General features: G+C 48.9%; 76 protein-coding genes and 4 pseudogenes. 38 read left to right on the top strand and 42 right to left on the bottom strand.

What is annotated here, in order from left to right; translation table 11 throughout:
• A pseudogene (locus FC652_RS14685) lies at positions 1–129 on the top strand (DUF3265 domain-containing protein); the annotation flags it as partial.
• Between the two features lie 236 nt (positions 130–365).
• Here the strand turns inward: FC652_RS14685 and FC652_RS14680 are convergent.
• Positions 366–1,286, bottom strand: coding sequence for an IS5 family transposase (locus FC652_RS14680; RefSeq protein WP_176299184.1), 921 nt, complete (start codon positions 1,284–1,286; stop codon positions 366–368).
• 78 nt (positions 1,287–1,364) lie between these two features.
• Between FC652_RS14680 and FC652_RS14675 the strand changes: the two are divergent.
• Positions 1,365–1,832 (top strand): annotated as a pseudogene (locus tag FC652_RS14675) (TonB-dependent receptor); the annotation flags it as partial.
• A gap of 297 nt (positions 1,833–2,129) precedes the next feature.
• On the opposite strand, the gene manA reads toward FC652_RS14675, so the two are convergent.
• From manA to mngA, 4 genes are all read right to left on the bottom strand, one after another.
• Entirely contained in the window at positions 2,130–3,323 is a 1,194-nt protein-coding gene (gene manA, locus FC652_RS14670; protein WP_176299183.1) for a mannose-6-phosphate isomerase, class I, read from the bottom strand.
• Positions 3,316–4,476, bottom strand: coding sequence for a glycerate kinase (locus FC652_RS14665; RefSeq protein WP_176299182.1), 1,161 nt, complete (start codon positions 4,474–4,476; stop codon positions 3,316–3,318). Before FC652_RS14665 ends, manA begins: the two co-directional genes overlap by 8 nt.
• Positions 4,477–4,546: 70 nt before the next feature.
• Complete coding sequence (gene mngB, locus FC652_RS14660; protein ID WP_176299181.1) at positions 4,547–7,201, bottom strand: mannosylglycerate hydrolase; 2,655 nt, start codon at positions 7,199–7,201, stop codon at positions 4,547–4,549.
• Positions 7,202–7,327: 126 nt separating this feature from the next.
• The gene (gene mngA / locus FC652_RS14655; protein ID WP_176299180.1) at positions 7,328–9,268 is read right to left on the bottom strand and encodes a PTS 2-O-a-mannosyl-D-glycerate transporter subunit IIABC; all 1,941 of its coding nucleotides are present in this window, start codon (positions 9,266–9,268) and stop codon (positions 7,328–7,330) included.
• 259 nt (positions 9,269–9,527) lie between these two features.
• Here mngA and FC652_RS14650 point away from each other — a divergent pair, with 259 nt between their 5' ends.
• The gene (locus FC652_RS14650) at positions 9,528–10,247 is read left to right on the top strand and encodes a GntR family transcriptional regulator (protein ID WP_165387740.1); all 720 of its coding nucleotides are present in this window, start codon (positions 9,528–9,530) and stop codon (positions 10,245–10,247) included.
• Positions 10,248–10,392: 145 nt separating this feature from the next.
• On the opposite strand, the gene FC652_RS14645 is transcribed toward FC652_RS14650, so the two are convergent.
• Positions 10,393–12,009, bottom strand: coding sequence for an NAD(P)/FAD-dependent oxidoreductase (locus FC652_RS14645; RefSeq protein WP_047111547.1), 1,617 nt, complete (start codon positions 12,007–12,009; stop codon positions 10,393–10,395).
• 288 nt (positions 12,010–12,297) lie between these two features.
• Between FC652_RS14645 and fdxA the strand changes: the two genes are divergently transcribed.
• Complete coding sequence (fdxA, locus tag FC652_RS14640) at positions 12,298–12,621, top strand: ferredoxin FdxA (protein ID WP_176299179.1); 324 nt, start codon at positions 12,298–12,300, stop codon at positions 12,619–12,621.
• Between the two features lie 115 nt (positions 12,622–12,736).
• Here fdxA and FC652_RS14635 read toward each other — a convergent pair whose 3' ends face one another.
• The 3 genes from FC652_RS14635 to FC652_RS14625 all read right to left on the bottom strand — a co-directional run bounded on the left by FC652_RS14635 (position 12,737) and on the right by FC652_RS14625 (position 17,452).
• A complete protein-coding gene (locus tag FC652_RS14635; RefSeq protein WP_011151593.1) occupies positions 12,737–13,471 on the bottom strand; it encodes an RNA methyltransferase in 735 nt (244 codons plus the stop codon).
• A 127-nt stretch (positions 13,472–13,598) separates the two neighbouring features.
• Positions 13,599–14,972, bottom strand: coding sequence for a melibiose:sodium transporter MelB (melB, locus tag FC652_RS14630; protein WP_176299178.1), 1,374 nt, complete (start codon positions 14,970–14,972; stop codon positions 13,599–13,601).
• Positions 14,973–15,334: 362 nt separating this feature from the next.
• Positions 15,335–17,452, bottom strand: a complete 2,118-nt coding sequence (locus tag FC652_RS14625; protein ID WP_176299177.1) for an alpha-galactosidase — start codon at positions 17,450–17,452, stop codon at positions 15,335–15,337.
• A gap of 836 nt (positions 17,453–18,288) precedes the next feature.
• On the opposite strand from FC652_RS14625, the gene FC652_RS14620 reads away from it, so the two are divergent.
• The 12 genes from FC652_RS14620 (at position 18,289) to FC652_RS14565 (ending at position 36,897) form a co-directional block, all read left to right on the top strand.
• Positions 18,289–19,530: a carbohydrate porin gene (locus tag FC652_RS14620; protein WP_176299176.1), complete on the top strand. Its 1,242-nt coding sequence runs from the start codon at positions 18,289–18,291 to the stop codon at positions 19,528–19,530.
• A 69-nt stretch (positions 19,531–19,599) separates the two neighbouring features.
• Positions 19,600–20,475 (top strand): MalM family protein, encoded by an 876-nt coding sequence (locus tag FC652_RS14615; RefSeq protein WP_176299175.1) that lies wholly within the window; start codon positions 19,600–19,602, stop codon positions 20,473–20,475.
• A gap of 90 nt (positions 20,476–20,565) precedes the next feature.
• Positions 20,566–23,661: a beta-galactosidase gene (locus FC652_RS14610; RefSeq protein ID WP_176299174.1), complete on the top strand. Its 3,096-nt coding sequence runs from the start codon at positions 20,566–20,568 to the stop codon at positions 23,659–23,661.
• A 369-nt stretch (positions 23,662–24,030) separates the two neighbouring features.
• A complete protein-coding gene (gene mglB / locus FC652_RS14605) occupies positions 24,031–25,005 on the top strand; it encodes a galactose/glucose ABC transporter substrate-binding protein MglB (protein WP_011082209.1) in 975 nt (324 codons plus the stop codon).
• Between the two features lie 105 nt (positions 25,006–25,110).
• Positions 25,111–26,619: a galactose/methyl galactoside ABC transporter ATP-binding protein MglA gene (mglA, locus tag FC652_RS14600; protein ID WP_065090901.1), complete on the top strand. Its 1,509-nt coding sequence runs from the start codon at positions 25,111–25,113 to the stop codon at positions 26,617–26,619.
• A gap of 10 nt (positions 26,620–26,629) precedes the next feature.
• The gene (gene mglC / locus FC652_RS14595) at positions 26,630–27,637 is read left to right on the top strand and encodes a galactose/methyl galactoside ABC transporter permease MglC (protein ID WP_011082207.1); all 1,008 of its coding nucleotides are present in this window, start codon (positions 26,630–26,632) and stop codon (positions 27,635–27,637) included.
• 181 nt (positions 27,638–27,818) lie between these two features.
• Entirely contained in the window at positions 27,819–28,826 is a 1,008-nt protein-coding gene (locus tag FC652_RS14590; protein WP_011151585.1) for a substrate-binding domain-containing protein, read from the top strand.
• 123 nt (positions 28,827–28,949) lie between these two features.
• Entirely contained in the window at positions 28,950–29,606 is a 657-nt protein-coding gene (locus FC652_RS14585) for a TetR/AcrR family transcriptional regulator (RefSeq protein ID WP_011082205.1), read from the top strand.
• Positions 29,593–30,915, top strand: a complete 1,323-nt coding sequence (locus FC652_RS14580; protein WP_176299173.1) for an efflux RND transporter periplasmic adaptor subunit — start codon at positions 29,593–29,595, stop codon at positions 30,913–30,915. The genes FC652_RS14585 and FC652_RS14580 overlap by 14 nt, the downstream gene beginning before the upstream one ends.
• The gene (locus FC652_RS14575; protein ID WP_176299172.1) at positions 30,912–34,013 is read left to right on the top strand and encodes an efflux RND transporter permease subunit; all 3,102 of its coding nucleotides are present in this window, start codon (positions 30,912–30,914) and stop codon (positions 34,011–34,013) included. The genes FC652_RS14580 and FC652_RS14575 overlap by 4 nt, the downstream gene beginning before the upstream one ends.
• 132 nt (positions 34,014–34,145) lie before the next feature.
• Positions 34,146–35,114: a sensor domain-containing diguanylate cyclase gene (locus FC652_RS14570; protein ID WP_176299188.1), complete on the top strand. Its 969-nt coding sequence runs from the start codon at positions 34,146–34,148 to the stop codon at positions 35,112–35,114.
• Positions 35,115–35,199: 85 nt separating this feature from the next.
• Positions 35,200–36,897 carry an RluA family pseudouridine synthase gene (locus FC652_RS14565; RefSeq protein ID WP_176299171.1) on the top strand — a complete coding sequence of 566 codons (1,698 nt, stop codon included), beginning with the start codon at positions 35,200–35,202 and terminating at the stop codon, positions 36,895–36,897.
• Between the two features lie 154 nt (positions 36,898–37,051).
• Here the strand turns inward: FC652_RS14565 and FC652_RS14560 are convergent, their stop codons facing one another.
• The 3 genes from FC652_RS14560 to FC652_RS14550 form a co-directional block, all read right to left on the bottom strand.
• Positions 37,052–37,969 (bottom strand): hypothetical protein, encoded by a 918-nt coding sequence (locus FC652_RS14560; RefSeq protein WP_176299170.1) that lies wholly within the window; start codon positions 37,967–37,969, stop codon positions 37,052–37,054.
• 316 nt (positions 37,970–38,285) lie between these two features.
• Positions 38,286–39,158 (bottom strand): RelA/SpoT family protein, encoded by an 873-nt coding sequence (locus FC652_RS14555; RefSeq protein ID WP_176299169.1) that lies wholly within the window; start codon positions 39,156–39,158, stop codon positions 38,286–38,288.
• Positions 39,158–41,281, bottom strand: a complete 2,124-nt coding sequence (locus FC652_RS14550; RefSeq protein ID WP_038939187.1) for an NACHT domain-containing NTPase — start codon at positions 41,279–41,281, stop codon at positions 39,158–39,160. Before FC652_RS14550 ends, FC652_RS14555 begins: the two co-directional genes overlap by 1 nt.
• A 362-nt stretch (positions 41,282–41,643) precedes the next feature.
• Between FC652_RS14550 and FC652_RS14545 the strand changes: the two genes are divergently transcribed.
• Complete coding sequence (locus tag FC652_RS14545; protein WP_255199172.1) at positions 41,644–42,168, top strand: hypothetical protein; 525 nt, start codon at positions 41,644–41,646, stop codon at positions 42,166–42,168.
• Between the two features lie 131 nt (positions 42,169–42,299).
• On the opposite strand, the gene FC652_RS14540 is transcribed toward FC652_RS14545, so the two are convergent.
• The 5 genes from FC652_RS14540 to FC652_RS14520 form a co-directional block, all read right to left on the bottom strand.
• Positions 42,300–43,310, bottom strand: coding sequence for a DUF2955 domain-containing protein (locus FC652_RS14540; protein WP_176299168.1), 1,011 nt, complete (start codon positions 43,308–43,310; stop codon positions 42,300–42,302).
• Positions 43,300–44,406 (bottom strand): HlyD family secretion protein, encoded by a 1,107-nt coding sequence (locus tag FC652_RS14535; RefSeq protein WP_176299167.1) that lies wholly within the window; start codon positions 44,404–44,406, stop codon positions 43,300–43,302. Before FC652_RS14535 ends, FC652_RS14540 begins: the two co-directional genes overlap by 11 nt.
• A 13-nt stretch (positions 44,407–44,419) precedes the next feature.
• Positions 44,420–44,917 (bottom strand): permease, encoded by a 498-nt coding sequence (locus FC652_RS14530; RefSeq protein WP_176299166.1) that lies wholly within the window; start codon positions 44,915–44,917, stop codon positions 44,420–44,422.
• A 153-nt stretch (positions 44,918–45,070) separates the two neighbouring features.
• A complete protein-coding gene (locus tag FC652_RS14525; RefSeq protein WP_176299165.1) occupies positions 45,071–46,411 on the bottom strand; it encodes an MATE family efflux transporter in 1,341 nt (446 codons plus the stop codon).
• A gap of 171 nt (positions 46,412–46,582) precedes the next feature.
• Positions 46,583–49,399: a glycoside hydrolase family 3 C-terminal domain-containing protein gene (locus tag FC652_RS14520; RefSeq protein WP_176299164.1), complete on the bottom strand. Its 2,817-nt coding sequence runs from the start codon at positions 49,397–49,399 to the stop codon at positions 46,583–46,585.
• A 134-nt stretch (positions 49,400–49,533) separates the two neighbouring features.
• Here FC652_RS14520 and FC652_RS14515 point away from each other — a divergent pair, with 134 nt between their 5' ends.
• Entirely contained in the window at positions 49,534–50,403 is an 870-nt protein-coding gene (locus tag FC652_RS14515) for an AraC family transcriptional regulator (protein ID WP_108653443.1), read from the top strand.
• A gap of 167 nt (positions 50,404–50,570) precedes the next feature.
• On the opposite strand, the gene FC652_RS14510 is transcribed toward FC652_RS14515, so the two are convergent.
• From FC652_RS14510 to FC652_RS14500, 3 genes are all read right to left on the bottom strand, one after another.
• The gene (locus tag FC652_RS14510; RefSeq protein ID WP_176299163.1) at positions 50,571–51,854 is read right to left on the bottom strand and encodes a carbohydrate porin; all 1,284 of its coding nucleotides are present in this window, start codon (positions 51,852–51,854) and stop codon (positions 50,571–50,573) included.
• A gap of 398 nt (positions 51,855–52,252) precedes the next feature.
• The gene (locus FC652_RS14505; RefSeq protein ID WP_176299162.1) at positions 52,253–53,854 is read right to left on the bottom strand and encodes a glycoside hydrolase family 16 protein; all 1,602 of its coding nucleotides are present in this window, start codon (positions 53,852–53,854) and stop codon (positions 52,253–52,255) included.
• 104 nt (positions 53,855–53,958) lie between these two features.
• Complete coding sequence (locus FC652_RS14500; RefSeq protein WP_176299161.1) at positions 53,959–55,806, bottom strand: hypothetical protein; 1,848 nt, start codon at positions 55,804–55,806, stop codon at positions 53,959–53,961.
• Between the two features lie 412 nt (positions 55,807–56,218).
• On the opposite strand from FC652_RS14500, the gene FC652_RS14495 reads away from it, so the two are divergent.
• A complete protein-coding gene (locus FC652_RS14495) occupies positions 56,219–57,229 on the top strand; it encodes a LacI family DNA-binding transcriptional regulator (protein WP_015727421.1) in 1,011 nt (336 codons plus the stop codon).
• Positions 57,230–57,472: 243 nt separating this feature from the next.
• Here FC652_RS14495 and FC652_RS14490 read toward each other — a convergent pair whose 3' ends face one another.
• The 6 genes from FC652_RS14490 to FC652_RS14465 form a co-directional block, all read right to left on the bottom strand.
• Positions 57,473–60,922, bottom strand: a complete 3,450-nt coding sequence (locus FC652_RS14490; protein ID WP_176299160.1) for a hypothetical protein — start codon at positions 60,920–60,922, stop codon at positions 57,473–57,475.
• Between the two features lie 63 nt (positions 60,923–60,985).
• Positions 60,986–61,972, bottom strand: coding sequence for an ABC transporter ATP-binding protein (locus FC652_RS14485; protein WP_043877424.1), 987 nt, complete (start codon positions 61,970–61,972; stop codon positions 60,986–60,988).
• A gap of 11 nt (positions 61,973–61,983) precedes the next feature.
• Positions 61,984–62,937: an ABC transporter ATP-binding protein gene (locus tag FC652_RS14480; protein ID WP_176299159.1), complete on the bottom strand. Its 954-nt coding sequence runs from the start codon at positions 62,935–62,937 to the stop codon at positions 61,984–61,986.
• Positions 62,934–63,926, bottom strand: coding sequence for an ABC transporter permease (locus tag FC652_RS14475; protein WP_176299158.1), 993 nt, complete (start codon positions 63,924–63,926; stop codon positions 62,934–62,936). Before FC652_RS14475 ends, FC652_RS14480 begins: the two co-directional genes overlap by 4 nt.
• An 8-nt stretch (positions 63,927–63,934) precedes the next feature.
• Positions 63,935–64,909 carry an ABC transporter permease gene (locus FC652_RS14470; protein ID WP_176299157.1) on the bottom strand — a complete coding sequence of 325 codons (975 nt, stop codon included), beginning with the start codon at positions 64,907–64,909 and terminating at the stop codon, positions 63,935–63,937.
• 67 nt (positions 64,910–64,976) lie between these two features.
• Positions 64,977–66,614: an ABC transporter substrate-binding protein gene (locus FC652_RS14465; RefSeq protein WP_176299156.1), complete on the bottom strand. Its 1,638-nt coding sequence runs from the start codon at positions 66,612–66,614 to the stop codon at positions 64,977–64,979.
• A 478-nt stretch (positions 66,615–67,092) separates the two neighbouring features.
• On the opposite strand from FC652_RS14465, the gene FC652_RS14460 reads away from it, so the two are divergent.
• Positions 67,093–67,872, top strand: a complete 780-nt coding sequence (locus FC652_RS14460) for a transporter substrate-binding domain-containing protein (protein WP_176299155.1) — start codon at positions 67,093–67,095, stop codon at positions 67,870–67,872.
• A 17-nt stretch (positions 67,873–67,889) separates the two neighbouring features.
• Here the strand turns inward: FC652_RS14460 and FC652_RS14455 are convergent, their stop codons facing one another.
• The 8 genes from FC652_RS14455 to FC652_RS14420 all read right to left on the bottom strand — a co-directional run bounded on the left by FC652_RS14455 (position 67,890) and on the right by FC652_RS14420 (position 77,401).
• Positions 67,890–68,912: a LacI family DNA-binding transcriptional regulator gene (locus FC652_RS14455; protein WP_176299154.1), complete on the bottom strand. Its 1,023-nt coding sequence runs from the start codon at positions 68,910–68,912 to the stop codon at positions 67,890–67,892.
• Positions 68,913–69,078: 166 nt separating this feature from the next.
• Entirely contained in the window at positions 69,079–70,176 is a 1,098-nt protein-coding gene (locus FC652_RS14450) for an ABC transporter ATP-binding protein (RefSeq protein WP_045618954.1), read from the bottom strand.
• Entirely contained in the window at positions 70,176–71,525 is a 1,350-nt protein-coding gene (locus FC652_RS14445) for a GH1 family beta-glucosidase (protein WP_176299153.1), read from the bottom strand. Before FC652_RS14445 ends, FC652_RS14450 begins: the two co-directional genes overlap by 1 nt.
• A 31-nt stretch (positions 71,526–71,556) precedes the next feature.
• Entirely contained in the window at positions 71,557–72,438 is an 882-nt protein-coding gene (locus FC652_RS14440; protein WP_011082173.1) for a carbohydrate ABC transporter permease, read from the bottom strand.
• 1 nt (position 72,439) lies between these two features.
• Positions 72,440–73,429 carry a carbohydrate ABC transporter permease gene (locus FC652_RS14435; protein WP_043921272.1) on the bottom strand — a complete coding sequence of 330 codons (990 nt, stop codon included), beginning with the start codon at positions 73,427–73,429 and terminating at the stop codon, positions 72,440–72,442.
• Positions 73,430–73,518: 89 nt separating this feature from the next.
• Positions 73,519–74,763 (bottom strand): extracellular solute-binding protein, encoded by a 1,245-nt coding sequence (locus FC652_RS14430; RefSeq protein ID WP_176299152.1) that lies wholly within the window; start codon positions 74,761–74,763, stop codon positions 73,519–73,521.
• 20 nt (positions 74,764–74,783) lie between these two features.
• Positions 74,784–75,788 (bottom strand): LacI family DNA-binding transcriptional regulator, encoded by a 1,005-nt coding sequence (locus FC652_RS14425; RefSeq protein WP_040110424.1) that lies wholly within the window; start codon positions 75,786–75,788, stop codon positions 74,784–74,786.
• Between the two features lie 332 nt (positions 75,789–76,120).
• Positions 76,121–77,401 carry a carbohydrate porin gene (locus FC652_RS14420; protein WP_176299151.1) on the bottom strand — a complete coding sequence of 427 codons (1,281 nt, stop codon included), beginning with the start codon at positions 77,399–77,401 and terminating at the stop codon, positions 76,121–76,123.
• Between the two features lie 522 nt (positions 77,402–77,923).
• Between FC652_RS14420 and FC652_RS14415 the strand changes: the two genes are divergently transcribed.
• From FC652_RS14415 to FC652_RS14380, 9 genes and pseudogenes are all read left to right on the top strand, one after another.
• Positions 77,924–78,385, top strand: coding sequence for an oxidoreductase (locus FC652_RS14415; RefSeq protein WP_176299150.1), 462 nt, complete (start codon positions 77,924–77,926; stop codon positions 78,383–78,385).
• Positions 78,385–79,476, top strand: a complete 1,092-nt coding sequence (locus tag FC652_RS14410) for a GGDEF domain-containing protein (protein WP_176299187.1) — start codon at positions 78,385–78,387, stop codon at positions 79,474–79,476. The genes FC652_RS14415 and FC652_RS14410 overlap by 1 nt, the downstream gene beginning before the upstream one ends.
• A gap of 162 nt (positions 79,477–79,638) precedes the next feature.
• The gene (locus FC652_RS14405) at positions 79,639–80,298 is read left to right on the top strand and encodes a thermostable hemolysin (protein ID WP_255199170.1); all 660 of its coding nucleotides are present in this window, start codon (positions 79,639–79,641) and stop codon (positions 80,296–80,298) included.
• 9 nt (positions 80,299–80,307) lie between these two features.
• Positions 80,308–81,303 (top strand): annotated as a pseudogene (locus tag FC652_RS20580) (AMP-binding protein); the annotation flags it as partial.
• Positions 81,304–81,816: 513 nt separating this feature from the next.
• Positions 81,817–82,500 carry a TenA family transcriptional regulator gene (locus FC652_RS20575; protein WP_224638775.1) on the top strand — a complete coding sequence of 228 codons (684 nt, stop codon included), beginning with the start codon at positions 81,817–81,819 and terminating at the stop codon, positions 82,498–82,500.
• A 9-nt stretch (positions 82,501–82,509) separates the two neighbouring features.
• A complete protein-coding gene (locus FC652_RS14395; RefSeq protein ID WP_176299148.1) occupies positions 82,510–83,316 on the top strand; it encodes an SDR family oxidoreductase in 807 nt (268 codons plus the stop codon).
• A 55-nt stretch (positions 83,317–83,371) separates the two neighbouring features.
• Positions 83,372–83,959 (top strand): hypothetical protein, encoded by a 588-nt coding sequence (locus FC652_RS14390; RefSeq protein ID WP_225454017.1) that lies wholly within the window; start codon positions 83,372–83,374, stop codon positions 83,957–83,959.
• A gap of 3 nt (positions 83,960–83,962) precedes the next feature.
• Positions 83,963–84,619, top strand: coding sequence for a response regulator (locus FC652_RS14385; protein WP_176299147.1), 657 nt, complete (start codon positions 83,963–83,965; stop codon positions 84,617–84,619).
• Positions 84,609–86,027, top strand: coding sequence for an ATP-binding protein (locus FC652_RS14380; protein ID WP_045618961.1), 1,419 nt, complete (start codon positions 84,609–84,611; stop codon positions 86,025–86,027). The genes FC652_RS14385 and FC652_RS14380 overlap by 11 nt, the downstream gene beginning before the upstream one ends.
• A gap of 86 nt (positions 86,028–86,113) precedes the next feature.
• Here FC652_RS14380 and FC652_RS14375 read toward each other — a convergent pair whose 3' ends face one another.
• Entirely contained in the window at positions 86,114–86,926 is an 813-nt protein-coding gene (locus FC652_RS14375; protein ID WP_176299146.1) for an ABC transporter substrate-binding protein, read from the bottom strand.
• A gap of 348 nt (positions 86,927–87,274) precedes the next feature.
• On the opposite strand from FC652_RS14375, the gene FC652_RS14370 reads away from it, so the two are divergent.
• The 3 genes from FC652_RS14370 to FC652_RS14355 all read left to right on the top strand — a co-directional run bounded on the left by FC652_RS14370 (position 87,275) and on the right by FC652_RS14355 (position 90,329).
• On the top strand, positions 87,275–87,898 hold the full coding sequence (locus FC652_RS14370) for a DedA family protein (protein WP_176299145.1): 624 nt from the start codon (positions 87,275–87,277) through the stop codon (positions 87,896–87,898).
• A gap of 33 nt (positions 87,899–87,931) precedes the next feature.
• The gene (locus FC652_RS14365) at positions 87,932–89,017 is read left to right on the top strand and encodes a calcium:proton antiporter (RefSeq protein WP_176299144.1); all 1,086 of its coding nucleotides are present in this window, start codon (positions 87,932–87,934) and stop codon (positions 89,015–89,017) included.
• A 370-nt stretch (positions 89,018–89,387) separates the two neighbouring features.
• Entirely contained in the window at positions 89,388–90,329 is a 942-nt protein-coding gene (locus FC652_RS14355) for a LysR family transcriptional regulator (RefSeq protein ID WP_131070539.1), read from the top strand.
• Positions 90,330–90,357: 28 nt separating this feature from the next.
• On the opposite strand, the gene FC652_RS14350 is transcribed toward FC652_RS14355, so the two are convergent.
• Positions 90,358–91,233 (bottom strand): LysR family transcriptional regulator, encoded by an 876-nt coding sequence (locus FC652_RS14350; RefSeq protein WP_176299143.1) that lies wholly within the window; start codon positions 91,231–91,233, stop codon positions 90,358–90,360.
• Positions 91,234–91,420: 187 nt separating this feature from the next.
• On the opposite strand from FC652_RS14350, the gene FC652_RS14345 reads away from it, so the two are divergent.
• The gene (locus tag FC652_RS14345) at positions 91,421–91,906 is read left to right on the top strand and encodes a VOC family protein (RefSeq protein ID WP_176299142.1); all 486 of its coding nucleotides are present in this window, start codon (positions 91,421–91,423) and stop codon (positions 91,904–91,906) included.
• Positions 91,907–92,014: 108 nt separating this feature from the next.
• On the opposite strand, the gene FC652_RS14340 is transcribed toward FC652_RS14345, so the two are convergent.
• A complete protein-coding gene (locus tag FC652_RS14340; RefSeq protein ID WP_176299141.1) occupies positions 92,015–94,765 on the bottom strand; it encodes a pitrilysin family protein in 2,751 nt (916 codons plus the stop codon).
• A 189-nt stretch (positions 94,766–94,954) separates the two neighbouring features.
• On the opposite strand from FC652_RS14340, the gene FC652_RS14335 reads away from it, so the two are divergent.
• Together FC652_RS14335 and FC652_RS14330 are read left to right on the top strand one after the other, a co-directional pair.
• Positions 94,955–96,763, top strand: coding sequence for a Na/Pi cotransporter family protein (locus FC652_RS14335; RefSeq protein ID WP_176299140.1), 1,809 nt, complete (start codon positions 94,955–94,957; stop codon positions 96,761–96,763).
• 116 nt (positions 96,764–96,879) lie between these two features.
• Positions 96,880–98,226, top strand: a complete 1,347-nt coding sequence (locus tag FC652_RS14330) for an HD-GYP domain-containing protein (protein ID WP_176299139.1) — start codon at positions 96,880–96,882, stop codon at positions 98,224–98,226.
• A gap of 72 nt (positions 98,227–98,298) precedes the next feature.
• Here FC652_RS14330 and yghU read toward each other — a convergent pair whose 3' ends face one another.
• Positions 98,299–99,156, bottom strand: a complete 858-nt coding sequence (gene yghU / locus FC652_RS14325; protein WP_176299138.1) for a glutathione-dependent disulfide-bond oxidoreductase — start codon at positions 99,154–99,156, stop codon at positions 98,299–98,301.
• A 153-nt stretch (positions 99,157–99,309) separates the two neighbouring features.
• The gene (locus FC652_RS14320) at positions 99,310–100,737 is read right to left on the bottom strand and encodes an NAD-dependent succinate-semialdehyde dehydrogenase (protein WP_176299137.1); all 1,428 of its coding nucleotides are present in this window, start codon (positions 100,735–100,737) and stop codon (positions 99,310–99,312) included.
• Positions 100,738–100,955: 218 nt separating this feature from the next.
• On the opposite strand from FC652_RS14320, the gene FC652_RS14315 reads away from it, so the two are divergent.
• Positions 100,956–101,735, top strand: coding sequence for an EAL domain-containing protein (locus FC652_RS14315; RefSeq protein ID WP_108653424.1), 780 nt, complete (start codon positions 100,956–100,958; stop codon positions 101,733–101,735).
• A 118-nt stretch (positions 101,736–101,853) separates the two neighbouring features.
• Positions 101,854–102,399, top strand: a complete 546-nt coding sequence (locus FC652_RS14310; RefSeq protein ID WP_176299136.1) for a hypothetical protein — start codon at positions 101,854–101,856, stop codon at positions 102,397–102,399.
• A 68-nt stretch (positions 102,400–102,467) separates the two neighbouring features.
• On the opposite strand, the gene FC652_RS14305 is transcribed toward FC652_RS14310, so the two are convergent.
• Complete coding sequence (locus FC652_RS14305) at positions 102,468–104,090, bottom strand: methyl-accepting chemotaxis protein (RefSeq protein WP_176299135.1); 1,623 nt, start codon at positions 104,088–104,090, stop codon at positions 102,468–102,470.
• A gap of 214 nt (positions 104,091–104,304) precedes the next feature.
• On the opposite strand from FC652_RS14305, the gene FC652_RS14300 reads away from it, so the two are divergent.
• Positions 104,305–104,907, top strand: coding sequence for an HAD family hydrolase (locus tag FC652_RS14300; RefSeq protein ID WP_176299186.1), 603 nt, complete (start codon positions 104,305–104,307; stop codon positions 104,905–104,907).
• A 121-nt stretch (positions 104,908–105,028) separates the two neighbouring features.
• Here the strand turns inward: FC652_RS14300 and FC652_RS14295 are convergent, their stop codons facing one another.
• Both FC652_RS14295 and FC652_RS14290 read right to left on the bottom strand, forming a co-directional pair.
• Positions 105,029–107,809, bottom strand: a complete 2,781-nt coding sequence (locus FC652_RS14295; RefSeq protein ID WP_176299134.1) for a hypothetical protein — start codon at positions 107,807–107,809, stop codon at positions 105,029–105,031.
• Between the two features lie 437 nt (positions 107,810–108,246).
• A pseudogene (locus FC652_RS14290) lies at positions 108,247–108,362 on the bottom strand (IS5/IS1182 family transposase); the annotation flags it as partial.

Here is a 108,362-nt window from a genome sequence, read left to right as displayed (position 1 = left end):
ATAACAAGGCGTTCAAGAGGGATTCATGCCGCGTGGCATTTTTGGTATGCGGTGAGTTTTAGTGGTGAAAATGGTCTGCGAAAGGTTGGTTTAGGCGGCATTCACCCCTTAACGCAGCGTTATGCTTAATCACGTAAAATCAGTGGTTTATTGTTTTTCTATGCTCCCTCGGCTGGTTGGTTTCGAGTTTGTCGGCAAGTTGGCTTCATTGGACGCTGTTTTCGGGACACTTATTCTTTGGTGCTGGAAATTCAGGGAATTGCCTCAGTCAATTTTCGGGTAGGCATAAGGTTAGGGTTGCTGGTTCTATCGGCTTTGTTTCCTAATTCGATTTCAGTTAAAAACACGCCTAACATGACTAATTGTTAGGCGATCACCATCGTTTCGGGCATACCTAGCCCTGTGAGCTTGTTTAACGCTTTTATCATGGCGTAAGTTTCACCAACCTGAGCATTGTAGGTTCTCAGGCTTAATCGCCCACCGAACAACTGCTTCACTCGATACATTGCTGTCTCTGATAGTGAGCGTTTATGGTAGCCGTACCGCTTTTTCCACTTATTGTTGGAGCCGTAGAGCTTCTGGCAACCTACCGCTAAATTCCTAGGGTGGCCACTCTCCCAGAAGGCAGCCCCTTCTCTAGGAGGGATGAGTGGTACAGCTCGCTTGAACCGTATGGCTTCGTAGCAATCCCTTGTGTCATAAGCACCATCACCAGATATCTCGATAATTCTTCGGCGTGTTTGCTTGAGCAAGTTAGGAAGGACTTCTGCATCGGTAACATTAGATAAACTCAGTTCTGCCGCGACGATTTCGTGAGTGCTGGTGTCTACCGCTAAATGCAACTTTCTCCAGACTCTACGCTTCCCGTCAGTACCATGCTTCTTGACCTTCCATTCACCTTCGCCATAAACCTTGAGACCTGTTGCATCAATGGCTAGATGCTGTATTGCACCTCTAGTCTTTGGTTTAAATGAAACCTCGACTTGCTTAGCTCTTCGACTGATACAACTGTAATGTGGGCAGACTATAGGGACGTTAGCCAATGAAAAAACAGAATCGATAAACCCTTGCAATGCTCTCAACGGCATTGAGAAAACTCGTTTCACCATAAGCGCAGTAGTAATGGCTAAGTCGCTGAACTGGCGAGGTCTACCACGTTTATCTTGTTTGCTCTGCTTCCACTGGCGAATGGCTTCTTCATCAATCCAGAAAGTGAGTGAACCACGGTTGATTAAGGTTTTGTTGTACTGTTTCCAGTTCGTTGTTTTGTAGCGAGGTTTCGGCATGAGACTAGGGGAATTAACTTACTTAACCGATCAGATCGTAACCTTCTGATTTAGTTCCCTCGAATTACGCAACAAAGCCAAGTAACATCTCAAGGTGTCGAGCTTGAAGGGCAAGCCTATCTGGCTGACAACTGGGAGGCGTTGGCCTCTTACACCTACCTTGATATGGAAGTGAAAAAAGCCACCGATGCCACGCTTGTCGGGACGACACCGATTTATGTGCCAAAACACAGCGCAAATCTTTGGACGAACTACTACCTCACTTCCGGTGCTTTAAGTGGTGCTCGTATTGGTGGTGGTGTGCGTTATGTGGGCGAAATGGAAATGGATGCTACCAACACCCAAGGCAAGGTGCCATCGTACACGGTCGCTGACCTCTCGCTTGGTTACGACCTGGGCAGCGCGAGTGATTCACTCAATGGCGCGCAAGTTAACTTGGTGGTGAACAACCTGTTCAATGAGCAATATTACTCATGCTACAACCAGACCAACTGCTGGTTTGGCGCGGAGCAAACCGTCGAGCTCAACGTGAATTACGGCTTCTAACCAAATAGAATCGACAACAAGTAGGGTGAGGCATTGGCCACCTCACCCATCTATACAGAGCAACATGTGCTAATTTTTATACTGTTAATGCGCTTTCCATTCCACATGGCGGCGAGCATATGCTCTCCTGCCACCAAGTAACATTCTCACTCTTTCCGTTAGATTTCTGCCTGACTGGCTTGTCAGCTTTGCTGCAAAAAAAAGCCGCATTGTTACAGCGACTGGTCAAAAAAGGAGCATAACTTAAAGACCGAAAATAATCTGAACCGTAGATAGCAGTATTAGTTCAGACAGGGTTTAGTTAAAAGCCCGAGCAAGTCTACCTTCACCAAAGTATTCGTAAACTTTTGTAGAATTACAGACAAAAACTGATTCTCCGGCAGCAACAGTAACGACATCGGAACCATGACGAATCGCACAGTTGCCTTCAATGCAAAAAAGAATTTCAGCACTCCGCACATATTGCCGACGTTCAGTCGCTTCTACGTTGACGATCTCAAAGCTGAAATCTTCGACTGGGATAGGATACGCAGTTTTGTTTTCAATATTGAAAGGCTTGAGTATTAGCTCATCGCGGTCTGTCGAAATAAAGTTGGTATTGGCAATCAGTTCAGCGATATCCATATGTTTTGGCGTTAAACCCGCTCGCAGCACATTGTCAGAATTGGCCATAATTTCTAAGCCCGTTCCTTTGACATACGCGTGAGGTGTTTCTGCATGCAGAAACATCGCATCGCCAGGTTCAAGCTCAACAATGTTGAGCAACAATGGAGAGAACAAACCAATGTCATCTCGATAATCTTGGCGAAATTCTTTTATCAGCTCAAACGCTTCACGTGCTTTCGCTGTTTTTGCTGGTTGATCAACCGCTTGTAACAACTCAGCAAGAGCGCGTTGTTTACGCTCAGCAGAGAGATTCATCACAACATCAAAGAAGGCTTTCAACCCCGTTGAGGTAGGCTGAAGAATGAGCTTTTCAAGGTCTAAACGGAGTGTTTCAATCTTAGCTTGGTCAAATAGGCTCACGATTTCTTCTATGGTACGAAAGCCGTTCATCGCTTTGTAGAAGGTCAGCGCATAAACCAGTTCTGGTTTATGGTTGTCATCTTTGTAGTTACGACTGCTGTCGGTTAGTTGGAGGCCTTGCAAATTCTCTTTCTGATAACCCTCTATCGCTTTTTCTCTACTAGGATGAACTTGAATAGAAAGTGGCTTTTCGGCTGACAGCACTTTAAAGAGAAATGGCAAGTCCCCAAATCGTTCAACGGTGTAATCACCAAGCACGTTCGCGGGATCAGATTGGATGAAATCGGACAACAGCATACCTGTATGAGCCAACTTTGAGCATCCATTTGGATGTGTGCCCATCCAAATTTCAGCTTGAGGTACTTGCTCTGGGTTATCGATGCCAAAAAGTTCAGTGATGGCGGTTTGGCTACCCCAAACATAATTCTGAATGACATTTTCAAGTTTAAAGATAGAGTTATTCATTTGACACTTCCACACTGGCAAAACACATCCCCAAACGAATCGCTGAGGCGATATTTCTTGAGGTTCTGGTTACATTTTTCTCAGCTTCTTCTAAAACGTTTTCTAGCGTTTGAGGCGCGCGAACTGTCCCAAATAGCGGATCGATTCGGCTGTAAAGTTCGTCCACTTCTTGACCGAGAGATCCCGCCACACCAATGACAGGAATGCCTCTCGCGTGTGCACGTTTTGCAATGCCAAATGGCGTTTTACCTTGCAAGGTTTGGTTGTCCATTTGTCCTTCGCCAGTGATGATCAGATCGGCATCTTTGATGAGTTCATCGGCATTAAGTGTATCGAGTACCATTTCAATACCCGATTTCATTTCCATATTGAACAACAGAGAGAGCCCTAATGGTGTTCCTCCCGCAGCGCCAAAACCAGGTTGAGATATGGGATCTGCGCTCTGATACGAGGAAGAAACACTAGCGAAATTTTCCAATGCTTTATCGAGACTGACGATCATTTCGTCACTTGCCCCTTTCTGCGGACCGTAGACATGGCTAGCGCCAGCTTTACCACATAAAGGGTTGCTCACATCACAAGCGACAATAAGTTGTACCGATTTGCATCTCGGATGGATTTTTTCAAGATTGATCGACGCCAGATGTTCTAACGCGGCGCCTCCTTTTTCGAGTTCATCTCCATTGCTATCGAGTAACATTCCGCCAAGCGCTTGCACTATCCCTGCACCGCCATCGTTGGTTGCACTGCCCCCTAAACCAAGAAGAATTTTATCAACACCGGCATCCAGTGCGAGCCTCAACAACTCTCCGGTTCCGTAGGTTGACGTTATCATTGGGTTTCGTTCGCTTGGCAGCAGCAAATCCAACCCTGATGCGGCGGCTACCTCAATAAGTGCTGTTTTTCCTTCATCCAAGAGCGACCACTTGGCATAGGTTTTTACTCCAGTTGGCCCATCGACTAGGGATACTTTCCATGAACCGTTGAGGCCAAGCGTCAAAACATCCACCGTCCCTTCGCCACCATCGGCTAACGGCAAATGCTCGTAGCTGGCCATCGGAAAAATATCGCGAAAACCCCGTTCAATCGCGACGCACACTTGCTTCGCTGTAAGCGATTCTTTAAACGAGTCGGGAGCAATAACAATTTTCATGTGATTAACCTTAATACGAGACAGAGAGGTCAGGTCAAACACCCCATATTTTTATGAGGTGGAGACTGCTCTAGAACTTCACTTGGAAAGATTTAACCTGACACGGTTTCAGCATGCCAAACGATGCCGTTTCTACCTCATTTGGTAGTACTTTCTCGTCTAGCTGTGTTTCTTTCCATGACGTTACTTCTGAAGTAAACATCACTGCATCGGTAATCACTTCGCTCTCTGATGGGTTGTAGACGCGCAGGATGAGTGCATCCTCGTCTTCCGCTTTCTTCAGTACGCTCAGTACCGCGCCTTCAAGCGATTTGTTTAGCAAGCTGTGCGTTAGTGGTAGGTTTTGCTCGCCTACGTTCAGCTTCATCGCGTTGTAAGGGATCTTGTTGTAGCACTGGATTGGAGTCACGTTGTCACGAGCCGCTGCCATTATGTTTGCTTCGATGTGGTTGCCCGCGAAACCGAATAGCGCAAACTCACAAACGATCTTGCCGCGCACTTGAGAATCTGGCGTCGGGATCTTGATACCAGATGGACGACCTGGACGAAGCATCAACTCTTCTTTACCCAGTACGCCGATACCACGTAGAAGGGTTAGGGCGAATGTGTCACGCTCTTCATTGCCTTGGCTTGAAATCACTTCAAATTCACGCAGACCGTTGCTCATCAGTGCCATACCACCTTGTGCGTTTTCAACCGCGGCAAAGTTCATTAACTGGTAAACCGGCACCGGTGCTTCTTTCCAGCCGTCTGCTTCCCAGTTCGCCATTTCTGGATCGTTCGTTGGACGAGTGATCAAACCGAACTGGTTGTCTGCTACTACGGTTTCAGACACAAACGGTGTTGGTACTAATACGCGAACGCGGTGGTCGTCAGCTTGGTTATCCAGCTCCATGCGAACTTCAATACGGCGTGTACCTTGTTTTAGAACCACTTGACAGTTCACGTCTAGGTAACCGTTTTGACCTGTGCGCTCTTCACGTTGTTGTAGGTTCTCAGGCAAGTTCATGCGCAGCTTGATGGTTGCGACAGATTGGAAACCTTCGTGCTTCACATTCACTTCTGCATCGAATGCGTCTGAGTACAGTAGCCACTCTTTACGAGAAGGTGAGTAATCGTATTCGTCGCCATCGTCAGAGCCGTCTTCAATGCGCAGCACTTGTTGGTAAAGGTGCTCTGTCTCTTTGTCGAAGATGTTCAGAGTGCCGTTTGCGTTGACGTTGATGCGGTAGAATTCGTTCTCCAGCAGGCTATTTTCATATGAGAAAGCTTTCTGCTCAGCCACTTTTTGCGTGCCTTTCTCATTCGCTTGAATGTGTAGGGTAGTGAAGCCCATCGCTGGCACAGTGTGCTTGATTTGAATGTCGTATTCGATGAACGGGTCGTAGTTACCGTAGTGAACGATTTGACGGTCAATCTTACCTGGATCGATTACGCGTTGATCTTGGATGAAGTACTCAACTGGCGTGCCGTTTTCATCAAACAGGTTGAACTGTTCTGCACGGATAGTGATGGTGGTGTTTACCACTTCTTCACGAGCGTATGGCGATAGGTTGAATAGTGCTAGCTTGTCGCAACCTTCGCGCGCTGGCATGTGGTCAACAATCTTACGTTTGTAGAAGTTGATCAGGTTGGTCGCCATGTCGTCCGCAAGGATGTAACGGTTCAAGATCTCTGCGTGTACTTTGTCTGAGCAGCAGCAGCCAATCGAGTCGTGAGCATGGTTCTTCATGCTCTCTTTCCACATCTTCTCGATTAGACCGTGGTGGTATTCAAAGCCCAGTGTCCATGCGATAGACGCTAATGGCTCAAGGATATTGACGATCTTATTTTCTACTTCGGCGTGGATCAGTTTAATGTCCATACGCGTTGAAGAAATAGTACGGTGAACACGCATGTATTTACCGTCGTTGAACTCGCCTTTGATGGTATCAAGCTGATCGCGCTCGGCTTCAATACGCTCAAACACTTCTTCAAAGCGGCTCATTTTGAATTCTTTGTCTGGGTAGATTTCACGTAGCTTATCCATCACCTCGAAGATGTCTTTTTGGATAGGCATTTGGTCGTGACCGTTTGGTAGCAGGATGTCTTTGGTTACCGACGGTTTTTCTAGCACTGGGAAGTACTTATCTAGACGTGCGCACAGACCTTCTTCGTCTTGCGGTAGGTATTTACCAATCGCGTAGCCCAGTGGCAATACTTGCGCAGAGACTTCGCTGCCATCGTTTGATTGCCACAAGAACTCGGTTTTATCTGTGCCGTGACGCTCTGAACAACCACGCCAGAACATGGCGCGATTGATGTCAAAACCGTTGTAGATAGCAGGTAACTGAGAGCTCATAGAGAATGAATCTGGCAGGTAACCAATCTTCATTGGCTCGCCTAGTGCTAGACAGTCGCGCAATCCGTAAAGCATGTTACGTACGATAGATTCGCCAGATACTTGCATCGTATCCGTTTGAGAGTACCAAGGGCCAACAATCAGTTTGCCAGCTTGTACTAGCTTACGTACGCGCTCTTTGTTTTCTGGCTTGATTGCGAAGTAATCTTCCAGAACTGCGGTTTGACCGTCTAGAACGTAGTATTTGTAGTCTGGATCGTTTTCCAGACGAGTCATGATTTCTTCCATGTTGTTCACTAGCAGAATGCGAGACTCTTCTGTAGTGAAGTACCATTCACGATCCCAGTGCATGTGAGGAGTTATATGAACGCGAGATGTTGTCATAACTGTATTACCTATTGAGCGATTTACTTAAGCAGTAAAGAGGCCCGAAATTTGAAAATATGGGGATTAAATCTTGTTACTAACTTGTTCAGGGCACAGTCAACCTGTGCCCAGTGCTATTTAGCGTTAGTTTGAAGTCGCTGCCTGAGCGTCAAATTGACCCTTTTTTACTGCGTGAGCTCGCCAACCGATGAGCATCGTGGTTGAAATTGCAGTACCAATGAGAGCAGCACCCAGCCAGATTGCACCGGCACCGAATGCACCAATTTCTGCGCTGTAATCGAGTAGGAATAGCGATACGATACCCGCACCCGGCGCTTGTAGACCGATACCCGCGGCACCTACGATGGCACCACAAACTGCCGAGCCGACTAGGAATGAACCAATTACGCGTACTGGATCCTCAATCGCCATAGGAATCGCACCTTCAGTAATACCCGCAAGACCCAACAACCAAGTTGACTTACCCGTTTCAATCTCGAAGTCTTTAAACAGACGTGGACGAAGCATAGTCGAGAATGTCACGGTAAATGCCGACACCATTTTCACTGAGGCAAAGATTGCATACGGCGCAAAGTTACCGTTCGCCATCGCACCCACACAGAATAGGTAAGCGGCTTTGTTAATTGGACCACCAAGGTCAGACGATACAAACAGACCAATTACCGCACCTAGGATGATGGCATTAGTGCCAGATAAACCATTTAGGAAATCGGTTAGCCCTTGGTTAAGCCATGCGACAGGTTTACCCACTACGAACAGCATCAATGAACCAACGATCAAGGTGCCGAGTACTGGGTAGAGGTAGAAGGTCAAGAAACCATTAAAGGCAGGGCTAACACGAACATTCTCTTTCACCCAACGCATGAAGTAGCCCGCTAGCAAACCACCAGCAACACCACCGAGGAAACCAGCGCCGATTAAGTTCGCCGCAAGACCTGCTGCGAAACCTGGTCCTAATGCTGGTTTATCAGCCAATGAGTAAGCCGTGTATGCAGCCAACACTGGCACCATTAGCACGCCAAGAAGACCACCACCCAGCTTACGGTACATGTTCAACCAACTGCCCGCCTCGTTATAAAGCGCGAGCATTTCTGGGTTAATACGTGAAAGCAAAACCGCAATCGCCAGCACCGTACCACCAGCCACGATCAGTGGCACTGCAAACGAAATACCAGAAAGCAACGCTTGTTTCACATCGGTTTTCCAAGAGTTACGTTTCTTCGGCGCATCCGTTGCCACGGCACGCTCTGCACCAGAACCATTTTTTGCCGCTTCTAACGCTTCATTAAGAATGCGTTCAGCGTGTTTAATCGGCTCTGCAACTGGCACTTCAACGCGAGGAATACCGTTAAATCGCTCTAGCTCTTTGATGGCGACTTCTGCCGCAAATACGCAAGCATCTGCTTTATTAAGTTGCTCAGCCGTTAAGCGATCTTCAATACCATTAGCACCTTGTTTTTCAACATGAACATTGATACCAAGCTTCTTACCCGCTTTTTCTAGGTATTCTGCAGCCATATAAGTGTGAGCGATACCAGCAGGACATGCCGTCACACAAACAACCGTTGGCGCACTTGTATCTAAGTTGTCTTGTTCAATAACCACTTCGTCAGGCTTATTAAACAGCGCCAGAAGTTCATCTGTGGTAGTCGCATTCAGCACCGCTTCACGAACATCGTCATCAACCAACGTTGTTGTTAGCTCGGTAAGCAGGTGCATGTGAGTAGAGCCTGCTTCAGCATTTGGAATAGCAATCAGGAAGATCAGATTCACATCTTCATCTTCATCTAAGCCTTTCCACTTTAAATCTTGTTTTAGTGTCGCAACCGCGAAGGCAGCTTCTTTTACTGCATCTGTTTTACCATGAGGTACCGCCAGGCCTTCGCCTAAAGCGGTTGGTCCTTGTTCTTCACGGGCAAATACCGCATCTAGGTATTGTTGTTTATCGTGCAGCTTGCCTTGTTGTTCTAATTGTTCAGCCAGCGCACGGATCGCTTCGTCACGACTAGCAAAAGTCGCCTGTAGGTTAATCAGCGATGGGTGGGTTAGAGAAGTCAGATTCATAACGTTTGTCCCATTGTCACATTATTCATTGTTGTCCGTACAACAATGAGACCAATAATACCTATTAAATACAAATTATCCGAGATCTGGATCTCATTTGAATCAAAATATGTATTATTGTTGTATTGTTTCATTTAAAGCCATATCAAACAACCGCTTGTCATATTGAATCGAATTCGTATGATACGATTAACTATAGCGTATATAAGTGTTGTTCCATCAAATCGAGTCGTATCGGAACAGTGTAAGAGAGGTAGCCATGGCAAGATTGCCTATGTATCGACAAATCGCAGATGCCATTCGTGGCAAGATCAGCTCAGGTGAATATAAAGTCGGTGACGCCCTTCCCACTGAGGCACAATTACGAGAAGAGTTTTCCGTTAGCCGCGTGACCGTTCGCCAAGCGATTAAATTGCTCGTTGAAAGCGGCGAGCTAGAAAGCAAGCAAGGCAGCGGCACTTACGTAAAAGAAAACAAAGTTAACTATGATATCTACCAGCAAAGCAGTTTTGCTGAAAAATGGTCTCATTTGGATTCAATCATTCGTAGTGATGTCCTAGCCTTTGAGATTCGCAGTGCCTCGATATCCATGGCTGAAATACTACAGATCAATGAAGGAGACAGAGTTTTTTATGTAAAGCGTGTCCGTTATGTCGATGATAACCCCATTACAGTAGAAGAAACTTGGTTACCGACAGAAATGTTTCCTGACTTGACGTATCAAGTCATGAAGGGGTCAAAGTACGATTACATAGAGAAGCATAAAGGGTTAATTATCGATCGCAGTGAACAAGAGATCATTCCAGTACTCCCTCCACAAGAGATCGCCATTTTACTTGGCATTGATGCATCACAACCCATTATAGAAAAACGTACTCGTAGCCATCTCCAAGACGATACTGTGTTTGAATACAGTCGTAATTACTTTAAATCCAGTGAATATAAGTTCACCTTAATTGCCAAGAGAAATCGTCATTAATGGTCTATCGATATCAAATAACATGTTAATCGTAGCCCCTAGAAACGTGTGAACAATACAAAAAAACCGCACCGAAAAGTGAGATCTAGCGATACGTGAGGATCAAAAAAGGGCTCTTACGAGCCCTTGTTCAACGTTTTATTATTTACGCGTTTTCTAGCTGAGCCACCATGCTACGCGCAACGGCTTCGGCCACTTTAATGCCGTCGATACCCGCAGAGAGGATACCGCCAGCATAACCTGCACCCTCACCCGCTGGGTAGAAACCTTTAAGGTTAACGCTTTGGTATTCTTTGTCGCGCTTGATGCACACAGGAGAAGAGGTACGCGTTTCCACACCAGTGAGCAAACCGTCTTCAGACGCAAACCCTTTGATCTTGCGATCAAACGCGGGAATCGCTTCGCGAATCGCTTCAATAGCAAAAGGTGGCAACGCCTTCTCAAGGTCCGTCAGTTTAATACCTGGCGTGAATGATGGCTCCACGTCACCAAGAGCACTTGGATCGCGACCTTTTAGGAAGTCACCAATTTTCTGTGCAGGCGCGTCGTAGTTTTCACCACCAAGACGGTAAGCATTGGATTCAAGCTCGCGCTGGAAACGGATACCCGCCAGCGGATCGCCCGGGTAATCAATCTCAGGAGAGATGCCCACCACAATCGCACTGTTGGCGTTACGCTCAGCGCGTGAGTATTGGCTCATGCCGTTTGTCACAACGCGGCCTTCTTCAGAGGTCGCCGCTACTACCGTGCCACCCGGACACATACAGAAGCTATAAACCGTGCGGCCATTCTTACAGTGGTGCACCAGTTTGTAATCTGCCGCGCCGAGAATTGGATTGCCCGCGTTTGAACCAAAACGTGCTTCGTCGATCATCGACTGTTTGTGCTCGATACGGAAACCGACAGAGAACGGTTTAGCTTCCATATAAACGCCGCGCTCATGCAACATTTCAAAGGTATCGCGCGCACTGTGACCGACAGCGAGCACCACATGGCGAGATTTTAGCTCTTCACCGTTAGACAGCGTCACGCCCGTGATTTGGCCATCTTCCATATGGATATCGTCAACGCGCGTGCTAAAGCGGATCTCACCGCCGAGCTCAAGAATTTTCGCGCGCATTTTTTCGATCATCGTGACCAGCTTAAAGGTACCGATGTGCGGCTTACTTACGTAGAGGATCTCTTCAGGTGCGCCCGCTTCAACGAATTCGGTGATCACTTTGCGGCCATAGAAGTTAGGATCTTTCACTTGGCTGTAAAGCTTACCGTCAGAAAAGGTGCCCGCACCGCCTTCGCCAAACTGTACGTTTGACTCCGGATTCAGCGTACGCTTACGCCAAAAACCGAAGGTATCTTTGGTACGCTCACGCACCTCTTTGCCGCGTTCAACGATGATTGGGTTGAAACCCATTTGCGCCAACACAAGGCCAGCAAACAAGCCACAAGGGCCAAAACCGATCACGATAGGGCGCTCAGTGAGGTTCGCTGGCGCTTGAGCCACATACTTGTATTCCATGTCCGGCGTTTCACGAACATGGGGATCTTTACTGAACTTCGCCAACAACTTATCTTGGTTCGCCACTTCAATATCCAGCGTGTAGATCAACTGGATGTTGGTCTTTTTACGAGCATCGTAACCACGTCTAAACATGGAAAAAGAAAGAACCTGCTCTGCGGGAATGCCGAGCTTGGCGGTAATGGCTTCGAGAAGCGCGCCTTCCTCATGGTCGAGGGGAAGTCGAAGTTCAGTTAAACGTATCATGGGATGTCTCGTTACAGTTGGTGTCTTAGCCTTGCTAAGTCATTTCCTTTTAGGGAAAGCAACCAGCGCAGCTCACAATGGCGCGCATTTTACGAGAAATTGCTTTCTATGTCATACAAAAAGCAGAACTGGGTCATACTAAAAACCAGAACGAAGCAAAGTTCACCAGAACAATCGCCGTCACCAATGTTGAATTTTGCCTTGGGATCAGTATCATCCCCCTTCTTCATTTTTGACCGCAACGTGTCATTGAAGAATGTGTTTCACTGAACTAAAGAGCGCTATGTCATGGCATTTGTGGTAACTGATAACTGTATCCAATGTAAATACACGGATTGTGTCGCCGTTTGCCCGGCGGATGCCTTTCACGAAGGGCCGAACTTCATGGTGATCAACCCCATCGAGTGCATCGACTGTGGTTTGTGTGTGGACGAGTGTGCCGCAGCGGCAATCTTCCAAGAAGATGAGTTGCCAGAAGATCAAGTGATCTACAAAGAGCTGAATGCGGAACTGGCCGAGCTCTGGCCAGTACAAACCGAAGTGAAGCCAGGAATGGATGAGGCAGAAAAGTGGAATGGCGTGCCAAACAAGTTGGACATGCTCGAAAGATAAGTTTTCCCAGCGAATCGATGGGTTAAGCCGATTCGAGAAAAACGGATTCTATAAAAAAGCGTCGTATTCCACGACGCTTTTTTGCTATTTCACAGCGGCAAAACAGTACGCTTAACTAACTGTGCTGACGGCGAATATTGTCGAGAATAATGCCCGTTGCCATCGCCACATTGAGTGATTCTGCCCCACCAAACGCTGGAATGGTGATCTTATCAGTGACAAACTTCGACGCTTGTTCACGAACACCGTGAGATTCGCTGCCCATCAGCAAAATGCCTTGCGCTGAAAACGTCGTTTTATGAACACTTTCCCCTTCAAGAAACGCACCGTAAATTGGCAAATTTGCCTGCTCTAAGTAACTGGGCAGATCAACCAAGCTCACCTGCACACGGCCAAAACTGCCCATGGTGGCACTGATGGTTTTCGGGTTGTATGGGTCGGCGCAATCGCTGCTGGCAATAATGTGTTTGATGCCGTACCAATCCGCCACGCGGATGATGGTGCCAAGGTTACCGGGGTCAGACACACCATCAAGGGCGATCATCAAACCTTGTGCTTTTGGCGTTTCAATCGCAGGGATTTCTACCACCGCAATCGCCGCGTTGTTGCTCACCAGTGTGCTCGCCTTCGTCAAATCATCCAGCGATGCTTCAATGCATTCATAACCAGCCAGCTCAACCGCATGTTGCTGTAGAAACTCTGCCGTGGCAAAAACCTGTTTCACCTTGAGCGTGCTGTTGGCCAACTCAAGGACATTTTTTTCACCTTGAACCAGAAATAAGCCAAGCGCTTTGCGCTGTTTCTTTTGCCCCAAAGCTCGAAGCAGTTTTAGTTGGTTTTTTGAAATCATTGCATTGTCCCAGATAAAAGCGTGCGAATTATAGAGCAAAGCCGCGACGAGCTAAAGGGGATTGAATGGAAACAAGATAAGCAAAAAGCATCAGTCTGGCGCTACGTCAGACTGATGCTTGTTCGGGTTAGGCTTGAGCCAAAGAACCCGTTCCTTTTACCTCGGATTCAACTGCAGACTTATCAAACCCTTCATGCAGATGGTAGTAACGTTGGTAAATCACACCACTGATGGCCATCATGATGGCAGGTAGACCAATCATCATAAATTCAAGCCCCATGATGGTGCTTGCCGATTGCTCTACGTTAGGGACGTAACCGACAACCGACAAGCCCACACCGACAATGAAGCCACCTGCTGCGCCTGCGAATTTCACAAGCATGGTTTGTACTGAGAAGATAACACTCTCGCTACGACGACCGGTTTTGTGCTCACCGTAATCCACAACGTCCGCCAGCATCACCGTTTGCAGTGCGTTCGCGATACCTACACCGAACTTAATTGCCGCACCCGCCATACCAATCATCAGTGCGTTGGCTGGTGCAACAAAGCCCATCAGTAGCAGAAGCACACAAGACAGAATTGGGAAGCCACAAGCGATAGGCCATAGGAGCTTACGTGGTAATAGAGAAGCGATACGAGGGAACAAGAACACCCCCGCCACTTCTGCCGCGCCTGCCACCGCCATGTAAATTGGGAATAGCTCTGCGTTGCCCAGTGCGTAAGAGAAGTAGTAAATCGCAAAACCACCCACCAATAGGTTCGCAATTTGGAAGGAGAGAACCGTGCCGATCAGCGCTTTAAGCTGGTCGTTTTTACCGATGATAGTCAGTACATCTTTGAAGCTGAATTTCTCTGCGGGTTTCGCGTTTGCCGGCGCCGCTTTCTCTTTGACGTTACGCGCAATCAAGAATGCGCTCATCACAAACAGAACCGCAATCAACATCGCAACATTAAAGAAACCGTCACCTTGGTTGCCGTTACCCAGCTCGCCGACAATGTGCAGACCGTATGTCCCCGTAATGAACCATGCAAGGCTCGCGAACAGGCGTGGCCATACCACCAGCTTTTCACGCTCTTGGCGAGAACTTGATAGCGCCGGAATCATTGACCAATAAGGGATATCCATAATGGTGTAGGTTAAACCCCAAAGGATGTAAGCCGCGGCCGCGTAGATGTAAAGCGTCGTTCCTTCAAACATATGCGTGCTAAAAAGACCAACTAAGACAATCGCATTTAACAGCGTGCCAATCACAATCCAAGGACGGAACTTACCGAACTTAGAACGCGTATTGTCGACGATCACCCCCATCATTGGGTCAGTAATCGCATCGATAATACGAGCGGCTAAGAAGATGGTACCCACGAAAGCAGCAGACAAGCCGGCCACGTCCGTAAAGTAGAACATTAAGAAGATGTAGATAGGTGCACAAGCAAAGTCTTTACCGAGTGCACCAAGACCGTAGGACAGTTTGGTTTGTAGCGTAATTTTTTCAGACATAATCATTCCTTAGTGTCGTACTGCTATTCATTCCCCTAACTAGAATTCATAACGTCGACGTCTTTTATTTAGTTTTCGATGCTAATGCTACTCACACACTGAATGCCTTACTGTGATCAAAAACCGCTTTATGGAAACGTTTACAGACAAGTTTTAAAAATGAGATATCGAACAATATTTGGACCTATTAATGCAAGGAGAACGTGTCATTTACGCCATTTTATCAGCACTTTACGCTCGTTAAACATGAAAACGATTTCACCCCACCAATAAAAAACAACGCAAAAAGCCGTACAAACCTGATGTCTGTACGGCGATAGAAACCCAATGAGAAACGATAAAGTCGTCTAAATAGGAATGGCTTAGTGAATACGTTCGAACGTCACCAACATCGCACTTTCTGCATCAAGAATTGGCATGGTTAAGCCAACTTCTTCACACCATGCGCCAGACAGTTCACAGCCCGATTCAGTCCATGGCGGCTGGTAATTCACGATGTCATCGTAGTTAGACGGTTTATCCAATACCGTCACTCGATATGTCGCTTGTGGATCTAAACCCGGTATGCGCAAATGCCCACTTAGAGAGTTCGTCGGCATCGCGAGCTGAGCAATCATCACCACCGCTTTAGATTGATCGTTGGCCACCACCGCATGAATTTGATGCGCTTTATCATCGGTTGGTACACGCCAAGTTCTGCCGCTGTGCAGCAGTGGACGCAGCATCTTGTGCAGCTTGATATAGCGCTCAAAACCTTCTTTTTCCACTTGCTCTTCTTTCACAGGATCAAGCTCAATCCCCATATGACCGAACAGTGCCGTAAGCCCACGGAACTCGATACTATGACGACGGCGCGTACTGTGACAATGGCTGGCACCAATATGGCTGCCCATCACCTCTGGCGGGAAAAAATAGCTCATGCCGCGTTGAATGGTTTGACGCTCAAGCGCGTCATTGTTGTCTGACGCCCAGAATCGGTGCGTGCGTTTCAGCACTTCAAAATCGATACGACCACCACCTGCCGCGCAAGATTCAATCTCGACGTTCGGATGCTTTTCGCGAACGTTATCGACTAACTGGTAGTAACGTTGGGTTTGATTGTGCGCTGCCGCTTGGCCTAAATGCGCTGGCTGCACCACTTCACGGTTCATGTCCCATTTGATGTAAGCAATGTTGTAAGTCGAGAGGAAATGGTCCAACCGCTCAAACAGAAAGTTAAACGCCTCATCGTTTTGCAGGTTAATCACATACTGGTTGCGACCAGTTGGCTGATCGTAACCGTTTACAGCCAATAACCAATCAGGATGCGTTCGATACAAATCTGAATCTTTGTTGATCATCTCCGGCTCGAACCACAAACCAAACTCCATACCCAGTTTGTTGACGTGTTCGACGATCGGTTGCAAACCATTCGGGTACTTGGTTTCACATAAGAACCAGTCCCCTAGCCCGGCTTTGTCGCCATTGCGCCCTTTGAACCAGCCGTCATCAATGATAAAGCGTTCAACGCCCATCTCCGCCGATTGGGTTGCCATTGACATGATGTAGTCTGGATCGTGATCGAAGTAGATGCCTTCCCAAGTATTAAGGTGAATCGGACGAGGCTTGTTCGCAAAATCCTCAGGCAAAATCGAATCACGGACGTGTGAGTGGAAATGGTGGCTCATGCCGTTGAGACCCGAGTGGCTGTAACTTGCGTACAACCACGGTGTGGTCAGGCTTTCACCCTCTTTCAGTGCCACTTCACCAGGCAGGTAAATGACTTCAGCCTGCATATAACGGCGACCATCAGCTTTCACGTCCACACGCAGTCTGTGATTGCCACTCCATGCGAAATGGAACCCCCATACATCGCCACTCATTTCGTCAAAATGCGCGCTGCCAGCAACCAATGCCGGATAATGTTCATGGGAAGTGCGTCCACGGCGGTTCTCTTGTTGGTAGCCCCCTTGAAGCAAAGGTTGACGCACGGTTTGAAACTCGTGAACCCAGCGCCCGTAATAGGTCATCAACTCGTTCGCACGGGCAGGCAAAGGCAAAGTGTTCGCCAAGCGGTTCACTTGGTATAGGCCCGCTTTAATGTTGGTGAGTGTGTGGCGCGTTTTAACCACATCATGCTGATCCAGCATCAGCTCGGTTGTCAGGCGAAGGCCCGCGATCGCATCTTCGCTTTGAATCACGATGGAACCTTGGTCGTGTTCAACATGAGAGATGACAAACACGGGTGCCCAATCTTGTCCTTCACGATGCCCTTCCACACCGGGGCTGCTGAACACGCCACGACCAAGCTCTGGGTGTAGAGTCATCGCAACATCAGTATCAAGGCGACCATATGGCACCGGACGATGCAGTGCAACGCGAGCGCTTTCAAGCTCCCCCTGAACCTTGTTTCCCCAGTGCAGAATCTCCGCGTATTCGCCGAGCTCGACCATTAACTGAGTTTCCCGACCACTTAACTCAATCACTGTTTTGTTCGTCATCATGCTTACCTAAAAACGAGAAATTACGCCGCATCATAATGAAACGGACAAAATAATCTGTGAGCCACTGCAAAATCATGAAAACGTTTCCAGCCATTTTTCAAACTTGTGCCATCGCCCGCTACGCTATATTCCTTCTTATATTACGCAGCGATCAGCGCCAAAACACTTCAGATTCTTTGGTTACTGAATTCTTTAAATCCCTGCACGAAAACTCAAATACAAGGTTGATTTATTAGGAGTTTTTCACCATTCAATTCACTACCTTACAACAACAAAATCATAAATAAGGTTACAGACCACTCAGTTAAACTCCCCACCTCTTGAAGTGGTTAGCCGACAACCGTATTCTTGAGGCTTCGAGATTCTTTATGAAGTGTCTCTCTTGGGTCCTAACTCAAAATCCCAGTTTGACGATACAGCAAATGCTCGTGTGCAGTGCGCCCGCGAACCACTTGGTGTATGTGCTTCCTTGTCTCACATGCCCAGTTGATTTCAATTGGGCGCTCTTTCCTCTTCTTCCTAACAACTGCCTTTCCTTAGCTAAAAGCCAATTTAAATCAGCATCTTAAACAACATCAATTCCAATACCCCAACCCAAACTCCGCCAGTCAAAGTAAACGCTCCCAACCTGCATGGTTTAAAATCAATCTGAAATTGCGCTCGAAGCCTCAATTTAAGAGATCAAAATCACACAAAATGGTAATTACCCCCTCATTACGACAAAAATGCCAACCTCATCATGAAAACGTTTCCATAGTTTATTTACACTGCGCAGCGAGTTAGGACTCAAACCAATAAAAAATAAATCCATAAAAATAGAATGGAGACACTTCATGAAACAAAAGACGCTTGTCAGAGCGCTTGGGTTCACCCTCGCCCTAGCACCGATTGCGGGTATGGCTGCAGTGGAGAACATCACTTACTTTGGCTACGCCAAGTGGGGCAACATTTACACCGATAACGATGAACACAATGGTGGCAAAGGCGAACGCAACGATGTCATTCGTGCTGGTCAAGGTTATGGTAACTACCGTTTGGGTAACGAACTGAACTGGTGGGAAGCGGGCTTGAAAGCTGACGTTTGGCAACAAGGTGAAGCGTACTTTGATACCACCCTTTACCTTGGTAGCGGTGAAAGCTGGGGTGACGTTAGCGTGATCCAAATGTGGTCAGCGGGTCACGGCCTGTTTGAAGGCCAAGCGGATGCCACTGTTTGGGCGGGCGAACGTTTTTACCGTCGTCATGAAGTGCACATGATCGACATTAAATACTGGGATACATCGAGCACAGGTATCGGTATTGAAAACTGGGATCTTGGTTTTGCTAAAGGTCACATCGCATGGATGGCGCCAAACTCCAGCGCAGATGGCCGCAGCTTACACAACATCGACGCACGTTTAAGCGGCATTGAACTGAGTGACAGTGCAGACCTTACGGTCGGTTTGAACTACGTGTTCACGCAAAACTCTAGCTATGACGACAGTGACATCACCACTTCTGGTGCCATGCTTTCTGCACTTTACCGTCAAGCTTGGAACTATGGTTCAAACACATTCGCTTTCCAATACGGTACGGATGCGCTTGCAGGCGGTTTGATGAGTGCTGAAGGTGGCTCAAACCGTAAATACAACACAGGCGTAGAGCACGATGGTTACAGCTGGCGTCTCTTCAACTCTGGCGATCTTAACGTGAATGAAGATTTCCAAGTGATGTACTCCATCGCTTACCAAAACAAAAACCTGGACAACAACGAAGGTGAGAAATGGTTCAGTGTAGGCGCTCGTCCTCAGTACAGCTGGACAGATTACATGGCCACCGCACTTGAAGTTGGCTACGAATCAGTAGAAGCACAAAACGGCGCTGGTACCAACGACATGTACAAAGTGACTGTGGCGCAAATGTTCCAAGCTGGCAAAGGCGTTTGGGCTCGTCCATCACTGCGTTTGTTCGCGACCTACTCAGAGAAAACCGACGAGTGGCACCGTGGCGGCGAAGTCTACGGCCATGCTCGCAGCACTGGTGGACAAAGCGTTGACGAAATCACCTTTGGCTTTAACGTCGAAACATGGTGGTAACCCAATCCCGCAACTATTTTTGAACCCAACGGGGTGAGTAACTCGCTCACCCCACAAAGGACAACGCAGATGAAACTCAAACCGCTAGCAACTCTATTCATGGCTCTGTCTCTTAGCGCGTGTAGTGGATTACCAGAGCAAACTTTCAATACCGATTTGAGCCAACCACAATGTTGCTCGACGTTAGATACTTTGCCTCTGACCGCCCTATCGATTCCTTTCCACCAACAGGTGGTTATGGATGCAAATCTGCCAAGCTTGAGTAGTGCGGTTTTACTTTCTTCAGATTCTGCTTCATCCCAACCGCTTCCAGTGATGAGCTACCAAATCACTTCTGACGTGCCATTTTCACTGCTCGTTCGCTCTTATGTTGACAACAATGCGTTATTTGCTGCGAATATCATGATTTACGACGCGAAATGGCAGCTTCTATCGGATTATTCGGCGAAAGACTTTAACTACCACACAACGGGCATGCGCGGCTTAGAGCATGTTGAACAAGTAATCACGGTGAACCCACCACTTAATGGCGCGAAATACGTGGTCATCGCTTCAGATTCGACAATGCTTGGCATGGAATTGACTCGCAAGCACCCAAAAGAAGTTTATGCAGAAAGGCAAAACGTCATTGGCAGTAAACAGCTTCCGCTCACAGCGCAGTTCCAACCTTTTGGCGTTATTGATGTCACGGCGAGTGCCTCCGACAACAACGCGGTATTAACGCTTTTGGCGGAATTGGGCACGCAAACCAACGACACCGCGAAAGCAGAGTTATCCCCTGCTGCATCGCCTAAAGCACAAGACGAATGGACACTGTACCAAGTTCAAATCGATGCAGCGCTCAAAGACAACGACGTAAAACAAGCGGCGGCAATTGCCAATCAAGCGGGTGAGCAAGGCTTTACCCACGCAAAAGATTATCTCGTGAAGCAATTGGCAAAATAACGCTTCACAACAAAAGCAAAGACACCCTCGCTTCGGACTCAAACTCCGTAGCAAAACAAAATTAGAAACAAAGAGTTAAGTAGGAAAGCCATGACTGCATTTTCAGAAATTCTCCAACGACGCGACTGGGAAAACCCGCAATCCGTGAACATTCACTGCCTAAAGGCACATAGCCCACTCGCCAGTTTTCGCGATATGGCCCATGCTCGCGATGGTATTCACGCCCAGCGTCAATCACTAAATGGACAATGGAAATTCAAACTGTTTGATGCGCCAGAGCAGGTGGATGGTCAGTTCACGCAGGCCGATTTCAATGACGCGGAATGGGATGAGATCCCCGTGCCGTCTAACTGGCAACTGCACGGTTACGACAAACCCATTTACGCCAATATTAAATACCCATTTGACGTAAACCCGCCGTTTGTACCAAGTGATAACCCAACCGGTTGCTACCGCACTAGGGTATCGTTGTCACCAGAAGAGTTGACCAACACACAACGCATTATTTTTGATGGCGTGAATTCGGCTTTCCATCTTTGGTGTAACGGCACTTGGGTTGGCTACAGCCAAGACAGCCGTTTGCCTGCCGAGTTTGATCTCACATCGCATCTCGTGGCGGGGGAAAATACGCTCGCGGTCATGGTGATGCGTTGGTGTGATGGCAGCTACCTAGAAGACCAAGACATGTGGTGGCTAAGCGGTATCTTCCGCGACGTGACGTTGCTGTCGAAACCACAACACTGCATTGAAGATGTGTTCATCACGCCGGATCTCGACGCCTGCTATCGCGACGGCTCACTCTCCATCGTCACCACCATTGCAGCGCCAGAAACCCATCAAGTACAGGTTCAATTGTTTGAGGGTACACAAGCGGTCACTGAGCCAAACATCGCTCGCCCACACAACCGTCGCATCGACGAGCGGGGCACTTGGAATGATGTGGTATTCCAAACCCTGCACCTACGCGAGCCAAAGAAATGGACGGCGGAAACACCGAACCTCTACCGCTTAGTTGTTTCACTGTTGGATGAAAATGGCACGCATCTCGAGAGCGAAGCGTACCCTGTGGGCTTTCGTAAAGTGGAAATCAGCGAGGGTCAATTGAAGCTCAACGGCAAGCCGCTGCTGATCCGCGGGGTCAATCGCCACGAGCATCATCCAGAGCTGGGCCATGTGATGACAGAAGAGGATATGATCCGCGATATCTGCCTGATGAAACAATACAACTTCAACGCAGTGCGCACCGCTCACTATCCGAACCATCCGCGTTGGTACGAACTGTGTGACCAATACGGCTTGTACGTGTGTGATGAAGCAAACATTGAAACCCACGGCATGCAGCCAATGAGCCGCTTATCGAGCGATCCGCAATGGGCGCACGCGTACATGAGTCGCTACACCCAAATGGTCCTGCGCGATAAGAACCATCCATCGATCATCATCTGGTCTTTAGGTAATGAATCGGGCCACGGCAGCAACCACAATGCGATGTACGCTTGGTCGAAAAACTTTGACCCTTCTCGCCCTGTGCAATACGAAGGCGGCGGTTCAAACACCACGGCAACCGACATCATTGCGCCAATGTATGCGCGCGTTAATACCCTAGTTGCCGATGAAGCGGTGCCAAAATGGCCAATCAAAAAATGGATTTCTCTCCCCAACGAAACGCGACCATTGATCTTGTGCGAATACGCCCATGCGATGGGCAATAGCCTAGGCAGTTTTGATGAATACTGGGCGGCATTTCGCGAGTTCCCACGCCTACAAGGCGGCTTTATTTGGGATTGGGTCGACCAAGGCTTGAGCCAATGGGATGAAAACGGCCAGCACTTCTGGGCTTACGGCGGCGATTTTGGTGATGAAATCAATGACCGCCAGTTCTGCATTAACGGCTTGATCTTCCCCGATCGCACCGTGCATCCAACGTTGCAAGAAGCCAAATATTGCCAGCGCATGATCACCGTCTCGCTGCAAGAGCAAACCCAAAAAGCGTGCACACTGTTGGTGACCAACGAGAACCTGTTCCGTGCCACTGATAACGAGCAATTGAACTGGTCACTGTTGGAAAATGGCCAAGTCATCCAAACGGGCTCACAGGTGCTTAGCGTAGAGGCTGACAGCCAAACACGCCTTGAAATTGCGCTGAATTTCACGCCAAAAGCGCAGGCGCAATACCACTTAAATACCGACATCGGCCTTATTGAAGCGACGTCATGGGCTCCCGCTGGCCATGTGGTGGCGACAGAACAAATGGCGCTGCGCAATCACGCTGGCCTTGCTATGCCAACCTTGCGCACACAGCCTGCACCCAAGCTGACCCAAAACGGCCACGCCATTGTGGTCCGCAGTCTGGATGAAAAGCATCAATGGCGCTGGGATAGCCTAAGCGGTTTGCTGATGGAATGGAACGTGGATGGCAAAGCGCAAATGCTGGCCGCGCCGCAAGACAACTTCTTCCGCGCCCCGCTGGATAACGACATCGGCATCAGTGAAGTGGATAACGTTGATCCCAACGCTTGGGTATGCCGTTGGGAAATGGCGGGCATCGGTCAGTGGGAGCGTCATTGCGTCCAGTGCGAGAGCGAAACGCTCGCTCACGCCGTGGTCGTGACCACCACGTTTGCCTACCACTTTGGCGGCGAAGTGCAAGCCATTACCAAGTGGACGCACACACTCAGCAACGATGGCGAAATGCAATTGGATGTCGACGTCACACTGGCAGACGCTCTACCGCCGATGCCGCGTATTGGCTTGGAGTTGCAACTGCCGCTTCACCAAACCGACACGCCGATCACATGGCAAGGCTTAGGCCCATTTGAAAACTACCCAGATCGCTTAGCCGCAGCACGTTTTGGCTTACATACTCAAACACTGGCGCAGATGCACACACCGTACATCTTCCCAACCGACAGCGGCCTGCGTTGTGGCACGCAGTGGTTGCAAGTAAACGAGTTGGCCATCTCGGGTGATTTCCAGTTCAGTGTTAGCCAATACGCTCAGCAACAATTGGCAGCAGCAAAACATACCCATGATTTGCTAGCACAACAGCAGATTTACCTGCGTCTAGACCACCAGCACATGGGGGTTGGCGGTGACGACTCTTGGAGCCCAAGTGTACACAAAGAATTCCAATTAACGGAGAAACACTACCGCTACCAGTTGCGATTTAGCCCGGCTTCACGCTAGCGTTTGCTCGCCTCTAGGCTTTCCCACTAGGCTTTCCCTCTAGGCTTTCCCACTAAGCCAAACCCGATAAGCCAAGCCTTTGATTTTGCGTCTAAGGCTTGGCTTTGTCGTTTTGGTGCGTTTTTTTGCACTCGATCACCACTTTTATGACCAACGTTTACACACAAGATAAAAACCACACTCAAATCACAAAACCCTTACAAACATTAACATTCAATTACAAATCTGGTGAAATTTTTATCTAGTTCACATTAATTGATTCGTTTGTCACTATACTCAAAGGGTAAACGTTTTCACCAATTATAAAATTAATTGCAGATAACGAATTACCCCTACAGCAAACCAATAACAAACAATCAGGATTTTTCTATGAGAAAGGTTACTCTACTTGCTCTGCTCACTGCTGGTGTAGGCTTTGGAACACAAGCTCTAGCGGATACCACCCTTGGATTTACTATCTACAAGTACGACGACAACTTCATGTCGGTTGTGCGCCAAGCGATTGAAAAAGAAGCGGCATCAGACAAAAGCACTCGCATTCTGATGAACGATTCGCAAAACAGCCAATCGATGCAAAACGACCAAGTGGACGTCATGTTGGCTCGTGGTGTGCAAGCGCTGGCCATTAACCTGGTTGACCCTGCGGCCGCGCCAACCATCATCCAAAAAGCGAAAATGGACGATGTGCCTATCGTGTTCTACAACAAAGAACCAAGCCCACAAGCGCTCGCGAGCTACGACAAAGCGTACTACGTCGGTACCGACTCAAAAGAATCGGGCATCATTCAGGGTGATCTCATCGCGCAAGCGTGGAAAGCCAACCCAGCATGGGACAAAAACGGCGATGGCGTACTGCAGTACGTAATGCTAAAAGGCGAACCTGGCCACCCAGATGCGGAAGCACGCACCACGTATTCTGTGCAAACCATCAATGAAAACGGCATCAAAACCGAAGAGTTGCACATGGATACTGGCATGTGGGATACCGCGATGGCGAAAGACAAGATGGACGCTTGGCTCTCTGGCCCTAACGGCAGCAAAATCGAAGTGGTGATTGCCAACAACGACGGCATGGCGATGGGCGCAGTAGAAGCACTGCGCGGCGCGGGCGTGAAACTGCCTGTGTACGGTGTTGATGCCCTAGCTGAAGCCTTGGCGCTGGTCAAATCTGGCGACATGGCGGGTACCGTACTCAACGATGCGGAATCCCAAGCGAAAGCGACCTTTGAACTGTCACGCAACCTCGCCGATGGCAAACAACCTGCTGAAGGCACTCGCTGGCAAGTCGTGAACAAAATTGTTCGCGTGCCTTATGTTGGCGTTGATAAAGATACCTTGAACTAATTTAGTGCCCGGGGGAGCATGCTCCCCCTATGCGCTTTCTTCATTGTCACACTGTCGTTAGAGAACATTTCTGTTGTCCGCCCATTGACGAAATAAAGAGAGACCATGGTAAATCAAACACATGAATTCCTGTTGGAGATGACAGGAGTAAGTAAAGAGTTTCCTGGGGTAAAGGCATTAGATAAGGTTAATTTAAACGTTCGCCCTCATTCTATTCATGCATTAATGGGAGAAAATGGGGCTGGCAAATCAACACTATTAAAATGTCTATTTGGTATTTACGAGAAGAATGAAGGAAATATTCTCTTTCTCGGCAAGGAAGTGAATTTCACCTCATCAAAAGAAGCATTGGAATCCGGTGTTTCTATGGTTCACCAAGAATTGAACCAAGTAAAACAATGCTCCGTCATGGATAATATTTGGCTCGGTCGTTATCCAAAGAAAGGGTTCTTTGTTGATCACGATAAAATGTATCGCGATACCAAAGCAATCTTTGCCGAACTGGATATCGATATCGATCCTAAAGTCAAAGTCGCGACCTTATCCGTGTCACAAATGCAGATGGTTGAGATCGCCAAAGCGTTCTCCTATGACGCCAAAATCGTCATCATGGATGAACCCACCTCATCGCTGACGGAAAAAGAAGTCAGCCACCTGTTTACCATCATCAACAAGCTGAAAGAGAAAGGCTGTGGCGTGGTGTACATCTCGCACAAGATGGAAGAAATCTTTGCTATCTGCGATGAAATCACCATTTTGCGCGATGGACAATGGGTCGACACTCGCCCTCTCAAAGGGCTCGATATGGACCAGATCATCGCCATGATGGTTGGCCGCGAGTTAACGCATCGCTTCCCTGAAAAAACCAACACACCGAAAGATGTGATTTTGCAAGTGGAAAACCTCACCGCGCTCAACCAGCCATCGATTCAAGATGTGTCGTTTGAACTGAAAGCGGGCGAAATCTTAGGTGTTGCGGGCCTTGTGGGTTCACGCAGAACCGACATCGTCGAAACGATTTTCGGTGTACGCGAACGCAGCGAAGGGCACATTCGCTTGCATGGTCGTGAGATGAAAAACCGCGATGCGCATGAAGCGATCAACAACGGTTTCGCCCTCGTGACCGAGGAACGTCGCTCCACCGGCATCTACGGCAACCTCGACATCACCTTCAATGCGTTGGTGGCCAACGTCGATGAGTACAAAACCAAAATGGGCCTACTCAGCGACAAAAAAATGAAGAGTGACACGCAGTGGGTGATTGATTCCATGCGCGTGAAAACGCCCTCTCATCAAACCCACATCAGCTCTTTGTCGGGCGGTAATCAGCAGAAAGTCATCATTGGCCGCTGGCTACTCACGCAACCGGAAATCCTCATGCTGGATGAACCGACACGCGGGATCGACGTTGGCGCCAAGTTTGAGATTTACCAATTAATTCTCGAATTAGCCAAGAAAAACAAAGGCATCATTATTATTTCTTCGGAAATGCCGGAATTACTGGGTATTACAGACCGAATATTAGTCATGAGTAATGGCCGCGCAGCGGGCATCGTTAATACCAAAGAAACTTCACAGAATGAAATATTAGAACTGGCTTCTCGCTATCTCTAGGGAATGAATTATGGACGCTGTTAAATCTTTCGCATTAAAGCATTTAAAAGAGAGCGCAATATACGCGGTTCTCCTTATTCTACTGGCTGTTATTGTTATTCAAGAGCCATCGTTTCTTAGCTTGAGAAACTTAAGTAATATCCTGACTCAATCTTCCGTGCGTGTCATCATCGCTCTCGGTGTCGCCGGCCTGATTGTCACCCAAGGCACCGACCTTTCCGCCGGCCGCCAAGTGGGTTTGGCGGCGGTGATTTCGGCCACCCTGTTGCAATCGATCGATAACGTCAACAAAGTGTTCCCAGGCATTGGCGAAGTGCCCATCGTCGCGGTGATCATTTGCGTGTGCTTGATCGGTGCCATCATCGGTTTGGTCAACGGCGTTATCGTTGCTTACCTAAAAGTAACGCCCTTTATCGCCACATTAGGTACCATGATCATCGTTTACGGCATCAACTCGCTTTACTACGATGCCGTGGGCGCCTCTCCGATTGCGGGCTTTGACGAGCGTTTCACCACCTTTACGCAAGGCTTTATCAACCTCGGTGGTTTCCGTTTCTCCTACATCACCTTCTACGCCATCATCGCCATTGTCTTTATGTGGGTGCTGTGGAACAAAACCGTGTTTGGCAAAAACATTTTCGCCGTGGGGGGTAACCCAGAAGCGGCCAAAGTGTCTGGTGTGAACGTCCCCCTCACCTTGTTGAAAGTGTATGCCCTTTCTGGTGTGCTTTACGCCTTTGGCGGTATGTTGGAAGCTGGCCGTATCGGCAGTGCCACCAACAACTTGGGCTTCCTATACGAGCTCGATGCCATCGCCGCGTGTGTGGTCGGCGGCGTTTCATTTGCCGGTGGTGTCGGTAGCATTGCTGGTGTTGTCACGGGTGTGTTGATCTTCACCGTTATCAACTACGGTATGACCTACATCGGCGTCAGCCCATACTGGCAATACATTATTAAAGGCTCCATCATCGTCTTCGCGGTCGCGCTCGATTCGATGAAATACGCCAACAAAAAATAACCCCCAACTGCGCCTAGCGCTCGCCCTGCCCTTACCGGCAGGGCTTTTTTAACTCACTTCGGTGAAAAATCCTCTCGAAACTTGAGCTTATCCGACATTTATTCGGTTGCCATTTGAGTTATCACCGTGGGCGGTGTTAAATGGCGGCGTAAACGAACAATAACAACAAAAGTAATCCCTTATGGCGACCATCAAAGACGTGGCAAAACTGGCTGGCGTATCCATAGCCACCGCCTCACGCGTTATCAATAACGCCCCTCACACCAGCGAAGCGGCAATCGTCGCGGTCAAAGAAGCAATGCAATCTTTGGGCTATCGTCCCAACGCCAACGCGCGTGCACTGGTGAGCAAATCTTCCAATACCATTGGCGTTTTGGTGAATGACGTCTCTGCGCCTTTTTTTGGCACCATGGTCAAAGCCATCGACACCGTGGCCTGCGAACAAGGCAAACAGTTGTTGATTGGCAGCGGCTATCACGACGCCAACAAAGAGCGCAACGCCATCGAGTTGTTGATCAACAGCCGCTGTGAATCCTTGGTGGTGCACAGCAAAGGCATGAGCGACCAAGAACTTGTCTCACTGGCGGACGAAATTCCCGCTATGGTGGTGATCAATCGGGTCGTGAAAGGCATCGAATCACGCTGCATTGCGCTCGACAACCATCGCGGTTCCTACCTTGCGACGGAGTTTTTGATCCGCAGTGGTCACAAACACATTGGCTATATTTGTTCCAGCCACAACATCGACGACGCCAAAGATCGCCTCGCGGGCTATCAAGATGCCTTGCGCGACAACGGCATCGAGATCCGCGATGAATACATTGAATATGGCGAGCCAGACGAAACCGGCGGCGAGCAGGCGATGATCAGCATCATGGCGAAGAACCTCCCCATCACCGCGCTGGCGACATACAACGACTACATGGCCGCAGGATGCCTCTCGTTGCTGCTGGAAAACGGCATTCGCATTCCTGAAGAGATGTCGCTCATTGGCTTTGATGATGGCCACGTCGCACGCTACATCTACCCACGCTTAACCACAGTTCGCTATCCGATTCAGGTGATGGCCAACGAGGCGGTAAAACTGTCGCTGCAATTGGCCAATGGTGAGGCACCTGAGCGCAAAGAGCACAAGCTCTTTTTGCCCATGCTGATCCGCCGTGCCTCAGTCGGCGCGCCTGCAAAATAACCGCCATTCGACACTATTTTTGTGTAATTAATCACTTGATGAAATATTGATTAATTATTCGCGTATCACCGCCAGACTCAGCCGCCTATAATTCATCAAACGTTTAATTTTGAAGGGCGGCTGATGACGGAACTCAACCCACGCCGAGGACGGCCAACGCACAACATCGACACAAGGCAACTGCTGATTCACCACGCACGCGAGTTGTTCACTGTGATGGAATACAACAACGTCTCCACCCGCTTAGTCGCGCAAAAAGCAGGCGTGAATGTGGCGATGATCCGTTACTACTTTGGCAGCAAAGAAGGGCTGTTCGAGACCATGCTGCGAGAAACCCTCGCGCCGATGCAAAAACAGATGCAAGCCCTAGTGCTCGAAAGTTCAGAGAAAAACCTGCTCGATATCATGCGCACTTATTACCGTGAAATGGTCAAAGTGCCTCAGTTTCCCCGCTTGATTGCGCAAGTGATGCGCATGGCCCCCTCCGATACCCAACGCAAATTAATGGAAAAAGTGATGAACGACATCACCCAACCGATGCAAGGGTTGATCTTCGATCGCTTGTTAGAAGGCGGCATACTGCGCCAAGGCGTAGACCCCAAATTAGCGCGCATCACCTTTATCAGCTTGATGGTGTTTCCTTTTATGGCGCCCCCCGCGTTACTGGCGATTCACGGCATTGAACTGAATGAAGCTTTTCTCAACCGCTTGTTTGAACACAATATTCAACTGATGAAACACGGATTTTTGGACTCAGGAGCAGCCCATGACCCTCAATAAAAAATGGCTCTTTTTCCCCGCGTTGGCGGTGGGCGTGCTGGTGTTGGTGCTGGCGGTCAAACTCAAACCCGAACTGCCAGTGAAACCTGCCGATGATCGCGCTCGCTTGGTGGAAACCCTGCCGCTAGAACTCAAAGCCGTTGCCCCTTTGGCGATTGGCTTTGGCAAAGTGGCCCCCAAAGTGGAGTGGAAGGCGATCGCTGAAGTCTCGGGCAAAGTGATCTACCGCCACCCACGCTTAGAGAAAGGGCAAGTACTCAAAGCTGGCACTGAGATTTTGCGTATCGACCCGCTCGATTACCAACTCAAACTGGTGCAAGCTCATGCCGACCTCAAATCTTCCCAAACCTCTTTGGCTAAGCTCAACCAAGAAGAACAAAACCTCAAAAGCAGTTTGAAGATCGAATCTAATCGTCTCGCGATTGCCAAAAAAGAGCTCGAACGCAAACAGAACTTGCGTAAAAAAGGGCTGAATTCACAATCGGATGTCGATCAACAAGAACAAACCACCCTTTCCCAGCGCAAATTGGTGCTCGACATTGAAAACCAAATCGCCCTCATGCCGGACGAAAAACGCGTGGCAGATGCACTGATCAAGGTCAACAACGCCAAGGTGGATGAAGCCAAGCGCGCACTGGAAAAAACCATCATCACCCTGCCTTACGATCTGCGCATCGCGCAGGTGGACATCGAACAAGATCAGGTGGTTAACCAGCAGCAAACCATGGTCACCGCGCACGGTATTGATGTGATGGAAGTGGAAGCACAGCTCTCGATTCATGACATGCAAACCCTCGCCGCCAGCTTGGGCGAGTTCGCGCGCGACGAATCGGGCATTCCGCAACCGGACATGACCTTTATTCAAGCTTACATTGAGCTGAGCAGCGGCAACTTAAGCGCCAGTTGGCCAGCCAAAGTGGCGCGGGTGAGCGAAACGGTCGATGCCAACCAAGCCACCGCTGGGGTGATTTTGGAGATAGAACAAGACTACCGCGAGCTCAATCCAACCTCATTGCCACCACTGGTCAATGGCATGTTTGTTCGCGCCTACATTGAAGGGCAAGCCAACCCCAATTGGGTCATCCCCGAGCGTGCTCTGCATGGCAACAAAATCTATCTGATGGATGAGCAAAACCGCTTACGCATCGTGCCAGTCACGGTGTTGTTCCGCCGCGACAACCAAGTGGTGATCGATGGCGAACTCAGCCACGGGCAAAAACTGATCGTCAACGACCTATTGCCTGCGATTGAAGGCATGCAGTTGAAAGAAGCCAGCAGCGAGACGAATCCAGAGGAGAGTGGCTCATGATTCGTTTTTTCGCCAAACACCCGACCGCAGCCAACTTGTTGATGTTGACGCTGCTGATCCTCGGGATTTCGTCACTCTCCACCATCAAACGGGAAACCTTTCCGGAGTTTGATCCGCCGTACATTATGGCGGCGGTGGTCTATCCAGGTGCGTCACCCCAAGAAGTGGAAGAGAGCATTTGCGTACGCATGGAAGATGCCGTGGATGGCCTTGCCAACATTGTCGAAACCCAATGTGAAGCGATTGAAGGCTCGGCGCGCTTAATCCTCAAGCTCAATGAGAAAGCGGACATCAGCCGCATGCTGGTGGATGTGCAAACGCAAATCAACGCCATCAACGATTTCCCCAAAGAGATCGAATCTCCGGTGGTGCAGGAGCTCGATTGGAACGAACCCGTGGTGGATGTGGCGATTACCGCCGACACCACATGGCCGGAACTCAAAGCCTATGCAGAGCAGCTTAAGCGGACGTTAAAGCTCGATTATGGCGTCTCTTTGGTCAGCGTGGCAGGCTTTTCCGATCACCAATATCGCGTCGAACTCGATACCCAAGCGATGCGTCAGCTCGGTTTAAGCGTTGGCGATATTGCCGATCAAATTGGCCGCCAAAACGTCAAGCTCCCCAGTGGCAATGTGGAAACGCCCGACAAACATTTTCTGATCCGCTTTGATGAACGCCGCGTCACACCACAAGAGCTCAGCACCATAGTCGTAGGCTCTGGGCCCAATGGTTCGTTAATCCGCTTGGGCGACATCGCCACTATCAGCGACCGCTTCGAGCTCGATGAGCAAAAAGTGCTGTTTGATGGCCACCCTTCAGCCCTGCTGAAAATCAGTAAAAACAAAGAAGACGACGCCCTGCGCATCAAAGATCGCGTGACCCAATTTGTTGCCGACCAACAGGCGATCGCCCCCGATGGCGTGCAACTGGAAATGACCAACGATCTCTCGTCTGTCTTGTGGGATCGCCTCACCATGATGGTGAGAAATGGCTGGCAAGGTATCGTGCTGGTGTTTGCCACCATGTGGCTGTTCTTCAGTTTGCGCTATTCCTTTTGGGTGGCGGCCGGTTTGCCGGTGGCTTTTCTTGGCGGGCTGTTTTTGATGGCGCAACTTGGCCTCTCCATCAACATCATGTCACTGGTGGGGCTGCTGATGGCGATCGGCATCATGATGGACGATGCCATCGTGATTGCCGAGTCGATTGCGGCGCACCTTGATCGCGGAGAGAAGATCGACGATGCAGTGATCAAAGGGGTCAACAAGGTGCTGCCGGGGGTGATTTCCTCCTTCCTCACCACCGTGTGTATCTTTGGTAGCTTGCTGTTTTTGCAAGGAGAAATGGGGGCGGTGCTCAAAGCGGTGCCACAAGTGCTGATTTTGGTGCTCACCCTAAGCTTAGTGGAAGCCTTCCTCATTCTGCCCAACCATTTGGCGCATTCCCTGCACAAGCAAAAACAGGAAAAACCGGACCTCAAATTCAAGCAAACCTTACTCGAACACTTTGAGCATTTTCGTAATACCACCTTGGTCAATGCCGTGGAAAAAGTGGTGGAGTTTCGCTACGCCTTTATGGGTGGCGTGTTAGCGCTGCTGCTGATTTCTGCCGCGACCTTGGCGGGCGGGCTATTGAAATTCCAGCCCTTCCCAGAGCTTGATGGTGATATCGCCGAGGCGCGCATCATTTTGCCGCCGGGTGCCTCTTTGGCGCAAACCGAAGCCGTGGTCGAAAAAATCGTCGCCTCTGCGCAAAAGCTGGATCGCCAGTGGAGTGAAGAGAAGGAAAACGGCACGCCGTTGGTGCGCCATATCACCAGCCAATTTAATGCCAATGCCGATGCTAACGAATCGGGCCCGCACATCGCCACCGTGCGGTTGGATCTGCTCGGCGCTGAAAGCCGCAACACGGTGATTGACGAGTTTATTGCCGCGTGGCGTGACGATGTCGGCGAACTGGCCGCACCAATTTCACTGGTGTTTAAGCAACCGACCATGGGCCCAGGTGGGCGCGCGATTGAGATCCGCGCCAAACACGATGATCTCGATGCGCTCAAAGCCGCCTCTATCGACATTCAGCAATACCTCAACCAGTTCGCCGGTGTGCATGGGGTGTTGGATGACATGCGCATGGGCAAAGAAGAAGTGTTGGTCAAACTGCGCCCTGGCGCGGAAGTGTATGGTATTAACGGCCAGTTGATCGCCAACCAGCTGCGCGCGGCTTTCTTTGGTCAAACCGCCGATGAAATCCAACTCGGCGTGGAGAATATTTCGATTGAAGTGCGGCTTAATAAAGTGCAAGCGGGCGATTTGCAGCAATTAGCCAACTTCCCGATCATGATGGCCGATGGCAGCCAGATCCCGCTCGCCACCATTGCTACGCTCGATTTTCAGCGTAACTACGTGCGCATTCAACGTATTGACGGGCTAAGAACCATCAGCGTGTTTGGCGATGTGGACAACACGCAAGCCAACTCCACCGCGATCATTCGTCAGTTCCAACAGCAAGAAGCGCCGAAGCTGATGCAAAAATACCCCGGCTTACGCTTTGATTTTGAAGGGGAAGCCAAAGACACCGCCGAGACGGGATCTTCAATGGGCAAAGGCTTTTTGCTCGGCTTGTTTGGGGTGTTCGCCATTTTGAGTTACCAGTTCCGCAGCTATTTAGAACCGTTTGTGGTGATGCTTGCCATTCCTCTTGCCTTTATTGGCGTGGTGTGGGGGCACATTCTGCTTGGCCATTCGCTGAGCATGCCAAGCATGATGGGCTTTGTTTCGCTGGCAGGGATTGTGGTCAACGACTCGATTTTGCTGGTGCAATACATTCGCCATCATGTCGATGAAGGTGACAGCGTGCACGACTCTGTAGTGAAAGCGAGCCGTGAGCGTTTTCGCGCGGTGTTCCTCACCTCCATGACCACCGCTGCGGGTTTGTTGCCGCTGCTCACCGAAACCAGCTTGCAAGCGCAGGTTATCCAACCTTTGGTCATTTCCATTGTGTTTGGCATCCTTGCTTCGACCTTGTTGGTGTTGTTTATGATTCCAGCCGCTTACGCCATTTTGGCCGATTTTGGTTTGGTGCATAAACACCAAGAGATATGAAGCAAAATGAGTAAATAATCGGCAAACGAGCGAGGCCCAACGCCTCGCTCCCTCGCTTTGTGACCATCACGGCACTTCGTGTAGACTAAGTTGGGCTATAGTTAACGCATGTTTAATTTACTGGCTAAATCGATGTTGATTCCTGAAAAACCAGACAACGAACCGCAGCGCATCGCGGATCTCCATTCTCTCCACATTTTAGATACTGTTGCAGAAGAACGGTTTGATCGCGTCACGCGTCTCGCACGTCGACTGTTTGATGTGCCGATCGCTTTGGTCAGCTTGGTGGATGAAGATCGCCAGTGGTTTAAATCCTGCTTTGGTTTAGATGCCAGCGAAACACCACGCGACATCTCCTTCTGCGGTCATGCTATTCTCGGTAACGACATATTTGTGGTGGAAGATGCCTGTGAAGATGAACGCTTTGCCGACAACCCATTAGTTACGGGCACACCACACATTCGCTTTTACGCTGGCGTTCCGCTGTTTTATGAAGATAAATCTTGCTTAGGCACCTTATGCATCATCGACAGCAAACCGCGCACATTAAATGCTGAAGAGCGTTTGGATTTGATCGATCTCGCCAAAATGGCCGAGCGAGAACTCGCCGCCACGCACAGCGCCTCCATTGATGACCTCACGCAGATTTCCAACCGCCGTGGTTTCATGACCTTGGCGAAAAAGAGCATGGCCTATTGCGAAGTGGGCGGATATCCCTATTCCATCGCCTATTTGGATCTCAACGGGTTTAAACCGATCAACGACCAATTTGGCCACCAAGAGGGCGACCTCGCACTCAAAGCGTTCGCCGACACCATGAAAAAGAGCTTCCGCGAATCGGATGTCTTTGCCCGTCTGGGTGGAGATGAGTTTGTGGTGTTTATGTCTGGTGCGTCTCGCTCTGTGGCACAAGTGGCCATTAAGCGTTTTTCCGAGGCCATAGAGCAGTACAATCATGCTGCCAACCGTGGCTATGATTTGTCGTTTTGTGCCGGAATCGTGGCCGTTGATCCAAACAGCAACATTAGTTTAGACGATCTGCTCTGCCAAGCAGACAGCGCGATGTACGATGAAAAAAGCAAGATAAAGAAATCCAGCTAGAGCGACTCAACACCTCGAGCGATGGAAATCCTAAGCAAAATAGGTACAATCCTCGCTCGATTTTTTGACTTGCGCGGACTCCCTCATGCACACGCTGGACCCTTGCTTTACCTCATTCACCACCGCTATCGACAGCTACGCCCTGCCCGAGCGCTTTACCTTCCCGTTTTACTACACACCGCACCCGTTGTGTGTGTTGGCGGCAGAGCAGTTGCAACAGCATTTGCTCACTCAGCAAGAGTGGCAACACAACTTTGGCTTGTTGAACGGCGAAGTGGTGAGTGACGATGAGAGCGCAATTGGCAAAATGTTTGGCGTGCTGCTGGTTGAAAATGCACAAGGCGACATCGGTTTTTTGAGCGCATTCTCAGGCAAAATTGCCGACCAAAACCTATTGCCCGGCTTTGTGCCACCGGTGTTTGACATGCTGGCAGAAGAGAGCTTTTTCCGCCGCGAGTTGTCGGAAATCACCGACCTCAACCATCAGGTAAAACAGTTGTCGCAAAGCGCAGAGCTGGCACAACTGCGTCAGCAAATTGAGGCTGACCGCCAAGCTTACCAAGCGCAAGAACAAGCCCAGCGCCAAGCTATGATTGAAGGGCGCGCCGCACGCAAGCAACAGCGCGAGCAAGCGGAAGCAACGCTCACTGGCGATGCGCTCAAAGCGGTGTTGGATGATCTCGCCAAACAAAGTGTGGCCGAGAAAAACGTGCTCAAATACCTCAAACTGGAGTGGGATGAAAAACTCGCCAGTGAAGAGGCGCGTTTGCACGTGCTGCTCACTCAACTCAACGAGCTCAAAGAGCAGCGCAAAACCTTATCGAACGCCTTGCAACACAAATTGTTTGCTCAGTATCGATTCCTCAATGTGCGCGGGGAGCAGAGCGATCTCAACGCGATTTTCGCCCCCACCACCAGCCCCGTGCCACCAGCCGGCTCTGGCGAATGTGCCGCGCCAAAACTGCTGCAATACGCTTTTACCCACGGCTTGAAGCCACTGGCAATGGCGGAATTTTGGTGGGGCGTGTCACCGAAATCGGAAGTGCGCCAACACAAAAAGTTTTACCCATCCTGCCACAGCAAATGCCACCCCATTTTGGGCCATATGCTGCAAGGGCTGAACATGGACCCGAACCCGCTGGAAGAAAACTGGGCAGAAGACAAAGAGCTGGAAATCGTCTATCAAGATGAGGCGATGGTCGTCGTCAACAAACCCTCAGGGCTGTTATCGGTGCCGGGCAAAACCATTACCGATTCCGCTTATACCCGTTTGCAAGCGCTATTCCCTGACGTGGAAGGGCCGTTTGTGATTCACCGCTTAGACATGGCGACATCGGGATTATTAGTGTTTGCCCTCACCCGCCGCGCCAACAAGAGCCTGCAAAAGCAATTTATTTCTCGTGGCGTGCAAAAGCGTTATGTGGCGATGCTGGAAGGTGAGGTGTCGCAAAGCCAAGGGGAAATCACCCTGCCCATGCGAGGCGACCCAGACGACAGGCCGCGTCAGTTGGTCTGTTTTGAACACGGTAAACCCGCGCATACCGATTGGCAGTTGATTGAGATCCGCGATGGTCGCAGCAAGCTTTACCTCTACCCAAGAACGGGGCGCACTCACCAACTTCGCGTTCATTGTGCCCATCACCTTGGGTTGAACATGCCGATGGTCGGCGATGGGTTGTATGGTGAGAAAGCCAACCGACTGCACTTGCACGCCGAGTCGCTTGAACTTGACCACCCTTACAGCAAAGAGCGCATGCATTTTCAAGTGGATGCCGAATTCTAATTCGTGCCTTTCAGCGTGTGGCGCTGGCCGTACAAGCTACCCACCGAACCAATCTCGAATCAACATTTTCGCTCTATTTACCGTGCCACTGGTCACTGAGTAAATAGAGCGATATATCGCCAATCGGTTTGAGCCGTTAGCAACTCACCCACAGCTACATCCACTGGTTCAGTAAGGTAACGAACTTCGGATGAATCAAATAGCCAATCGCAGAATGAGGGTTGGACTGCCCATCTCTCACACACAAATTGTAGATGGGGTAAATGTCTTTCATCCCGCCTTTGACTAAGCCAAGTGGCAGCATCTCTTTGAAATCGTTTTTGATGCGATTGTCGTGAGAAATGTAATCGTCTTCCGCTGAAATATTGCACCATTGGTGAAGGTTGAGTGGGTAGCGTTTTTTACCGCTTAAGCTGCTGCCTTTCAAACGCGCCTTCACGTTTTCATCCCCCAGCGGCGAGCCTAAGGTGACTAAGAGATCGACTTTCTTTTCAGCGCCGTAGTCGTGGCGATATTCGCCATAATGAGAGAGCTTCCACAAACAATCGTAACTGATCATGCTGCCCAAGCTGTGCGCGACCATCATAACCTCATCGCCACTATCGAGCGCTTCTTTCAGTTCTTTGGTCAGGCGCGAGCGCAAGTCACTGCCGTAATAACTGTCTTCGTTCCAGTAATGCGCCATATCGGGGGCAACACTGGTGATCAGCGGCTCTGCCAGTTTTAAGTGGCCTAATACGGCTGAGAAAGTATCGGCCAAGGCTTCCGCTAAGAAGCCCGCTTTAGAGACTTTTTTGTAGTTCGTTTTGGTAAAACCATTGCGCGGGTATTGCTTGAGTTTATCCAGCGCATCGATACGGCTTTGCGGATGTTCGGTTGGCGCTTCGAGCAGCTCGTTGGAAAGATCGCCATAGTAGATAAACCGCTTTTCTATCTGCTTAAACGCCTGAACACGGCTTTCACCGTAATCTCGCTGTAAACCATGTTCAATGGCGTTGAACCACAATGTTTGTAAATCGTTTTTGTCTGGTTTCGGCGCTCGGCCATGAATAAAGAGTATTCGCTTTGCCATAGTTCCTCCTGACGTGAAATGACGCGTTGCTCCAAGATCGGATCACGCATTCTCAGGTTAGGAGTGAGAAACTACCACGAAAGTGATACCCATTGCATAAACAGCGCAACCCTTGCGAGCTGGCGCTGTTTTTGTACTGAGTCTTAAAGGTGGAGCAAGAGGCTAAGAAGTGAAACCTCCGCTATTGAATGGTAAACTCTAGTACTTATATTGAAATAATTATTTTCATTATTTAACTTAGAGAATTCCCATATTACTTAATACCAAATTCTCACCCAAAACCAGTAACAAAAATAATTTACTTCAATAACAAGATTCAACCAATTTCATCTAGCGTTCTTATGAGAGCAGCTGGAGCAATATCAGATATTCGGCTGTCTCTTATATAATAGTAATTAGCTATAAAAACCAAAGTATTAATTGTTAATGGAAGTCTGATATCTTTATTGAGAATCTTTAGAATTAACTCCGTTCTATCTAATCGATAAAGACGCTTTCCAATATCTTCTTTATCCATAATACTATTTAATTCAGGTTTAAGGTCATTTCCTGCACGCAACCTAAATTTATTCCGTAACATCGGAGCCCATTCTTTAGCTTTATAGTGCCTGTAAGTTAGATCTTCGAATAACCTCATCATACCCCAATCTGCAGTTTCTAAAGTCGCATAGATTCCATTAAGAGCTCGACTGAGATCTCCATGACTCCCCCAATCCTGTTGACACTTGTACCTCAAGTCATGCTCTACTTCATGCCAACCCTCTGATAGGATAGTTCTCAGTTGAACCTCAAATGTTTTATCCACCAATGGATTGCTACGAAGTATCTGACTATCTTCCACTATATTAATTGGTAGTTCAAAAACAAAGTTACAACGAGTAGCCTCAAATAAACTTGTTTCATGAGAATCAACTTCTTTGGAATTTAAACTATATAATTTCTCCAAAGCTTGACGAGCAATTTTTATATCATCAGGAAAGTAAAGTGCAATTCTAACACCAAATAGATCTTGTATTTTCTTTCCTTCCCGAGAATAATAGCCGTCTCCTTTTGAACTTATTTTGCTTTCTATTGACTTTGCCGATTTAGATCTTGAAAAGACACGAAATAATAATCCAAGTCTATCTAATTCATTTTCTATTTGAGTTTGAAGACGTTTAACAAGCACCTGCTCATAATTATCACTCATTATACTCTCCCAAGCGCGACTTTAACTTCGCCAATCAAATCAATATTAATTTCCAAAAATGAGCGCTTATCAGGAACCGACAAGAATCCTTTTTTCTTGAGTTTTTCTATGGATTTTAAAATTTCATAATGTTTGAATAGCTTATTCTGAGAACAAATTGTACTAATTGGTCTATGTTTATGGAAAGTTTGACTTCCACGAGGATAGAACTTTTCAAGAACATATACTTCACATTTATCAAGTTCATTTGTTGATATATCAACGTCTCCATCATCGTTATCTGAACTTATTAATGATATAAAATCATTATCAGAATTGCAGCCTGCAAAATGGATACTATCGCTTCCAACACCCTCAAGGTCAGTAACTAAACAATGATAAAAGTCACAATCAATAAACGTAGTATTTTCTATATTAAACAGAGTGAAATCACATCGAGAAAATTTACAATTAATAAATACAGTATCTTTTATTTGTGCCAAATCACCTATCTTAAAGTCATTAAGCATTAACTCTTCAACTGATTCTCCATCTAGATTCATGCACATTTTTTTTGTTAGCATGAAATTATATTTCAACTTGTCACTACCATTCATAAATTCCAATACGAATTTGAGAGACTCCCAGAGTATATTTCTCTCATCGGCTGTACGTGGTAAATATGATTGTATTGCAGGCTCTATAAACCTCTTATCTCCATCCCACTCCATCGAGGCATCATCAATAATATTATCTGCACAAAAGTTCCCTAGAACAAACTCATTAACAAATCCAATTCCTTGTGAATCTTTTCCTTTTCTATCTAGTAACGCATGACTAGTTAATTTATTTACCAACTCATCTGTAGTGGGCCGAGTATCTACTGGATATAGTTTTCTAGTTTTCTCTATCAATATTTGATTATTTTCAAGTATCAAGGAGTAAATATAGTCCCTTGATTCACTGGTATAGTCAAACTCGATCATATCATCAGATATTGTTCTAAGAATCTTATACTGCTCGCTAGGTGTCATCATTAGATCTTGACGTTTACGCTCCCTTTCCATCATTGAATCAAAATATTTATCAACTAATTTCGTTGCATCTTGGCTCACTTCAAAAAATTCATCGTCGGATATACAACGTAAAAAAGACAACAACACAGGGTTAGAAAGATTATCTATAGGAAAACCTGCCGAGCATATACATTCTAGTCTTTCTGGTGACAACCAATCTTCAACTCTTGGTTCCTGGATTCTTAAACGAATCACCTCAAAGTCGTTTTCATGGTTAGCTATCCATTGGTGAAACTCGTCACCATCAAAAATAGCGGTACGCCTTGTAGTTAGAACCACCTTAGCCCTATTAATTAGAAGTTCACTAATAGTATCAAGCATTGGTTCTGTCGATTCATAATTTTTACCTCCATCAGTTGCAGACTCGTGTAACAACTCATCGAAACCATCTAAAATAACTGGAACCTTACCACTTTTTATTTCAGAGCGAACTAGTGCAGAAGTTAAAAGTGGGAAACTTCTGTCTATCTCATCTAGAAGTACATAACGAAAGATCTTTGCTTGTCGATTACGCGATAGCTCTGAAAATAAAGGAAGCTGATGTGTACGTGTATTTGCTATTTCTTTAACCAGTTCGTATGCTGAACAAGTCTTACCAAATCCAGCAGCAGCTTCTACTAAGAATAAAATTGGTTTTTCAACATCAAGCCTATCAATAATTTCTTGAATTACTGTTGACGTTCCCTCTTTATTATTAACGTAATATTGAGTTTTTATGTAAGTATAGGTAGCATTATCTGAGTGAATTTTAACTAAAGAATCAGTAAACTCTTCATAATCTCTAGCTAAACGCTGTCTTGTGGATTCTAAGTTGAAAAAACCACTAAATAATGCAGCTTCTATTTCATTTACGCCATTATATTCCTTGATTTGGCATGCATACCCAAGCTCTTGATATTCAGAAAATGTTTTTTTTACATCAATTGAAGGGGCTAAAGGAATAATATCTGCATTATGGTAATGCCCTGTACGAATAGAAAAAACCATAACGTTTTTTTCAGAGCATGTTTGTTCAAAAAAACCATAACGCTCATAAGCTTGCCTTACTTTCGATCTATCTAAAATCATAAAACCATCCTTTAATTATGGTTTTATTGTATTACACAATCAGTTGCACATTCAATTGCTAATATTTCTGCTACTGTGATTTATTTCAATTTGTGAACTTGAAACAACGATGAAAGGCACAATATTTTTCGACAAGGATAGATACATAACTATTCCTCTTTTCCACAACACACCACCCCATTACTCCCATCAATCTCAACTCTGTGATCTTGCTGCTTTCTCTATGCTTTTCCTGTTGAAAGTTTGCACAAGGGTGCCATTATCTACCACAAAATAAATGGGTTACATTTTGCGCCGTTTTTATGGGTGCGGTGTGACCGAATAATGACATCAAATGGGTGTGTCACCTATCGAGGTATACCATGCAATTTTCTACGATTTCTCGCGCGCTGTTGGCCGTTTCTACGATGACGTTGGCGATGCCAACTCAGGCTATCAAACTCACCGAAAACCAGATCGAACTGGGCATTAATACACAAATCGCTTGGATGAAGGACTCTGGCGCATTTACCCAACTTGCGGCTTGCAGCGGCAAATCGGAAGCCACGATTATTCAAGGCTTTCGCAAGTTTATGGATAAGTGTGCGAGGGGCGATGAGAGCCAATATGAGCTTTGCTACAACAATGAGCTTAAATCACTGCTTGGGGTGACAGACGCACGCCTAGAAGCTTGTATCAATCAGTATGGTGATGATGACGAAGAGCGTTATTACGCACTGAAAGAGAAAGAAGAGAAGTTGCAAGCCGAGCTCGATCAGTTGAATAGTCGCAATGACGATTCCGACGCGCACTGGAATAAGATCGAAGCGCTAGAGAAACAACTTCAAGATCTCTATGCAGAGATGGAGCCGCTCGAGCAAGCAGAAGCGGATCGCACTAAGCGTTAATGGGAATTTCGCCGGCCTTGATGACTCTCGCCTTTAATCGCAAGGCGTAAAACACGCCAGCCAAAAAAACGCGAAAAGTAAAAAGCACTGAGTGAGTTCAGTGCTTTTTTGTTGGCGAGTATAAGCGCGGCTTACGCAGCGTTTTGGCTTGCTGGTCGCGTTTTGGGATACAAGATGATAAGGCCCACAATGCCAAGCAACACGGCAAACAATACCGAAGCAAAACGTACCAGGTCATCTGCAATGGCACTGATGCTGGTGGAGGTAATGCCGTAGAACACCAATACGACATAGCTGGAATACAGCAGCTGTATCGAGTTAAAGCTGGCTTTCTTCTCCATCGCGTGGATGCCCATGAACAACGCGCTGACGATAGCGGCCCCCATTGAGCCCACCAAGTTGACTTGAAAGAGGCTGACAACCAATGGCGGTATGGCATACAACACGCTGGCATAAGTGGCGAGAAGCCTTCTGATGCCATAATCATGGCCAACAATCGGGTCTGGGTCTTTTAGTACCAAGGCTACGATAAGGGTGATGATGGTACTTTGCTCCATGTCCATTCGAATGCTGGCGATCAACACGGCCATAATTAACACGGTTTTCGCCACAGTATGCCAATCGAGCGTATAGCGAATAGTGGAGGTTCGTCCTTGCGCATTCGCAGCCATTGGCTCCCCCCCAGGGAACAGGAAGTAAGCCAAATACGCAACAAAACCTGCGATGAAAATGTTCGCCAATATGGCCAGTGGGATCTGCTCTACATTGATGCCTTTTTGCTGGGTAAAAACGGCAATCATGGCGGTGGAGACAATTAAGAGTATCGCCAACACATCTTGCGCGTTTTCTTTGGTACGCTCCATACACCAGTAGAAAATACCAAATAAGAACAGGTAATAGACGTGTGGATAGTCTATCAACAAGTTGCTGACAAACGCCTGCATCCAAGCGGTGGCAAACAAAATGCCCCCCATAACCAGTATCATCACTGGCGGCGGCGGCTCGTGAGTGGTGGTGAGAAACACCACGCACATCGCCGGTGCGAGCAAGGGCAAATCGGTACCGAAAACGTATTGCCAAAACAGCAATAAGATTGGAAACAGCGCGACTCTGATCAGAGGGTTCGCGGCGCTACGATACATAACTAATATAACTCCATGCCCACATCCAGAGGTCTTGTAGTCGCTCTGCGATGTAGCTTTCCTCAGGATAGAAACCGACCACTGCGCGGCCACTGTATCTTAGAGTGATGTTGTCTGGTAAATCGGAAAACTCAATGTTGACCGGAAAACGCTGTGCTTTCGGGTTGTTCGTTGGTGAGGTCATTAAGCCTGTGCCAGCATCAACCGCTAAGCTGCCGTTACCGCTGCTGCCCCAACCAATGGATGAGATGTTGCCTTCGAACACTTCACCTGGGTACGCATCAAAGACGATTTTCACTTTATCACCCGTTTGTAGGTACGCGAGTGAGTTTTCTCTCACCATGGCGGTCAACCATAGGTTGTGATTGTTCACAAAAGTCAGCAGTGGCTGGCCTGCGCCTGCGTAATCGCCCACTGCCAAATCCATATTGGTGATCACACCATCAGCGGGAGCCGTCAGTTTGGTGTGGTTGAGGTTGAGGAGCGCTTGTTCAAGACGGTTCAACACCGCTTGGATCTCTGGGTTTTCTTTGCCACGAGGCCCAAACTCTTGTTTGGCTTTCTCTAACGCCGACGATGCTTGAGCTAGGTTAGCTTCAGCGGTATCGAGCTCGGCAACCATGTTGTCCATCGCAGCTTGGCTAATGGTGCCACGCTCGACAAGTACGCGGTTACGCTCAACGTTTTTTCTCGCGTTAGCCACTTTCACGCGCGCCGCCACTTCATTGGCTTTGGCCACGTTGATCGCTGCGGAATCCGCTTGGTAGGATTGCGCCGCTTTTTGTAGGTCAAATCGCGCCGCTTTGACGGCCAACTCAAAAGGTCGGTCATCAATGTTTAAGAGTGCATCACCCGCTTTCACTGCCGAGTTATTAACTATGTGAATTTCTGAGATAGGGCCAGAGACTTCTGGGCTAATGCGGATCACTTGGCCATTGATGCGCGCTTGGTCCGTCATGGGGGTAACTCTGTCGGCCCATAGCGTGTATACCCATAGAACCAGCACTGCGGCAAAAATATAGTAGGTAAACGAGCGCGCTTGTTTGAGCTTTTTGTTGTCGTCTGATGCGCTTGTTGTGGTGTTTTGTTCTGACATCATTGTTCCTCAGTTAAATCGTTTTTTGCTCAAGTATATTCACTTTCTTGTAGATAATTCTGCTCTTGGTTCTCACTTCAACGACAATCGTAATCACAAAAGCAAACAGCCCTGTTAGCACAACCGCCGCCATTGGCGAAACCATGACGACGCCTGCGTACTTAGTCCAGATCACCGCCAACGCGACGAACCAACCAAATAGAGCACCTGCTTGTGTCAGTGCAATGGGAATGAGGTGTTTCCAAAACGAACGTTGTAGTTCATTCACCTGCGCAGGATGCGATGACTTGAGTTGATGAAGGAAGAGCTTTGAGGTGATCAAAGACAAAATAATCCCCAAACCAAAAGTTAAAGAAATCGCCTGTCCCCAAACGGTCACTTGCGAGTTGGAGATCATTTCAAGTGACATAGGAACTTCGTTCATCCCCTCAAAATGGCCACGAGCAATATAACCATTAATAACGCCGTTAATCAGCCCCGCCACTAACGAATCTTTTACTTTAATATCCACGATTTATCACCTGTTAGTAATAAGGCCGCGAGTATAATCCCGAGCCTACTTGATCGTATGCAAAAACGTTGAAAACTAATATTACATTTCGCTATGCAACAACGGGCACTAGTATAGCGCCCGTTGATGGTTAGAGTGTAGATATTCGTGAGACTAACTTAACTTATAACGCGTCCAAACTTGCGAGCGCCAACGCCTTGCCATGATGAGGCCGCGGAACCACTCGTCGAGGGCAATCGCCATCCATGCGCCAAATACGCCGTAGCCCCAGTGAATACCGAGCAGATACGAAAACACCACGCCCAAGCCCCACATGCTCAAAATGCCCATTTGCACTGGGAATTTGATGTCCCCCGCCCCTTTGAGCGCCGAGATGAAAATCAGGTTAAACACACGCCCCGCTTCCAACACAATGGAGCCCATAACTAAGGAACCGGCTAACATGAGGATCTCCGGCTGCTGAGTAAACAGAGTTAAGATCGCATCACGCATCAAATAGATGCTGCTTGCCACCGTCACTGAGGAAACAAAGCCGACCAAGAAGTAGATTTGTACCCGCTTAGTGATGCTCTCCACCCAGCCTTTGCCGATGTAGTAACCGGTTTGAATTTGCGTCGCTTGACCAATCGCTAAGGCAAACGCAAAAGAGAAACGTGCGATATTTTGCGCATAGGTAAACGCCGCAAGAGACGAAGTGCCCATCTGCACCACAAAGTAGACGATGGTGATTTGCGCCATGTTGTACGAAAGCACTTCTCCTGCGTTCATGCCGCCGATTTTGAGGATTTTCTTATAGACCGCGCTGGGCACTTGTGCGAGAGAACGCATCGGCAAATCAATTGAGCTACGCCACAGTAGCACGCCCAAAATCGTCGTGCCGATCACTTGGCTGGCCACCGTTGCAATCGCCACCCCTTGCACACCATATACGGGCAAACCAAACGGCTGATAGAGCGCAATGTAATTGCCAATGACGTTGAGTACGCCGCTGATGAGGTTAACCGTCATGGGCGAGCGCGAATAACCGTGGCTGCGCAAAATGGTGGTAAACACGATGCCAATGGTGACATTAAAAGTCATCGCACCGCTGATGAGCAGATACTCTTGCGCGTATTGTTCCACCTGCGCTTCCAAACCGTAATAGGGCAACAAATGCGTTGCACCGAGCACCGCCAACACGCTGAGGATCACCCCAATCACGCTGGAGAGCGCAATACTTGCCACCCCAACGTGGGTGGCATCTTGATCGCGGCCTGCACCGTTGTATTGGGCAATGAGAATCCCAGTGCCGCTGCTGACAAAAGTAGAGACAATGATGAGGAAGAATGTCAGTTGGGTGATCACGCCCACCGCGGAAACCGCTTTGTCTGAATAACCAGAGAGCATGAATACATCACTGGTGCCGAGCGCTGTCCGTAGCAAAATTTCCACCAATATCGGCCACGCGAGCGTCACGATAGACATGCGCTGGTTGATATTTTGGGTTTTAGCCATTTTGTTGACCTTAAATATGAAAAATCGATCGTCGGAAAAACGAAAAACTGCTCCACAAAAGGGTTGCAGAGCAGTCAAAAATGATGATTTGAAATGTGTGCCTTATTGTATAGGAACTGCGCAAAAAGACACACAAAATTCATGGCTAAATGTGGTGCAAACTGGCGGCGCTTATTGCGCTTGTCGCTCAAAGCGTAAGGTTTGCAACACTGCGCCTTTTTTCACAAATTGGCTCTCTAGCCAGTACACACCCGATGACAGAGAGATCGCTCGACCTTCCACTTTGACACTCTGCCCGTTGGTACCATTGGTCGGCAGTGACATAGCAAACTCACCATTGATACTCAAACTGCAAGACGATTGCGCCAACGCTTCTCGATCGTAGGCCATCTGAGCAAAACAAAGGTAGGTGCCGCTGTGTTCTACCTGCAACAAACACTGGCTGGCGCTTTGGCTGTTGAGTTCGATGGTTTGATCCGCAAAACAGATGGGGGCCGATTCAGGCACGGCGTGACGCGCCTGTGCCGAAAGTGGCGCAAAAGGTTTCACCGCTTGATACGCCTGCAGCGGTCTTTGCATCACAGGCGCTTGCAAAATAAAGCGGCAGATGTTCATCGCGCTGCGTTGCAACTCGCCTAACGTCAACTCACCTTGCGCTAACGCTTGCAATGTGTCGTCGTCCATCGGGTTGCGCTCGGCGGCGTCGTTTTCCACCACCATGTAGAGATCATTTTGCGCTCGTAGCATGTAGCCAGTGAAGCGCTTACTCTCTTCGCCCCCGTCAACGGGGTGATTCATTTTTGCCCACCAGTCGGTCATCACAATGCCGGTGTAGCCCCATTCACCACGCAAAATGGTGGTGTTGAGATCATAATTGGACGCTGCCCAATGGCCGTTGACCGGATTGTAGGAAGTCATGATGGTGGACGCCTGACCATACTTCACCGCCATTTCAAACGGCTTGATGTGGATTTCACGCAGCGCGCGCTGCGACATCACGCTGTCCACATCCACGCGTGCGATTTCTTGATCGTTGGCCGCAAAGTGTTTGATGGTGCCAGAAACGCCCGCTTGTTTTAAACCTGTGGTTTGCGCCGCCGCAATCCAACCCGTTAATAACGGGTCTTCGGAGAAATATTCGAAATTACGGCCATTGAGTGGGTGGCGATGAATATTGATGCCTGGGCCAAGTAACGTATCGATTTGGTACGCTTGCAATTCTTGGCCAACCAGATAATACAACTGCTGATTGAGCGACGAGTTCCACGTGCAGGCAAGCAGCGTTCCAATCGGCACTTGGGTCGCTTGATGGCCACTGTCCATACGAATCCCAGACGGACCATCGGCCGCCGCGGCCACCGGAATGCCCAGCTCAAACAGCGAGTCACACACCCCGCCAAACGCCGCCGCCGTACCCGGTGTCACTTTCGGGCTGCACATGCCTTCTCCACGGACAAGAGTCGCCAATTGCGCTGGCGTCAGTTGGGCAATGAAGGCTTCTAAATCGGCTTGGTCTTGGGCAACATCGGCCAACTTAATCCCTTGATCGCCCGTAAAAGCATAGGTTGGCGGCAAGTTGGCTTCAATTCGCTGCGCCAAATCCACCGTACGCAATGGCACGGGCTGATAGCCAGTTTGATAGACGCCATTGGCTTGGCGCTCGGCGGGCACTAGGCGTTCAAACTCACGCGTTGGGGCACAGGCTTCTGCAAGGGTTTCTAGCACCCGCAGTTGGTCGAGTTGCCAAACGGCATCAAGCAGCTCGGCTTGGCGTACGCTCCCCCCAAGGTAGAAACGGTATTCACCCGCTTCCAACACATAACTGTTTTTGTGCCCTGTCACGCCGCTGTCGTCATAGGAAGCCAAAGCCCATAACGGCACAGTAATTTGCACTCTTTCTCGGCCATTCGGTGCAATTTCATCGCTTTTATCAAAACCACACAGCACACGTGCGGGTTTGCCGAGTTTTCCTTGCGGCGCTTCCACATAGAGTTGCACCACTTCTTTGCTGCTAAATTGTTGGCCGACATTACGAACCTCAATATCAAACGTCAGCGCGTTGGCAGTGGTGAGATCGCCGCCAGCATCGGCCACGTCACTAGAGCACTGCACCAAACGGCGTTCAAATTGGGTATAAGATAAGCCCGCACCAAACTCAAACTGCACCGCCTCTGGGGCAAAGGTTTCAAAGTAGCGATAGCCGACGTAAATATCTTCAACATAGAGATTGAAGTCTTTGCGGCCAAAATGGGCAGATGAAGAGTAATCTTGCAAACGATAGGCGATGGTATCGGTCAAACGACCACTGGGTGAAACAGCGCCAGAGAGCACATCGGCCAGCGCGTGGCCCCCTTCCATCCCCGCTGCCCAGCTGTAGAGCACCGCTTTGATCGCTTGATGGTTTTCAAGGTCAGTTAACCACGACATATCGATAATATTGGTCACGTTCATCACCACGATCACCGACGTAAAGTGACGGCACACCTTAGTTAGCATGTCCGTTTCCAGCTCGGTTAAGCGGTAGCTGCCGGCTTCATCGGCGTAATCTTTATCTTCACCGGCAGTGCGGCCAATAAACACGATCGCTTTGTCTGACTGCGATGCTGCCTGCGCCACCACCTCGTCGGTCAGTGGCATTTCATATTGAAACCATGGCTCTGCCGCCCAGCCACCGCCGCCATCATCAAACGGATGGTGGGCTAGCCAATCTTGATACAGGGCGACTAACGAAGTATTGAGTTGAATCGTGGGGTTGGCTTGTAAACCTTGCAATGCATTCACCGCATAAGGCACGTTCACCGCACCACCAGAGCCCGTGCCACTGCGATAGGTATCCATCTGGCAACGGCCAAACAAAGAGAGCACCTGCGATGGTTCAATCGGCAGGGCTTGGTCATCATTTTTCAGCAGCACGATGCCTTCTGCCGCGGCTTGTCGGCTCACTGACACCAGTGCTTGCTGCGCTTTTTCTATCGCTGGATTTCTCATCGCTTTATCGCCCTCTTCTTGCCTTATCTTGGCCTTATTTTTGCCTGCGGCATTCTCATTGATTGAGCTTCAGTGTAAGCTTGCCAAGTGCGCAATTCTACCAATATACCGACCAATAAAAGGAAAATAGCGACATGAGCATCACCTATCAGTTGCAACATCATCTTCGCTATCCCCACTTCAAATTTGCTTACGTTGATGGCCACCATCACAGCGATTTTGGCCTGCATAAACACGATTTTTCTGAGCTGTTTTTGGTGGTGAGTGGCAAAGGCAACCACCTTGTTGCTTCTCATGTCTATCCACTCACTGCTGGGGATGTGTTTGTGATCAACGGCGATATTGAACACGCCTTTCAGGATGTCGATCGGCTGGAAATCATCAATTTGATGTTTGAAGCGGGTACGCCATTTTTCGAAACGCCCTCATTGAGAAAACTCTCCGGTTATCAGGCGATGTTTAAGGTTGAGCCGATTGCCCGCCAAACCGGCGAATACCGCGCCAAGCTCACCCTCAACGACGAGCAACAGCCGTTAATCACACAGTTGATTAAGGCGATTCGCCACGAATATCAACAAGGGGAAAGCGGCTTTGAAACCATGCTCACCAGTTTGATGCAGCAATTGGTCATCACCCTTGCGCGCATGTATCAGCAGCAAACGCACGATCTGCCCAACACCACGCTGGCGCTCAGCCGCGCACTGATTTTTATTGAGCAGCATTTCGCCGACGGCGAGATCCACAGTGGGGATGTCGCTCAAGCAGCGTTTGTCAGCCAACGCCAATTGGAGCGGCTGTTTAAGCAGTTTCTCAACACCTCTCCCAACTTGTATTTGCGTGAAATGCAGCTCAATTACGGGCGCGATCTCTTGAATAACGAAGCTGGTATGTCGATTCAACACGTAGCAGAGCAGTGTGGATTTAGTGATAGCAACTATTTTTCCAAGTGCTTTAAGCAGAAGTTTGGCCTAAGCCCTCGCCAATACGCTCGGCAGCCGAAATGAAAAAAGCCGCTGTTGTCAGCGGCGTAATGAATGGCAGTGGCATGCATTCATGCAACAAAAACAAGTTCCCCCGTATTGCTCGACTTGCCTGTTGCCAAACTGGGAGTGGCGGTCCCCTAAAGTGCCACTCCCTACTGGGTAATCTCTCCCATTACCCTACAGGTGGCTTACCACCACATGTCCGCTTGGATACCCACAAGGATGTCTGCTTTGTCACGCATTGATCCGTCTAGGTATGTGGCAAGGAAACGGATTTCAGGTGCTGGGCCAAAACCCGTAGGAACGATAATGGTTGGTGCAACCGTCAGTTTGTAGTTAGTGGCATCGTCACCCACGCCGTTTGCGTCTTCCCATTTGTTGTACTGGAAGCCCGCTTCTGTCGCGATGAAGAAGTTTTGCGCCACTGGGAATGATGGACGAATCATCGCCGATGCCCAGCTGTCTTTGCCGCCGTTGTCGAGATCGTTGTATTGACCTTGGATAGAGTGGAAGATGCTCACGCCATTTTCAAAGAAGTAGCCACCCCATACCAATGCACGCGCAGAGACATCACCGCTTTCCACTTTCTTCATTTTAGAAGGGCCTTCCAACGCGCCATTGCCTGGTTTCCATGCGTTGTAAGTGGTGAGCGTGCCGCCAAGTAGCTGACCAGAGCCAAGGCCTTTACCTGCCTGAGCGATGTACTTGGTAAAGCCTTTGTCTGATAGACCAAACACTTTGTCTGAATGAACAATCGCGGTCATCTCGACACCATTGCTGGCGTATTCTGTACCATCGACAAAGTTGTCTGGTAGGTATTTACCCATAGCGTGCAGTTCTACACCATCAAAATCAACGCCTACGTGCACCGCGTGCATTGGGTTGTTCGAATCGGTTGCCCAGAATGAATCTTCTGCGTTATCACTGGCGACATACGCGAAATCCCACTTGTAATCACCCAGTTGAACGCCTTCGATACCCACACCGGTACCCGACATGTCGGTGTAGAAGAAGTCGGTCATGAAGATGTAGTTGTCTTTGCCGTAGAAGCGCGTACCGCCCCAAAGCGTGCCAGTTTCAGTCACGCCATCAAACTCAACGAAGGTTTCTACCATACCGATGCTGCTGTTCGCCGCATCTGCGTTGGTGCCAAGCTGGTTGTTGCCAGCTGACTGTGCGTTATCGGCACCTACACGCGTTTTGATGCGAATTTTTTGGCCATCATCGTTTTCAAAGTTTTTCTGTAGCGCAAGCTCAAAATGGTTGTCCGATTCAATACCCAAGCGGCCTAGACGCTCTTTAGATGCTGGGAATTTTGAACGTTTGAAATCGTCATTCTTGCTGTACAGTGCGCCCGCACGGAAGTAACCGTGGAACTCAAAACCATCTGATTTTTCAGCATGAACAACAGGTGCAGCGGATAGGCCCGCAGTCGCAACTAGACAAGCGAGGGTAAGCTTAGAAAGTTTCATATTAACTCCATGTTCCATCATTAGCCCTTAAAAGAAAGCGCTTTCTTTATTATTTATAAAAAAACTGAACATCGATGACGAACGCAAACCAAGAATTCACGTTCAACTATGCAATGAAGCTAATAAATTAAGAGCCTCAACCGCCTTGTTCAGTGCAAGAGAAGTATAAAAGGATCGTCTAAGATAAAACCGTGATCAGCCTCATCAAAGAAAGCGCTTTCTCGGGCATTCATCACAAATTGATATTTCGCTTATCAATGAAAGAAAGAAAGAAAGAAAGAAAGAAAGAAACACTTTCAAGCCGTTTTGTGCCTTAAAAAACGAAAAGTGCCTTAAAAATGCCCTAAAAAACAAAAAGCCCGTGATTTTCACCACGAGCTTGGGCCATTCTGTGTCAGTTAGCGCTTTTCGAAACGAATATTATCCAAACTGAACGTCATCGCGGCAGTCGGTTCAAACACCAGTAAGTTGTTGATCATTTTAGGATCGGCTTGATTACCTGCAACAAAGCGGTTGGACTGCGCTAAGAGATCCGCCAGTTTGATGCGCACTTCACCCCACTGACCAATCGGTGGTAGTGCCACCGTCATGTCACTGGTTTTTGGCCAGCCACTGTCGATCTTCACCATCAACTCACTGCCGTCGGTCATCGACTCCACTTTGATATCAAAGATCAATTCACCACTCTCTAACCAATGGCTCACGTCGGTGGTGGGTGAGCGGAAATAAAGGTTACCCGCGCCATTTTGCTTGGTGATTTTCAGCACTTGGCCGTGATCACCATCGGCCACTTCTTGGTGCGAAACAATGTCCATTGGATCGTAACTGCCGTACGCCAAGTTGCTGTTGAGGCTTTCGGAGAAAATATCTAGGTTTGGCCCATCAGCGTAGCGGTCATCTTGCGCCAAAATCGTCGGAGCTTGATGCCCTTTGACCTTCACCGCTTGCTCACCGATGGTCGCACAGCCTTTGCCTTTCCAGCGATCTGCCGAGCAGCGATATACTTTCACATAATCCACCAGCATGGTTTTCGGAAAGTCCGATTTATCTATCCCTTTTTGGTTGGCATTGGCCGACCAAGAGCCGCCCACGGCAAGGTTGAGCAGCAAATGGAAACGTTCATCAAACGGCGCTGCGCCTTTGGCGTTGACCAGAGCACCATCGACTTTGTATTGGCTGTACCACTCATCTTGCGTTTGTGTCGCGTAGTGAATGTTGTCGACGTACCAACGAATTTCCCCTTCTTCCCACTCAATCGCGTAGGTGTGGAAGTCATCAGCAGGGTTGATGTTGTTCGGCAGTGACGCGCCTTGCCCACTGTAGACATTATCTGGCCATGCTTTGCCATAATGCAGGCTGCCGTAAATGCGATTTTCACCATCACCCGCTTGTGCTCCTGGCGCATCGGATTGCGCTTTCAGGTTAACCGCTTCCATGATATCGATTTCACCAGAGGCCGCCCAAGTGCCGTATTTGTTGTCGGTCGGCAGCATCCAAATCGCTGGCCACGTTCCCTGCCCTGATGGCAGTTTGGCGCGAATTTCAAAACGGCCATATTTGTGGTCGCGTTTGCCTTTGGTGCGCAAACGCGCGGAGGTAAATGGCAAGGTTTTGTTGGCACCAGCGCCGACTTTACCCTCTGGATTGTCTGGGCCGCTGTAGCTCTCTTTGTGCGCGACGATATGCAAATAGCCATCTTGCACAAAAGCATTGCGACTGCGCTTGGTATAACACTGCTGCTCGTTGTTGCCGCCGCCCCAGCAGTTCTCTTCTAAACTCCAGTTGCGCTTGTTGATTTTGTCGCCGTCAAACTCATCGGCCCACACCAATTGCCACTGATCGCTTGGCGGCGTAGGTTGATCCTGTAGCATCACAGGCTTTTTGGTTTGGACAAAATCGGTTGCGGATGCGCTGTCGCCAGTTTGGCTGCAGCCCGCCAAAAGGCCAAGAGAAACGGCCAAAGCAAGCTGGTTAATTCGATTACGATTGTTCGATGTCATAATTCCTCCGCACGGGATGCCCCGTGACTGCATTGTCGGTGTTGGATCCGCTGAACGGCAAACAGGCTATGCCACTGGCATAGCCCTTCGTCGCGGATAAACGATTATTTGTTGAAGACCACATTGCGCACTTCCACAACGCCGCCATCAATGTCGGCAGTGCCGCTGAAGTAGATCAGCGAAGTAACGTCACTAAAGTCGGGGTTGCCTTTGATCAGCTCGCTCATTGGGATGGTGTAAGCTGTCCATTCGGTACTAATGGCACGGCCTGTTGGGCCAAACACCACAAAGTTATTGGTTTGCGGGCGATCGTTGTTACCCCATAAACCCGTTTGAAAACCGATGTTGAGCACAGAACCTGTGGTGCCTTTGATCTCAAACGCTAGGCTGCCATTTTCAAAGCCCGTCAGGTTCGCACCGGCTTGACCCGCCAACACAACGCCAGCTCCCCAGCCCCAATCTTTTGCGGTACCCGCCGTTGGTGGCGTGGTAAGCGTCAGCACTCCGGCCTCTGCGGCGAGGTACGCCGTGCCTTCCCATGCAATCGCTTCACCGCCAGTCAGCAAGGCGCTGTCGAGCACAATGAATTGATCGGCGTCAGACGGTTGATCAACCACGGGTTTGGCATTGGGCGCAAGCACGCTGTCCAATACGTTTTGTTCCACACCACCGTGGCTTTTCACAATGTTCAAGCCCGCGCGAGTGATGCCGTCGAACGCGCCGGCGTCAACCAGATCCCAAATCACGTATTTGGCATTGCCGTTGATGTCAATCAGGCCAAAGTGTTTCTCAGAATCCCCCGGATTATCCGCAGCGCCTTTCCATGGCTCATCAATGGCTTGGAAGAAGAACAGTGACGCGCCAAACTCTTGCGACCAAGCACGCATCAAATCGAAAAACGCTTTTTGCTTGTATTCGTCCGCCGCTTTCGAGCCTTCATCGCCATACATAACGTTGGTTTCTGACGCCCAGCCGGTTTCACCGATGTGGATCTGCTTGTTCACGCCAAGGCCCGCCAGGTAGTCTTGCACCAGTTTTACCTGAGAAAGCAGATGTTGCTTGGCACGCAGCATCGCCGCATCGACTTTTTCAATCGTAGTCAGGCTTTGCTCTTCTTCTGGCACCAACCAAAACGCATTCGCATAGTGAGTGTCGTGGAACGGGTAAGAGTGGAGTGAAATGTAGTCAACCGCTTCCACCAACTTAGCAAGATCCGGATGGTTGTAGTCACCTTGCCCAGCCCAAGAAGCGAAGTTGTCAGAACTGGTGATCCAAACGTTCGCAGGGATCTCGCCGTTATCGCGTTTCTCGCGCAGCGTGTCGACATGCTCAAGAATGATGGTTGGCGTCACGTGGTAAGGCGCCCAATGCACCATCGCCTCATTCCCCACCGCCAGCACTTTGATGATCTCAGGGTAGGCATTGACCATCTCAATCGCTTTCGCCACTTCAGCATAGTTTGCTGGGTTGTTTTGTGTCGGGTCGATAGTGTTGCCTGTCCATGAGTTCAGCGCATCAATCCAAATGCCCAGCATCACGTACATTTCAAAGTTTTCATCTTCCGCCATCAGTTCATCAATGGCGATCAACAGATTCGCCGTATCGCTGAACCCTTGGGTGTTGTAGGTGCGCAGCACTTTGATGCCCATCGCTTCCATTAAGCGAAGATCTTCTTTCAGTTCAGCAACCGAAGGCACATTGGCTTCGGTACGCTCGGTGGTGCGAAATGCGCCATAAGAAATGGCGGGATAATTGGCATTACCCAGCAACGGCTCACCATTGCGCGCAGTTGGGTAGTTGCCCTCTGGCGCTGGCTGAGGCGCAAGCACGACTTCATTTGGCGTTCCGGTATTACTGTCTGCTTCTGTTTTGCTGTCACTTCCGCACGCGACCAACAAGCTAGAAAAACCGAGCAGTAACGCGGACTTGATGATGTTTTTCATCAGATTCATTCTTTGTGTCCTTACGTTATGGATTGGAACAAAAACAGAAAGAAAGCGCTTTCTTTCTGTTTTAAAAAAAGAGCGAGAAAACGACCCAAGAAGACAGAGCGCTCTCGCTAAGCGACAGAAATAACATTGACAAACCCATAGTTCACAATGTTCTCCGTCGATAAAACCATTCTAGAAACAAATAAGGATGAAAAACGTGAGCGCCACCAACAAGCAAGCGCTTTCTTTGTGCATGGATCACATTATAATCCCCTGCAACACGGTTAAATTGCTCAAAGCGTGAACATCCGTTCTCGCAGGGCGTTATGCAGTTCAGAGTTTTGCTATCTTCGCTACCAGAATTCTAGGCGAGAGAACATCGCGCAGGTACACTGTCCGCTTGAACTCAAAAGGCAATATAAGGGGAGTTCCATTGATCACCATTAAAGAAGTATCCGAGCTGGCGAATGTCTCTCAATCAACGGTTTCAAGAGCACTCAATAACCATCCAACGGTCAAAGAAGCCAATCGCAAAAAAGTCTTCGAAGCGATTGAAAAGCTCGGCTACAAACCAAACGCCTTTGCTCAGGCGCTGGCATCTAGCCGTTCTAACAGCATTGGCATGTTGGTCGGCTCGCTAGACGGCCCGTTTTATGGCCCACTGATGCACCATGCCGAAGACACGGTAAGACAAAACAACATTCACTTGATCGTCACCAGTGGTCAGGAGTCTCACACCAAAGAGCAAGATTCGATCAACTTCCTGCGCTCAAAGCAGGTGGACGGTTTGATTGTGCATTCCGATAAGCTCTCTGATGATGAACTGATTGAAGTGGTTGAGCGTCAAAACGCCACGATTGTGTTGAACCGCTACATTCCTGAAATTGCCGATCACTGCATTTTTATCGATAACGAACTCGGTGGGTATTTGGCGACTAAGCACCTGCTGGAACATGGCCACAGCAAAGTGGCGTGCATTACTGGCCAGCTAAGCAAAGGCGACAGCCGCGATCGCTTACAAGGTTATCGCAATGCACTGGCTGAGTTTGGTATTGCCTATGATGCCAATTTGATTGTCGAAGGGCGTTTTGACCATCAAGGCAACCACGAAGCGGCGCGCCGTCTGCTCGATCGCGATCCACAAATCACCGCCATTTTCTGCCAAAACGACAACATTGCCCTCGCGGTTTATGACGTGGCCGCAGAACGCGGATTGGCGATTGGCGACGATCTCTCTGTGGTCGGTTTTGATAACGATACCCACAGCCAGCACATTCGCCCACGCTTAACCACGGTGAACTTCCCGGTGATGGAAATGGGCTGCGAAGCTGCCAAAGGGGTCTTGGCTTTGGTGAATAAACAGAGTTACCCATTAAAGCACAAGCTAACGCCAGAACTGGTGGTGCGAGATTCGGTGAAACCACATCAAGCGGCGGCCAAGTAGCGCAAGCTCGACTCTCGCAATCCTTGTCGTCAGCGAAATCCGTAGAGAGCTTCCCTGCGCCTTGACTCTGCTTACTGGTTTCTGCGCTGACTTTCGTGACTGACACACGGAATAAAGAACCCCACCAAAAGGTGGGGTTCTTTATGTCTCTCACCTGGCCTCTATCGCGAGGCCAGGTTTCTGTTTGAGTGGCTAGTTGGCTAAGCGCTTAAAGCTTAACGATTAGCCATTAGCGCTTAGTGATTAACCGCGATACAGCATCGATTCCGGCAAGCTCACCACCACTTTTTCCACCTCGCCAGTGCGAGCGAAAATTGCTTGGCTGATGCGCTCATCAAGCTCAAGTTGCTCAAACAACTGCACGCTGTCGTCACTCATCATCACTTCAATGTGCCCTGTATCCTGCTCGTTGAGCTGGTAAATAAACGGCACTTGGCAGTAAGTGAAGGCTAACTGCCCCGCTTCCACCACGTAGCTGCGCTTCTCACCCGAGACGCTCAAACAGCTAAAGGTGGTAGCTTGTGTGAGGAACTCTTGCTTTCTCAATAGCGTTGGCTGAAGACCAATGCGCTGCGCGTTAACCTCAATACCCAGTTCGGCAAAACGCGTTAGCACTTCTTCTTTCACTTGGCCCGTCATGCCAGGCTGCTGCGCACCAGCGTGCTTTGGCGTATGCGAGTATGGGTCGGTTGGGAACGCGCCGTAATTTTGTGGCGTTTTGTTAAAGCCAATGCCCTGACGAACGCGGTAGTAGTAGTGCGCCAACTGCTTGGTTTCTTCGCTGTTTGCGTCTTGTTCCAATGCAAACTGGTAGTTTTCTTGTACTGCCAGCAGCAGTTTAGAAACCATGTGCCAGTAGATACAGCCCAAACCTTCGTAGCCAAACATGGTGCCAGAGCGGCCGGTGAAGGCGCGGTGGTTAAACACCTGCTCATAAAGGGCATCGAGTTCGTCCCACTGCTCTTTGCTAAGCTCTGGGTAGTCCATTTTCACTTGTGCGACCGCTTTGCGCAGGCCATCGACGTTTTCAAACGCGGCGTGGAAATGGCAATCGCCTTGAATGTCGCGCTGCACAATGCGTTGATCGCCCTTGGCCAGCATGTCACTGATCACACGGTTGGTTTCCACTTGCGCAGGCGCAATGCGGTTGCGCGCGACAAACGCCGGTAGTTCGCGGTCTGGGTAGAGCATGAAGCTTTGCTGATCGTCACGGTACATATCGCTGCTAAACAGTTTGTCTAACAACTCAACGGCTTGTTTTGGTGTCAGCACGCCCGCACTCAATACCGCCACTTGCCCTTCCAGCATTGGGTAGAGATTTTCGATATTTAAGCTTTCACCCGAGTAAGTCAGGATGTTGTAGGCGTTGTACAAACCATCTTCACGCAAGTTGTTTTCGATGCTCGAATCAAGCACCACAAGGCTCGCTTCCAACAGTTTCTCGAGTGCACTTTTCTCCACTTTGGTTTTGCCTGAGAAACCATTCATGCGGTAGACACGCTGTCTGAACTCATCGGCCGATTTTTCAAGCAGCGTCAACATTGCTTTGCGTGTTTGACGATTCACCGTGCCTTGGCGGATCTCTTTGGTCGCGTCTTGCAGAATGCGGGTGATGGAGAGCATCCAATCAAACACTTCTTTCGACATCGAGACAGAGGACGGCAGTTCACTCATTAATCCCTGCAAGAAGGCCACATAACGACGCATGTAATACAAAGTCACCATCGAAAGGCCATTGCCGACAATCGCGTTGTTGGCATCGTTCCATTCCGGACGCTGAGTGTTAAGCCAAATCCCCCCATCCAGCACCAAATTGCTCAGTTTCGACAGCAAAGGCACCAACACTTTTTCGCACAAGTTCACCATGTAAACGCTGTCTTCCCCTTCGAGGATCAAACGGCCATCACTGCCCAGCTTCGCCACTTTTTCTTCGATACGCTTTTGCAGTTCGTGGTTAAACGACACCGTGTCTTTTGGATTGGCGAACAACTTGTCCACGCCACACAACTCGTAAGGCACATTGGCGTAGCTAAACAGATCGCTGGTGAGCAGCTCGCTGAGCTCTTCACGCTGATATTTCTTCGCCAACTCGAGGAATTTGAGCAAATAGATGATCTGGTGATCGCCCCAGTAACCGATGTTGCTCCACGGATCATCCGCTTCCAGCAATTCCCAATCGATACCCTCTTTGGTGATGCGATACGGGTTGTAGCCATCCATGGTTGAGGCGTTAACAAACTTCGCCATGAATGAAGAGATGAACCGCGGATAGCTCAGCGCCAACGCTTCCCAGTTTTGGAAAATGTCGCGCCAGTTGCCTTGGTAAGAGAGTAAACGCTCACCTTTGTCATCTTTGAGTTTGATTTCGTAGTGGTTCCAAGGACGGCTTGGGTCACCATGACGACGGCCAAACGTCAGTGGCAAGTATTCGTAGCTCAAACGCACCAACTGCGCATCACCAGTGAGCTTTGCCAGACGAACCAACTCTGCATGAGTAAAGCTCTCAGGCAGGTCGGCAAAGAAGGTTTGCTGGCGCGCCACCACCTGTTGATTGGTTTTGCGCATGGTTTTCAGCACATCTTGCTTGTCGAGCTGGTAGTTGTTTTCAATCACGCCGCCACGCATGCTGTTGAACAGTACGTTGGCGTAGTGGTGCACAAACGTGGTCTCTTCTGCAGTCACTTGCCATGCGTCACCGCCGGACATCAGAGCAACCAACTCTTGCTGATTTTGCGCGATGCTCGCCTCGATCTGCTGTTCCACATTCGCTGGTGTCGCAAGTTGCTGCTCCAGAGCGCGCACATCACAATGGTTTTTGTCGATATCGGCGACGATCAGCCAATGCTTGCTCTGCCCAGCTGGCAGCTTGATGGTTTTGTTGATCAAGTAACTGCCGCGCACGCCACGCGTCAGTGGTTCGTTGACAATCGGCTCACCACAGCGGAACGCACCGAGCTGTTCGCTGCTGAGAAGAATTTGGCCGTAGTCGTTATCAATGCTAAACACCGTGGTCGCCAACAGTGATTCGGCAGGCTCTGCGCGGTCACTCAACTTAGCGTACATGGTGTAAAGCGCCAGTGACGTGCCTTCCACTTGTTCATTCCACTTGTAGGCATCCACTAAGGCACTGCGCGTTTGTAACGCTGCCAATGGTGCGCCCGATGGCAACAGGTTTTGTAAACCGTCGAGAATATCCAGCTCACGATCTTGACCAGAGAGATCGCTGATTTGCGCGCGGCGAACAAAGCCAAACTCATCGCTGCTGGCCCAAGCGTATTGGAATTTCAGTTTTAACGTGTAGTTAAGCTCTTCAAAAACGATTTTGTCACCAATGCTGTTTTTGTAGAGATTGCGCTCGACTTGGTACAAGCCATCGTGGAAACGGTTGAACGGTTCCCACAGTACCCAACGGCCATCTTGCTGTACGCGGACAATGGTTTTCGAGCCCGTGTTTTCCGCGCTTTCATGAATATGATCCACAGACTTGTAGGGAAAAAGAGCATTTTCAGGACGAATACGGCCAGCCGACAAACTGCCTGTTGATGAGATAAACAGCCAATGGTCGCTGGACGAGACCACGCTAATGAAAAATGGGGCCATTTTGTCAACGTGGGCAATTTTGTAGTAACGCTCACCGAGCAAATCGACAAACGAACCTTCAACGTTCTGATTTTTTTGATGTTCTAGCTTCATAATTTCATTCCAACAAAAAGAAAGCGCTTTCTTTTTCGCTTTTTTTAAAAAGTTAACTGGCCATCACCCAGCAAGGTGATGGCAACGAGCAAAGTGGTTGTCAGCGATTTGCGTCGGCTCTGGCAGAGAACGCGTACACAACTCGGTGGCTTTAAGGCAGCGAGCTGCAAATGGGCAACCGACACTGCTTGGCTTCCACAGTGGAATTTCACCTTTTTTCGCCTGCAGCTCGCGTTTGCCCGCCTTGCCCACTTCTGGCACTGCCGAGAGCAACAGTTGCGAATATGGGTGCTGCGGATTTTGCGTCACGCTATCGCTGTCGCCCCACTCCACCATGTGGCCGACGTACATCACCGCGGTCTTCTCAGCGAAGTAACGTGCGGTTGCGATATCGTGAGTGATGTACATAAATGAGATACCGTGCTTGTCTTTGAGATCCGCCATCAAGTTCAAAATACCTAGGCGTACAGACACATCCAGCATTGAGATGGGCTCGTCGGCCAAAATCACTTCAGGGTCAACAGCAATCGCACGCGCAATCGCCACGCGCTGACGCTGACCGCCACTGAGTTCGTGCGGGTATTTTTCCGCCGTCTCTTTGGCCGGTGACAAACCCACCAGTTCCAACAGTTCATACACTAACTTAGGAATCGCCGCTTTATCGGCACGTTGGTGGATCTGCAACGGGCGCGCAATGTGGTGATAAATGGTGTGCACCGGATTGAGTGAACCAAAGGGGTCTTGGAAAATCATCTGCACCTGGCGCGCGTATTCCAGCTCGCCATTTTCTTTGATGTAATCGGCCAGCGGCTGGCCTTTAAACGTCACTTCCCCCGAGGTTTTCTCGTAGATGCGGGTGAGAATACGTGCCCCTGTGCTTTTGCCCGAGCCGGATTCGCCCACAATCGCCAGCGCTTCACCTTTGCGCAGCTCAAACGACACATCGTTTACCGCGCGCATCAAATTGCTTTTGACCGATTGGCCCAGCGGGAAATCTTTCACCAGATTCTTGATCGAAAGAATCACTTCAGGTGTGTTTACTTGTTGCATGTTTCCGCTCCCTACACCAAATGACACGAGACTAGGCTGCCGTTATCGGCACGCATTAAACGCGGGTCTTGCTGCTTACAAACCAACGCACAGACACCGCAACGCTCTTGGAAATTACACCCTGTCGGGATCTTGAGCAGGTTCACTGGGTTGCCCGGTATACCGTAAAGGCGCTCTTTCGGCCCGTGAATGGTCGGGAACGATGAGATAAGTCCTTTGGTATAAGGATGCTGTGGATTACCAAACACTTGCTTCGCCTCGCCCAGCTCAATCAGGTTGCCCGCGTACATCACGCCAATGCGATCGGCAATTTCCCCCATCAAACTCAAATCGTGGCTGATGAACAAAATCGAGAAGCCAAACTTGCTCTTGAGCTCGTACAGCTCGTTGAGGATTTCACGCTCAACCACCACATCCAGCGCCGTGGTTGGCTCATCCATGATGATCAGTTTCGGTTCAAGCGCCAATGCAACCGCAATCACCACACGCTGTCTCATACCGCCACTGAGTTGGTGCGGAAAGCTGCTCATGCGATCGCCGTGGATCCCCACCACTTTCAGCAGTTCCACCGCACGCTCATGAGCTTGTTTGTAAGGGATTTTACGGTGCGCCAAAATCACATCCGTAAGCTGCTCACCAATGGTGATCACTGGGTTGAGCGAGTTCATCGCACTCTGGAAAACCACCGACACATCGTTCCAGCGAAAATCGCGCAATTGGCGATCGTTCATCTTCAGCACGTCTTGCCCTTTGTAGAGGATTTCCCCCTCCGAGATCAGCGCAGGCGCTTTGTGCAGACGCGAGATGGCGAAAGCTAAGGTACTTTTACCACAGCCCGATTCGCCAGCCAGTCCGAGCGTTTCCCCAGGTGCGATGGTTAAGCTAACGTTATTCACGGCGCGCGCCACGCCATTCGGTGAGACGTAATCTACGCACAAGTTATTGATTTCAAGTAACTGACTCATAGTAGACCTCGGCGTTTATCGGCTTGCTTTTTCAATTGATGCCACAGTTTGATGTGTGGGCCAGTGCGCAGTTTCGGGTTGCTCACTTGGTCGATGGACATGTTGATCAGCGCCAACGCACCGCCAGTAATCGCCAGTGCAGACGCGGGTACTAGCATCTCCCACCATGCGCCAGTGTAGAGTGACGAGGAAGTTTGCGCCCAGTAAAGCATCGAGCCCCAACTCACTTCGGTTGCGTCACCTAAGCCTAGAATGCCTAGGCCCGCTTCCGCGCCCATGGCGTAAATCACGGTGCCTAAGAAGCCACCGAAAACGATGGAAACAAGGTTTGGCAGGATTTCGACCAAGATGATGCGAATTTTTGACTCGCCCATCACTTCCGCGGAGATGATGAATTCTTTATTTCGAATCGCCATGGTTTGCGACCGTATCACGCGCGCCCCCCACGGCCAGGAGGTGATGCCGAGCAGAACCGTAATGACTAAGGAGCCGACTTGACCAAGAAAGGCGGCGAGCACAATCAGCAAGGGCAGCTGTGGGAACACCAGAAAAACGTTGGTCAGAAAGTTAAGGCGCTCATCGATTTTGCCACCGAAGTAGCCGGATGAAACACCAATGATCACCGCTAGGCTCATGGCAATCACACCCGCGGCGATCGCTACCGTGAGTGATTTGCGCGCGCCGTGCAGCACTTGGCTGTAGACATCGCGACCACTGCGTGTGGTGCCAAGCACGTATTCTGCGTTTGGTGCCACATGTGGGCGAGCAACGCGCTTTTCTGGGTTGTGCGTCGCCAATACTGGCGCAAACAGCGCACCGCAGAGAATGATGGTCAGCAACAAACCACCGATAATGGCGGGCGGATTGCCATAGAAAAATGCGTAAATTTTACCCAGTATTTTTTTCGTCTTTTCCCACGAGAAACGAGGCTCACGAGCAATCATTTCACTTGGTTCGGACGCTTTATTAGTATCGATTATCTTGTCCATGGTACACCTTAATTTGAAATGCGGGGGTCAAGCCAGACGTAGAGCAGATCGGCAATAAAGTTCGCCGTGAGTACTGCCGTCACGAGAATCAACAAGATGGCTTGGATCAGCGGGTAGTCACGCGCCACAATCCCTTTCAAGAGAATGTTGCCAAGCCCTTGGTAGTTGAACACCACTTCCGTCATGATCGAGCCAGCGAAGGAGAAACCGATCGCCATCGCAATGGCAGTCGCCACTGGCAAAATCGCGTTGCGGCCAGCATAGCGGTACATCACACGAAAACTGCTGAGTCCTTTCGCTTCCGCCATGGTGACGTAATCTTCACCCAACACGTTAATCATCGCGTTGCGCATGTTAAATACCCACGTCGCGATGCCAACCACCACCATCGAACCCACTGGAAGCACCGCGTGTTTCGCAACGCTGGCAATAAATTCCAGGTTAAAGCCCGGCTCTAACGCTGGGTCGTAGGTGTACGCCAGCGGCAGCAATTCCATCTTCAAACCGAAGAAGTAGAACAGCAGTAGCGCGGTGACGACATAAGGAAAGTTACTGATGAAAGCCAGCACTGGTGGCACCACTTGACCAAACAGGCCCTGACGATGATACGAAGCGTAAGTACCAATACTGACACCAATGATCAGCGCCACAATCAAAGAGCCCAGCGCAAGGAACATGGTCCATGGCAGCGCCATGGCAATCACATCCGACACGCTCACAGGGAACATCAGTATCGAAGGGCCCAACTCAAGCGTAAACACGCTTTTCATGTAAGCCAGATACTGTTCAAACAGGTTGCCATCGACAAAACCATACATCTCACGAACTGCGTCCATCTGAGCGGGGTCCATTCGACCTTGTGCTGCGGCAAAGAGGGCATCCACCGGATCCCCCGGCATCAAGCGCGGCAACATAAAGTTGAATGAAATCGCAATCAGGAAGGCAGTAAAATAAAAGCCAAAACGGCGAACTAAAAACGACATAACACACCTTTTAACCTAGGAGTCACCACCGTGGCGGTGACTCCTAACAATTGAAAACACAAATCCCTTATTTCAGGTGTAGGTTGTTGAGGATGATCACGCGCTTACCGCCGTCATACCACACTGGCTGTACATATGGGTTTTCTGCATTTGGCCAGCCAACAATCTTCTTGGTGCTGTATTGGAACCAAGTTGGGTTAGAGAACAGAGGAATGAACGGTAGGTTTTCCGCCGTGTATTCCTGCAGTTGTGAAATGATCGCTTCTTGCTTCTTCGCATCGCCGATTTTGCCGAAGCTTTCAATCAACTTGTCGATCTCTGGCGAGTTCACACCGTGGCCCGCGTGCCATGTTTTGCCGATACGCGATGTCGCGAAGTACTCTTGGTAAGCCAAAATTGGGTTGGTGGCGACCATCGACCAGTTGATCGACATGGTGTATTTGCTCTCTTTCAAGTTGGCGTCATACACTGCCCAGTCAACGGTTTTCACGTTCGCTTTGATGCCGACTTCTTCGAAGTATTCCGTCACCATCTGCACCACTTGAATCCAATCGGTCCAGCCGTTAACGACTTCGATATCGAACTGCACAGTTGAGCCATCTTTGTTGTCGCGGAAACCGTCGCCGTTACGGTCAACAATGCCCGCTTCTTCTAGCAATTGTTTTGCTTTTTCAGCGTCATATTGCGTGAGATAGCCGTATTTTTTCGAGATTTGTGGATCGATGTGTGTTTTGTACAGTTCGCCAATGCCGCCAACATTGTAGTTTGGCGTTGGGTAGCCATACGCCGCAATATCAACGATCGCTTCACGGTCAAGCGCCATAGAAAGCGCTTGGCGAACACGCAGATCATCAAATGGGGCTTTCTTGGTGTTGACGTAAAGGTGAATCGCATCGTTCGCTGGGTACCAGAAGTGGTTGTTGGCTTTGTCTTGCGCGACAAACGTGGATTCCACGTCAGCAATGAAGTTTGAACCCCAGTCGATTTCACCTTTGATCAACGCAGGTTGAATTTGCGAGTTGTCGTTGTAAGAACGGAAGTTCACGCAATCAAGGTATGGTCGACCTTCAAGGTAGTAGTTCGGGTTGCGGCACAATTCCATTTGTTGCGGTTTAACGTATTTCACCACGGTCATCGGGCCGCTACCCACTGGATTTGGGTTGGTAAAGGTGGTTAGGTCTTCCACTTTTGACCAGATGTGCTTAGGAACAATGTGGTAACGCTCTAGGTTCCAAACAAAAGTCGAATCCGCTTCGTTCAGCGTAAACACAACCGTTGTGGCGTCTTTGGCTGTAATCGTCTGGAGATTCTTGCCTGACCAAATGCCTTTTTGGTCAAACGCTGGCGCGTCTTTGGTGAGCATGAAGCTGTAGACCACGTCGTCTGCCGTGAGCGGTGAACCATCAGACCATTTCAAGCCATCACGCAGTGTCAGAGTAATGGTTTTTAGATCGTCCGAGTAAGCGACCGATTTTGCCAAACGGAAATCCGTTTCACCGGTCATGTTGTTGAACACCATTAGAGGTTCAAACATCACGCCGTGCAGCAGATCTTTGGTGGTATACGGGTTGAAGTTATCAACAAACCCCGTGTTGATGATTGGCACGGTTAGCGTACCACCCTGTTTGATCTCAGCCGCTGTTGTAGCAGTTGCAGAAAGCATAAGACCGGCAGCGAGAGTTGCGAGCAGAGTTTTCTTTTGCATCACATTGTCCTTGTTTTAGTTACACCCCATGAAAGCGCTTTCTTGTTGTTATAAAAAATTTTTCGCGGTGACAGCCATAAAACAACCACTATGGCGTCAAAACGAAAAAGAAAGCGCTTTCTTTGTGGGGATTTTTCCTCTTTCAAGCGTGATATTCAACTCAAAGTCGATAAAACAAACCATAGATCACACATCTATTTAATACTTAAATATCAATGAGATAGATATAAGGTCAATTAAGTAACATAACAAAATTTCATATATATCAATTGGTTATATTTTCATTGCCGTATTGAATTTTGTGAACTGAGGAGCGTTTTCTCCTCCTAACGACCATCCACCCACACAAACGCTGATTTTGTCGCAAATCAAACATTCACCTCACACAAAAAGAAACCGCTTTCTTTTTGATATTACGCATGGAATGATAGCGGAAAACTCAAACGAGACAGACAACCCAACGGAGCGCCGTAGCAACATGAGTCGATTTTGGAATGGCAATAAATCTTGGACACGTCAACAGCACGAACGGGACGTTTTACAGGCTTTACGGCCTGCATTGTCCGCTTATTGGCCGATGTTCGAAGACACCACCGCCTACCCCAATGCGGAAGATGAAGGACGTGTGTTTGAAACCGGAATTGATCTGCTGACCACCGTGGCTGGCAATCAAAAATTTGCCCCTGGGCAGTTTCTCGAAGTGAGTCACGCTCTGTGTGGTGGTATTTTAGGTTGTCGGGTTTTGGTGGTTCGAGCCACCGACACCGCCCACTTTGCCAACGCCGCAGAAACGCAACTAAAAGCGATGGTGGCGGGCATTCCCGCGACTTGGGCAGATGCCGACTTACTGCGCCAAAACGGCTATCAGGTGTTGGAAAAAGGCTCACTGGAACAGATGTTTTTGCTGCTGCAAGAAGGGTTGTGCGATTTCATTCCACTGGGCATCAATGAAGCGCAAAGCTTATTAGAGGAATTCCCTCATGCCAGTGAAAAACTCGCCATTGAACCTAGCCTCATGCTGTACTACCCACTCCCCGTGGTGTTCTACGTGGCGCCACAGCATCCAGCGCTCCACAAAAATATGACGGCTGCGCTCAATAAACTGGAGCAGGCAGGGACGTTACAACTGTTGTATGAGAAACATTACGCGCGCAGCGTAAACCAAATGAACCCGCAACAGCGCCAAGTGATTGAGCTGATGAACCCTGCTCTCAGTCCGGTTTGGCAGGGCTTTCAACCTCGCTACTTATCACGTTAGCCTGCTGCGCTGAATGGCTAACGAAATTTAGATTGAGTGGATTCACGCACCACCAGCTCGATCGGCGGTAAGCGTTGTGGCGAACGGTCGCCATTGAGCAAGTTTAATATGCTGCGCGCACTGATTTCACCAATCTCTTCTATCGGTTGGCGCATGGTCGTAAGCGCAGGTGTGAAATACTGTGAGACGGGCAGATCATCAAAGCCAATCACGGACACATCTTGCGGCACGCGCAAACCATGGTCATGCAAGGCTTTAATTGCCCCGTAAGCGGTTTGATCATTGGCAGCAAAAATGGCCGAAAAGTAGTGACGAGACTGGATCAGTTCGACGGTTTTTTCATAGCCCGTTTCACTACTAAAATCCCCTTGTTTGATCAGTTTGGCTTGCACTTTGATTCCCGCTTCTTTCAATGCTTTTTTATAGCCGACAAAGCGGGCAACGGCGTCAGGTTGGTTGAGCAATCCTTTAATATGGGCGATGTTGACGTGCCCTTGCTGAAGCAAATGGAGCGTGGCCATATAACCCGCCAGCACATTATCGACGTTCACACTGCGCACATTGGGCCCCGAAACTTGATAGCCCACGGCAATCACGGGAATGCGCTCGGCGTACGCCAAAATCTGCTCTTCGCTCAAGCTGCCGGTCACAATGATGACCCCATCCACATGGCTTTTGGCCAGATACTCCAAAGCGTGGGTTTCTAAACTGCGCTGCCAATGCCCGGTGGCAATGACCAAGGAGTAACCTTGGGCATTCAGCACTTTTTCCATGTCGTTGAGAATACGACTGGTGTAGGGACTTTCTGGGTGCTGGACCAACACACCAATGGTCATCGAGCGGGTATTTTTGTCTCGACTCATCAGATAGTTGGGTTTGTAATTGAGAGATTTGATCGCTTTTTCGATGCGATCACTCTTGTCATCCGAGACATAAGTGGTGCGATTGAGAAAGCGGGAAACCGTGCTCGGTGACACATCAGCCAACTTGGCAACGTCGTAGATGGAAGGGGTTCTTTTTTTCTTTTTTTGGGTTTTCATTTTTTATCCAGCAAGCTCAAAACTGGTCACTTTATCGGCTAAATCTCCACGATTCACGGAAGTTAGCCACACAACTTTACTATAGTTTCCCCATTCAACAAGCTCAATCAACCGTGTTAGCCCTTAAAGAGCCAACACGGTTGATGCGTTGCTTTACGCGATATGATCACCCAAAGCTCGCCAGCGACTTCTCACTCAAAGCATCAAATAGATGAATGGCGTCCAAGTCGAGGTACAAGGTCAGCTGGCGAACGTCCACTTCCGCCGCTTGGGTTTCCACCATCAAGGGCTGCCCTGCCACTTCGGTTTTGAGCAAGATGCTCGCGCCCAACAGCTCTTTGTCTTTGATCGCCACCTCTATCGGCAACACGCGCTCGTGCGCCACTTGCTCGGCTCTCAAATGAATGTCTGTCGGCCGAATGCCAAAATGCAAAGCAAGATTCTTCGAAGCATGGGCGTGAAAGCGCTCTGGTAGCGGAATGGTCACGTCACCCAATGCGATGTGCCAGTTGCCCTCTTCACCGACCAACTTGGCTTCAAGCATGTTCATCGACGGATTGCCAATAAACTGAGCCACAAACTTGTTGGCCGGGCGTTTAAACACCTCCGTTGGCGTACCCACTTGCGCCACATAGCCATCTTTAAGGATCACAATGCGGTCGGCCAGCGTCATCGCTTCGATTTGGTCGTGCGTCACATAGATGGTGGTGGTTTTCAGCTCTCGATGCAGTTGTTTGATCTCTTCACGCATGGTGCCGCGCAATTTGGCATCCAAGTTTGATAACGGCTCATCGAAGAGGAACACTTTGGGGGTACGGACCATAGCGCGGCCCATCGCCACACGCTGACGCTGACCACCGGAAAGCTCTTTGGGTTTGCGATCCAGCAGCGCTTCCAGTTCCAACATTTTGGCCGCTTTGCGTACTTCAACGTCGATTTGCGCTTTTGCCATCCCTTTTAGTTTGAGGGCAAAGGCGATGTTTTCGTACACCGTCATGTGCGGGTAGAGCGCGTAGCTTTGGAACACCATCGCCAAATCGCGATCTTTGGCGTCGATCTTGTTCATCAGTTTGTCGCCAACGTAAATCTCCCCCGAGGTGATGCTTTCTAAGCCCGCTAACATGCGCAATGTGGTGGATTTTCCACAGCCCGAGGGGCCTAAAAACACCACAAACTCACCATCTTCGACGGTGAAATCAAAGTGTTTGACCACTTCCACATCGTCGTACGATTTTTTGATATCGCGAAATTCCACTCGTGCCATTATTGCTTCTCCTCTGCACGCGCCAGCAACGTATTGCGATACGCGATCGCGCTCTGTTTTAAGGTCCGTTTTTGCGTGGCGTAATCGACATGCACAATGCCAAAGCGCTGCTTATAACCGTAGGCCCACTCGAAGTTGTCCATCAAACTCCAAGCAAAATACCCTTGCACATTGACTCCGGCTCGAATGGCTTCATCCAAGGCCAATAAGTGGCTTTGGAAATAGCGCACGCGCTGTTCATCATTCACTTCGCCATTGATACACGCATCCTCTCCAGCCGCACCGTTTTCGGTAATGTAGACTGGCGGTATGTTCGGATAGCGCTGTTTTAAGCGCAGCAACAAATCGGTCAGCGCTTGCGGGTAAATCTCCCAGCCGATGTACGTGTGCTCTGCGTCTGGCTGAGGTATGCTTTCCAGCTCGCCATTGGCATCAAAACGCACCACGCAACGGGTGTAAAAGTTGATGCCGATAAAGTCGAGATCGCCACGGATGATATCGAGGTCGCCGTCTAAGATCATCGGCATGTTGTGCGCTTGGCGCTCTAATACGCTTTGTGGGTATTCCCCTTTAAGAACCGGGTCAATAAACCAGTGGAAACCCTCGGCATCACTGTATTCGGCCGCAGCGACATCCTTCTCACTATACGGGTAAGCTGGCGTGGCATTGAACACACAACCGTGCATCGATTGCGGCGCGTTTTTGCGCATGATTGGCATTGCTAAACCGTGTCCCAACATCAGATGATGCGCCGACAAAAAGCCTTCACGCTCGCCCTTCTTACCCGGAGCATGAATGCCCCAACGGTAGCCCAAATAGGCCGAGCAGAACGGTTCGTTCAAGGTCGCGTATGAATCGATTTTATTGCCGAAGTAACCACTCACTACCTCTGCGTATTCGGCAAATTTGTAGGCGGTTTCACGGTTGAGCCAACCCCCTTTGTCTTCCAAGTATTGCGGTAGATCCCAGTGATAGAGCGTGACAAACACTTTTAGGCCGCGCGCGTGGCACTCATCAATAATGCGCTCGTAAAACTCGAGCCCTTGTTGGTTAACTTGGCCATCTTTCGGCAAGATGCGTGGCCACGCCATGGAAAGGCGATAGGCATCCACGCCTAAACCTTGGATCAGTGCGATGTCTTGTTGCCACAAATGGAAGTGGTCACACGCCACATCACCATTGTCCATGTTGTCGACCGCGCCGGGTTGGTTGCAGAAGGTATCCCAAATCGAAGGGGTACGGCCACCCAGTTGTGCGCCGCCCTCTATTTGATAAGACGAGGTGGCGACACCAAACAGAAAATCCGCCTGACGCAATTGAGAATCTTGGGGTAATTGGTATTTATTCATGGTTCTAAACCTATATTATTTTTTGTTTCACTTAGCCTTTGACTGCGCCGGAGGTGAGGCCGCTGATCATCTGTTTCGAGGCAAATAAGTAAGTAATCACTAACGGTAAAATGGAGATGGTGGTGCCCAGCATCACCGCCCCCCAAGGCGTATTAGGAATGCCTTGTACGCTTCGCAGCGCTTGGGTAATCACGTAGTTCTCTGGCGTGGTCAGCACCACCAGCGGGTTCATGAAGCTGTTCCAGAAAAAGACAAACTGCACAATCGCTAAGGTCGCCAGTGCGGGTTTCATCAGTGGTAGCACCACGCTCCAATAGGTGCGAAATTCCCCTGCGCCATCAAGTTTCGCCGCTTCGAGTAGCTCTTTGGGAATCGAAGCCACCACGTGCTGACGCATCAAGAAAATCCCGAATGGCGTGGTGGTAAAGGGCAGCCACACCGCCATGTGGTTATCGAGCAAACCGAGGAATTTGACGATCATAAAGTAGGGAATGAGGCTCAATACGGGCGGGATCATCATTGAACCCACCAGCATGCCAAAGAGAAAATTCTTACCCTTAAATTGGTAAACGGCAAAAGCGTAGCCACCCATGCTGCAAAACAGCAGTGAGATGGTGGTGCCAAGGAAGGCAATGTAAATTGAGTTAAACATCGCCTGCCAGAACGGCATGATTTCCAACAGTTTGGCGTAGTTCACCGCCAAGCTATCGCCAATAGCAAAGCTGATTCCTGTACCAAAGATTTCGGTGCGATCTCGCGTGGACAGCAGCGCCGACCACAAGAACGGAAACACCGTCATGATGGCGGAGACAATCAGCACCACCGCCAGCAATACCATCAGGCTTTTTGTCAGCAGTGCCAAGGCTTGCTCACTCGGTTTCCACGGCAATAATGCGTTGTGTTTGGTCGACATCTTATTGCTCCCCTAACCCTTTCTTACCAAAGAAGAAAAATTGCACTGCGGTACAGCCCGCAATCAAAATAAACAGTAGCCACGAAATCGCAGACGCCGTGCCCATTTCAAGCCATTCCCAACCCACTTTGTACAAGTACATCGAGATGGTTAAGCCAGACTGTCCCGTGCCACCGGTGCCGCGCGTCAGCACAAACGGCTCTTCAAACAGCTGCAAGTTGCCGATGATGGTCATGGTGACGGCGAAGAAAATAAACGGGCGAATCATTGGCAAAGAAATGCTCCAGAAACGTCGCCACGCATTGGCACCATCCATGCGCGCCGCTTCCAAAATCTCTTTCGGAATGGTCATGAGACCGGTGGTGTAGAGCACGATGTTGAAACCGGTGTATTTCCAAAACACCATAATGGCGATGGACGGTTTGACCATACTGGCGTCATCGAGCCAGCGAATCGGCTGATAGTCATTCACCCAAGAGAAGGCCCAACCCAGCAGTGAACTGTCTGCCAATGCCATCAAGCTTTGGTTGATGATCCCCGAATTGGGCGAATACATGTTGAAGAAGATCAGCGATGCGGCAACGGTTGAGGTGATGAACGGCAAAAAATAAGCCGATGTCAGCCAATGACGCAGGCGATCACTCATCGACACCAAGATATAAGCCACAGGTAACGCCACAAGGTGTTGTGCCACACCGGAGGTAATGGCCAGCCACAAGGTATTTTTGAGTGAACGCCACAACCAAGGATCGGTTAAGGCGATGTGGTAATTCTCAAGCCCCACATAGTTCATCGCTCCCAACCCTTCCACGGGGTTCCACTCGTGAAAGGAGAGAAAAATAGAAAACAGTAACGGGAAGACCCCGAACACAGAAAAAATAATCAAAAACGGCAGCAAAAATCCATACGGTGTAAGCGCTTTCAAATTGAGATGAGAAAAAAAACTCTTACGCTGTGATGTTTCCATAACCTTGCTCGCTGCATGATTCATAGTCACGACCTCTTGCTCGGGAAGGAGCATGCCCCTTCCCTGCTCTACTGGATGCCTTAATGGCTTCGTCATTGAAGCCATCGGCAAGATTACATATTGCGTGTACGACGCTTAATCAGACGTTCCGCTTCTTTGAGCGCGGTTTTGATGTCTTTGCCTTCATCCAACACTTCCATCAAGGCGTTTTCTAAAATGATAGACCGTGCGACGTGATCGCCCTTAGCTGGCGCAACCGGTTTGATGTTTTTCGCCACATCGGCAAACAACACGCGCGCTTGCTGGCCGCCTAAGAAAGCAATCTCTTCTTGGAACATAGGGTCATCGTAAGTGGTGGTGTTGGCCGGGAACGCCGCAATGGTGGCGAAATGCTGCAACTGAATATCACGACGCGTCGTCATGTACTCGATCAGCTTCCACGCTTCATCCTGATGTTTCGATTGCGTCGGAATAGAGAGGAACGAACCGCCCCAACTACCGTAGATGCCATCAGGCAAGTGAGAGACGCCCCATTTTCCGGCGGTTTCTGGCGCAATCCAGTTATTGAGGTGGCCCAATAGCCACGCGCCAGAAAGTTGGGTAGCAAAGGTGCCGTTGCGGAAGCCTTCATACCATTCGTTTGACCACGCCAAAATGCGGCCATCTAACCCTTTGTCGCGAATGGTTTTCGCCACTTCAAAGGCGTGAACAAAGCGTTCTGAGGTGACGACTGGGTTGCCCTCTTTATCGAAGTAGAGCCCTTCTCCTTCCGGTACGGTGGTGAAGATGATCGCTTGCGCCACGTCCGCCGCAGACGCAATCAACTGCACGTTTTGCTGCTTGAGTTTTTCACCCGCCGCGATATACGAATCCCAATCTTTGATCGCCTCTTTCACATCAATGCCCGCTTTGGCAAAAATGTCGCTGCGGTAGTACATCACCCCAGGGCCAAGGTCGACAGGAATACCGTACATGTTGCCATCGGCCCCTTTGCCTTGTACCCAAGCGTACGGTGCAAAACGTTCTTGATATTTATCGGCGCCATATTGCTGCGAAAGGTTAACCAAACCACCCGAGGCGACAAACGGACCAATCTTCTCAACGTCAACGACAATCACATCCCCTGCGCCTGAGCCTGTGGCGAGGTTAGTGGTCAATTTGGTGTGGTGATCGCCGTGGTTGTTCATCAAATAATCCACTTTGATGCCCGTTTCTTGTTCAAATTCCGGCAACAGCACTTTTAAGCTGCTGTCGAAATCGGGAAAGCCATCGAAGCGGATTTTCTGTTCTGCGGCATTCACCGTGGCGGCGAGTCCCAGAGCCACACTGCAAGCAAGCGTCAATGATGTCAGTTTCATGGTATTGTCCTTAATGGTTTTTATAGGGTCGAACTCACGTTAACGGACTCTCGGATCACCAAGGTTGGCGATAGGCGAAAATTCACGTCACGTTTGTTTTTATTCAATATTTGCAAAGTGAGCTGTACTGCCTCCAGACTCATTTGCTCAATGGGGAAATTGACGGTGGTCAGCGCGGGAGTTAAGTAGCGCGCAAACAAAATGTCATCAAACCCCACCAGAGAAACGTCTTCGGGAATTCGAATTCGTTGCTCTTTCATTACCTCGAAAGCGCCAAACGCCATGTGATCGTTACACGCGAATACCGCAGAAAAAGTGTGTCCACGATTGAGTAATTTTCGCATGGCACTTGCGCCACTCTCTTCGGTAAAACCAGCCTCGGACACCAACGCCTCGTCATACTCGATGCCCGCCGCCTCTAAAGCTTTGCGGTAACCTTGTAAACGCCCCCGTGCGTCAGATTTGTCCAGAGGTCCGGTAATACAGGCGATGCTGTGGTGGCCACGTTGCAACAGATATTCCGTTGCCAGCCGTCCACCCAGCTCGTTATCAATGTCAATACAGCTGCTGGCGAGCTCGGGTATAAAACGATTCACCAGCACCAGTGGAATGCCTTTGCTTTCCAACTCAATTAAATAGTCATCCGACAGGTTTTGCGTGTGGAGGATCATTGCGTCCACTCGTCTGCCGAGAAGAAATTCCACCGATTCCCGTTGGCTCTGCTCACTGTTGTGACCGGCGGTGACAATCACGTGGTAACCAAAACGGCGAAACTGTTCTTCAATGCAGTGCAAAATGCCGGAGTAAAACGGCCCACCCAGTTCGGGCACGATGATGCCAATACTGCCAGTGCGGCTAGAAGCAAGCGCTTGAGCGATGGCGTTCGGCCGATAGCCCAACACTTGGATCGCTTTTTCAACGCGGAGTTTTTTGTCGTGGCTAACGCGGCAAGAGCCATTCACAACCCGAGAAACGGTTGCTTGAGACACGCCTGCGTATTCCGATACATCTTTAATCGTTGCCACTCTTTTACTCCTTACGTTTGCGCCTTGTTGTCGAAACCGCTTTCATGCCGCTAAGTATTTCCTATTCTCCGCTAGAGACGCGCGATCAAGATCACAGCCAAGTGGGGGTTAAAATGAGTAAATGCTTAAATAATGAAGGCCAACTCACTTTATTTAGCGCTCATGAAACTGTTTCATGGGCGACATTCATGGCGGCTGTTCACAGCAAAGCATCACCACTGGCGTTCATCTTTCAGGCGAATCGACTAAGGGGAGCTCATGATTAAGAGAGAAAATAGGATAGAGCGAAAAGCATGGCCAAAGGCGCCCCTTCGGCCATGCGCGTTAAGGTGTTACCACCACGCTTCCCACATTGCGCCCACGCTCAGCGTATCTTGCTTGGCTTGATCCACACCCGAAACGGTGCTGTCTACATCACCCACTGTGGCGTAAAAGCGCAACATCGGACGGCTCCAAGGCAATCCACCCATCGAGATGTTTTGTGAAAGCGTGACTTTCCAACCCGATTTTTCATCGCCGTTGTCAAAATCTTCCAGCGCGTAGCCCGCTTCTAACCAAGTGGAATGAACATCGCTCCAGTTGTACATGGGCCGTACGATCGCCGAGTATTCATTTTTTTCATCCACATCTTTACCCGAGATGTTTTTGAAAGAGGCCAAGTAATCGATATACAGCGGCTGTGACGGGTTAAAGCTGCCTTCCCAGCTGAGGTAAGTCACTTGTTGATCACCCGCTAAATCAAACGCCGAGTTATCCGCGCCATCGGCGTATTTCATCGTCAGCTTGTTGCCGCCACCAAAATCCACCACCGCGCCCACTTGCCAAGCGGTTTCTCCTTGTTTTGCTGCCTCCGCTTCATCGGAGGCAAAACCATAGTTGGCGTAGAGATCGAGCGTCGCCGCGCCCAAATCCATCGCGTGCAATCGAGAGGTTAAGGCATAGATACCAGTGTCATTGCCCAGCGCGCCGCCATCCCCGTTGTCCACTTGGCCGACAAAGCCAAAGTCAAACTTAGCGCCGCCCAAGTTAAGGTTTTTGAAGCCGCCACCTTGGCCATCGTGGCTCATCCAAAAGTAGTCATTTAGCCCTTGTTGCGGACGCTGATGGAAATCACGGCCCGCCCACACATAAAGCTCAGGCTGGCTTTCAAACAAATTGGTGGCACCTGCGTAGGCTTTTTTCAAATTCAAACCACCCGGTGAGCTCCATTGATCAATGCCCCATTGATCCATCATGAAAACGATGTCCCAAATCGCACCGCCGTCGGTCTTAAAGGCTTTCGCAAGCTGAAACTCGCCACCGTTTGCTTCATTACCCAAACGGCCCACCGCCGCGCCGCTGCTGCCCACTTGCACGTAGCGGTTGTCCCCTGCAGTATAGTGCGCGCCGTAACGTGCGTAGCCGGAAAACACAATGCCCAGCGGCACTTCGGTGTCTGGCGTGAGCACCGCAGGTTGTTGATCGTAGACGTAAGCCGTTTCCAGTTTGGCTTCAAGCTCTTGAATGCGTTTTTCTAACGCATCAAGGTCAGATTCCGAGGTTGCAAAGGCAGAGACAGAAGCAAGCGAAGAGGCCACCGCAAGAGCAAGAGGTAAAAGTTGTAAGGTTTTCATGAGCGTTCCCTGTTTATGGTTATTGGTTGCCATAGTAGGGAATGAAAGGTTTGAAAATGTCGCCCCGCTTCACAGGCTTGTCGACCATTGCAAGCCATGAAACGCCAAGAGCTTCACTCAGCAGAAGATACTGTTTTTATATCAGTTAGATAGAAGAAAAAACCTTAGCGTTACTGTCTTTGAAATCGGTTTCATTTCATGGCGGTTGACTAATGTCATCACATTTTTTATTGAGGGCAGGCCCAGTTTTCACTGAGTGGATTGTGAATTTTTCATGGCAGTGAAAGTTTTCACAGTTCACCTACGCTTAAACAACGCTAGAGGGTGTGTGAATCAAATTCATATACTGCATCCAACACTTTCACTTCTCGATTTACTATCGTCTTAATACTAAAACAGATTACACCTGACTTGCAGTCTATCCCGTTGTTTAACAGTTCAAATAAACAACACAACAAGGTTATAAAACCAGCATATTAGGGTTATAATATTGTCAGAATCAATAACTAGAAGGCATCACGGATGAGATGTTTTGCTCTATTTCTGAGCCTTTTTCTGGCTCCTTTCGCCCATAGCGAGAGTTTTCAAATTCAGCTCGTTGATGCTTTGCCCATTGAGGTAACAATACAAGACTTAGAAAAAATGGAAGCCACGCTGTACGTGACCGAGCTTCCGTGGGTCAATGAACCAACCGAGTTTACTGGCGTAAAACTAAGCACTATTCTGACTAAGTATTATGGATTTATCCCCCCTCAGGTCACGATACGCGCACTGAATGACTATGCGGCAGACGTAAAGAAAGAAGACATCGAAAAATATCAGCCGATCATCGCTTATTGGCAGAACGGTAAGCCAATGAAAATTCGAGATAAAGGGCCATTTTGGCTGATCTACCCTCAAAGTTCATTTCCGAAAGAACTGAACTTTGAGTACTACCATGCACAGATGGTTTGGCAAATAAATCAAATATATATAGCGCAATGATGCACAAAACACAGACAAGTTTGTATAAAAGCCCCTTTTCCACGACCGCAAAGCTCACGCTATTGGCGATCACACTAAGTTTGTTGTTAGCAAACATATTGTTATTGAAGGAAACCCGAACACTCGCGCGCTCCTATTCCGATTCGCAAAACCAAGCCACTTGGTTTCTCTTTAACCTATCGAAAGAGCTTTCTGATTTGGTCAGTGAATCGAGACACGCTGAAAAGAACAGCTACAACATTAAACGGGTTGAACTCAAATATGAGTTAACTTGGAGCCGTTTTGATCTGCTCATCAACAGTAGAGAAAGTGACTCGTTTTTATCCCGCGCTGAAGTGCGTGTTTTTTTTGTTGAACTGTTCGAGCAGTTCCAAGCACTGGAGCCCACATTGCAACGTGCAGTCGCAGGCGAAGAAAATGCAGCGGTATTGTTTCATCGCGGCGCAGACAAGCTCTATCTGTCAATGATTGACTATGTGGCGCGCAATTTTCGTTTGGCGAGCCCACTTTACCGACAGCAACAAGTTCAAGCTCAGCTCTTATATCAAGCTCAGTTTGTCTTGTTAGGCATCTTCGTACTCTGTGCTGGCATCATGGGATATTTTTTCTTTAAAGAAGCGCGTTTCCACAAAAAAATGGCGCTGACGGATCCCCTGACTCAGCTACCCAACCGCATTGGTTTGTTTCTCCACATTGAAAAGATGATGGAAGCCAACGCCCGTTTTTCTATTTACTTACTTGATCTCAATGGTTTTAAAACCATCAACGACACCCTTGGTCACCAAGCTGGTGACCTTGCGTTAAAAGAAGTCGCACGAAGGTTGCGCCAACTCGAACACAGTGAAGTGCGAGTATGCCGTATGGGAGGCGATGAGTTTGCCATATTGTGTCAACACACGGATGATGATGAACATCAGGTACTTAACCAAGTGATCCATCAACTGTTTGTGCCGCCCATTCAACTTGAAAATGGCCCAGCGAAACTCTCTACCAGCATCGGCAGAGCATGTTTCCCTGAAGATTCGAGCAACGTAGATACTTTGATTAACATCGCCGATAAGCGCATGTACCGCATGAAGTTTTCTCGATAAAGCAAAATCACCTTAGCCTTTCTGGCTTACTCTATTTTTCTTCATTTTCAGCGCCATTTCGGCGCTGTTTCTTCATGTCGATACAAAAAAGTTTGGCCTCTTAAGGGTTTCTTAAGTTTCGCCTCTTACCTTGTCAGTAACCAACGAGTTAAGGGGCGCATCATGAAACGGAATCCATCACTCTCGACCGCACAACCATCACAACAGCCTGCTGGGTCAAAACTGGGCACGGCTCAGTTACAAGAAGTGAGCTTAGAGATTGTCTATCCACAACATCCCATGTGGGAGGCGGCGGTTGAGTATGTCCAACAGCGTTATGAGCTGGCCTTTTCCGCCCATTTGCACCAGTTCATGCCCGCTTACTTGGTGTTGGCGCATCAAGGCCATCTGCTTTCTCTGTGTGGATTTCGTATTGCGGCAGATGAGCCTCTATTTCTTGAGCAGTATTTAGATCAGCCCGCCGAACATGTGCTGTCCCAACGTTTTGCCTCAGACATCCAACGTGCCAACTTAATTGAGTTTGGCCACTTGGCCTCATTCACCAAAGGCACCTCTCCCATCCATTTTTACTTGATGGCCGAGATGTTGGTTTCCATGGGTTTCGAATGGTGCATTTTTACTGCCACCGACCCACTACATGCGTTGATGACTCGCATGGGCTTAGAGCCACAGGAGATTGCTCGCGCTGATCCAAACTGCCTCGCCAATGCAGAAAGTTGGGGCAGCTACTACGAGCACCAGCCACGCATTCTGGCCGGAAACCTGAGAAAAGGGCTAGACCGCTTGCATGCCCTCTTTCAACGCTCGCAGCGCCACGCCTAGGAGGAAAGCATGAACCTCATCATTCAAACCTTGCAGCAATATGCGGAACAGCGCCCAGAGCAAGTGGCTTTCTTCGGCCTCAATGACGAAGGCCGCGAGCAGAGCTACACCTATCAGCAATTGCTGAAGGAGGTCCGCCAAACAGCGCAACAACTGCAAGAGCGCAACATCTCGGCATTGGCGCTACGAGCAGAAAACAGCCTCAATTGGCTGATTGTCGATCTCGCTGCGATTATGGCCAACGTGGTGATCGTGCCAATCCCGATGTTCTTTTCACCGCAGCAAGTGACACACAGTTTAGAAGCGGCAGGGATCTCCTATTTATTGGGTGATTGGCAATCTGATGCTCAACAATACCTCGGTGAAATGGCTGGGCTGGCGCTTTATCATCGCCCTTGTGACGGAGAAGTGGGGTATCTGCCTAATACAGGGAAAATTACCTTCACCTCTGGTTCGACAGGAACCCCAAAAGGGGTCTGCTTGAGCCACGAACATTTGGCCAATGTCAGCCAAGCGTTAGCCAACGGGCTCGCTTTAACTCAAGGGGAGCATCTGGTGCTGCTGCCACTGTCCACCTTGCTAGAGAACATCACCGGAATTTACGTGCCCTTGTTGCTTGGCCTGCAATCCATCATTCTGCCAGGCCACAAGGTGGGGTTATTAGGCTCAAGCCAATTTGACCCAGCTCTCTTTGCCAAGGCTCTGGCGCACTATCACCCTGCCACACTGGTGCTTACCCCCGCCTTGTTGATGGCATTGATTGGCGTAGTTCACGCTAAGCCAGAACTTGCCCATTCGCTTCGCTTTGTCGCGGTAGGCGGCGCAAAAGTCGCCGCGGGGCTGATTCATCAAGCTCATAGTCTCGGTATTCCAGCCTTTGAAGGCTATGGTTTATCGGAATGTGGATCGGTGGTTTGTTTGAATCTGCCCCAGAATCATCAAGTAGGCAGTTGTGGACAGCCACTGCCCCATTGCCAAGTCCGTATTTCTGACGATGGTGAATTGCTGGTCAAAGGCAACAGTGCTTTAGGTTATTTGCAACAGCCTTTTGAGCAAGAGTGGTTAGCCACCGGGGATCTTGCCAGCATCGATGAAGACGGCTTTGTCCACCTTTCTGGCCGAAAGAAAAACCTGATCATCACCGCTTACGGACGCAATGTTTGCCCTGAGTGGCTTGAATCTCAAGCGCAAATTTTCTTACCCGGACAGCCTTTTATTGTCACGGGGGATGGCCAACAGGCGCTTTGCGCCATCGCCCAGCCGAGTTCGCAACTTGCGCAGCAGCTCATTACCTTAAACGCGTCGTTACCAGACTACGCCCGCATCCATTATTTGATTGAGGTTGAACAACTCACCACGATCAGCGACTGGTTTACGGCCAATGGCAAGCTGCAACGACAAAACGTGGAGCGCGATGTTGCGTTTCTGCTCGCGCAGCAGCCAACCCATTTTTTACAACATCCGGTTCAGATCACCGAACTCACCAAACAGCCGACGACTTTGCCCACGGAGGTGCACATGCACACATTTTTCGACCAACTCAAACAACACACACTCACTGCACAGCAAGAGATGTTACAAGCACCGGTGATCGGCCAAGTGATGAGTGGCGCGATTTCCAAATCCCTTTATATTGCGTTTCTCACCCAAGCTTATCACCACGTTAAACACACGGTGCCGCTTCTCATGGCATGTGGGGGGCGTCTGTCCGGCCAATACGAGTGGGTACGAGAAGCGTTGGCAGAATACATCGACGAAGAAAAAGGGCACCAAGAGTGGATCTTAAACGACATTCGCGCCTGCGGCGGTGATGCCATTGCGGTGAAAAACAATCTTGGCGAAGGCAAAGCGGGACGCGCGATTGAGTTGATGGTGGCCTATCTCTATCACCACATCGATCGCCACAATCCACTTGCCCTGTTTGGCATGGTGTGGGTATTGGAAGGCACCAGTGTCGGCATTGGAGGCCAAATGGCTCAGCAAATTCAACGCACCTTGCAACTTCCTAGCGAAGCGATGAGTTACCTCACCTCGCACAGCGTGCTCGACCAGAGCCACTTGCAGTTTTTTGAACGCTTAATGAATCAAATTACCGACCCAAACGACCAACAAGTGATCATCGACTCCGCCAATATGGTCTTTTCACTCTACGGTGAAATGCTGCGCTCGTTAGGCGAGCACACACAGCAACAAGCGGCTTAAGGAGGCACTATGCAACTTTCACAGGCAAACATATTGCTCACCGGTGCCACTGGCGGCATTGGCCAAGCAACGGCGAAAACCCTCGCAAGGCTCGGTGCAAACTTAATTTTGCAAGGACGCAATGAGCAAAAACTGCGCGCCTTAAAAAATCAGCTCTCAGGTGCAGAGCGCCACCATATTTTGCTGGCCGATCTAGCGAGTGAGGAAGGCATTGCAGCCGTGAATCGCTTTGCGCAGCAACACTACGAGAATCATCAGCGCATCAATGTGTTGATCAACAACGCAGGCTGCAACGCGTTTGCTCCACTGAGTCAGCGAAGCGCCCACGAGCTGGAACAAGAGCTCAAACTCAACTTGCTGACGCCCATGTTGCTTAGCCAAGCGGCGCTCTCTTGGATCAGCCGCCCTGGCATTATCCTCAATATTGGCTCGACGTTTGGATCCATTGGCTACCCCGGCTACAGTAGCTACTGCGCGGCCAAAGCGGGATTACATCGCTTGAGCGAAGCGCTGGATCGAGAACTGACGGCAGAGGAAATTCGCGTGCTCTATCTTGCCCCGAGAGCCACCTCAACATCCCTCAATTCCGAGGCCGTGGTGCAGATGAACCAACAACTGGGTAATCGCAGCGACGACCCACAAGTGGTCGCTGACCACATCGTACTCATGCTGGAAAAAGAGATCGCAGCCAAGTGGATAGGCTGGCCAGAAAAGCTCTTTGCTCGGCTCAATCAACTGCTGCCCAGCGTCGTGGCCAACGCCATTCGCAAACAGCAACACACCATTGAACAGTTCATCAACCGAACCAGTCACTGAAAAGGAGTTCGCTATGAAACGTATTTTAACGACCTCGAGCATCTTAGCGCTCAGCATGCTTTCCGCCAGCAGCTTTGCTGTCACCCCATTGCAGGATGTGCAAAGCAAATGGGCGGTATGCCAATATCAGGTAGAAGATGAGGATCAAAAAATCAAGTGTTTAGAAAACTTGATCATGCATAATACCGCCATGTTACAGCAGATGCCGGACAATCCCGAACTCACCGTTTGGCTTGCGATTAACAAAGCCTCCCTCGCGGGAGCGCAAGGCGGTTTGGGTGCATTGTCCTTAGCCAAGGAAGCGAAAGCGTTGCTGGAAAAAGTGATTGCCACCGCCCCGAATACACTTGATGGCTCGGCCTACACCAGCTTGGGGTCGCTCTACTACAAAGTCCCTGGCTGGCCACTGGGCTTTGGCGATGACGAAAAAGCGGAAGAAATGTTGAAAAAAGCGTTAGAGATCAACCCAAAAGGCATTGATCCCAACTATTTTTATGGAGACTTTCTAGCAGAAGATGGGCGAAGCAAAGAAGCCAAAGTCTATTTGACCCGCGCCAAACAAGCCGAGCCACGCCTCAATCGACTCTTGGCCGACAAAGGCAGACAACTTGAAATTGATGCCGCATTGGAGAAACTGAAATAAATCATGCGATTACTACTGATTGAAGACGACACATTGCTTGGCCAATCCATGGTGACTTCGCTAAGTCGCCATGGCTATACGGTTGATTGGTTAGAAAAAGGCTCAGGCGTCACCAGCGCACTGAAAACCGAAGATTTCACGGCGGTGATCCTCGATTTAACCTTACCGGATATCGATGGCTTAGACGTGCTGCGCAACATTCGCAGTGTGGGCTTCAACTTGCCTGTGGTGATTTTGACCGCCAGAGACGACATCAAAGATCGCGTCCAAGGTTTAGACCGAGGCGCGGACGATTATCTGGGCAAACCTTTTGCGCTAGAAGAGCTGCTGGCCCGTTTGCGGGTGGTGATTCGTCGTCAATCTGGTAGCGCAACGGAAGTGATTGAAGTGGGCGAATTGAGCCTCTCCCTCTCCGACCAATCCATTCGTTATCAAGAGGCCGTTTTAAAACTGACGCGTAACGAATTTAAAATCCTTGCGGCGTTAATGACCAATGCTGGGCGAGTGATGAGTAAAGATCAGTTGCAGCAGTCTCTGCACGGTTGGGATGACAGCGCCAGCGACAACGCCATTGAAGTGCACATTCACAACTTGCGCAAAAAGGCACCCAACGTGCCGATTAAAAATATCCGTGGCGTGGGGTACATCATTGAAAAGTAGCCAACCCTTCTCCATCAAGCGACGCTTAACGCTCTCTGTGAGCTTGCTTTCCTGCTTTTTACTGATCATGACCATGTATTTCAGCTACAGCTCTGCGCAGCATGAAGTGGGAGAAGTGTACGACGCGCGCTTGGGTCAAACGGCAAAACTGATGTTGATGGCATGGTCCATCGCCCCCGAAAAAGACAGTTTGCAGCAGCACCAACAACAGTTTGAGCAGTGGCGCACCAACTTACGCCGCCTCGCCCGAGAAGACGATGACGAAGGCACCGCGTTTGGCCATCCTTACGAGCAAAATCTGGTATTGCAGTTTTTCCGCCATGGCGAGCTGATTTGGAGCTCCGATTCATCGTTGACGGCACTGGGCTCAGAGACGCAAAAAAACGGCTTTCGTGATACTCAAATGAATGGTGAACGCTGGCGTATTTTTCAGCTATCCTCTCCCGCAGGATCCGGTTATTCCGAATGGATTGTGGTGGCGGAAAATCATCGCATTCGCAATGAAATCATCAGTGAAATTGCCCTCTCGACCGCTTTGCCACAACTGATCTTATTGCCCGCGTTGTTGGTGATTTTGTTGTGGTTAATTGATAAGAACTTTCGCCCGATCGAATCACTGCGCGCTGCCATCAGCCACCGCAGCGCCAACAAGTTGGATCGTATTGAAGTGGATCAACCAACGCAGGAGCTCACCCCGTTAGTGGATGCTCTCAACCAGTTGCTCAGCGCGTTAGAGCAAGCATGGCAGCGCGAAAAACGTTTTACGCGCACTGCGGCGCACGAGCTGAAAACACCCCTGACCATTTTGCGCCTGAATGCAGAGAATGCCCTCGCCAGCGAGAATCCACAGCAACTTTCTCATGACCTCAATAACATCCTCAAAGGCATCGACCGTACCGACCGTTTGATTCACCAGCTGCTAACCTTGGCTAAGGTAGAAAACGCCAGCGAGCTGGCGTGCGACAGCGTTGAACTTGATAAGCTGCTGCAAAGCGTGATGGCGGATATGGCATTGTTGGCCTTAAAGCAGCAACAAGAGCTCAGTTTGCAGAGCGCAGAAGTGTCGTTGCAAGGTGACAAAACGCTGCTCGAAGCGCTGTTTCGTAACCTACTGGATAACGCAATCCGCTACTCGGGCGCTCAAAGCGACATTGACATCAGCGTAGTGGAAACCGATCAATATGTGGATGTATTGGTGGCCGACAATGGCAACCCGATTGACGAAGCCAGCCGTGGCAAGTTGTTCGAGCCCTTCTTCCGCGCCAATAGCGAGAAAGGCGATGGTGCAGGTTTGGGCATGGCGATTTGCCAAGACATCGCCAAGTTACACAACGCCACACTCGAACTGCTCCCTCGCAGCGAGCATCGCAATGTGTTTCGTGTGCGCTTTTGGCGAACCAACCCGTAATCTGCCCCAACGGGCAGAAGAGGTGAACTATGACGACAAAAAGGCGCTGTGGCGCCTTTTCTCTGACTGCAATTAAGCTATCGCAATCACTCAAAATACTTGCGGTACAAAGCTTGCGTCCAACCTTCCATTTCCATTTGGTGAAGGGCTTGCTGAAACTCGTCAATCACCGAGCCTGGCACTAGTTGCATCGGCATGTTATCCCAAGCCAAAGGTAAGTTGGGGTCATAGGCCGGATTCTCTTGGCCTTCAAATAAAGCAGAATTACGACTAAATCCCGCCCAAGAAGGTGAACTGCGATCGACAAATTGAGGGTGAATCATCATATCGCTCGACCCTTCGGTTTTGAGAAAATAACGTAGCGTATCTTCTTCATAGACATAAAAATCCGCGCGACCTCGACGCAAAAAGGTCATGGCTCGGCCGACATCGAGTTCCGACACCGTCAGTTGATCCATCTGTGACGTGTCGCGCCCCACCAAATAATCTGGATTTCCCAGCGCCACCAGCTGCGTAAGCCCATCAAGACTGGTTGCCTGCGTCATGAGCGGCCGCCCCTTGAGCGTGATCGCCACATCACGTTGATAGGTGCCATTGGGTACCCAATAAGCGTATTTGGCTCGTTCCTCATCAAAGGCAAAGCCAGGGTAGAAGTCAATCTCCCCCGCTTCCAAGGCGATCAAAACACGTAACTTTGGCAAACGCACTACTTTGAGTTTTGCACCAATCCGTTTGGCCGCCTCGTCATACAACTCGAAGTAAAAGCCATCATCACTCGGCTCAGCATGGATATAAGGCATTTTCGCGGTCGTGCGATAGCCCATGATGATCTCTGTTGTGGCACTCGCCACAGTGACATAGCTGCAAAGCGCAATGAAACATCCCAGTAATAGCCGCATAACTACCTCAGTCCCTTTTTGCCATTCCTTAAACTATAGCAGCGCCACTCTCTCCTGTTGTGAAGCTTGGCGAACGAATTCATTAATAACTCATGGTTATTATGGTGTTGAAGGGCTTTCATTAGACCGACCATTCTGCCGCCAATACAATACCTATCGAACAGAGAAACCAGCCAATAGCGAGCGTGACTGAAGCAAAACACCACAGTTAAATCGCCATTCCGCAAAGATCAAGTAATAAGGAATATAAAATTATGAACATTTCAAGAATATTAGCCTTTGTGTACTTAATTATTATTTTTCTCGCTGGACTTGCTGTCGGTGGTTATTTCTAAAGGGAGAAAGTCAGTGGAGTTTTTTACTGCGCTAATCACAAGCGATTTCGATGTTATACAGAATTCAAAGTATCTACTGATTATTTTGACCACTATTTTATTTTTGGAATCGGCGTTTGTTTTTCTGCCGCTTCCCGGCGATAGCTTGGTGATTTTTTCCGGTGGCATGGTGGCATTGGGGGTGCTGCCTGTGACCGAGAGTATCATTCTGCTCACCTTAGCAGCCAGCCTTGGCGGTTTAGTGGCTTACTGGCAAGGGTTCTTGCTCAGGCAGAGCCGCGTTCATCGTTCACTAGAAGGCATTCTACCCAATGGCACATTAGAGAGAGCGACAACACTGTTGATGAAATACGGATTTTTATCCCTCTTTGTTTCGCGTTTTATTCCATTTGTACGCGTGCTAACACCAATGATGATGGGAGTGAATAGATTAAATGCCGTCAAAGTATTTTTCTCAAATTTATCGAGTTCATTATTGTGGGTGGCTCTTTTACTGCTGATAGGAAAATTCGCCCTACTCAACCCTATGTTCGAAAATTATCAAGCCATACTGATAAAAGGATTGGTCGGCGTCAGCCTAACATTGATGTTTATTACCCTGTTTGGCATCGTCATTCGTTATTTCAACCAACGATAAGTTCAACCACTTTTTGTCACGTTGAGGAACAAGATGAAACACGCTCATGAAACTCGTTCTTTCCTACTAGGTTCGCTCACGGTTGCCACGTTTCTCTTCAAAGGGAACGACTTACTCAGCCATGATTTGATGTCACCACTGGGTATTCTTTCTGTGTTGATTTTATTCGCCGTGACCATGGTGATGATATTCGCGGTTGTGCGACATGCGGATGCCTTAGCCCATAAGCTCGGCGAACCCTATGGCACCTTGATTTTGACGTTATCGGTGGTGCTGCTGGAAGTGGCGATGATTTCGTCAGTCATGCTGACGGGCTCTGAAAACCCAGTAATGGCAAGAGATACTATGTTTGCGGTCGTGATGGGGGTCATGAACGGTTTGGTTGGTATCACTTTGCTGATTGGCGGGTTAAGGTATCACTCTCAGGCATACAATGTTCAAGGGCTGAAAGCCTATATCGCCGCGATTATTCCAGTGGTGACCATCTGCCTGATTTTGCCAAACTTTACTTCTCAAGACAGCTTTGGTGGCATGTCGACCGTGATGATTTTCACGCTGATCGTGACGTCACTGCTGCTGTATGGTGTGTTTCTCTTTATCCAAACCAAGAGCCATACCGACTATTTCATTAACGATGTGTCAGAGACTGAACATGAGCATCACGAAACTCGCTCTATCGGTTATCACGCACTCTTTTTGGTGGCAAATTTAGCGTTAGTGATCGGCCTTGCCAAAAGCATTGCGATCCCGATTGACCAAAGCATCAACACCTTAGGCGCCCCCTCTGCGCTGGGTGGACTCATCGTGGCGATGATTATCCTCTCGCCGGAAGGTGTGGGCGCAATTAAAGCGGCACTCAATAACCAGTTGCAGCGTGCGATGAATCTTTTTTACGGCTCGGTATTGGCGACCATTTCACTCACGGTGCCCGCGGTACTGCTCATTGCGGTATTTTTAGGAGAAACGGTGATTCTTGGATTGGGTCCCGCCGATATGGTGTTGTTAGTCGCAACGATATTGGTCTCAATGATGACCTTTAGCAGCGGCCGTACGCACCCACTCAACGGCGCGACACACCTTGTACTCTTCATCGCTTACGTGGTGTTGATGTTCGACTAGTTCTCGCTAGACCACGAACTGACACCACATGCGAAACATAAAACCATAACGTGAAACTAGCCTCGGCTCAGGGAAAAACAGATAGGGATATCACCTTTTTCTACTCTTTACTCGGGTATTGCAGCGACAAACCCACCACTCATTCAAGAGGCCCTGATATGTTGACTCGCATCATGAACCACTTTTTCCGTTTGACCATTTTTGGCGCACTGTTCATTGGCTTTGGCTTGCCATTTTACGTCTATTTGTAACAGATCCCCTTAGCAAATTGCCGTGACAATCACGGCAATGGCGAACAGGTATCGCTTATATCTCTCAATCACTTATACTCATGCTACACAGCGATTTCAGATGGTTTGGACTCCAGTAAATGGCAAGAGATCTCTTTTCAAAACTCGACCTTAACTTATTGCGAACTTTTTTGATTCTCAACCAAGAAAGAAACATGCGTAAAGCCGCCGAGAGGCTTTTTATCTCTCAACCGGCGGTGAGTAAATCGCTACAGCGCTTAAGAGACTCATTCGGTGATGAGCTCTTTGTGAAGACCTATCACGGGCTCAAAGCCACGGAGTTTGCCGAACAACTCGCCGAATCACTGGCCCCAGTGATGAACGATTTGATGCATGTGGTGAACTATTCTGGTGGATTTGACCCGAGCCAAATTGATAGGCCGCTCAGAATTGTTGTCTCCCCATTTCTGCTAACTGGGATTGCCCAACGCCTGTTTACCTTGATTCGCGCAGAAGCTCCCAACGCTCAAATCCAATTTCTTAATTGGGGGAAATCCAGCGTCGAGGACATCGTGAATGATAAGGTGCATCTTGGTTTGAACTACGCCATAGAACGTTTGCCGAAAGAGGTGCTACACACCACCATCGCTAAAGATACCTTTAGAGCCTACGTGCGTGACGATCATCCCTATAAACAAAGTACCGCGCGAGTGGAAGATGGCCATCAATTTGAATTTTCCACACTGATCGCCGCTGACTGGAACTACACCCAATCTGTCGCGGAAAAACTCCTGCAAATCTATGGGCACCAAGCTAAGGTCGGCTTTCGCTCAGAGTTGCCTTCGGCGGTGATTGAGGTGACCAAAAACAGCGATATGCTGTTTCTTGGTTCACGCTATTTAAACCTTGATAGCCAATCGGGCCTGCGCTCTATCGATATTTCTTTTGGCCCCACGCCACTCAATACCGACATCAACGTTTATTTTCATGAGAAGTACAAAGCAAGCCCAACGATATTGTGGCTAAAGAGAAAATTAGCCGAAGCGCTACAAGAGCAAGGCTCTGCCTCCACACCTCAATAACCGCAACCCGTTTTTCGTGCCAATATACCTACAGCGCTTGTCGTATGGCTTGCGCCACCACCTCAAAGCGTGCTGGCAGAGTGCGCGCTTTTTTGCTGATTAAGTAAAGAGATTCCTCCACTCTCTGAGCGCTTGGGTAGATGGCCAAGTGCTCCGTCAATGAAAACTGGCTCATTGCCGAGCGTGGTAATACGGTGAATCCAAGCCCCCGAGCGACAGGTAAAAGAATTTGGCTCAGCTGATTCACATAGCCTGAGCTTTGAACCTGTCGTCTATCTAGACCTTGCTCAACTTCCCCACACAGCGCCAAATAGAGTTCTAAATAGTGCGGCGCATCAGGGTGCTCAATCAAGCCTAACTCGATAATACTGGCGAGCGTTTCCCCTTTAAACTTGGCGGGATAAAACAGACAAAGTTCATCCGAGCCCAGCGCTTGTACTTCAAACAAAGCCGGTTGCGGCAAGTGAGTGACAATGCCTAAATCGGCTTCGCCATTGAGTACCGCTTGAATGATTTTATGATTGGGCGCCACTTCCAACTGGGGGATCAGTTCTGGGTATTTACATTGTAAATCGAGCAGCTGCGGATAAAGCTTTAACCCCAAAGCGCCCGAACAGGCCACCCGGCAGCCCCCCGCATGTGGATTATCAAATTGCAGACTTTGCAGCAGTTCGGCTTGTTCACTTTCCAACTGTTTTGCGTATTGATAAACGCGCTGCCCCGCTTCGGTGATTTCAAAACTCTTTTTGTCCCGCTCAATGAGCGCAGCACCGCAGCTCTCTTCCAGCTTGCGAATGTGTTGGCTGACACCCGGTTGAGTCATGAAAAGCTTTTCAGCGGTTTTGGTAAAGTGGCCGACCTCAATTAAGGTTTTAAAGGTCGTCAGCCAAACTGGATTTAACATCGCTTGCCCGCCTAAGTGATTGCTTAATGATAAAAACAAAAAATTATTAAAATAATAAATTATGATAATTTCAAGTAATAATTATAACTCCCTATACTCTCTCCATCGAAACGGATTCAGCAATCAACGGGATTTGCTGATCGACACCAATCAACGAATCGAACTCACGAGCGTTTGGAGCAGAAAAATGAAAATGAATCACGTAGGCATCATGGTCGGTGACATGGATAAAGCGGTAGAATTTTACACCCATGCACTTGGCCTAAAAATCGTTATGAACAACACCAAAGTGGTGGAAGAGCGTGAAAGCGCCATCGGCAGAATGTGTATTGCAGTATTTGGCGAGGGTTTTAAAGGCTTCAACATTGCTCACTTAGTCACCACCGACGGCATTGGCGTTGAGCTATTTGAAATGAAAGAACGTCAAGAGCGTCACGTTGTGGATTTCTCTCGCCTTGGCATCTTCCATTTCTGTCTACAAACCGATGATTTTGAAGGCGTCATTAAACGCACAGAAGAGTTTGGCGGTAAAGTGCGTATGGACATCATGCGTTACCACCCAGAAGACGACAACAAGCCAGCGAAAATGGTCTACCTAGAAGACCCATTTGGTAACTTGTTTGAGCTTTACTCGCACACCTACGAAGAAACCTACGCTTCAGATTACGAGTAATCGCAGAGCACAATAGATTAGCGTAAAAAATGGATTAGCCGAAAAGCTAATCCATTTTTATTGGCGTAAAACACCGTTAGTGGTAAACACCACCAACCAATTGGCGCACTACTCTTTAGGCTCTAGGACAAACGTCATCCGCTTCACACCTTCACCAAAGGTGCTTTGTGCTCTTTGTTGAACCTCTTCCAAGGTCACGCTTTGCGCGGTTTTCTCGTAAGACACTAGCGCATCGATACCATAGCGGTTGATCAAATAACGGATATAGAAGCCGTTACGAAAACGGGGATCGCTGTCCAAGGCTCTCAAATCGGCACTGAGTTGTTTTGCTGCGGTATTGACTTCCTCTTGCGTGATGTTTTCCGCCAACTCAGCCATCACCTGTTCAACTTGTTGACCCATCAATTTGGCGTCTTTGGGGGCGATCTGCGACTCAAAGACCCAATCTGACACCGTTTCTTGATCTTGCATTACCGGATACACCGCTGGGTTGTAATCCAAACTCGCTTTTTCACGCACTTGATCCAAAATACGAGCAGAGGCGATACGTTGCAGCATGTCTTCAATAAACATATCTTTGCCCACTTTCGCGGCAACATTCTGGTTTACTACTCGCACCCAATGCAAAGAAGATTCTTGACTTCCCTCTTTCACCACGGTGCTGTCGGGTAAGTTCGGTTGATAGGCGACGTTATAACTCAGTGCATTGCCCGGTTGTAGCTCGATGGACGCCACATACTGTCTTAGTAAAGGGGCAACTTGTTCTGGCGTGAGATCCGCAATCAACACCATTTTGAAGCCATGATTTTTGCCGAAAAGCTCATGGTGAATCGCTTGAACTTGCTCAGCGGTCACGCGCTCCATTTGCTCTCCAGTGACAAGACGATGACGAGTAGAAGGTAAATAGACGGAACGATTCGCCTGTAAAACCAGTTGTCCGATACCTGCTCTTAAAAATGCGGTACTGTCTTGCTCAAACTCTTTCTTCACTGCATCCAGTTGACGTGGTTCAACATTGATCTCTGTTGCTAGGTTATAGAGCGCATTCAAAGTGATGGCCAATTTTTCTTTGGCGCCGATCATTTCAACACCATGATAGGTGGTACCCAAAATGGGATTGATCATCAAATCATGTTTGCGCAAATAGCTGTCCAGTTCTGTGCCAGAAAACGCGCCTAAGCCGCTGCGAATGGCCGCAAGAGTGGTTATGTCATAAGCAGGATACAAGCTTGGATCTATCGCTGCTTTGCCTCCTAGACTTGCAAAATTGAGGTAGGCACGTTTACCCGCTTGTGCATCCTGCTGGAACCACACTTCCACACCATTGGATAGCGAATAGACCTTAAAACCACCGTCATGGTCACGGATATCGACAATCTGGCCATCGATAACGGGCTGAAGGAAGCCCTCATTCTTCACTGCCAGAGTCAAAGGTTTTACGCCCGGTCGCTGATACGCGGCCGCAATCTGCTTGGGGGTTTTCGCCCAAGTGGCCATATGCTCACCTTTGCCTAAGCCCATGATGAACACAGGCTCTTCTTTAAGTAGACCCTGTAATTGCTCGTTTGCGATCGCCAATGTATTGAGGGCAATAAATTGGGTTAAATGAGCTTGATAACTCTGCTTCGATTGACTGACACTGCCTTGGTCAAGATCGATGACACGGTTGTCCGCAATATGAAAGGGTTTCCGTTGCTGCCAATCACTGTCTAAGTTAGTTAGTTCTGTTTGATACGCCGACATCACACTGTCAAGCTCTGCTTGGCTGACGCCATAATCGCGCAGCGAAGCGAGTGTTTCGACAAAAAGGCGATGCATTTCGTGTCGTTGACCTGGCGCGTATGACACACCACCCGCGAGCATACGGCTGTAGTTATTGACGAAGGCATTGGCATAAACATATTGATACGGCTCCGCAGCGTCATTGAGCACCGAGTAGAGACGCTGTTGAATCAGCTTAGCGCTCACGTCGTCATGCCACATCTGTTGTTGTTGCGCTGATGTGCTCATGCCTACAAACCCGCGGTCGATAGCAAAATGAACACTTGGCGATTCCATCACGCTGCTAAACAACACTCTAGGCTCCGTTTTCACCGGAATGTCGCGGCGTTTTTCAACGACGTTATTGGCCGTTATCTGCCAATTGGCAAATTTTTCTTCAATGAGGGTGGTGATCTCTTCAACGCCAACATTGCCAGTAATGATTAACTCTGAATATTGCGGTTGATACCAAGTTTGGTAGAACGACTTCAATGACTCCGCCGTGGCGTTTTCAATCGATTCTCGATCGCCAATCGGATCATGTTTCTCATAAACAGTGTCATCTATCGACGCATAGTAGGCATTCAATGCAAAGGGCTTGTCTTCCGGGCGAGCACGACGCCACTCACCAAGAATGACGCCTTTCTCTTTTTCCACTTCTTGAGGATCAAACTCAATGCCATCGCTGACATCGCGCATCCAAACCAATGCTTGTTGTAGATGACTGGCATCATTGAGTTCCAGCTTGTAAGTGGTCTGCTGGTACGTCGTGAACGCATTGATGTCTGCGCCAAAGCTACCTCCTGCTTGCGCAAAGAGTTTAATCACATCATTGCCTGCAAAATGTTGACTGCCGTTAAAGGCCATATGTTCCACAAGATGCGCGTACCCTTTCTGCTGCTCACTCTCTTGGAAGGAACCGATATTGACGGTCAAACGCAGCGAGATCTCCTGATCATCTGTGGGGTAAATGTGGTATTTCATGCCATTGGGTAACTGACCAACTGTCCAGTTGGCATCTTGTTGTAATGGCGTGGAGTTGGGGGTTAAAGCACAACCTGACAGTAGTAATGCTGGGAAGAACAACATACTTCGCATAAATCTCGTCCCTAGTAATAATTTATCTACAGAATATATCGCCATCCATCTATTCAACCTATTTTATATAGATACGATAACCTTTTTTCAGGAGATCAGTCGCAGAAATCGGCGAACAAGCTTTTCCCCTTGCCATGCGAAACCTGTCTATTCTTATTAGTGATAATTAAAACAATTTGAGTGGTTGCTATGATGAGTTTAAGCCGTGTGTTTGCTTTTCCTCGCTCAGTACTTTTCGTGCTGGCTTCATTTCCTTCCTTCCCTTTATTGGCCGCCTCTGGCGCGCAAGAAATCGACTATCTGCCGATGACGGTCGGGCTTTTAGGTGGGCTGGCGATCTTCCTCTACGGCATGGAAAAAATGTCTGATGCGCTCAAACGCGCCGCAGGCAATAAGATGAAACAGTGGCTGGCCAAACTCACCACCAACCGTGTCGCAGGGGTACTGACGGGCACGGGCATTACAGCGATCATTCAATCTTCATCAGTGACCACGGTGCTGCTGGTCGGTTTTATTTCTGCCGGATTAATGTCGCTACCACAAGCGGTCGGCGTCATCATGGGAGCCAACATCGGCACCACGGTCACCGCGCAAATCATCGCCTTCAAAGTCACCAAGGCGGCATTGGTGATGGTGGCGATCGGTTTTATGATGTTTTTCACCTCAAAAAAGGAAACCACTCAACACTACGGCAATATGCTGTTTGGCCTCGGTTTGATCTTTCTTGGAATGAATTTGATGAGTGAAGCGATGGCGCCGCTGCGAAGCTATCAACCCTTTATTGATTTGATGGCGCACATGGATAACTTGTTGCTGGCAATTTTGATTGCCGCAGCCTTTACGGCTTTGGTCCAATCTTCATCTGCCACCACAGGGATTGTGATTGTGCTTGCTGGCCAAGGTTTTATTCCACTCGAAACCGGGATTGCATTGGCAATGGGTGCCAATATTGGTACCTGTGTTACTGCTGTGTTGGCAGCAATAGGTAAACCAAGAGAGGCGGTGCAGGCCGCGACCATTCACATCATTTTTAATGTCATAGGCGTGATTATTTGGCTACCTCTGATCAGCGTATTGAGCGAGCTGGCGATCATGCTATCTCCGCTTCATCCTGAGCTCTTGGGGACAGAGCGAATGGCCGCTGAACTGCCGCGACAAATCGCTAATGCCAACACTCTGTTTAATGTGTTAAACACCTTGATCATGCTTCCGTTTGCTAGCGTATTTGTTTGGCTGGTTCGCAAGCTCTTGCCTCATACGTCAACCGAAAAAAGCGAAGCCACCGTTCAAACCAAATACATCAACGACGCCTTTTTGCCTACGCCCGATATCGCGCTCGACCAAGCGCAACTCGAGCTCGGGCGAGTTGGCAGAAGGGTGTGTAATATGCTCAACATGCTGCCACCATTGGCACCAAAGTGCAAAGATGCACAAGAAACTCAAATGGTGCGCGAGACACTCAACCAGATTGAATCGATTGAAGAAGAGGTTGATCAACTGCACAGCACGATCTTGTCTTATTTGGGTCGCCTGCGTCGCGAGCCGCTCTCCGATGCGCAAAGCGCGCGGCAAATTAAGCTGATCAGCATCACCGACCAACTGGAAAGCATCGCGGATTTGGTGGTGAATTCTTTATTACCATTGGCTTACAAGGCGCTCAACGACGATATTGTGATAAGCCCACAAATGCGCACCACCTTAGATACCGTGCAAGACAAAGTGAACCGAACTTTGCTCGACTGCGTTAACGCCATTCGTCGCGATGATCCCGCCACGGCCCAGTTGGTTTTGAATGCCAAACGTGAACTGAATTCACTGATTGACGCAGTGTTAGCGCACCAAGCGCAGCGTTTATCGGAAGAGCAGCCCAACCGTCTGCGCATTTTTCGTTATGAAATGGAATGGGTGGAAACACTCAAACGCATTTATACCCTTACTAAGCGCATTTCGAAGCTTCAATTACGCCAACGGGACATTTCCACCGAAATACAAAATTAGTTTTTCCTTAGGATGCGACTAAGGTCAAATTGGCTGAAAACCTACTACTGGACTAAGATTTAAGCAATAAGACTCATATAAGTTTAGCAACAATGTCACTCGGCTAGGAGCGGTATATGGAAGCCATCAAACCCGTGAGTAGAGATGCGTTTAGCGTCGATCTCAAACACGCCTTGATATGGGTGGCACGCGCACTCGATTACGTTGGTGTTGATGATTTAAATCATAATCATCGTGTCGCTTACATCGCCTATCAATGTGCACAAGTACTTGGCTGGGAAAAGAAAAAGCAAGAGTTTTGTTTTCTCTCTGGGCTGATTCATGATTGTGGCGTTTCACAAACCACAGAACATTCCCACCTGATTAGCGATATGCTGCCCAGTGAAAGTGAGCAGCACTGCCACATCGGCTTTCAAGCCCTCGAGCAGTGTGAGTTACTGGCTCAATTTTCTAACATCATTCTCTACCACCATACCGACTGGCTTCATTTACAGCACGCCCCTATCAGCCCCTATGAAAAAGATGTTGCTGCTCTCATTTACTTGGCGGACCGGCTGGATTTTTTACGCGCAAAATATCTGAAAAACACCCATCAGGATCTCATCACTTTGTACAAAAAAGCGATCACCGAGGAGCTCACTCTGCATAAAGGCAGCTTATTTTGTCCTACGTTTGTTGATGCGTTGATTACTTTGATTCACAAAGACGGATTTTGGTTTGCGATGGATGCGACCCACATTGAAACCATCCCATTTTCATTCAACCAGCTCAAATGGCTACATCAAGACCTCTCGTTGTCGGCCTTAACTCAGCTCGGGCGGTTTATTGCAGGCATTGTCGATGCGAAAAGCCCCTTCACCTATCAGCATTCACTCAAAGTGGCAGAACTCAGTGAATATCTTGCCAATCGAATGGGGTTGCCAAAATCGACCAGCAAGCTGATCTACGTGGCTGGATTGGTGCATGACATTGGCAAATTGAGAACCCCAGACGAGATCTTGCATAAAGAAGGACCTCTAACGGAAAACGAATATATTCACATCAGACGGCACACCGTCGATACCGATGTTGCGTTAAAAATGATATTCCCCAACTCGAAACTTAGCGAATGGGCGTCTAATCACCATGAAAGGTTAGATGGTAGTGGCTATCCGTACGGAAAAACGGCTGAGCAGATCGATCTCCCATCACGTATTATCGCCATTGCCGATGTGTTTCAAGCACTGTCGCAAAACCGTCCCTATCGCAACAAGTTGTCGCCACAAGAGATCACCAACATCATGCGGCCGATGGTGATACAGAGTAAGTTGGATGCCGATGTTTACGATCATCTCGCGCGCAATCTCAACACTTGCTACCAAATCAGTGTTGAAGATTCTGAACAACAACTCTCAACACCGTGCGAGCAAGCGGAAACGCAGACCACGATGTCGCTTTCACCGCCGACCACGTTAACGGCCTAACTGGCCACAAAAAACACAGCGTAAAAGAAAAGCCTCTGATTTCAGAGGCTTTTGAATAGATAGACAGGATGCTCAAGCTTGGCTGGCTAACGCTTTATCGATGTCACTGGCGCTGTGACGCTCTTCCACCATCTCCCACGATTCGCCCCAGGTTTTATTGACGATACGGCCACGTTTTACTGCGTCACGTTGTTCAATGTCTTTCGCCCAACGCACCACGTTCTGGTAGCTCGCCACGTCTAAAAACTCAGCCGCATTGTACAGTTTGCCCAGCACAAGGTTGCCATACCAAGGCCAAACAGCGATGTCAGCAATCGAATATTCATCGCCACCGAGGTAACGATGTTTCGCCAATTGCTTATCCAGCACATCTAATTGACGCTTAGCTTCCATGGTGAAGCGGTTAATCGGGTACTCAAATTTCTCTGGTGCGTAAGCATAAAAATGGCCAAAACCACCACCCAAGTAGGGGGCTGAACCTTGCAGCCAGAATAGCCAGTTCATGACTTGAGTGCGCGCAGCTAAATCCGTAGGCAGCAATTTGCCAAACTTCTCGGCGAGATAAACCAGAATATGACCCGACTCAAACACATTGATCGGCTCAGCCACAGATCGGTCAACCAAGGCGGGAATTTTTGAGTTGGGATTCACCGCCACAAAGCCCGACGAAAACTGATCCGCATCGCCAATCTTGATGATGTGCGCATCGTATTCGGCTTCTTTCACGCCAAGAGCCAACAACTCCTCCAGCATGATGGTCACCTTCTGACCATTGGGTGTTCCCATAGAGTAAAGCTGGAGTGGGTGTGAGCCGACCGGCAGCTCTCGTTCAAATCTCGCACCCGAATCTGGACGGTTGATGCTCGCCCACTGACCGCCGTTTTCTTCATTCATGGTCCAGACTGCTGGAGGAGTATAGGTATTTGCCATGATGTGTCCTTTTTTGGTTTGGAGGTAATTACCTGTTTAATATCAGTCCTTAGACCTCAAATTTAAAGGAATACTTTCCAACGAAACTCGTCTTAACTAGAACGATCGGTTATATATCTTTTCTGAGCCCAGTACCCGCCTCAATCGCACCTTTTATAACCCCATCAGGATGTACTTACTTTCCATGTAATCATCCATGCCAAGGAATGAACCTTCTCTACCTAAGCCCGATTCTTTCACGCCACCAAACGGCGCAACGGTGGTGGAAATCAATCCTTCATTGACACCGACAATCCCCGCTTCAAGCGCTTCCGACACGCGCCAAGCTCGTGAGAGCGATTGTGTATAGAAGTACGCCGCGAGGCCAAAATCGGTATTGTTAGCACGCGCCAGCACTTCCTCTTCGCTATCAAAGACAAACAGTGGTGCCATAGGACCAAAGGTTTCCTCCTGCGCTACCAGCATCTCATCTGTCACGCCACTGAGCACCAAAGGCTGCACAAGTCGGCTGCCTGCCGTGGGTAGTTGACCACATTCAATGTGCGCCCCTTTGCTTTGGGCGTCTTCGACGTGTTGCACCACTTTGGCGACTGCGGCATCGTTGATCAGCGGGCCAAGATGAACGCCTTGGTCAAAGCCATTGCCCACGTTAAGTGCTGAGACTTTCGCCACCAATTTTTCACAAAACTCTGTATAGACCGAACGTTGAACATAAAGGCGGTTTGCACAGACGCAGGTTTGCCCGGCATTGCGGAACTTGGCGATCATTGCCCCTTCAACGGCGGCATCCAAATCGGCATCTTCAAAGATGATAAACGGGGCATTGCCACCCAGTTCAAGAGAGAGCTTTTTGATGTTGTCTGCCGATTGACGCATCAACAGTTTGCCGACGGGCGTTGAGCCCGTGAACGATAATTTACGAACGCGCTTGTTACTGGTCAGTTCGCCACCAATCGCAACCGCATCACCGGTGATCACGTTAAATACCCCAGCAGGAAAGCCCGCTTTTTCCGCCAGCACAGCCAGTGCAAGCGCGGTAAAAGGGGTATCCGGCGCGGGTTTTAAAATCACCGGGCAACCTGCCGCAAACGCTGGGCCGCATTTGCGGGTGATCATCGCCGCGGGGAAGTTCCAAGGGGTAATCGCGGCCACCACGCCGATCGGCTCTTTGGTCACCAAAATCTTGGCGTTTGCTTTGTGGCTTGGCACAAGCGTGCCATAGGCTCTGCGCGCCTCTTCAGCAAACCATTCAATAAAGCTGGCGGCATAAAGCACTTCTCCCTTCGCTTCAGCCAATGGCTTACCTTGTTCTAACGTCATGATGTGCGCCAACTCATCGCTGTGTTCTAGGATCAACTGATGCCAACGATGCAGCAGATTGGCCCGTTCTTGTGCCGTGAGTGCTTTAAACTGCTGAAACGCTTTGTCTGCACCCGCGATCACTTCTTGGGTCTCCTTTTCCCCCATATTCGGCACCGTGCCAATCACTTCATCGTTAAAAGGATTGGTAATGGTCATGGTTTGCGGCGCGCTGCGCCATTCACCGAGCAGATAACATTGCTGCCTGAATAATGAATTCATACTGGATTCCTATTGAGCGTGGGAATGCCGTACACCTGCACGGCATTCAGTGTCGATGCCCCAATTATAGAGGGCCTAAGCGAAGACACTATACGCCTAATCATCGTGATTCCTAGTGGCGCGAAAACGGGATGGCTGAGAAAAACGTTCTCCTGACAAAAACAGTGCTAATCTTTTAAAGTAAAACCCTTAGAAGCTCAAACGTGTAAGAGACTGATATGAATAGTGATAATTTGGACACCAACGTTATTGGCTGTGCACGCTGCCAAGCTCAAGAATCCCTAAGTTTTGAATTCTCGATGGCCTTTCAACCGATTGTCGATATTGTACGTAAGGAAGTGTTTGCTTACGAAGCGCTCGTTCGAGGCGTTAATGGTGAAAGCGCGTGGAGCATTTTGTCTAAAGTGTGTGATGAAAACCGATACCAATTTGACCAAGCTTGCAGAGTCAAAGCGATAGAATGGGCTGCGAAATTGAATTTAAAAACCAAGCTCAGTATCAACTTTCTTCCAAACGCCATCTATCAACCAGAAAGATGCATCCGAACCACACTCGAAGCAGCTAAACGGTTCAACTTTCCTGTCGAAAACATCATGTTTGAGTTTACTGAAGTCGAAAAATACGAGGATGCTAACCATGTTAGAAGAGTGGTCGAATATTACCAATCACTCGGATTCTTAACCGCGATTGATGATTTTGGCGCGGGCTACTCAGGGCTAAACCTGTTGAGCGATTTTCAAACCGACATCGTCAAGCTCGACATGCACCTTATTCGCAATATTCACCGTGATGCTAAACGGCAGAAAATTGTTCGACACTGCGTTGCGATGTTGAAGGATTTGAACATCACCCCGTTAGTTGAAGGGGTAGAAAATGCAGAAGAGCTTGAGTGCTTGAGAGCAATGGGTATCTCTCTTGTTCAGGGTTATTTGATCAGTAAACCGGGATTTGAGTCGCTGCCACAACCCAACTTCAGTGCGTTTGAACGCTCTTTTTAAGATCCTCCCAATCCCCATAGAGGAAGGGGAATGAAGCGCACTCTCACACTTATTCGATCAACAACATGCGATGTTGAACATCCATCACCGTCGAGTACAAACTGAAAAGGAATGAAGAATGGCAGAAATTCCCATCCCCAAATCCCTACATGAAGTCTTGGGAGAAAAACAATCCCTATTGGAGATCGTCTCCATCTTCGCTTTTGCGTTTGTAGGAAGTGCCGCAATTTATGGGGTCTTGTATCGCCCATCTTCGCCAGAGGTTACTTGGCAGGTGGCGATGGGCTTCATTCTCATCGTCGATGTACTTGCTGGTTGTGTTGCTAATTTTACGAGAGGCACCAACCTGTACTACGCCTCTCGACGCAGCAGCCGTTTCATGTTCATCGCCATCCATTTCCATGTTATTGCGATTGCTTGGCTGCTCGGAGGTTCGTTACTGAACGCTTGGATTGTATGGGGTAGCACCATTGCAGCCGCTCTCATCGTCAATGCACTCAAGGGGCATCGACTTCAATTGATCGTTGCGGCAAACCTATTGTGTTACGGGTTATTACTCTTAACTATGTTACCGCTGGAACCTTGGTTTTTGGCCTGCTCGCTGTTTTTCATGATGAAGGTTGTTTTCAGCTTCGCGGTGGACCACTACGCCAAAATCGAGTGATCCGTCTTTTCTACCACTCAAGCGCTGCAAAATACGCTTTCGCAGCGCTTGACTTGCTTCTCTACTGACTAGATTTTGAATCGTCCCAACAACGTATCCAGCTGCTCACATTGGGAGTCTAGACTCTCACACGCTTGTTGTACCTGCGCCACCATACTGACCATCTGTTTTGAACTGTCAGCAATGTTCTGCACATTCAGGTTTATGTCGGCGCTCACCGTACTTTGCTGAGTTGCCGCAGAAGCGATTTGGCTGTTCATGTCGTTCATGTGAAGAATAGATGCACCGATTTGCGCTAAGGAATCAGTCGCATGACTCGCTTTATGCAGCGTTTCTTCACGGCTAGACACGCTGCGCGACATCACTGTCACCGCCTCTTGGGCGCCTTGCTGTAAGCGTTCAATCATCGCCTGAATCTCTCCCGTACTGTCGGATGTACGACTCGCCAAAGAGCGTACTTCATCCGCCACCACAGCAAAACCGCGCCCTTGCTCACCCGCACGTGCCGCTTCAATCGCCGCGTTGAGCGCCAACAAATTGGTTTGGTCAGCGATGCCACGAATCACATCCAACACCGAGGCAATGTTGCTTACTTGTGAGTCCAAACGATGAATCACTTGCGTCGCTGTCTCTATTTCGCTGGCAAGATGCTCGATCGACACCACCGTCTGTTGCACTGTGTGTTGAGCTTGAGCCACTTGCTGGCTGGCTTGCGAACTGGAATCCGCCGCATCACTCGCGCTGTCACTCACCGACTGACTGGTGGCCTGCATTTCGTTCACTGCCGCCGCAACCGTATGGCTTTCTTGTTGCTGCCCATGTGAAAACTGGCTGATTTTCTGTGTCGATTGCAAAATCAAATGCATGTTACTGCGCACGCTTTGCGTTGCCGCTACTACCTCGTCAATAGTGTTATGAATGCGGCTGGTAAATTGGTTGAAGGAGTGCGCAAGCTCGCCCAATTCATCGTGGCTGCTAATGTCGATACGGCGAGAAAGATCCCCTTCCCCCTCCGCAATATCGCGCATCGCTACCTGAATTTGTCGCATCGGTTTCATCACAAAACGCTGAATCACCCAGTAGGCAAACGACACGCTGATCACCACCGCCACCAGACCCATGAGGATCACGTTGTCGACAAAGTTCTGGCGTTCAACATATTGCTGATTGAGCAACATCAACTCATCATCAATGGCATTACTCAGGGTTTTGAGTTGAGCACGCATCAGCACAAACTCATCGTGAATGATTTGCTGGTTGTCGGCGTAATAATGTTCAGCTAAATCAGGCTGATTAAATATCGGTTCATACAATCCGATCCAACTCTGCGTTATTTTCACCAGCCTATTGAGCTCCCCTTGCATTGCGCTAGGAATGAGCTGCGCATCAATTAATTGCTGTACTTTCTTCATTCGCGGAATGGCTTTGTAGGCATTTTCTTTAAACTCCCCGACATGGTAGTTCTTTTCATCCTGCGATGAAGCCAGCAGCCAACCTTGCACCGCATTGCTCGACTGGTATAAGTCTCGATAAGCATCCTCTAGACTCATCACCACCGGATACATACCATTGTTAATATCATCGGCAATTTTGGCTTGTTTTTCAGACAGCGAATAATTAATAAAAGAGACCAACAAAAACGTCAGCAAAATAATGCCTACAGGAATTGTTAGTTTGTGTTGTATTTTCATATGACTACCTAGTTACTGTTTAGGCATATTGTCTGGAAAAGCCATTTTCTATTCTATGACTGATCTAAAAGTTTAATTTCTGTTCTATTTATATTTGAGTCATGAGTGACTCAAACTTAGAGAGCAAAGCGATATTGCTATGACACAACAGAAATACTTGCGCTTTCCATTACCTATCACTATAAACAGCTATCCCCTTCGCTTAGGTATTCGCATGCATCTCGCTCTGTTTGATTTTGATGGCACCATCACTCATGAAGATATGTTTTCGCTCTTTTTGCAGCACTCCGCGTCTCCCAAGCGCAAATGGCTAGGTCGGCTCGCGATCATGCCGTTTTATGCCCTATACAAACTCAAGCTGTTGCCTGCACATGTAATGCGCCCGATTGCCAGTTGGGTGGCTTTCCGTGGCCGCGATGCCCATCAACTGCAACAATTGGGGGAACATTTTGCAGCTGAGGTGATTCCTCATTACCTCCGAGTGGAAGCGATGGAAAAACTGGCGTGGCACCAAGCCAAAGGTGACCGTATTATCTTAGTGTCAGCCTCGCTCGACCTTTACCTTGCGCCTTGGTGTCAAACCCAAGGTATTGAATTGCTTTGCAGCGAAATGAAAATCCACCACACCGCATTAACTGGCACCTACCTCAATGGCGATTGCAGCAAAACCCGCAAAGTTGCCAGAGTCAAAGCACATTGCGATATCGACCAATACCCGCGCATTTATGCCTATGGCGATACCGATGAAGATCGCCCAATGCTGGCACTGGCAGACGAAGCGTATTTTCAATGGGAGAGAGTTGCGCCGCAGGGATGAGTAGTTTTGAATAAGGAAAAAGTTTAGACGAGAGAACCACAGGCATTTTTCTCTTAAGCATAGGATTAAGTACCTAATTTCGGTACTTAATCCTTATTTCTGTCGTATCAAAGAGAGAGACTCAACGACGAATGAGGTTTAAACCAGGGTAAGGATCGTCACTCCCAGCAATACCATCCGCGTTGACAGTGTTCGCTGTTCCACTGTCTAGATCATAAGCAAACATTCTCATACCACTGCCCAGCACTTCATCCGTTGAATCAACGATAAGCCCAACAATGGCACCTTCTTTCTCATTTAGAAAACCATGTAGTTTCGCCGATCCACTCGCAGGCGCAAAGTCGTAAGCCACTTCAACGGCAGTAGTGCCAGGACTAAATCGCATCAGTTTGCCATCACTCGTCCCAAAATAAATAGCATGGTCCGAACCAACAAACATCGAGGTTGCAATATAGTCATTCTCGTTAATTGGCATTCCCTGCGGCCATGACACATTCACATTAGCCACGACAGGGTCTGTCATAATGTCTGTCGATGCAGATAACTTGACAATATTGATCTCGTTGGTCGAAACATTATTCGTGGTGATGACGTACCAAGCATTTGACGTCACATCATAAACAGGTGAAAAACGAGTTCTCCACAACCCAGATGACTGTCCACCGTTGTCAGGAGAGAAGGCGATTTTTTTGTAATTGGTCGAATCCATATTATTGAGATCATAGATGAATAGGTTCTGCCCTGTGCTCGGCGTGTCATTCACCCCTGCACCTTCAAAGAACATCGCAAATTCTCCATTGCCACTGATTGGCGTTATCGCATTCCCTATAAAATATTTGGGCCCATCGGAAGTGATAAATGGCCCGGCTTTTATTGCCCCAGTTTTGCCATCCACTTTGATTAAACCTGCACGAAACTCCTCATGTGTTTGTGGATTCACAACAAACGAAAATATATCGTACGCCCAATATGTCGCATTAGCCCAAAAATCTCCATCACCTGCTCTAACAAAGGCCAGAGGTGGCGTAGCCGCTTCTAAGTAAACGTCCCCAGAAACTCCTTTTACATTCGTGCCAGGCAACCTTTCATCAGAGAGCTCACCTGTTTGTAGATTTGCGGACCAGATCCCAACCGAGGTTTCCATCGGCTTAAGTTTCGCTTGGGCAACTTTCGATGTCCCACCGATTACGATAGATGAACTAACCTGAGCAGTTTTACCTACAGGATAACCCACCTCGTTAGTGCCCAAAGGAATACGCGTCACTTCTGTTGTGTTCCGGTTGTACTTAATCAGAGCCCCATCACCATGTTCGCCACCACCCGTGGCCATCGCAAACAGTAAGCCGTCAGTGTAGAGTTGGCTATCCAAACTGCCTTCATCACCAACGGCAACACTGCCAGCAAAAAAGATACCCCCCGTCACATCTCCACCTAACAAACGCTGCTGAGAGAGCGAACTTGTACCAATTTCATCCACATACGAAGCAACCACATTATATTCGTCCAATAAGGTTTGCAGGCTTTTACTATATTCAGCGGAGCCATAGGTGTGAGTTTGCTTTAAATAAGTCATTTGACTTTGGTAAAAGTCCTCAGCAGTGGCGTCGGAGTTACCCACGACCCACATGGTCGAACTATTTCGACTCGCCGTCACATGAGCGGGCTTAGCATAACCACTTAAATCCGGCTTCCATAACCCTTGAAAACTTTGCAAAATCTCAGGCTCTTTATGAGCATAAATATTGGATAAAAACGGATGGCGGAATTCTGGAACGCTATTAGGGACGCTGCCTGTTGTCCAAACTAAAGCTTTATCTCCATAACCACTCACTACAGCTTGCGGATGGTAAGTTCCATGAGTGGTAGACCAAACTATCCGAGACTGACTCCATATCCCGTCGATTGAACTAGGGTCGGGCGCCCATTCTCCTTCAGGTGTTATTTTGAACAACGACATTTGATAGTCATTTTCACCCACCCCCCAGATGACATTTTCTCGACTATCATAGTGTGAAGTACGACCAAGTATTATGGTGTGCCCCATCACATTGCCACGGACTTTCCAAGGTTTTGACCAATCATTCTGATCGCTCGGATGCATACTGAAAAGCTTTCCTGACGTTGTGCATTTATTATCAGATTGGTTACACATGTCTTTGTCGATGACAACGTATTCAGAACCCAAAAAGATGGATGGGTCTGTTCCATCATCATAAAGCATTGGCTCTGTCATAATCTCAAATATGCGGTCGCGCCAATCTCTACCCACAGCATTACTATGCTCAAAGAATTCAAAAACAATATTCGCCTTACCAAAGTCACTGCTGGATTCATCAATATTAATATGGACCAATCCACCACTCGTCCGCGTTGAATCCCCCGCAGGCGAAGCAGGAAGAGCCATTCCTCCACGAGTTGCAATCACAATCAAACTTTTGCCATCTTTCGAAACGACAGGCTTGAGGACATAACGGCTAAATGACTCATAATAAGTGGATTTATAAAACTCAGGAATCAGAGTCAAAATACGGGCTTGATTCGCTGTAGGGTCAAATTTAATCACAGCTTTATCTATGACGCCATAAAAGCTCTGATTGGCTTTCGAATAGACAAAACCTGTTTTCTTGCCACCTATATTGGCAACACCAGCTTCAGAGAACAATTGACTGATATTAGGGGCTGGCAAACCTTGTGCTTCAAATAAAGTACTTTGCAAACTCAAGTCGTCTTTTAGAATGCTCCATAGCCCCACAGCACCCCTCCCGCCTGACTGACTAGTGAGCAGTATTTCCGTCCTTTTGCTACCGCTATCCGTATCAAGCTGACTGTTCCGACTGTGATTATCGCAACCTGTAAAGACACCGATGACCAGCGCAACAAGAATGAGGTGTTTTCTATCCATATAAAACCTGCCAATTTATTTTGATTTTATAAAAGCTTACGTCATGTTTTCGACATCACAGTGAGTATAGTCAGAATAATTGGATTGCGTTGAAAATAGGCAAGTGCATATTTTTATTGCAAGTGAATATTCAAATCCGTCCAAGGAGCATCTCTCCGCCCACCCCATTGTTGCGAAATGGAAACACTGTTTTTCCGCTGCTTGCCTTCAAAACACATTTCAAATACCTATAATTCACCACCTTAAAAATACATAAAACATATTTCGCGTTATCTGAATCTTCTAAATCGCTGTACAACTCAGTGCTAAGGGGGGTAACGCGTTTTTTCATTTTCATTGCATAAGAGTGTTTCCTATGAAGCTACATACTTTGGCCGCTTGCCGGCTTTGTTGCGTAATTCAGCACAAAAGTAAAGCGACTTCATTTTGCGCTTTTTTTAGCCAATACGACAAGTTTTAGGCATACCTAACCCTGTAAGCTTGTTTAACGCTTTTATCATGGCATAAGTCTCACCAACCTGAGCGTTGTAGTCTCTCATACTTAATTTTCCAC

The sequence above is a fragment of the Vibrio sp. 05-20-BW147 genome (assembly GCF_013369385.1).
Taxonomy (GTDB): domain Bacteria; phylum Pseudomonadota; class Gammaproteobacteria; order Enterobacterales; family Vibrionaceae; genus Vibrio; species Vibrio floridensis.
Note: the sequence above shows the minus strand (reverse complement) of the source record. Positions and strands in the feature narration are given on the sequence as shown.

Excerpts from the sequence above, each read along its gene's own strand:
- FC652_RS14680 (WP_176299184.1), bottom strand. The coding sequence starts at position 1,286 with ATGCCGAAACCTCGCTACAAAACAACGAACTGGAAACAGTACAACAAA.
- manA (WP_176299183.1), bottom strand. The coding sequence starts at position 3,323 with ATGAATAACTCTATCTTTAAACTTGAAAATGTCATTCAGAATTATGTT.
- FC652_RS14665 (WP_176299182.1), bottom strand. The coding sequence starts at position 4,476 with ATGAAAATTGTTATTGCTCCCGACTCGTTTAAAGAATCGCTTACAGCG.
- mngB (WP_176299181.1), bottom strand. The coding sequence starts at position 7,201 with ATGACAACATCTCGCGTTCATATAACTCCTCACATGCACTGGGATCGT.
- mngA (WP_176299180.1), bottom strand. The coding sequence starts at position 9,268 with ATGAATCTGACTTCTCTAACCCACCCATCGCTGATTAACCTACAGGCG.
- FC652_RS14650 (WP_165387740.1), top strand. The coding sequence starts at position 9,528 with ATGGCAAGATTGCCTATGTATCGACAAATCGCAGATGCCATTCGTGGC.
- FC652_RS14645 (WP_047111547.1), bottom strand. The coding sequence starts at position 12,009 with ATGATACGTTTAACTGAACTTCGACTTCCCCTCGACCATGAGGAAGGC.
- fdxA (WP_176299179.1), top strand. The coding sequence starts at position 12,298 with ATGGCATTTGTGGTAACTGATAACTGTATCCAATGTAAATACACGGAT.
- FC652_RS14635 (WP_011151593.1), bottom strand. The coding sequence starts at position 13,471 with ATGATTTCAAAAAACCAACTAAAACTGCTTCGAGCTTTGGGGCAAAAG.
- melB (WP_176299178.1), bottom strand. The coding sequence starts at position 14,972 with ATGTCTGAAAAAATTACGCTACAAACCAAACTGTCCTACGGTCTTGGT.
- FC652_RS14625 (WP_176299177.1), bottom strand. The coding sequence starts at position 17,452 with ATGACGAACAAAACAGTGATTGAGTTAAGTGGTCGGGAAACTCAGTTA.
- FC652_RS14620 (WP_176299176.1), top strand. The coding sequence starts at position 18,289 with ATGAAACAAAAGACGCTTGTCAGAGCGCTTGGGTTCACCCTCGCCCTA.
- FC652_RS14615 (WP_176299175.1), top strand. The coding sequence starts at position 19,600 with ATGAAACTCAAACCGCTAGCAACTCTATTCATGGCTCTGTCTCTTAGC.
- FC652_RS14610 (WP_176299174.1), top strand. The coding sequence starts at position 20,566 with ATGACTGCATTTTCAGAAATTCTCCAACGACGCGACTGGGAAAACCCG.
- mglB (WP_011082209.1), top strand. The coding sequence starts at position 24,031 with ATGAGAAAGGTTACTCTACTTGCTCTGCTCACTGCTGGTGTAGGCTTT.
- mglA (WP_065090901.1), top strand. The coding sequence starts at position 25,111 with ATGGTAAATCAAACACATGAATTCCTGTTGGAGATGACAGGAGTAAGT.
- mglC (WP_011082207.1), top strand. The coding sequence starts at position 26,630 with ATGGACGCTGTTAAATCTTTCGCATTAAAGCATTTAAAAGAGAGCGCA.
- FC652_RS14590 (WP_011151585.1), top strand. The coding sequence starts at position 27,819 with ATGGCGACCATCAAAGACGTGGCAAAACTGGCTGGCGTATCCATAGCC.
- FC652_RS14585 (WP_011082205.1), top strand. The coding sequence starts at position 28,950 with ATGACGGAACTCAACCCACGCCGAGGACGGCCAACGCACAACATCGAC.
- FC652_RS14580 (WP_176299173.1), top strand. The coding sequence starts at position 29,593 with ATGACCCTCAATAAAAAATGGCTCTTTTTCCCCGCGTTGGCGGTGGGC.
- FC652_RS14575 (WP_176299172.1), top strand. The coding sequence starts at position 30,912 with ATGATTCGTTTTTTCGCCAAACACCCGACCGCAGCCAACTTGTTGATG.
- FC652_RS14570 (WP_176299188.1), top strand. The coding sequence starts at position 34,146 with ATGTTGATTCCTGAAAAACCAGACAACGAACCGCAGCGCATCGCGGAT.
- FC652_RS14565 (WP_176299171.1), top strand. The coding sequence starts at position 35,200 with ATGCACACGCTGGACCCTTGCTTTACCTCATTCACCACCGCTATCGAC.
- FC652_RS14560 (WP_176299170.1), bottom strand. The coding sequence starts at position 37,969 with ATGGCAAAGCGAATACTCTTTATTCATGGCCGAGCGCCGAAACCAGAC.
- FC652_RS14555 (WP_176299169.1), bottom strand. The coding sequence starts at position 39,158 with ATGAGTGATAATTATGAGCAGGTGCTTGTTAAACGTCTTCAAACTCAA.
- FC652_RS14550 (WP_038939187.1), bottom strand. The coding sequence starts at position 41,281 with ATGATTTTAGATAGATCGAAAGTAAGGCAAGCTTATGAGCGTTATGGT.
- FC652_RS14545 (WP_255199172.1), top strand. The coding sequence starts at position 41,644 with ATGCAATTTTCTACGATTTCTCGCGCGCTGTTGGCCGTTTCTACGATG.
- FC652_RS14540 (WP_176299168.1), bottom strand. The coding sequence starts at position 43,310 with ATGTATCGTAGCGCCGCGAACCCTCTGATCAGAGTCGCGCTGTTTCCA.
- FC652_RS14535 (WP_176299167.1), bottom strand. The coding sequence starts at position 44,406 with ATGTCAGAACAAAACACCACAACAAGCGCATCAGACGACAACAAAAAG.
- FC652_RS14525 (WP_176299165.1), bottom strand. The coding sequence starts at position 46,411 with ATGGCTAAAACCCAAAATATCAACCAGCGCATGTCTATCGTGACGCTC.
- FC652_RS14520 (WP_176299164.1), bottom strand. The coding sequence starts at position 49,399 with ATGAGAAATCCAGCGATAGAAAAAGCGCAGCAAGCACTGGTGTCAGTG.
- FC652_RS14515 (WP_108653443.1), top strand. The coding sequence starts at position 49,534 with ATGAGCATCACCTATCAGTTGCAACATCATCTTCGCTATCCCCACTTC.
- FC652_RS14510 (WP_176299163.1), bottom strand. The coding sequence starts at position 51,854 with ATGAAACTTTCTAAGCTTACCCTCGCTTGTCTAGTTGCGACTGCGGGC.
- FC652_RS14505 (WP_176299162.1), bottom strand. The coding sequence starts at position 53,854 with ATGACATCGAACAATCGTAATCGAATTAACCAGCTTGCTTTGGCCGTT.
- FC652_RS14500 (WP_176299161.1), bottom strand. The coding sequence starts at position 55,806 with ATGAATCTGATGAAAAACATCATCAAGTCCGCGTTACTGCTCGGTTTT.
- FC652_RS14490 (WP_176299160.1), bottom strand. The coding sequence starts at position 60,922 with ATGAAGCTAGAACATCAAAAAAATCAGAACGTTGAAGGTTCGTTTGTC.
- FC652_RS14485 (WP_043877424.1), bottom strand. The coding sequence starts at position 61,972 with ATGCAACAAGTAAACACACCTGAAGTGATTCTTTCGATCAAGAATCTG.
- FC652_RS14480 (WP_176299159.1), bottom strand. The coding sequence starts at position 62,937 with ATGAGTCAGTTACTTGAAATCAATAACTTGTGCGTAGATTACGTCTCA.
- FC652_RS14475 (WP_176299158.1), bottom strand. The coding sequence starts at position 63,926 with ATGGACAAGATAATCGATACTAATAAAGCGTCCGAACCAAGTGAAATG.
- FC652_RS14470 (WP_176299157.1), bottom strand. The coding sequence starts at position 64,909 with ATGTCGTTTTTAGTTCGCCGTTTTGGCTTTTATTTTACTGCCTTCCTG.
- FC652_RS14465 (WP_176299156.1), bottom strand. The coding sequence starts at position 66,614 with ATGCAAAAGAAAACTCTGCTCGCAACTCTCGCTGCCGGTCTTATGCTT.
- FC652_RS14460 (WP_176299155.1), top strand. The coding sequence starts at position 67,093 with ATGAGTCGATTTTGGAATGGCAATAAATCTTGGACACGTCAACAGCAC.
- FC652_RS14455 (WP_176299154.1), bottom strand. The coding sequence starts at position 68,912 with ATGAAAACCCAAAAAAAGAAAAAAAGAACCCCTTCCATCTACGACGTT.
- FC652_RS14450 (WP_045618954.1), bottom strand. The coding sequence starts at position 70,176 with ATGGCACGAGTGGAATTTCGCGATATCAAAAAATCGTACGACGATGTG.
- FC652_RS14445 (WP_176299153.1), bottom strand. The coding sequence starts at position 71,525 with ATGAATAAATACCAATTACCCCAAGATTCTCAATTGCGTCAGGCGGAT.
- FC652_RS14440 (WP_011082173.1), bottom strand. The coding sequence starts at position 72,438 with ATGTCGACCAAACACAACGCATTATTGCCGTGGAAACCGAGTGAGCAA.
- FC652_RS14435 (WP_043921272.1), bottom strand. The coding sequence starts at position 73,429 with ATGAATCATGCAGCGAGCAAGGTTATGGAAACATCACAGCGTAAGAGT.
- FC652_RS14430 (WP_176299152.1), bottom strand. The coding sequence starts at position 74,763 with ATGAAACTGACATCATTGACGCTTGCTTGCAGTGTGGCTCTGGGACTC.
- FC652_RS14420 (WP_176299151.1), bottom strand. The coding sequence starts at position 77,401 with ATGAAAACCTTACAACTTTTACCTCTTGCTCTTGCGGTGGCCTCTTCG.
- FC652_RS14415 (WP_176299150.1), top strand. The coding sequence starts at position 77,924 with ATGAGATGTTTTGCTCTATTTCTGAGCCTTTTTCTGGCTCCTTTCGCC.
- FC652_RS14410 (WP_176299187.1), top strand. The coding sequence starts at position 78,385 with ATGCACAAAACACAGACAAGTTTGTATAAAAGCCCCTTTTCCACGACC.
- FC652_RS14405 (WP_255199170.1), top strand. The coding sequence starts at position 79,639 with ATGAAACGGAATCCATCACTCTCGACCGCACAACCATCACAACAGCCT.
- FC652_RS20575 (WP_224638775.1), top strand. The coding sequence starts at position 81,817 with ATGCACACATTTTTCGACCAACTCAAACAACACACACTCACTGCACAG.
- FC652_RS14395 (WP_176299148.1), top strand. The coding sequence starts at position 82,510 with ATGCAACTTTCACAGGCAAACATATTGCTCACCGGTGCCACTGGCGGC.
- FC652_RS14390 (WP_225454017.1), top strand. The coding sequence starts at position 83,372 with ATGCTTTCCGCCAGCAGCTTTGCTGTCACCCCATTGCAGGATGTGCAA.
- FC652_RS14385 (WP_176299147.1), top strand. The coding sequence starts at position 83,963 with ATGCGATTACTACTGATTGAAGACGACACATTGCTTGGCCAATCCATG.
- FC652_RS14375 (WP_176299146.1), bottom strand. The coding sequence starts at position 86,926 with ATGCGGCTATTACTGGGATGTTTCATTGCGCTTTGCAGCTATGTCACT.
- FC652_RS14365 (WP_176299144.1), top strand. The coding sequence starts at position 87,932 with ATGAAACACGCTCATGAAACTCGTTCTTTCCTACTAGGTTCGCTCACG.
- FC652_RS14355 (WP_131070539.1), top strand. The coding sequence starts at position 89,388 with ATGGCAAGAGATCTCTTTTCAAAACTCGACCTTAACTTATTGCGAACT.
- FC652_RS14350 (WP_176299143.1), bottom strand. The coding sequence starts at position 91,233 with ATGTTAAATCCAGTTTGGCTGACGACCTTTAAAACCTTAATTGAGGTC.
- FC652_RS14345 (WP_176299142.1), top strand. The coding sequence starts at position 91,421 with ATGAAAATGAATCACGTAGGCATCATGGTCGGTGACATGGATAAAGCG.
- FC652_RS14340 (WP_176299141.1), bottom strand. The coding sequence starts at position 94,765 with ATGCGAAGTATGTTGTTCTTCCCAGCATTACTACTGTCAGGTTGTGCT.
- FC652_RS14335 (WP_176299140.1), top strand. The coding sequence starts at position 94,955 with ATGATGAGTTTAAGCCGTGTGTTTGCTTTTCCTCGCTCAGTACTTTTC.
- FC652_RS14330 (WP_176299139.1), top strand. The coding sequence starts at position 96,880 with ATGGAAGCCATCAAACCCGTGAGTAGAGATGCGTTTAGCGTCGATCTC.
- yghU (WP_176299138.1), bottom strand. The coding sequence starts at position 99,156 with ATGGCAAATACCTATACTCCTCCAGCAGTCTGGACCATGAATGAAGAA.
- FC652_RS14320 (WP_176299137.1), bottom strand. The coding sequence starts at position 100,737 with ATGAATTCATTATTCAGGCAGCAATGTTATCTGCTCGGTGAATGGCGC.
- FC652_RS14315 (WP_108653424.1), top strand. The coding sequence starts at position 100,956 with ATGAATAGTGATAATTTGGACACCAACGTTATTGGCTGTGCACGCTGC.
- FC652_RS14310 (WP_176299136.1), top strand. The coding sequence starts at position 101,854 with ATGGCAGAAATTCCCATCCCCAAATCCCTACATGAAGTCTTGGGAGAA.
- FC652_RS14305 (WP_176299135.1), bottom strand. The coding sequence starts at position 104,090 with ATGAAAATACAACACAAACTAACAATTCCTGTAGGCATTATTTTGCTG.
- FC652_RS14300 (WP_176299186.1), top strand. The coding sequence starts at position 104,305 with ATGCATCTCGCTCTGTTTGATTTTGATGGCACCATCACTCATGAAGAT.
- FC652_RS14295 (WP_176299134.1), bottom strand. The coding sequence starts at position 107,809 with ATGGATAGAAAACACCTCATTCTTGTTGCGCTGGTCATCGGTGTCTTT.